Raw genomic sequence first — 115,343 nt, 5'->3', positions numbered from 1 at the left:
GCGGGTGGTGCGGTCGGCCAGGGTGTAGCCCAGCGCGTTCAGGGCTGCGACGTTTTCCGGTTCGGTCACCAGGATCTTGCGCAGATCGGCCTCGGCACGCGGGACATCGTCGCGCCGCTCCCAGGCCAGCCCGCGGGCATACAGCAACGCGCTATCGTCCGGGTAGGCGGCCAGGCCACGTTCGAACGCGTCCAGTTCGCCCGGTGCATCGTCGGCCCGCTGATGCAGCTCGGCTTCGAGCACGTAGGCGTCGCGGCGCGCGTCATCGTCGGCACTGGCGTCGCCCTGCAGGGCGCGGGCTTCGGCAAGCGCTTCGGGCTTGCGGCCCAGTTCGTACAAGGCGCTGGCGGCGCGCAGACGCGCCTCGCTGAGTTGCGGACCACCCGGCACGCCGCGATACCACTCCACCGCCTCGTCGTAGCGTTTGAGGAATTCGGCGATCTTGCCCAGCAGCAGACGGCGGTCCGGATCGGGCTTGGTGGCGTTGCTCTTGAGCTCGGCGTACAGCGCCTCCAGCGAGCTGCGGTCTTTTTCCTTGGCCAGCATCGAGGCACGCAAGCCATAGGTCTGCGTGTCCTGCGGCCCGGTCGAGAGCACGCGTGCAGCAGCTTCGGTCTGGCCCATGGCGTCGTAGGCGAACGCCAGCGCGCCGCGCAGCTCGGAGTCCTTGACCGCTTGCGGTTCGATGTTCTTCAGCAGCGCCAGCGCTTCGTCGTTCTTGCCTTCCTGCTGCAACTGGGTCGCGTGCAGCAAGGCCACGCGCGGCTCTTCGGGGAAGCGGCGCACCACCTCGTCGACGATGCGCTTGGCCAGCGCCGGGCGCTCCATGCGCAGCGCAAGCCGGCCGAATTCCTGCCAGGCTTCGATCTGATTCGGGATGGCGCCGGCCTTGACCAGGTCTTCGAGCACGTCGGCCGAGGCTTCCGGCTCGCGGCCGCCGTTGGCCAGGGCGATCAGCGCAAAGCGCCAGCCACGCGGGTCGGGCTCCTTGAGCAGGCCGAGCAGGTCGCGGCGTGCGGTGCGCAGGTCGTTGCGGCGCAGAGCCAGCGAGGCCTCGGTGCTGCGCATGGACATCGACGACGGTGCGCGGGCGCGCCACAACGCCAGCGCTTCGATCGCGCGCGGGTCGTCGTTGGCCAGCATGGAGATGCGGGCGGCGCGCTCGGCCAGCCCGGCATCGCCGGCCTCGGCCTTGGCGGCGTCCAGGTAGGCGCGCGCGGCATCGTCCAGTTGCCCGGCCTGCAAGGCGAATTCGCCGGCAAGCACGGGTTCCAGCGACGAGGCGCCGGCACTGCTTGGCGGCGAAGCGGGCGGTGCTTTCTTGGGTGCTGCGGTGGCACTGGCGGACATTGCGACCAGCAAAAGAACACTCAGGATGCGAATCGGTACAGGCATCGGGGGCAACCGGGCCGTAAAATGGGGCCCTGAATGGCCGCCAGCTTATCGCAAGCAACTGAACAATGACGTTGTGGGTGCTCGGACTGAATCACCAGACCGCACCTGTGGACCTGCGCGAACGCGCGGCGTTCGCAGGTGATGCGCTACCGCGCGCGCTCGAATCGCTGCGTGCGCTGCCCCAGGTGAGCGAGGCCGCGCTGCTGTCCACCTGCAACCGTACCGAGTTGTATGCGATGGCCGAGGAGGCGCACAGCCTGGTCAACTGGCTGGAAACCCACGCGCCCGGCCTGAGCGGTTATCTGTACCAGCACCAGGAAGCCGAGGCGGTGCGTCACCTGTTTCGTGTCGCCACCGGGCTGGATTCGATGGTATTGGGAGAACCCCAGATTTTGGGCCAGGTGAAGGACGCCTGGGCAGTGGCGCGGGCGCACGGCGCGCTGGGCAGCGGGTTGGACCGGCTGTTCCAACAGACCTTTTCGGTGGCCAAGCGTGCGCGTACCGACACCCGTGTCGGCGCAAATCCAGTGTCGGTCGCATCCACGGCGGTGCGACTGGCACAGGACTCGTTTGCCCGGCTCAACGAATCCACGGTGCTGTTGATCGGTGCCGGCGAAACCATCGAACTGGCGGCCAAGCATCTGAGCGAAGGCCGCGTGCGCCGCCTGCTGATCGCCAACCGCACCCTGGCCCATGCACAGACACTGGCCAGCCAGCACGGCGGCTTCGCTTTGCCGCTGACCGATCTGGAACGCCACCTGGCCGAGGCCGACGTGGTGTTTTCGGCCACCGCTGCGCGTGAGCCGCTGGTGACCCGCGCACAGGTGGAACAGGCCTTACGCGCACGCAAGCGCAAACCGATGCTGCTGTTCGACCTGGCGGTGCCGCGCGATATCGAGGCCTCGGTGGGCGAGTTGAGCGACGCCTACTTGTACACGGTGGACGACCTGGAACGTGCGGTCGAAGACAATCGCCGCGGGCGCCGCGAAGCGGCCGACCAGGCCGAAGCCATCATCGACCTGCAAGTGGCGCGCTATGTCGAAACGCTGCAGGCCACTGCGCATCAGGCACCACTCAAGCGGCTGCGCGCGTTTGGCGATAGCACCCGCGACGAACTGCTGGCCAAGGCACGCCAGCAGTTGCACAACGGAAAACCGGCCGACGAAGTGCTGGAACAGTTGGCGCATGCGCTGACCAACCGCTTGCTGCATCCGCCCACCGCCGCACTGCGCGATGCGGCGCTCAACAACGACCTGGAATTGACGGCTGCGGCCGACCGGCTGTTTCCGGAAAAGCCGGGTTACCAACATCCCCCCATAGCTACCCCGATCGTGAGGACCGATGACGCCGACCCTGCGCCGTAAGCTCCAAGCGCTGGCCGAGCGCCGCGAAGAACTGCAGCACCTGCTCTCCGACCCCGATGTGGTGGGCAACAACGACACGTTCCGTACGCTCTCGCGCGAACTGTCGCAACTGGAGCCGGTGGCGGTGGCGCTGGAAGAGGAGGCGCGCGCCAAGGCCGACCTGGCCACGGCCGAAGCCCTGCGCAACGACCCGGAGATGCGCGAGCTGGCCGAAGAGGAAATTGCCGCTGCACAGGCGCGCCTGGAACAACTCGATGCACAGCTGGCATCGCTGCTGGTACCGCGCGACCCGCGCGATGACGGCAACCTGTTTCTGGAAGTGCGCGCGGGCACTGGCGGTGACGAAGCGGCGATCTTTGCCGGCGACCTGTTCCGCATGTACGCACGCTACGCCGAGCGCCAGGGCTGGAAGGTGGAAATCGAATCCGACAGTCCCGGCGAGCACGGCGGCTACAAGGAAGTGGTGGCGCGGGTGGTCGGGCGCGGTGCGTATTCGCGGCTGAAATTCGAATCCGGCACCCATCGCGTGCAACGCGTACCGGCAACCGAATCGCAAGGCCGTATCCACACCTCGGCCGCAACGGTGGCGATCATTCCCGAAGCCGACGACGTGGAAGAGATCACGATCAATCCGGCCGATCTGAAGGTGGACACGTTCCGCTCGTCCGGTGCGGGCGGCCAGCACGTCAACAAGACCGAATCGGCGATCCGCATCACCCACGTGCCCAGCGGGGTGGTGGTGGAATGCCAGACCGAGCGCAGCCAGCATGCCAATCGCGACAAGGCGATGAAGCGGTTGAAGGCGCAGTTGCTGGACACCGAACGCAGCAAGGCGGCAGCGGCCGAAGCGCAGACGCGCAAGTTGCAGGTGGGCAGCGGCGACCGCAGCCAGCGCATTCGTACCTATAGCTTTCCGCAGGGTCGCATCACCGACCATCGCGTCGAAGGGCTGACCTTGTACGACCTGCCCAACATCATCGAAGGCGATCTGGATGCATTGATCGGGAGGCTGCTGCACGAACATCAAGCCGACGAACTGGCACGGTTGAGCGATAGCCCGTGAGTGCGCAAGTCCCGCGCGAGCTGCTGCAGCTGCGCGAGCAAGTGCGACGCCAGCCTGGCGATTTCGTCGCCTGGTTGATGCTGGCCGATGCCGAGCTGGGCATGGGCGTCACCGCTGCCGGCGAAACGGCCGTGCAGCGCGCGCTGGCGCTGCACCCGAGCCATCCGGAAGCGGTGGCGCGGCTGGGACGGGTGCGCTGGGCGCAGCAGCGCCATGCAGAAGCGGCCACGCTGCTCCAACAGGCCTCGGACCTGGTACCGCAGCATCCGGGGATCGCCCTGTGGCTTGGGCACGCGCTCGAAGATGCAGGCCAACCGGAACAGGCCGCGGCCGCCTACGCACGCGCCCATCGGCTGCTGCCCCACGAGCCCTACATCACCGCACAACTGCTCAACTGGCGACGCCGCTTATGCGATTGGCGCGAACTGGAATCGCTGGCTGCACAGGTGCGCACCGCAGTAACGCAAGGCGAAGCGGCCGTGGAGCCTTTCGCGTTCCTGAGCGAGGACGCCAGCGCTGCGGAGCAGCTGGCGTGCGCCCGTACCCGCGCGCAGGCGATTGCCTCCTCCGTGCACCCACTGCCAGCGGCCACGCTGCGCAGCCGCGGCGCGCTGCAACTCGGATTCGTGTCCAACGGCTTTGGCGCCCACCCGACGGGCTTGCTGACGGTGGCCTTGTTCGAAGCGTTGCGGCGACGCCAGCCGGACCTGCAGGTGCAGTTGTTTGCAACCAGCCCGGACGATGGCAGCGACATTCGCGCGCGCCTGGCGCAGGCAACGCGCATGCACGATGTCACTGCGCTGGGGCATCTGGCAACCGCGCAACATATCCGCAACCAGGGCATCGACCTGCTGTTCGATCTGCGCGGCTGGGGCGGTGGGGGACGACCGGAAGTCTTCGCATTGCGGCCGGCACCGGTGCAACTCAACTGGCTGGCGTATCCGGGCACCTCGGGCGCGCCGTGGATGGATTATGTGCTTGGCGACGCCATCGCATTGCCGACGTGGCTGGAGCCGTTCTACAGCGAACAGGTGCTGCGCCTGCCGCGCGCATTTCAACCATCGGACACCTCGCGCACGGTGGCCGAAGCGCCATCGCGCGCGCAGTGCGGGCTGCCGGATCACGCTGTGGTGCTGTGCTGCTTCAACAACAGTTACAAGCTCAATCCACGCAGCACCGCGCGCATGCTGGCGGTATTGCGCGCGGTGCCCGGCAGCGTGCTGTGGCTGCTGTCCGGCCCGGGTGAAGCGGATGCGCGATTGCGTGCAGCAGCGCAGGCACAGGGCGTGCACGCGCAGCGTTTGGTCTTCATGCCCAAACTGCCGCACCCGCAGTATCTGGCGCGCTATCGACATGCGGACTTGTTCTTGGATACGCATCCGTACAACGCGCACACCACCGCCTCCGATGCGTTATGGGCAGGCTGCCCGGTCTTGACCACACCTGGTCAGACATTTGCCGCGCGCGTGGCCGGCAGCCTGAATCATCATCTGGGGCTGGATGAAATGAATGTGGCCGATGACGCTACGTTCGTGGCCAAAGCGATCGAGCTGGCGAGCGATGCGGAGGCCTTGCGTGGCGTGCGTGCGCAGCTGGCGGAGCAACGCCTGCGCAGTGGCCTGTTCGATATGGATGGATTTGCGGATGACCTGGCCGCGCTGCTGCGTGGCATTGCTCAGCGCAGTGGATGGCGGGGGGTTTAGTCGTTGGTGCCCGACTTGGCTCATTGGATGCTGCGAGCTGGCCTCGCTGCTGTGTTGGCCTGAGATGGCATGGCTGAAAACGCTGCCCAAAGCGGCGGATACGCATCGACGCTGCATTCCCTTCTTGCGTCGGGACATTGTTCCCCTTCGTGGAGGAAAGGTGGTGCGTAGCGCGGGATGAGGCGACGTCTGCGGCAATCACACTGGTCAACCGTACCCTCACCCCTCTCCCGCAGGAGAGGGGCTAACGGCAGTGCATCAGTCCGTGCCCGATAGTCAGGTGCTCCGTGCAACTTCACACCGCGGCGCTGTACCCGGCCGTCCAGGCTCGCTAGGCTGCGCGCATGCCTTCCAATCTCGATTTCATTCCCTTGCGCCTGTGCGTGCTGACCGTGTCCGACAGCCGCACCCTGGCCGACGACCGCTCCGGCGATTACCTGGCCGATGTCCTCACCCATGAAGGCCACGTCCTGCACGAACGTGCGCTGTGCCCGGACGACCGTTACCGGATGCGGGCGATCGTCTCCGGCTGGATCGCAGATGCGCAGGTGGATGGGATCCTGATCACCGGTGGCACCGGCTTTACGGGTCGCGACAGCACCCCGGAAGCGATCACCCCGTTGCTGGACAAGGTCATGCCTGGCTTCGGCGAGATGTTCCGCGCGATCAGCGTGGAAGAAATCGGCACCTCCTCGCTGCAGTCGCGCGCCTTTGCCGGGCTGGCCAATCACAGCTTCGTGTTCTGTCTGCCCGGCTCCACCTCGGCCTGCCGCACGGCCTGGGAAAAGATCGTGCGCGCGCAGCTGGATGCGCGCACCAAACCCTGCAATCTGGCGACATTGCGTCCACGCTTAGGCGAATAGTCTGCGCGCTTTCCACCGCTGCTGGAACGCGCATGTCGCACTTGAAACGCAAGGCTTATAAAAAGTTGCTGGCGCCAATGCAGTTGGAACTGGTGGACATGGCGCGCTGGTTGCGCCACACCAACCAGCGCGCCCTGGTCCTGGTGGAAGGCCGCGACACCGCCGGCAAGGGCGGCGTCATCCAGACCATCGCCAGCCACCTCAACCCACGGCAGTGTCGCGTGGTGGCGCTGCCCAAGCCCAACGACCGCGAAAGCACCCAGTGGTATTTCCAGCGCTATGTCACGCACCTGCCGGCAGCCGGCGAACTGGTGCTGATGGATCGCAGCTGGTACAACCGCGCCGGCGTCGAGAAGGTGATGGGCTATTGCACCGACGCGCAATACGACCTGTTCCTGGAGCAGGCGCCACGCTTCGAACAGATGCTGGTCGACGACGGCATCCTGCTATTCAAGTACTGGTTGTGCGTGGACCAGGCCGAGCAGGAAAAGCGCTTTGCCGAACGCCGCGAAGACCCACTCAAGGGCTGGAAGCTGTCGCCGGTGGACCTGCAGTCACGCACCAAATACGACGACTACACCGCCGCGCGCGAACGCATGCTGGAGGCGACGCATACGCCCGATGCACCTTGGACGCTGGTGGATTTCAACGACCAGAAGCGTGGCCGCCTGAGCCTGATCCGCGATCTGCTGGACCGGCTACCGGACACCGCTGTGCCCGATGCGCTGGTGCAGCTGCCGCCATTGCCCGGCAAGCTGCACAAGGAACGCTATGGCGTGCTGGAACCGATCGACGATTACGCCGCCCAGTCCTGAGAGACTTCGTCGCTGGCGGCCGTGGCACGCGGCAGCGGGTGCAGGCCGGCCTGACGTTCGGCCTGCTCGGCCTGCAGCACCAGCTGGCTCAGACGCTGGCTGAACAATTGCATGAAACCGCGATGCAGCGGGCGCATCGCTTCCATGTAGTCCACATCGTCGGCCTGCGCACCGAGTGGGCTGCAGGACGACAGCAGCACTTCGTCCAGGCGCAACGCGCTGTCGGGCAGGCGCACCAGTGCGGCGCGGCGGAGCCAGTCGCGCATGCCTTCGCGGTATTCGGCGGCCAGGATGTAGGCCACTTCGACCTGGTCCAGGTCCACATCCGGGTTCCATGCCAGCACCTGGATCACCTGCGAACGCTCGTCGAGCATGCGCCCTTCGGCGACCAGTGCATGCAATTGCTGCAGCAGGCGCCATTGCACGCCGGCGGCCTCGCGTTGGGCGCTCGGCATGGTCTCGATGGCCAGTGCCAGACGCCGCGCAAACAACGCCGGCACCTCGGACAGCACGATCGGGCCGGCATCGGCGCCGATCAGAAAACGTTCGGTACGCAGGGCCGCGGTGTCGGGCAGGTAGCCGTCCTGCAGCGGGCGCATCACGCCGTGGTCGAGCAGCGACAGCACCACATCCAGCCAGTAGCGGCGTTCCTGCTGCAGCGTGCGGTTGGCGGCGGCGTTGTGCCAGGCCTGACGCACATCGTCCAGGCGCAGGATGCAGGACTGCGCATCCAGCCCGTCCCACGGTGCGCGGGTGGCGTCGTTGGGATCGAAGGTTTCCGCGCTGAGCATGCCGCCGCCGAAGCGGTGCCAGGCTGCGCCACGCTGGGCGCCGGCCGGGTCCGGCCGGGCCGCGGCCACCGGAGCTGCCGTGGCCGGGCGCAGGAGTGCGGCGTAGGCATCGGCCCACGAATCGGGCAAGCGCGCCGAGAGCGGGTAGCTTGCCGAGGGCTGACCCAGCCCCTGGCGTGCCAGACGCAGGCTCCACACCACCGCGCCGATCACGATGCCGCCAAAGATCCAGGCCAGCAGCCAGCTGGTTGCCGCCTGTCCGGTCGATAGCACGCGGGTTGGCGGGTGCAGAAACAACAACCAGCCGCTGCCCAGCAGGACACCGAGATACAGCCACGGCGCGAGCTGCGCCATCTGGCGGTGGCGGCGATGCGCGGGCAGGTCGTGCCCGTCGTTGCGGTCTTGAGATGGAGCGGCCATTACATTCCCCGTGCACGCCTGATCGCGTTGACAGGGTTATCGGCGAGGCAACCCAACTCTGTTGCCCCGCTTCAGTGGCGCACGCTCACCCAGTTACAAAGTCTTCAGTCGGCGGAACCGCGCAGGCCGTGCGCGTGACCGCCGCGACCGTGGCGGCCGGCGGGCCCTGCCATAACCATGCTTCCAAGGCGTCCAGCGCCGCCGCGCTACCGGCGGCGACCACGTCCACGCTGCCGTCGGCCTGGTTGCGAGCATGCCCGACCAGGCCGAGTGCCACTGCGCGTTGACGGGTGCACGCGCGGTAACACACGCCCTGCACCACCCCGCTCACCACAAAACGCGCCGCCTGCATCAACCCGCCTTGCCGGTGATGCCGACGGCCGCTTCGATATCGCGTGCGGTCACCGGGCCAAGGAATTGTTTGGCGACCTTGCCGTCCGGGCCGATCAGGTAGGTCATCGGCAGGCCGCGCGGGGTGGCGAAGTCCTGTGGCGGTTGGTACGGGTCGAGGATGGCGATCGGGTAGGACACCGGGTGGTCCTTCAAGAATGCCTGCATGTCGGCGCTGGTGATGTCCTCGTAGGCCAGACCCACCACCTCGACGGTGTCGCGCATGGTGTGCAGCGCCGACAGTTCGGGCATTTCCTTCAGGCACGGCGCGCACCAGGTAGCCCAGAAATTCACCACCACCCATTTGCCGCGGTGCGCGGCCAGGTCGTAGGTCTCGCCGGTCACGGTCGGCAGCGAGAGCTTGGGCATCTGGGCGGTCTGCTGCACCACCGAGCTGTTGGGAGGTGCGGCCGGGTCGGCTGGCGTGGCTGGTGTGGCTGGCGCCTGGGGCGTGGCGGCAGGCGCAGCGCCGTTGCCGGCAGCGGGAGTGGCCTCGCTGGCGGGCTTGCAGGCGGTCAGCAACAGCAGTGGCAACAGCAGCGCACAGGCGCTGCGGACAAGACGCACGGTCATGGAGGATCTCCGGGAAGGTGGGTGTAAAGGTCGCCGACCGGCTGCGCCAGCACGCTGCGCAAGGGTTGGCGCAGCTGTTCCAGCGCCGCGGCGGCGGCCTGGCCGAATGCATCGTCGCGGCACGGCAATGGGCGGTCTTCGATCGGCACGCGCAGCTGGCAGTTTTCGTAGAGTTCGGCCAGGGGCACCACATCCAGATCGCGCGCCAGCAGCCACTGCCCGCGCTCGTCGCGACGCAGCAGGCGGATACGCTTGAGCTCGCACAGCAGCTCCTGCATCAGCGTGTCGGTGAGCATCGGCTCCAGCGCCAGGATGCGGTCTTCGTCCAGGCCATCGCCGTGGACGCGCGCCTGGCTGAAGCGGCCGAGCAGACGCAGCAGGCCGTAGATCTCGAAGCCCGGCGGCAGCCGCATGGCCTCTGGCTGGTAGCGGAACGCGGACATCGACGAGGCCAGCGAGGCGCCCAACAGCACCGACACCCAGCTCAGGTAGATCCACAACAAGAGGATCGGCAATGCCGACAGCGCGCCATAGATGCGCTGATAGGTCTGGAAATTACCGAGGTAAAAGCCAAAGCCCCACTTGACGATCTCCATCAGGATCACCGCCAGCAGCGCGCCCGGCAGCGCATGCCGCAGCCGCACCACGTGCTGCGGCACCACGCGGTAGATCAGCACGATGCACACGAACTCCACCGCCATCGGCGCCAGCCGCCAGGCGAATTCGGCCAGCCACTGGCCTTCGGTGGTGCGGAACAGCGGCAGCGCGAACACGTAGGCCGCCATCGCCATCGAGGCGGCGGCCAGCATCGTGCCCAGCGTCAGCACCGTCCAGTAGATCAGGAAGCGCGTCACCTTGGGGCGCGCAGCGGCGACCCGCCAGATGCTGTTGAAGGTTTGTTCGATGCTGTGCAGGGTGATCAGCAGCGAGGCCACCAGCGCGACCATACCGGCCACGGTGAACTTACCCAGGTCTTCCAGCGAACGGTTGAGATAGTTCTGCACCGAACGCGCCGCGCCAGGCACGAAATTGTTGAAGATGAAGTCGGTGAGCGCGTCCTTCCACTCGTTGAAGGCGGGAAACGCCGACAGCACGCCGAATACCACGATCGCCAGCGGCACCAGTGCGAACACGGTGGTGTATGCAAGCGAGGCGGCCGCCTGGAACAACCGGTCGTCCAGGAAGCGGCGCCACAGAAAGCGTCCGAAGCTCACCGTCCGCGCGCGGTCGCGCAGACGTTCTTTCCATTGGTGGAGTTTGTTCACACGCGACATCGCGCAAGGGTACCCGATGCGCCGTCATCGCGGCCTTGCCGCAGCTGCGGCGTGCAGCAACAGGCTGGCTTGGCCGATACTGCGGCAACTCACACAGGCGGCAACGACACGATGGCGGAGATTCTGGTGCTGTATTACAGCCGGGGCGGTTCGGTGGCGCGGCTGGCGCGGCAGATCGCACGCGGCATCGGCGAAGTGCCCGGCATGAGCGCGCGGCTGCGCACCGTCCCACCGGTGGCCGCGGTCACCCAGACCAGCGCCCCGCCGGTGCCGGACGAAGGCGCGCCCTATGTAGACCGCGCCGATCTGGCCGAGTGCAGCGGCCTGCTGCTTGGCAGCCCCACCCGCTTCGGCAACATGGCCGCACCGATGAAGCATTACCTCGACAGCCTGGGCGCCGAATGGGCCAGCGGCACCCTGGCCGGCAAGCCGGCCGGCGTGTTCACCTCCACCGCCTCGATGCATGGCGGCCAGGAATCCACCTTGCTGTCGATGCACCTGCCGCTGCTGCATCACGGTTGCCTGATCGTGGGGATTCCGTTTACCGAAGCAGCGCTCAGCCACACCACCAGCGGCGGCACGCCCTATGGCGCCAGCCATGTCTCCGGCGCTGGCGGCGATCCGCAACCGAGCGAGGACGAAGCGCTGCTGGCGCGTGCGCTGGGCCGCCGGGTGGCCGACATCGCGCGGCGGCTGGCAACCCCGTGAGCGTGCGCGCCATGCAGTTGCTGCTGAGCGCCGCGCTGCTGGCGCTGGCGGCGTTGTTTGCGGTGTGGTTCCACGACGACCCGCGCCCACTGGCCGCGTTCATCGTGTTCGTGCTGCCGGCCGCGCTGACCGGCGTGCTGGCAGTGCGCAGTGCGCGTGCCCGCTTCTGGGCCGGCGTGTTCGCACTGGGCTGGTTCAGCCACGGCGTCATGGCCGCCTGGAGCCAGCCGCAGGCACGTGGAATGGCGTGGCTGGAACTGCTGCTCGCCCTGGCCGTGGTGGGCCTGGTCGGCGGCCCCGGCATGGCGGCGCGCTTGGGCAGGAAGCGCCCGCCACGTTGACCGGCGAGTCGAACAAACCGCATGCGCAACTGCGCGATGCAGCTGCGCATGCGTCCGGTTGAAGGGGTCAGCCGCAGCCACCCCACACAGCCACTCAACCAAGTTCGATCATCGTCAGGCGGGCACAGCCGGGGCTCAGCGTGGCGTGCACACGCCTCCACTCCGATCCCTGCGCGCCGTCCACGCCACCTGACGACGACTTGCGACGTTTCGGTTGCCGCTCAGTTTCCGACCAGCGTGGCCACGCTCTGCGGGTCGACATACAGCGAGGTCTTGCCGTTGACCACGCTGTAGTTGCCGCCGAACCCGACATTGAGCGTGCTCGAGGTGCTGTATTTGGCGAACTGCGTGGCAGTGCCGGACGGTAGCGTCAGGTCCAGCCGCTGGTGGCCGGTGCCGGTGTTGACCGCCACCACCACCAGCTTGTTGTCCGGCGTGCGGTAGGCGGTCACCGAGACATCGCTATACGGGTGCTCGGTGGCGCCGACCCGCACCGACCCTGGCCGCACGAAGCGCGCGAACTGCGACATCGCATAGCCGCGCTTGCTCACTGCGCCGTTTTCGCTGATCAGCCCGTAGCTGCGCCGGATGTACCACCAGATGTAGGCGTTGAAATTGGCCGCCATGCTGGCGTGCAACTCACTGGCCACACCCAATGCCGACGGCCACGCGTTGCCATCGGTGTTGTCGGTGTAATGCTCGGTCATCCAGATCTGTTTGCCCTTACTGCGCGCCAAGGCATAGTCGCGCGGGACCGCGCCATACAGATGGCCGGCCACGATGGAGGTTGCCTGATTGGCAGTGGCGTTGTTGAGGACCGGGTCGGTGATGGAGAAGTTGAACCCCACCGACTCGCCGACGATGACCTTGAGGCTGCCGAACTTGCTGCCTTGGCTCACGAGATAGTTGACGAAGTCGCTGCCGCTCCAGTCGGCCGATTCGTAATCCGGGTGCCAATCCGGCTCGTTTTGCAGGGAAATCGCGTACAGCGGTGCGCCCTTGCCCGACATGTAATTGGCGAAATCCAGCAGGTGCTGGGTGTAGGCGCCGTAATAGTTCGTCAGCAGCTTGCCGCCATTGACCAGGCTGTTGTTGGACTTCATGTAAGCCGGTGGCGTCCAGGGGGTTGCGAACACCAGCCCGCCCAGCGCATGCACGCGCGTTGCGGTCGGCACCTGGGTCGCCCAGCCTGAGCTGGAGGGGTCGATGCGCATGCGCAGGATCGACAACCCGATCTGCCCGTTGCCGCTGCCGTAAGCCAGATCCACCTGCGCGGGTGTCAGGTCGTTGATCCAGCCGGCGCCGTTCATGCCGCCGAACCCGCGCACCGTCTGGTAGTCTGCGTGGGCGTGATCGTCACCGTCTGCGCGGCGGCTTGGCCCGCCACCAGCACGGCCATCGCGCAGGTGAGAGCGCGCAACATCGACAAAGGCTTCTTCATGGGTTTCTCCGGAAAGGGATGGCGACGGCATCGCGGTACCGACGGCCCGCCGACTATCGACTGCGGAGATGGCAGTTCAATTTCTGTGGCGTCTCATTGTTGGTTTCGTGACGCAGGACACGCGCGTAGTGCGTTGGAGCTTTGCATGAATCACGCAGCGCTTTGCACTGCGGCATAGGCAGTGATGCGGAGGCAACTTTGAAGCAACGCCTCCGATTCGGACCTAACGCTGCATCCAGAGTCTGCGCGTGCGCTGCATGTGCGAAGGCTGCTCGCAGCGTGCGTCATGATCCCTACGCGTTGAACCGAGCGTCACGCTCCGCTGGTCGACGCATGCCTGCACCGGATCAACCCAAGCACATGTAGCACCGCCACATCCGGCACAGCGAGCGCAGATTCAGCGCACCCTTTGGTCAAGGCCGTTGTTCTACTGCCACTCTCCTGGCCGGGCGGTATCATGGCGGCCCGCGCGCGGCCTGCGCCGCGTTAGCTCTACAGGATCCGCAGCAATGGAAGACCTCCTGATCGTCACCACCGGTGGCACGATCGACAAGATCTACTTCGACGACAAATCGGACTACCAGATCGGCGACCCGCAGATCGGTCAGATTTTGAAAGAACTGGGCGTGACGTTTCGTTTTTCGGTAATTCCGATCATCCGCAAGGATTCGCTGCACATCACCGATGCCGACCGCGAACTGATCCGCGCCACCATCGCCGCCCAGCCCACCCGCCACGTGCTGATCACCCACGGCACCGATTCGATGGTGGAAACCGGCAAGGTGCTGCAGACCATCGCCGACAAGACCATCGTGATGACCGGCGCATTGAATCCGGCGCGCTTTCGCGGCTCTGATGCCGAATTCAATATCGGTTGCGCTGTCGGTGCGGTGCAATCGCTGCCGGCAGGCGTTTATATCGCCATGAACGGCCGCATCTGGAATCCGCAAAAGGTGCGCAAGAACGTGGCTGCCAACCGCTTCGAATCGGTCTGAGCGCATGAGCAAGGCCACACGCGCCACCAAGGCCCTGGACGCGGCCGGCGTAGGTTATGTGTTGCATCCTTACGACTACCGGGCCGATGCCGATGCGAAGGGACTGCAAGCCGCAGATGCGTTGGGCCTGCAGCCGCATACCGTGTTGAAGACGCTGATGGCATGGGTCGACGACAAGGCGGTGTGCGTGGTGATTCCATGCGACCGCCGGGTGTCGTTGAAGAAACTGGCCAGCGCCTACGGCGGCAAGTCGGCACGCATGATGGACGTGGCCGATGCCGAGCGGCGCACCGGTTACAAGGTCGGCGGTATCAGCCCGCTCGGCCAGCAACGGCAGGCGCCGGTGCTGGTCGAAGTCACGGCGTTGGACGTACCGGCGCTGTGGATCAACGCCGGCCAGCGGGGGCTGCTGCTGGAATTGCCCGGCACCCAGCTGGTGCATGCACTCGCCGCACGCGCTTGCGCGCTGTGCGAGTGAACGCGTAAACGCGATGCCGCGCGTATCGGCCGGTATGCGCGCTACGCGTTTGGGACTCGACTCACGCGATGCTCTCGGCGGATCGCCTGCATTGATTTCGATCTTCCACCGATGTCTCCGCATTGCACGCATGCAGCACTGCCGCACTAGAGCAGGCAGCAGCGCCTCTGGACACGGCAGCACCACCGCGCCGGAACCACTCAATACGCCGCAGTGACGCTGACTCCGGAAAAGCCCAGCGTTGCCTTCAAGCGTACGTAATAGACGCCCGCAGCCGGCGCGGCCAGCGTGCAGCTGTCGCCATTGCCCGGCAACATGCTGCGGCAGCTGTACGCGGCGTCGGTCGGTAACGCTCCGGCCCGTACCGAAAGGTCGGCGTTGCCGCTGCCACCGGCGAGCGTGACCTTGAGCGAACGGGTGCCGGCCGGCACATTGACCTGGTAATACAGCGAATCGGAAAGCGCTGCGCTCAGCCCGGTGCGTGCCACATTCCTGCTCAAGGTGGTCGACTCGATCACCGCCGCCACCGCGCCATCGGCATTCACCAGCCCGGCCCCGCACCCCTGCGTGCAGGCCACCGGCATGGGTCGCGCGCTGGCCTTGAGCAGGGCTTTCACTGTTGCCGGCGTCAGCGGATTCAGGGCCACCGACTGCATCAGCGCCACCACGCCAGCCACGTGCGGCGCAGCCATCGAGGTGCCGCTATACACCGCATATGCCGGATTGCCCGGTGCCGTGTTTCCGGTATTGAGCGTGGACACGATCGATTGCCCGGGCGCGGCGATATCCACGCCCTTGCCGAAGTTGGAGAAGCTGGCCTTGGCGCCGGCCGAGGTGGTGGCGGCCACGGCGATCACGTTGGCGCAATTGGCCGGCACGCTGGTGGAGACGTCCATATTGCTGTTGCCGGCGGCCACGACCACCGCGCTGCCGCGCGTGACGGCTGCGGTGATGGCGTTGTTCAACGTCGCCGAGCAGGTGCCCGCTCCGCCCAACGACAGATTGATCACCGTGGCCGGATTCGGGTTGGCCGGCACGCCGGTGACCTTGCCGCCGGACGCCCACACGATCGCATCGGCGATATCGGACATGTAGCCGCCGCAGCGGCCCAGCACCCGCAACGGCAGGATCTTGGCGTTGAACGCGGTACCGACCACGCCCACCGCGTTGTTGCCCACCGCCGCCACGATGCCGGCCACGTGCGTGCCATGCCAACTGGAATTGGACGCCGACGCTCCGGCCCCGCATTCGTTGGCCGCGGCCCAGTCGCCTTGGTCGGCCGCGTTCGCATCGCGCGCAGTGCCATCGCGCGCAGTGGCCGGATCAACGATGAAGTCGTAGCCGGGCAGCACATTGGCTGCCAGGTCCGGATGATTGGTGATGCCAGTGTCGATCACCGCCACCACGATGCCCTTGCCGGTGGAACGGTCCCAGGCCGGACGGATGTTGAGGCTGGCGGCGGTCGCGCCCATCGCCCACTGCTGCGGCACGCCCGGGTCGTTGGGAACCAGCAATGGCCGCATCAGGATGTCCACTTCCACGCGTTTGACCGCCGGGTCGGCGGCAAGGCGCCGCATCAGGCTTTCCGAATCCACGCGGTCCAGCTTGCGGTCTGCCACCAGCAACATCGGCCCGCCACTGAGCCGGCGCGTGGCCGACAGGCCCAGCGCCTTCCCGCGCGCTTGCGGCACGGCACGCGCGATGTCGCCCCATGGCGCAGACAACCCGGTCGCCCGGCTGCTGCCGACGCTGTTCTTGTAGCTGACGATGAAGCGCTGATGGGTGTTGCTGGAATTCAATCCTTGCAGATTGACCTCGCCAGCAGCGGCATGAAACGTGCATGACAACGCACAGACGAATGCAACGCGGCGCAGTACGCCTACTGAGTGATACGGCATGACTCCATCCCTCCCCAAGGATCTGGCAACCCGGTTGGCAACGCGCTGACGCCAGTGCGCTGCGCCGTGCCCGATGCGCGTGCATGCAGATGTTGCATGCCTCACGTGGGGTGGCTATCGGCGTGCCGCCGATGCGCTGAAGCGGCCATGCCGTGCTGGCGCGCGTTTCATTCAGCCATCGCTGCCGGCCCTGGCTGGCGCTGCGGCAATTGCCGCTGCCCGAACGCACACGGCCCCGCATAGAGCGGGGCAGTGCAGGTTTCAAACCACCGACACGGGCGTCGGGAAAGGCCCGACGCGATGCCGGCTGCGCGCCGGCATCGCGGTCGTCGGCGCAGGTTTACGGGGTCTGGCTGACCGCGCCGGCCGCGTTGACGATGCCCGCGCCGCAGCCGCCCGAGCAGGCGCCCGGCAGCGGACGTGCAGTGTTCTTCAGCAGCGTTTCCACCGCCGCAGGCGTCAGCGGACGGCTGGCGACCGACTGCACCAGCGCCACCACGCCGGCCACGTGCGGGGCCGCCATCGAGGTGCCGTTGTAGCTGGCGTAGCTGGCCGAACCCGGCGTGGTGGTGCCGCTGTTCAAGGTCGACAGGATCGCCGAACCCGGCGCGGAGATGTCGATGCCGGTGCCGTAGTTGGAGAAGCTCGAACGCGCCCCGGCCGAGGTGATCGACGCCACCGAAATCACGTTGGCGCAGCTGGCCGGGGTGAAGTTGGCAACGTTGGCATTGCTGTTGCCGGCCGCCACCACCACGGTGGTGCCGCGCGACACCGCACTGTTGATCGCATTCTGGTAACTGCTCGAGCAGCTGCCGCTGCCGCCCAGCGACATGTTGATCACTTCGGCCGGGTTGGCATTGGCCGGCACGCCGGACACGGTGCCGCCGGAGGCCCACACGATCGCATCGACGATATCGGACGTGGCGCCGCCGCATGCGCCCAGCGCACGGATCGGCACGATGCGCGCGTTGAACGCGGTACCGGCCACGCCGGTGCTGTTGTTGGTCACCGCCGCGATGGTGCCGGCCACATGCGTGCCGTGCCAGCTGGAATTGGCGGCCGAGGTGCCGCTGCCGCACTGGCCGGCCGTGGTCCAGTCGCCCTGGTCGGCCGGATTGCTGTCACGCCCGTTGTTGTCGCGTGCACGCGTGGCATCGCTGATGAAGTCGTAACCCGGCAGCACGTTGGCGTTGAGGTCCGGATGGCTGGTGATGCCGGTGTCGATCACCGCCACCACCACGCCGGTGCCGGTGGCGGTGTCCCAGGCCGGGCGCACGTTGATGCTGGAGGAAGAGGTGCCGAAGCCCCACTGTTCGGACAGGCGCGTGTCGTTCGGGGTCAGCACCGGGTACATGATCTGGTCGACTTCCACATAGTCCACGCTGGGGTCGGCAGCAATGCGGCGCATCAGCGTTTCGGCGTCGGCGCGGTCCAGGCCACGGTCGGTCTTGAGCACTTCCGAACCCAGCGCCGTGCGGCGCACGTGGTTCAGGCCCAGCGCACGGCCGGCGCGTGCCGGCATCGCACTGGCGACGGAATTGAGCGATGCGCGCATCGAGGTCGGGCTGACCGCCGCACTGGAACCGTCTTTGTATTTGACGATGAAGCGGTCCAGGGTGGGCTGCGCATCCAACCCGGACAGATTGACCTGACCGGCGAATGCCGGCACGGCCAGCAGCGAGGTCAACGCGGAAACACCCAGGACTACCAGCGCGCGCGTGGGCGCACGACGTTGCGACACATTGGACATCGATCGTTCCTTATTGGAGAGGTGCCGCAGCTGCGGCGAGAGGGCCTGCCCTTTGCCGCAGGCTGCGGTTCGGGGCCGGAAACTGCACGGGCGCCAGGCCCGTCGGAGCGACTGACCGGCGTCCATTCCGGCCAAGTGGCAACACATCGCCTGCGCCTGCCGAAACGGCAGACCTGGGCGAGGTATCGCAAATGGGGTTGAAGCGATGGTGGCAGCGTTCCCTGACGTCATGCCAGGGAACGCGTGCAGCGATCCAGCGTTTAGTAGCTGGCGGTCAGGGTCACGCCGGAGAACGTGCTGTAAGCCTTGATCCGCACGTAATAGGTTCCCGACGGCGAGGCGATGTTGCAGGTTTCGGCATTGCCATCCAGATACGGGCGGCAGGCGTAGACGGTGTCGGTCGGCGCGCTACCGGCCCGCACGTACAGGTCTGCATCGCCGCTGCCGCCGCTGGTGGTGACCGTCAGCGTGCCGCTGCCGGCCGGCACCGAGATGGTGTAGTTCAACTCCGCGCCCGTGGCCGCGCCGAGGCCGGTCACCGGCGTGCCGTTGGTCAAGGTGTTGCCGGTTCCGCCACCACCACCGCCACTGCTACCGGCGATGGCCGCCGTCACTGCCGCATCGGCATCGACAATGCCCGCACCGCAACCGCCCGAACAGGCACCCGGCAAGGCGCGTGCGGTGTTCTTCAGCAGTGTTTCCACTGCGGCAGGCGTCAACGTGGTGGGCGCAACCGACTGCACCAGGGCAACAACGCCGGCCACATGCGGCGCCGCCATCGAGGTGCCGTTGTACGAAGCGTAGCTGGCGTTGCCCGGCGTGGTGGTCCCGCTGTTGAGCGTGGACAGGATCCCCGACCCTGGCGCGGAGACGTCGATCCCGCTGCCGTAGTTGGAATAGCTGGCCTTGGCACCGGCCGAGGTCGTGGCCGCCACCGCGATCACATTGGCGCAGTTGGCCGGCAACGAACCGGACACGTTGGCGGCACTGTTGCCGGCCGCCACCACCACCGTGGTACCGCGCGAGACTGCGCCGTTGATGGCGCTCTGCATCGTGGACGAACAGGTGCCACCGCCGCCCAGCGACATGTTGATGACTTCAGCCGCGTTGGGATTGGCCGGCACACCGCTCACGGTGCCGCCGGAGGCCCAAATGATGGCATCGGCAATGTCCGACAGCGAACCACCGCACCGGCCCAGCACGCGGACCGGCACCACCTTGGCGTTGAACGCAGTGCCGGCCACGCCGGTGGTGTTGTTGGTCAGCGCCGCCACCGTGCCGGCGACATGGGTCCCGTGCCAGCTGGAATTGGACGTGGCGCACCCGCTGGTCGAGTTCCAGTCGCCTTCGTCGGCAGGATTGTTGTCGCGCCCATTGCCGTCGCGCGCGGCGGTGGCATCGCTGATGAAGTCGTAGCCGGGCAGGATGTTGGCGTCCAGGTCGGGATGGCTGACGATGCCGGTGTCGATCACCGCAACCACGACGTTGGCACCGGTGGCCTTGTCCCAGGCCGGGCGGATGTTGAGCCCGGCGTTGGTGGTGCCGAAGGCCCACTGCTCGGACAGGCGGCTGTCGTTGGGGGTCAGCGTGGGGTACAGCATCTGGTCCACTTCCACGCTATGCACGTTGGGGTCGGCGGCCAGCTGGCGCATCAGGGTTTCGGCTTCGGCGCGATCCAGCGCGCGGTCGGCCTGAACCAGCTCCGGTCCCACTGCCAGACGACGCACGCTGTTCAGGCCCAATTGCTTGCCGGCCTTGGCCGGCAACGCACGTGCAGCGGTGCGCAACGAGGTAGTCAACACGCTGGGGCTGCTCAGGGCGCTACTGCCGTCCTTGTAGGTCACGATGAACTTCTGGTGGGTCTGCGCAGTGGCCAGGCCACCCAGGTAGACGTCGCCGGCGAATGCCGGCGTTGCCAGCAGCAGCGAGGTAAGTGCCGAAACACCCAGGATGCAGAGCGCTCGGTGGCGCGGACGAAACGACGCGTTGGACATCGAATTCCCTTCCAGTGCAAGAGAACCGCCGAAGCGGTAGTTCCGAAACCGTCGCAATGGCGACTGGCCCAGTGCCCCGGACCGCCCCTGTTATCGATCCGTTCAGTGAACCTATCCCAAAGGAACCGAACTGGACAGTACGGAGTTTGTATTTTTCGAAATCAAAATTTAATTACGTGACTTGAATCACACTTTAATCATGCTGAATTCGACCGGTTCCTTGTCGAAAAAGGGCCTTTTGCTGTTGCGCAAACAAAAAGGCCCCCGTGCTGACACACGGAGGCCCTTGTTTGACGAATATGTCTGCTTACGACAAACGCACCAACCACCCGTGGCGGTCAGGCACGCGGCCGTACTGGATATCGGTCAGTTCCTGGCGCAGCGACATGGTCACCTGGCCCGCTGGCGCGGACAGATCGCCCACCGCGAACCCCTCGCCCTTCAGCTCGCCGATGGGGGTCACCACCGCCGCCGTACCGCAGGCGAACACCTCGGTGATCTCGCCGGAGGCCACGCCCTGCTTCCATTCGTCGATCGCGACCTTGCGCTCGATCACCTGCATGCCACGGTCGCGGGCCAGTTGCAGGATGCTGTCGCGGGTGATGCCTTCCAGGATGCTGCCGGACAGTTCCGGCGTCACCAACGTGCCGTCCTTGTAGACCAGGAACACGTTCATGCCGCCGAGTTCTTCGATGTACTTGCCTTCCACCGGGTCCAGGAACAACACCTGCGAGCAGCCCTGGGCATAGGCCTTCTGCTGCGGCAGCAGCGACGCGGCGTAATTGCCGCCGCATTTGGCCGCGCCGGTCCCGCCCTTGGCCGCACGTGCGTATTCGGTGGACAGCCAGATCGACACCGGCGCCACGCCCTTGGCGAAGTACGGGCCGGCCGGGCTGGCGATCACGTAATACGAGGCCTTGTGCGCCGCGCGCACGCCCAGGAAGGCCTCATCGGCAATCATGAACGGGCGGAAATACAGGCTGGTCTCCGGCACCGACGGCACCCAGCCGCCATCCACGGCCACCAGCTGGCGCAGCGATTCCACGAACAGGTCCACCGGCAATTCCGGCAGCGCCAGACGGCGCGCCGACCGCTGCAGGCGCTCGCCGTTGGCTTGCGGACGGAAGGTCCAGATCGAGCCGTCGGCGTGCCGGTAGGCCTTGATGCCTTCGAAGATCTCCTGCCCGTAATGCAGCACCGACGCTGCCGGATCCAGCTGCAGCGGGCCGTACGCGCGCACTTGCGCGTCGTGCCAGCCCTGCTCGTTGTTCCAGGAGATGGCGACCATGTGGTCGGTGAAATGCAACCCGAAACCGGGCGCAGCCAGGATCACGGACAATTCGTCGGCGCTGCGCGGCGACGGAGAACGGGTGGAAGCGAAGGACACGGACACCGGGAGATTCCTGTATGGCGGGCGAAAGGACGCAGCGCCACATCGTGGACATGGCGCGTGACGATCAGAGCATGCCGGTCTCGAGACGGGCCGCTTCGGACATCATATGCCGGCCCCACGGCGGGTCGAACACCAGCTCGACGTCGGCCTCGGCGATGGTCGGGATCATTTCGACCTTGCTGCGCACATCGTCGACCAGGATTTCGCCCATGCCGCAACCGGGCGCGGTCAGCGTCATCTTGACGTCGACCCGGCGCTGATCGTCTTCTTCGCGATGGCTGACCACTGCCTCGTAGACCAGGCCCAGATCGACGATATTGAACGGAATTTCCGGGTCGAAACAGGTGCGCAGCTGCTGCCACACCAGGGCTTCCACTTCTTCGTCGCTGGCATTGGCGGGCAATTCCAGCCCCGGCGGCGGCTCCTTGCCGATCGCATCGCCATCCTTGCCGGCAATGCGGAACAGATTGCCTTCGACGAAGACGGTATAGCTGCCACCCAGCGCCTGGGTGATATAGCCGTAACTGCCTGCGGGCAGGGTCACCGAATCGCCCTGCGGCACCATGACGGCATCGCAATCGCGTTCGAACTGGACGGGTTCGCTGCTACGGGAATACATGGGCTGGATATGGGGCCGCGCCGGACGCGCGCAAGTCGGCCATTCTAGCCGACCACGACGCTACCGCCGCCGGCCAGCGTGCCAGCCGGGGACGACGCTGCATTCCATCGGCCGCACTGCCGTGGCGTGGCGTGCGTCGCAGAGGCCGGCGCGCGTCTATCATGTGCGCACTGTCAGGAGCTCCAATGCCGCCCACCACCGCGTCCGCCAGAACTGCCCACTGGCTCTGGCCCCCGCTCCTGCTGCTGGGATGCGTCACCGCCCTCATCGCCTGGCTGCTCATCGCCCTGGCCCTGGGCAACCAGGCCGGCTGGATGGCCGTGGTCGTGGCGCTGGAGATCGTCTGGATGCTGCGCCTGGGCACCCTGCGCGCCGGCCGGCTGCGCATCGGCGTGGCCGTCGTGGCGACCGCGCTGATCATCGCAGGCGCCAACTGGGGCATCGCCTCGGCTCAACTGGGCGGACCGCTGGGCCTGGACCCGTGGACCTCGGCCCAGAAGATGGGCACCGGCCTGGCCTGGACGCTGCTGCAACTGGCCAACAACGGCTTCGACCTGCTGTGCTACGTCGCGGCACTGCTCGTGGCCTGGTGGGCGGCGCGCTGAGGCAGGCGCGATTGTTTCAGTAGCCAACGTCGGACGTCGTTGCAGCTGATGCGTTAGCTGCACAGATTCGGGCACCGCGGCTCGTCAAACGCCATCGCTCTCATCAGAGATACATGGAAACGCGCTGCGCGTTTGCCGCAGGGCCCCTTTCCTGCCCACCATCGCCAGACACGCTGCAAGTACGTCCTTGTAAGCTCCGTGGCGGCATGGATACCGCCATCGAGACTCCAGGGACGGATTTACGGCGCGTCCCGCAAACGGTGAGGGCGCCGCGCCTTCGACTGACCCCGGCTTTGATCCGCGCGTGTAAGCGCCCCCGGTAACGCAACAGGACACGACAGACCCTGCGTTGCCTCAAGCATCTGGGCGCGCCTGGCGACACACCAACACTCAATGCCCGCCGCCATCCAGCGCTTTCAATTCACTCACCAGCGCACCAGCGGCTTCTGCCCCATCGCCGTACAACATGCGCGTGTTGTCGGCGTAGAACAGCGCATTCTCGATGCCGGCAAAGCCGGTTCCCTTGCCGCGCTTGATCACCACCGTGTTGCGCGAATTGACCACGTCCAGAATCGGCATGCCGTAGATCGGGCTGGCCGGATCGGTTTTGGCGACCGGATTGACCACGTCGTTGGCACCGATCACCAACGACACGTCGGTGCTGGCAAATTCCGGATTGATGTCGTCCATGTCGGCGATCAGATCGTAGGGCACACCGGCCTCGGCCAGCAGCACGTTCATGTGCCCCGGCATGCGCCCAGCGACCGGATGGATCGCGAACTTCACCTTGACACCGCGCGCCATCAAGCGCTGCGCCAGCTCCCAAATCTTGTGCTGTGCCTGCGCCACTGCCATGCCATAGCCGGGCACGATCACCACCCGCTCGGCAAAGGCCATCATCGCCGCCACATCGCCGGCCTCGATCGGCTTCTGCACACCGCTGATTTCCTGCGCCTGCCCGCCACCGCCGAAGTTGGAAAACAGCACCCCGCTGATCGGACGATTCATCGCCTTGGCCATCAACCGCGTCAGCAGAATGCCGGCCGCGCCGACCATCATGCCGGCAATGCCGGCCGCGCCGACCATCATGCCGGCGATGATCAGTGCCTCGTTGCCGAGTACATACCCCTCGAACGCCACCGCCAACCCGGTAAACGCGTTGTAGAGCGAAATCACCACCGGCATGTCGGCACCGCCGATCGGTAGCGTCATCAGCACGCCCAGGGCCAACGCCACCACGAAGAACGCGATGATCGCCAACGGCTGCAGGCTGCCCGCCGCCCAGATGGCCAGGGCCAGCACCGCCACTGCCACCGCCAGATTGAAGGCTTGCTGCCCCGGGAAGGTCATCCGCCGGTCCAGCCGGCCATCGAGCTTGGCCCACGCGATGATCGACCCCGACAACGACACCGCCCCGATCGCCGAACCGATCACCGCCAGCACCACCATGGTGGTGTCCGGCTGCCGCGCCGCCAGCTCCGCAACCGCCTGGGCGCTCCAATGCGCCGTGTCGCGATTGGCGAAGAACGAAAACCGCAGCAGTTCCACCGCGCCGATCGCCGCCGCCGAGCCGCCGCCCATGCCGTTGTACAGCGCCACCATCTGCGGCATGTCGGTGATGGCGACCTTCTTGGCCGACCACCACGCCACCCCGGTGCCGATCGCCAACGCCGCCAGAATCAGCGGCACGTTGTGCAACTCTGGCAGGAAAAACGTGGCCACCGTGGCGATCAACATGCCCAGCCCGGCCCAACGGATGCCGCTGCGCGCGCTCAATGGAGACGCCATCCGCTGCAGACCGAGCAGGAACAAGGTGGCTGCAACCAGGTAACTGGACTTGACCACCCACGACAGCAACTCGGCAGTGGAGACGTTCATGACCTATCCCCGCCAGGCGGCTTCTTGCTGGACTTGAACATCTCCAGCATTCGCTCGGTGACCACGTAGCCCCCCGCCGCGTTTCCCGCACCTAACGCCACTGCGACAAATCCCAGCGCTTTTTCCAACGTGGTGTCGGCATGCCCCAGCACCACCATCGCCCCGATCAGCACGATGCCGTGGATGAAGTTGGAACCGGACATCAGCGGCGTATGCAGGATCACCGGCACCCGCGAGATGATCACGTGGCCGGCAATGGCCGCCAGCATGAAGATGTACAGCGCTACGAATCCGTCGCTCATCGTCTCTGGCTCCACTGGTCGGTGCGGCCCGCCGATCATACCCACGCCACGCCCGTGCGGGCGCCTGTCAACCGAATCCGCGCTCGCCCGTTGACGTCGTATCGTCTCCGCGGAAGCTACGCTGTGCTGGTGGGAACTCCTTTCGATCCGCAAGCTACCGCACCGGCCGCCACCGCGCCGGTGTCGCTGGACGCCTTTCTGGCCGGCATCGGGCCGCGTGCGTTCCGTTTTGCCGAGGCCGGCCTGCGGCACCGCGAAGATGCGCTGGACGCCGTGCAGGACGCCATGGTGAAGCTGCTGGGCTATCGCGAACGGCCAGCCGAGGAATGGACGCCGCTGTTCTGGAGCATCCTGCGCAGCCGCATCATCGACCTGCAGCGGCGACGCAGCTTCCGCCTGAAGTTCTGGGCACCGGCCGAGCGCGCCGACGACGAAGGCCCGATCGACTGGGCCGACCCCGGCACCGGACCGGTCGACGAACAACAGCATCAACAGGCCTACCAACGGCTGGTCGATGCATTGCGCACACTGCCGGCGCGCCAGCGCGAAGCCTTCACCCTGCGCGTGCTCGAAGACCTGGACGTGGTCACCACCGCCAAGGCGATGGGCTGCTCCGAAGGCTCGGTCAAAACCCACCTGTCGCGCGCGCGCGACGCGTTGCAAAAACAGTTCGAGGATTTCCTGTGAACCGCTCCCACGACACCGCCCGGCTGGATGCGCAGCTGCGCCGGCTGCATGCCACCGCGCTGACCAGCCTGCCGCCGCAGACACTGGCGCGCCTGCGCCAGGCCCGCCACGCCCCGGCATCCACGCGCGGCCGGCGCGGCTACTGGTTGCTGGCCACCGCGTGCTCGGGCCTGCTGGCGATCGGCATCGGCCTGCAGCTGCACCCCAGCCAAAGCGTCTCATCTGGCGCCGCGCCGACCTCGTCGGTTGCCAGCGCCAGCACCAGCGCCACCACCGAGACAGACGACCTGCTGGCCCAGAACCCGGACCTGTATGTCTGGCTCGGCTCCGACACCGCCCTGGCCATGGAATAAGCACGATGACCCACACCACCCGCCTGCTGTTGACCCTGTTGCTGAGCGCCGGGCCATGCGCCTCCACGCTGGCTCAGGACGGCCCGCCCGGACCTCCTCCACCGGGTCCGCCCATGGACGCGCCTGGCCCACGCGGCCAGGGGCCCCGTGACGAGACGCCCATGCCCGAGTGGGACCAGCTGACCAAGCAGCAACGCCAGGTCCTGATCGATGCGCTGCGCGAGCGCTGGGACGACGTGCCCGAAGAACGCCCCAGGATGTACCGGCACGCCCGCCGCTGGCTGGACATGACGCCCGAGCAGCGCAAGCAGGCCAAGGCCGGCATGGACCGCTTCCGCAACATGAGTCCGGAGCAACGCCGCGAGGCCAAGGCCTTGTTCGATCGCATGCGCACGCTCAACCCGCAACAGCGCAACGAACTGCAGCAACGCTGGCAGAAGATGAGCCCGGCCGAGCGCAGCGCTTGGTTGCACGAGCATCCGCCGGTCGAGGACTGATGTTTGGCAGGAATTGCGCCGCGTACGCGGCGGACGATGCCGCCTGTTCAAGCGCCGCGCAGGGTTTCGATGGGCGGTGGCCATTGATCAGCCGTCGCGCCTGGCATCTTGCTGCACGCGACGGCCACCCACTGCAGCGACGCGCACCCCGCGTACCCGCGCGCGAGGTGGCGTAACGTTGGTAGCGCACGCAGCTGCAACACGTCGCAGCAACTGCCTCGCACGCCAACACCCGTGTTGCATCGATGGCTTCGCTACGTCGTCGGTTGCAACGACAACGACGAAATCACTGACCGCGCCACGCCTCAACCTGCCTGGCGCATCGCACGTCAGCGCCGGGCTGACGACGGCTCGCGATGCGCTAGCGCGCTGTCCTTGTCGGATTGCGCGCACCGAACTTTCTGCGACGCCTAGGCGGTGGTTGCGGCCGGCGCCGACCACCGCGTCTTCGCCAGCAACTCATCGTCCCAGTCGAGCGTCAACGCACCGTCCTGGATCAACAGGGCGACGAAGGCGTACACGTTGCGCGCGAACATCTCGCTGGCATGCACTGCGCCCTGGCTGGCCAGATTGAGCGGGCCAGCGATGACCACGCCGTCGAGGTCATACGTCTCCCCCGGGCGGGTGGCCGCGCAATTGCCGCCGGTTTCCGCCGCCAGGTCCACGATCACGCTGCCGGCGCGCATGCCGCGTGCCATCTCGGTGGTCACGATCTTCGGTGCCGGCCGGCCCGGAACCGCTGCAGTGCACACCACCACATCCACACCGGTGAGGTGTTCGGCCAGACGGCGCTGCTGTTCGGCGCGTTCGTCGTCGCTGAGTTGACGCGCGTAGCCGCCTTCGCCGGCAGCGCTCACGCCCAGGTCCAGAAATCGCGCACCCAGCGAGGCGATCTGCTCACGCGTTTCCGGCCGCACATCGAAGCCTTCCACCTGCGCGCCCAGCCGCTTGGCGGTGGCGATCGCCTGCAGGCCGGCCACGCCCGCGCCGATCACCAACACCTTGCACGGGCGCATGGTGCCGGCCGCGGTGGTCAGCATCGGAAAAAAGCGCGGCGCCAGCTGCGCGGCAATCAGCATCGCCTTGTAGCCGGCCATGCCGGCCTGCGAGCTCAACACATCCATCGACTGCGCGCGCGTGGTGCGCGGCAGGCGCTCCAGTGGAAACGCAATCAATTGCCGCGCGGCAAACGCCTGCGCACGCGCAGGGTCTGCATCCGGCGCCAGCATGCCGATCACCACCGCGTGCGGCTTGCACCAGAGCAACGTGTCGGTAGAAGGCGCCTGCACGCACAGCACCATCTCGGCCTGCGCCACGGCGTCGGCGCCGGCAGGCTGCGCACCGGCCTGCAGATACGCGTCATCGTCCATGCTGCTGGCCCGGCCGGCCCCCGGTTCGATCCACACGCCGGCACCGAGCGCGACCAGTTTCTTGACCGTTTCCGGCGTCGCGGCCACACGGCGTTCGCCGGCGGCCTGCTCTTTCAGTACCAGCACCTGCACAGCCATGGGTTGCTCCGGTCTTGCGCCCAGTCGCGGCGATGCTAGCAGAGCGCGGTGCGCGCGCAGGTAGCGAAGCTTGGATCATTCTCCCGGCGAGAGCGTCAGTGGGTGGGCTGCCGCTGACGCATCGGTCCAGCGCGCATTTGGCTTGGTGGCACCCGTGAGCTGGATGACGAGTTTCGGGGAGTTACCCGAGGCAACTCGCAGAATCGTTCTGGACGACGGCGCTGCAGCTGTACTGCGCGATACGCGCCGGCACACCAGCAGGACGATACGCAAATCATGGATGTTGCCTGCGGCACAGCGCTGATTCCGGCGTCAACACGCACGCGTGATCGCCCTGCCCTGCAAATCAACGACCGCGTGGCCGCAGCTCTCGCTGGGAAACGGGGGCCGGCTGCCGCATACAAGAGCGCAACCGGCACGTATTCCGCGTCGAATGCGCATTCCGCTTCAAAACACGTCATGCCGGCGTCAGATCGTATTCGAGACCCTTGCGGCTGTGCAGGTGCAGGCAATGCCGACGTTGAACGTATGCCTCATCGCGCTCCAGCGCATTCTCCTAGCGCCTTGCAGTCCCGGCATGACCGTCGAGGCTCCGAAAATCGTCGAAGAGGGCGCACTAAGCCTCAAACAACCCTTTCAGCAGCGGCGCAAACACCAGCTCGGGGGCAACGCCCAGCAACGCCTCATGCTTCCCGTCGATGGCAAGAGAGGCGTAACCATGGACGGCGCTCCAAGCGAGCACGGTACGCTGCTCGAGCAACGCGGCGCCCGGGTCGCTAGCGTGCCGGGCAATCCATTGCGCACGCACCGTCTCGCGCAGGCACGCCATCGCCGCAGCGCTGGCTTCGGTCAAGCGTGGCCAGCGCAACGCACGCACATCCAGGCCAAGCATCAGCCGGAAATGCTGCGGAAACTCCAGCGCAAACCGGATATAGCCCAGCCCGCAGCCCATCAACGGGTCGTCCACCTCACGCTGCGTGGCGAGGATGCGCGCGAGCATGCGCTCGTAACCGTCAGCCGCCACGTCCGCCAAAAGCCCGTCCAGCGAGCCGAAGTGGTGCGCGGGGGCGGCGTGCGACACACCGGCGCGGCGCGCGCAGGCGCGCAAGGTAAGCCCGCGTAAACCGGACTCGCCCAGCAAGTCCCAGCCGGCCCGCCGCAGCGCGGCCGGCAGATCGCCGTGGTGGTAGGCAGCAGTGGCGGACGAGGACGGCATGGGCAGCTTCGCTTATGGAAACAACAGTGGATCAAACCATCTTGACGTTGACAAGATACGCCCACCAGACTGATGGCACATCTTGTCATCGACTAGATGCCGCCTCTCCTTGCAGGACATGCCTCATGAGCTCATCCATCGCCACGCTGCGCAGGCGCCTGTTACGCGGCTCCCTGGCCGGCGCCAGTCGGTTGGCTCCTGGACCCACCGGCCGCTATCTGGCACGTCGCTTCGTCACCCCGGCAGCGCTTGGGCGCCGGCAGGCGGCCACGATCGCGGCCACATTGACCGACATGCAGCGTCACACGCTGCGGATCGATGACATCGACATCGCCGTGTACCAGTGGGGCGATCCGGCGCAGCAGCGGTATGTGCTGCTGTCGCATGGCTGGGCCAGTTATGCGCTGCGCTTTGCGGCCTGGGTGCCGCAGTTGCGCGCACTCGGCTATGCGGTCGTGGCGTTCGACCAGGCGGCGCACGGCTTGAGCGGCGGACGAATCAGCTACATGCCGCATTTCGTGAAAATGTTGCGTGTCATCGGCAGCCGCTTCGGCCGCCCGGCCGCATTTATCGGCCACTCGCTCGGCGCGGCCTCGGTGGTATTTGCCGACGACCCGGTGTGGCGCCCTGCGCGCTATGTGCTGATCGCACCGTTGCTGGCGCCGGCCGCCAGTGCGCAGCGCCAGTTTCGCGCATTCGGTATTGCGCCTGCCGCGTTCGCACCGTTCGAAAACTGGCTGGCAGACCTGACGGGCAAGCGCTTTTCCGATTTCGATGCGACGCCGCGCCTGCCGCAGTTCGATCGCCCGGCGCTGATCATCCACGACCGTCGCGACCGCGAAACGCCGTGGGACGAAGGCGCGCGTTTCGCCAGCCTGTGGCCGGGCGCGCAGCTGTTCACCACCGAAGGGCTAGGCCATAACCGCATGGTCGACCACACCTCGGTGATCGAGCGGGCGATGCAATTTATCGGGCCGGCATGATCTGAAGAAATACGAGAAACTCTGCCATTGTGGCCGCAGCCCGAGGCAGCATTCATCGCAGCGCGCATCGATGAGGTCTTGGGCAAACAAGCGACGCAGCTCATTTATTTAATTGCAGTGTCTGTCCTGCGCGTGAGCTGCCTCCGAGCGCAGCACCTCAGCAGCATGGACTCAGTGGCAAGGCCTCGCACCGCAGAACGCGCTTTCCCTATTCCACCGCGCCGCTCGGCAAATGCACGCACGCCGGATCGCTCAAGGCACTGCATCGCCAAGTAATCGGGCCGGCAGGTCGGTCACAGCCTGCATCGCGCGGTGGGAAGCGAGCAGCCTGGCGGCCGCACACGCGCTTTGAATCGCTCAACGCACCGCACCGCGGTTGTGCAATGGGTCCAGCCACTTGCGCCCTGCACCGCAGCGTCGAAAGCGCACGGCCGTGAATCACATACGCACGTGGGACCGCTCAGTGCACCGTGCTGTTGTTCTGCAACGGATCCAGTCGATCGATCACACCCTGCATGGCGCTGTCGAAGGCGCCGTCGTTGATGTGCTCGCGCAGGCGGCCCAGGCGCACCATCACCGCCAGTTCTTCTGGCGAGGCGACGCAGAAACGCACGCCGCGTCGATTGACGAATAGCAGACGCTGCGAAATCGGGCTCACCCACGACAGCTTGCCGGCCTGCACCTTGCCGTCCTTGTCGACAAAATCCAGCCACGTGCCGATATCCATCGCTCGGAAACGTTCGGCATCGGCGCTGTCGATGCTCTGCGCGACCGCTTCGGCACCCAGCACCACGCTGACGCTTTCGGTAGCCGGTGGGGGAAGATTGACCTGCGGCAGTTCCGGCAGGGCTTTTTCCAGTTCCGGGCGCGCTTCGGCGATCGCCTGCAAGGTGTCGTGCAAGGCGGTGATCGCCACCACCACCGCATCCCCGTGCAGGCCTACGCTTGCGAACACGCGGTGCAACGCCGGCTGCCAGACCTGCAGCCATGGCTTGCCGACGATATGACGGCGCGCTTCGGCCAGTTCTTCCAGTACGCCGTCGGCCACCGCCAGGGCCTCGATGGTGCCGGGACCTTCCTCGCCGTCGCGCAGGATCGCCATGGTCAGGTGATGCAGCCACGGCTGGCGCAGAAAGTCGTCCACCGCCTTGGGCAGGCCCGCGCCTTCGGGCGCACGCTGCTCCAGTTCCGACAGCGCGCGGCTGCGCGCCAGTTCGAGCTTTTCCTGCCCGCGCTGGGTTTCGGTGGCACGACGCTCGGCAATTTCCACCCGGCGCCGGTGCTGCGACAGGAAGTCGCGGAATTCTTCTTCCAGGGTGAGGAAGATCGCCAGATTTTCGTTGAATTCGGCCACCAGGCGGTCGACGATTTCTTCGACCTTGCCCATCAGCACGCGCTCGGCAGCGCTGTCGCCGTTGTTGCCTTCGCAGGCCTCGGCCAGCGAGTTGAGCAGGCGCCGCGCGGGATGGGTCTTCTGCACGAACATCTTGCGGTCCAGCAGTGCGACCTTGACGAACGGCACCACCAGGCGGCCGATCATTTCGCGCGAACGATTTTCCAGATCGCGCTCGTCCAGCATTACATCGAACAGCATGCCGACCAGGTCGATGGCATCTTCGTCCATCGGGTCGAGTTTTGCGGTGGCCGGGTCCACGCCCAGTCGCGTGGCGCTGGAAAGCACCTCGTTCTTCAACCGCTGCGCAAGCGATTCGGTGTCGTCGCCGATGGCCGCCTGCAGCGTCGCGCTGGGCGTGGCCTGCAGCAGCGACAGTACCGACATCATTTCGCGCTGGCTCAACGGGCGTTGCTGCCCTACCGCGACGGTGGCGGCAGACGCGGCGGTGTCGCGCACGCTGCGGGTCTGTTGCAGCAATTCGTGCAGCGCCTCGAGCAGCATGCCCTGGCTGCCGCCGGGATGGTCGGCCTCGCCGTCCATGCCGCCATCCCCGCCGCCATCGGCATGGCCGCGTTGCGTCGCGGCCTGCATGCGGCCGCGGCTATGTGCCCAGCGGTCAAGAAAACGGTTGGCCCAGGCCGGTGCGTACTGATCACCCTGGTTGTCGCCGCCCATCTCGGCGTGACCGCCATGCGGCTCGGCCTGGACGCGCTCTTCCGGCATCTCGCCACGCGACTGCATGCGCGGCGGTGCGCGCTTGGCCTGCGAAATTTCCGGCATCACCCCGGCCTTGGCCAGGGTTTCGTCCAGGCGTGCGTACAACTTGCCGATCGGCTCGGCCAGATCGCGCTCGCACAGCTTGATCAACACCAGTCGCACTTCCGGCGCCAGGTCGCAGGTGGCGAAAGCTTCGTGGATCGCCACGCCCAGATGTTCGGGGCCAATCGGGTTGGTGTCGGCCATCAACTCCAGCCCGCCGGCGATCCAGCCCAGGCGGCGGTCCACCCGTGCCAGCACCTGTTTGAAATCGCGCAACAGCACCGTGGCCAGATTGCGCACTGCCAGCCGCGATTCGAGCACGTGCTCGGGCACCAGACTCAGCGGGCCGGTGCCCATGTCGCCGGCCAGCACCACTTCGGCCGACAACGGCGTGCCGAGCACCAAGGCCTGCCAGCCATCTTCCAGCTGTTGGCGGAACTGGCGGGCGACCTCTTCGCGCTTGCGGCGCAATTCGCGCATGCCATCGAGAAACAGCAACTGCGAGGCGCCAGCGGATTCGGCACGGTCGAACAGCACATCGTCGAAATGCGCAACTGCAGCAGCAAAAACCTGCGCGAGCGCCGGCACGAAAACGTCGTGCGCCTGCTCGAGCAAGCGTTGGTCACGGCCCGGATGTCCCGACGGACTGGGCTGAAAAGTCATGCGCAAAGGCTCCCCGCCTCTGCAGGCGTGAAAATTTCCGAACGAGAAAAAACAGACGCGGCCCCAAATTCCGCCTGTGCATGGTAGGCGGTTCGCGCATCCGTTAAGTGTGACATCTTACTCACTTTACTCGTGACCGCCCAGGGTTTGCGTGTCAAGCGGCCATCCTAGCTCGCAACATCGCGGTGGAGCTTGCCGGTCATCATTCTGCGCCTGCGGGTGTTAAGCCTTCAGCTTCGCGGGCGCTTCCAGCCCGTCCACCACGTCCTGCATCGCGCTATAGAAGGCGTCGTCGTCGCGGTGCAGGCGCAGGCGGTCCAGCCACACCATCATCGCGAGCTCTTCCGGCGATGAAACGCACAGCCGCCCACCGCGCCGGTTGACGAACATCAGGCGCCCGGAAATCGGACTGATCCACGACAGTTTGCCAGGCTGCACGCGGCCCTCGCGGTCGATGAAGTCCAGGCTGGTGCCGATTGCCATGACGCGGAAGAAATCTGCAGTGATGCGGTCGAATTCCACCTGTGCGGTGGCATCCAGCATCGGCGTCAGCGGCTCTGCCACCGGGTCGGCTGGGCTGGGCGCGAGCGTCAGCGCGGTCAGGGTCGGCGCGAGTGCTTCCGGAGCGGGCGCAGGCTGGGTCGGCAGCAGCGCGCGCTGCAGTTCCTGCAGGGCCTGTTCGGCCTCGCGCTGCCCCAGCCCGGCCAGGGTGAAGGCCTGCAGCAGCTGGGGACGATGCGCTTCCAGTGCGGCATCGCCGTGCACGCGGCCAAGTTGCAGCAGCACCGCGTCGCCGAGCGCCAGCGCGGCGTCCAGGGCCGGGCCGGCGCCGTCGGAGCGCAACGCGGCCTGTTGCACGCACGGGTGCCACACACGGCTCAAAAAGTGTTCCACCACCGGCGGCAACGGCCCGCGCGCCAAGCGCTCGGCCAGCGCCTGCGCGGCGATGCTGCGCGCACGCTCGCGGCGTTCTTCGGCACGCTGCAATTCGTTGGCGCGCCGCTCGGCGATTTCGACCCGGCGCCGGTACTGCTCGTAATGCGCACCGAATTCGGCTTCCAGCGCCAGGAACACCGATGGATGCTCGTCGAAGTCGCGCACCACGGTGTCCACCGCTGCCGCAACCTGGGCGAGCAGGGCCTGTTCGGCAGCGGTTTCGCCGCCATTGCCGTCGCAGGCGTCCACCAGCAGGTTGAGCAGGCGCCGGGCCGGATGCCCATCGCGCACGAACAGGTGGCCATCGAGCATCGCCATCTTGGCCACCGGCACCAGCAACTGGCCGAGCATGTCGCGTTGCTGCCGCGACAGATGGCTCTGCAGCAGGATTGCCTCGAACAGCAGCGCAATCAGATCCAGTGCGTCTTCGTCGCTGGGGTTGAGCTGGGTGGTGGCCGGATCCACGCCGAGCGAGGCGGCAGCGCGCATCAACTGCTGGCGCAACCGCGCGCCAGGCCCAGATGGGTGCCGTCGATGACCTCGAAACTGGCGCCGGGCATGGTCTGCAGCAGCGACAGCGCCGACACCACCTCGCGCGGCGACAGCAGCCGCTGCTGCCCCGGCGCCAACGTGGCGGCATCCGGCTCGCGCTGGCGGCGTGCGTGCTGCAGCAACTGGTGCAGGCCCGCCGGCAGCACCTCGCGGTCGCTGCGCAGATGCACATCGATCACCTGTGCGCCGACCAGTGCGCCCTGCCCGCCCGACCAGTCTGCAAAGAAGCGTGCGATCCAGTCCGGCGCCTCGGCGCTCTCGTCGCTGGCGGCGGCGTCCTGGCGCGGAATACCGCGTTGACGCTGGCGTGCCTGCGGCAGCTCGCGCAGCCGCGCGACCTGGGCCAGCGCCTGTTCCAGCTCGCCGTAGCGCTGGCCGACGCGCGCCATCAGCTGCTGCTCGCAGACCTTGATCACCGCCAGATGCACCTTGGGGGCCAGGGTCACGCCCTGGAACGCCTCGTACAGCGCAACGCCCAGATGCTCCGGCCCGAACGGATTGCTGTCGCCATCGATGCGCAGCCCACCGGCGATGAAACCCAGATACCGATTGAGCCGCATCAGCTCCGGCCGCCACTGGTGCTGCAGCGCGCCGGCCAGGTTGCGTACCGCCAGGCGCACGTCCAGGTCCTGCTCCGGCAGCAGGGTCAGGCCGGCGGCGCCCCGTGCGAGGGTGCGCTCGGCCGACAGCGGACGTCCGGATTCCAACCCCTGCCACGCCTTGGCCAGATGGCCGCGAAAGCGTGCGGTGATCGGTTCGCGTTGCTGGCGCAGGGCCTGGATCGCTTCCATGAAATCGTTCTGCGCCGCGCCCGCGTCGGCCGCCAGCCGGAACAACGCCTCGGCCAGCGCGTCCTGCACATTCACAAACGCGTCGGCCAACGGCACCAGCACCACCTCGCGGACCTGATCGAGCAGGTCCGGATTGCGGCTGGGCAGCGGTTCGGTAGCAACAAACTGGGTCATTGGACAACGCACTGGATGGGCACGGGAGGTTGAATCGCAGAGGGGCCACTGCCCCCCGCCGACATGATGCGGCGGGCGTTGGGAAGAGGCCGTCTATAATTCAATGCCTCGTTGCCCCGACCCGGATTTATGCACGCACCGTATTCGCTCCAGGCGCTGGACGCGCGCCGTTCGGTTCCCTCCAAACAACTCGGCGCCCCCGGGCCGGATGAAGACAGCTTGCTGCGCATGCTCGCCTCGGCGGTGCGCGTGCCCGATCACGGCAAGCTGGTGCCGTTCCGCTTTCTGCGCATCAGCGGCGAGGCGCGGGCTGCGCTGGGGGATTTTCTTGCCGAGCGCACCCTGGCCGCCGACCCGCTGGCATCGCCGGCAACCCTTGCCAAGGAACGCGGACGCTTCAGCGACGCGCCGGTGGTGATCGTGGTGATCGCCTCGCTGCGCCCGGAGCACAAGGTGCCCGTGCAGGAGCAATTGCTCACCGCCGGCTGCGTCTGTTTTGCGTTGCTGCAGGCCGCCCAGGCGCACGGCTTCGGTGCGCAGTGGTTGAGCGCGTGGATGGCCTACGACCCGGCGGTGACGGGCTACCTGGGCCTGGAAGACAACGAACGCATCGCCGGCTTCATCCACATCGGCACGCCGCGCATGCAGGTGCCCGAACGCGAGCGCCCGGACCCGCGTGCGCTGCTGCGCGACTGGACCCCGTGACCACGCCGAACAACCCGCTCGACGCTGCGCCGCTGGCAATCCAGCGCCCGACCCCGCTGTATCTGGTGGATGCCAGCCTGTACGTGTTCCGTGCCTGGCACTCCATCCCGGACGAATTTCAGGATGCGCAGGGCTGGCCGACCAATGCGGTGCACGGCTTTGCGCGGTTTCTGCTGGACCTGCTCGAACGCGAGGATCCGCAGCACATCACCATTGCCTTTGACGAAGCGCTGGACAGCTGCTTCCGGCATGCGATCTACCCGGCCTACAAAGGCAACCGCACGCCTGCGCCGGATGCGCTGCGCCGCCAGTTCGCGCATTGCAAGGCGTTGTGCGCAGCGCTCGGGCTGAGCGTGCTGGCCCACCGCGATTACGAGGCCGACGACCTGATCGGTAGCGCGCTGCACAGCGTGCGGGCGCACGGCTTGCGCGGGGTGATCGTGTCGGCCGACAAGGACCTGTCGCAGTTATTGCTCGAGCATGACGAGCAGTGGGACTACGCGCGCAACCAGCGCTGGGGCATGGACGGGGTCAAGGCGCGCCATGGCGTGCATGCGCACCAGATCGCCGACTATCTGGCGTTATGCGGCGATGCCATCGACAACATTCCCGGCGTGACCGGCATCGGCGCCAAATCGGCAGCAGTGCTGCTGGCGCACTTCGGCAGCCTGGATGCGCTGCTGGAGCGCATCGACGAAATCCCCTTCCTGCGCCTGCGCGGCGCGGCGCAAATGGCGGTGCGGCTGCGCGAACAGCGCGAACACGCATTGCTGTGGCGGCAGCTCACCACCATCGCGCTCGACGCGCCGCTGGCGCTCACCCAGACCGGCTTCACGCGTGCGCACGCCGATGCGGACATGCTGACCGGGTTGTGCGAGAGCCTGCGCTTCGGCCCGCTCACCCGGCGCCGTCTGCTGGCCGCCAGCACCGGCGTGCCCGCACCGTTTCCTCCCGTTTCCCTGGCACAAGGTCCCCGCCCATGAACCGACACGACACCCCGCCCACCGTGGTCTACGAAGGCAAGTACCAGCGCATGGTCGTGCGTGGCACCTGGGAATACTCCGAACGTGTGCATGCCGGCGGCCTGGCGGCGATCATCGTGGCGGTGACGCCGGACGATGCGATGTTGTTCGTCGAGCAGTTCCGCGTGCCGCTGCAGGCGCGCACCATCGAAATGCCGGCCGGGCTGGTGGGCGACGTGCATGCCGATGAATCGATCGAACTGTCGGCCATTCGCGAACTGGAAGAAGAAACCGGCTGGACCGCCGAGCATGCCGAAGTGCTGATGATCGGCCCCACCTCGGCCGGTGCCAGCAGCGAGAAGATCGCCTTCGTGCGTGCCACCGGTCTGCGCAAGGTCGGCGATGGCGGCGGCGATGCCAGCGAAGACATCACCGTGCATGCAATCCCGCGCGCGCAGGTCGGCGCCTGGCTGGTGCAGAAGATGGCCGAGGGCTATCAGATGGACCCCAAGCTGTGGGCCGGCCTGTATCTGGTCGATCATGCATTGGACGGCACCCCGCGTGGCTGACGCAGCCACCGAACCATTGCTCAGTACCGACGATCCGGCGCCGTTCGCCGTGCACAACGCGCAGGCCGCATCGCCGTGGCTGTTGATCGCCGACCACGCCGGCCAGCGCGTGCCGGCCCGACTGGCCGACCTGGGCCTGCCGCAATACGAACTGGACCGTCATATCGGCTGGGATATCGGCATTGCGCAGGTCACGCGGCTGCTGGCCGAGGCGCTGGATGCGTTCGCCATCGCGCAGACGTATTCGCGCCTGGTGATCGACTGCAACCGTCCGCACGACGCACCCAGCCTGATGCCGGCGGTCAGCGACGGCACCTTGGTTCCGGGCAACCAGCAGCTGACCGACAGCGACCGGCAGCAGCGCATCGATGCGATCTTCGCGCCGTATCACGCACGTATCGCGGCCGAACTGGAGGCGCGTGCACAGCGCAATCAGCCGACAGTATTGGTGTCGATGCACAGCTTCACCCCGGTCATGGCCGGAAACGCGCGGCCCTGGCATGCCGGCGTGCTCTACCACCGCGATACGCGGCTGGCGCATCGCCTGTTGCAGGCGCTGCGTGAAGAACCCGACCTGGTGGTGGGCGACAACCAGCCGTATGCGGTCAGCGACGCCACCGATTACGCCATCCCGGTGTATGGCGAAGGCCGCGGCCTGCTGCATGTCGAACTGGAAATCCGCCAGGACCTGATTGCCGACGCGGCCGGGCAACAGGCCTGGGCAGCGCGCCTGGCGCGCATTCTGCCGCCGCTGGCGGATGCCTTGCTGGTGCGTTGAGCAGCAGCAGCGTTTGGCGGCTGCATCGCAGCCGCGTTGAACATCTGCAATCAGTAGGAGCGCGCTTGCGCGCGATGGAGCGTTACCGGTAACGCCGCGTCGCGCGCAAGCGCGCTCCGACACGTCATGCGTATGTCATCGCACCTCAGCGCGTCCGGCAGAGTGATCATGCCGATCGACCAAAGCGAACTCTGATCGATGCGCATGCACTCGCTTACGCAAACCCGTCGGTGGCGCGCACCAAGGCATCGACGTTTTCCGGTTCGAACGCTGAGTGCCCCGATGCCGGGCTGATCTGCAACTGCGCCTTCGGCCACGCCTTGTGCAGGTCCCACGCGCTTTGCAGCGGGCACACCACATCGTAGCGGCCGTGCACGATCACGCCGGGAATGTCGGCAATGCGATGCGCGTCGCGCAGCAACTGGTCTTCGACCTCGAAGAAACCGCCGTTGACGAAGTAATGGTTTTCGATGCGTGCGAACGCCAGGGCAAAGTGCGCGTCTTCATGCCCGGTGACGAAGTCCTCGTCGACATGCAGGAAGCTGGTGGCGCCTTCCCACACGCTCCAGGCTTTGGCCGCAGCCAGACGCGTGGCCTCGTCATCGCTGGTGAGACGGCGATGGAATGCAGACATCAAGTCGGCGCGTTCCACCGGCGGAATCGCGTTGAGGTAATGCTCCCACGCATCCGGGAACAGGCGGCTGGCACCTTCCTGGTAGAACCATTCCAGTTCGAAGCGACGCAGCAGGAAAATACCGCGCAGCACCAGCTCGGTGACCTGCTGCGGGTGGGTCTGCGCGTAGGCCAGCGCCAGCGTGGATCCCCAGCTGCCCCCGAACACCTGCCAGCGATCGACCCCCAGATGCGTGCGCAGCCGTTCGATATCGGCCACCAGATCCCAGGTGGTGTTGTCCACCAGATCGGCATGCGGCGTAGAGCGGCCGGAACCGCGCTGATCGAACAGCACGATGCGGTACTTGGCTGGGTCGTGGAAGCGACGCATCTTGTCGTTGCATCCGCCGCCGGGGCCGCCATGCAACATCACCACCGGCTTGCCGTGCGGATTGCCGCACTGCTCGAAGTACAGCGTATGGCGATCGTCGACCTTCAGGCTGCCCTGCTGGTAGGGCGTGATCTCGGGATAGAGCGTGCGCATGCGTCGGTCCTGCGGGAAACCGCTAGTGTATCGGCAGCTGCGCACGCACACGGGCAACGCCATGCGATTCGAAGAGAAGGGTTCGCCGTGATGGGCCAAGCCCTGAAGAGCGCACCCAACCTTCTGCGCTTACCGGCGGGCGAGCGCACTCGATGCGCGCAACCGCTCTATCGAACGCGCGTACTCCGCTTCGGAACGCGCGGCCCTCGTCTCCCGACAATAGCGCGCGGGCGGTTGCTCAGCCGCCCTGGCCCGCAGCTGGCAACCAGCGCCCCAAGGTCACCCGATCGCGCTGCTCCAGATCCTGATGCGTGGCCACCGCAGCGAAACCGCGCGCAACCAGCAGTTCGGCCACCGCCGCCCCCTGGTCCCAGCCATGTTCGAGCAGCAACCAGCCGCCCGGCAGCAGATGCGCAGGCGCATCGGCCACGATCAGGCGGATATCGTCCAGCCCGTCGCTGCCGGAGGCCAGCGCACTGGCCGGTTCGTAGCGAAGATCGCCCTGCTGCAGGTGCGAGTCGTGCGCGGCGATATACGGCGGGTTGCTGGCGATCAGGTCAAAGGTCTCGCCAGCCAAGGGCGCGAACCAGCTGCCCAGGCGGCACGCGACATTGCGCAAGCTGTGGCTGTCGGCGTTGCGTTGGGCCATGGCCAACGCCGCAGCGCTCGCATCGGTGGCGATCACCTGCGCCTGCGGACGTTCGCTGGCGATGGCCAGCGCAATCGCGCCACTGCCGGTCCCCAGATCGGCGACACGACGGCCTGGCAGGGTGTCCAGGCGCTCCAGCGCAAGCTCGACCAGCGCTTCGGTATCGGCGCGCGGGATCAGCGTGGCCGGCGAGACCGCCAGGTCCAGCGTCCAGAATCCGCGTGAGCCGGTCAGATAGGCCACCGGCTCGCCGGCCTCACGGCGCTGCACCAAGGCATCGAAGGCCTGCGCGATCGATAGAGGCACCGCATCGCGCCCGTGCATGAACAACCAGCCGCGATCGCGGCCCAGCGCGTGCAGCAGCAGTGCCTCGGCATCGCAGCGTTCGATCCGCCCGCCGGCGCGGCGAAGCAGCTGATCGGCGGGAATGGCGGCGAGATCGTCGGACATACGGGCTGTTCACCTACACGCAACATCGGCTGACCATTATCGACGATGGCGTGCACCGCGATTGCGCCAGATGCCATCTGACGAGTCGATAGCCAAAGACTATCTATGTAATTCCATCAATCGATTTGAGGAATCTATCGATCCTGCCTACCATGGCGCCTGTTCCATCCCCCGCCCCCTTTTACCGCACGAGGAAACTCAATGTCTCTCATCAACACCCAGGTCCAGCCGTTCAAGGCGAATGCGTACCACAACGGCAACTTCATCGAAGTCACCGAGGCCAGCCTGAAGGGCAAGTGGTCGGTGCTGATCTTCATGCCGGCCGCATTCACCTTCAACTGCCCGACCGAAGTGGAAGACGCCGCCGACAACTATGCCGCCTTCCAGAAGGCTGGCGCCGAGGTCTATATCGTCACCACCGACACGCATTTCTCGCACAAGGTGTGGCACGAAACCTCGCCGGCCGTGGGCAAGGCGCAGTTCCCGTTGATCGGCGACCCGACCCACAAGCTGACCCGCGCGTTCGGCGTGCATATTGAAGAAGAAGGCCTGGCCCTGCGTGGCACCTTCATCATCAATCCGGAAGGCGTGATCAAGACGCTGGAAATCCACGACAACTCCATCGCCCGCGACGTCACCGAGACGCTGCGCAAGCTGACCGCTGCACAGTTCGTGGCCAACAATCCTGGCCAGGTCTGCCCGGCCAAGTGGAAGGAAGGCGCCAAGACCCTGGCTCCGTCGCTGGACCTGGTCGGCAAGATCTAAGCCGGCTGTCATCTCCGGCCCAGTCGGGCCGGGGGTGAACCGGAGCCGGTGCCGGGCTGCCCGCCAGCCGCCGCCAGCACGCACCCCGACCTCGCGCCGGCTGCGGTTCACTCCCTTCCTCCCCGGCGACCTGCCTCAGCGCAGCGACGCCATGCCCTCCCCTTGCCCATTCCCAGGAGTTCTCCATGTTGGATGCCAATCTCAAGACCCAGCTGACCGCCTACCTGGAACGGGTGACGCGGCCGATTCAAATCAACGCCTCGATCGACGACAGTGCCGGCTCGCGCGAAATGCTCGACCTGCTGGAAGAGTTGGTGCTGCTGTCGGACAAGATCAGCCTGGACATCCACCGCGACGACAACCAGCGCAAGCCCTCGTTCGCGCTGACCACGCCGGGCCAGGACATCTCGCTGCGCTTTGCCGGCCTGCCGATGGGCCACGAGTTCACCTCGCTGGTGCTGGCGCTGCTGCAGGTGGGCGGCCACCCGTCCAAGGCCGCCGCCGAGCTGATCGAGCAGGTGCAGCACCTGGATGGCGACTACCAGTTCGAAACCTATTTCTCGCTGTCGTGCCAGAACTGCCCGGACGTGGTGCAGGCGCTGAACCTGGCGGCCGTGCTCAACCCGCGCATCAAGCACGTGGCCATCGATGGCGCCTGGTTCCAGGACGAAGTAGAGGCCCGCCAGATCATGTCGGTGCCCACCGTGTACTTGAACGGCGAGCTGTTCGACCAGGGCCGCATGACGCTGGAGCAGATCGTCGCCAAGCTGGATACCAATGCCGCCAAGCGCGACGCTGCGAAAATCGCTGCAAAAGAAGCGTTCGACGTGCTGGTGGTGGGCGGCGGCCCGGCCGGTTCGGCAGCAGCGGTATATGCCGCACGCAAGGGCATCCGCGCCGGCGTGGCCGCCGAGCGTTTTGGTGGGCAGGTGCTGGACACCATGTCGATCGAGAACTTCATTTCCGTGCCGGAAACCGAAGGCCCGAAGATGGCCGCCGCGCTCGAGCAACACGTGCGCCAGTACGACGTGGACATCATGAATCTGCAGCGTGCCGAGCAGCTGATCCCGGCCGGTGCCGATGGCCTGATCGAAATCAAGCTGGCTAATGGCGCCTCGCTCAAGAGCAAGACCGTGATCCTGTCCACCGGTGCGCGCTGGAGGCAGATGAACGTGCCTGGCGAAGATCAGTACAAGAACAAGGGCGTGGCGTATTGCCCGCACTGCGACGGCCCGCTGTTCAAGGGCAAGCGCGTGGCGGTGATCGGCGGCGGCAACTCGGGCGTGGAAGCGGCGATCGATCTGGCCGGCATCGTGGCGCATGTCACGCTGGTGGAATTCGACGACAAGCTGCGCGCCGACGAAGTGCTCCAACGCAAGCTGCGCAGCCTGCACAACGTACGCATCATCACCAGCGCGCAGACCACTGAAGTACTCGGCGACGGACAGAAGGTCACCGGTCTGGTCTACAAGGACCGCACCGGCGGCGATATCCAGCACATCGAGCTGGAAGGCGTGTTCGTGCAGATCGGCCTGCTCCCCAACACCGAGTTCCTGCGCGGCACGGTGGCGCTGTCGCCGCGCGGCGAAATCATCGTCGACGACCGTGGCCAGACCGATGTACCCGGCGTGTTCGCCGCTGGCGACGCCACCACGGTGCCGTACAAGCAGATCGTGATCGCAATGGGCGAAGGTTCCAAGGCGGCGCTGGGTGCATTCGACCATCTGATCCGCACCAGCGCACCGGCCACTGCCGACAGTGTGGCCCAGGCCGCATAAGCAAGCGCCCGCTTAGCGCCCGGCCAACCCGGGCGCTAAGCTTGCAACACGCGCCAGTGGTTCCCCGTCACCGCAATGAAGGCTGCTGTATATGAATCTGCGTGACCTGAAATATCTGGTAGCCCTGGCCGACCACAAGCATTTCGGCCGCGCGGCGTCCGCCTGCTTTGTCAGCCAGCCAACGCTGTCCACCCAGATCAAGAAACTCGAAGACGAGCTCGGCGTGTCGCTGGTGGAACGTGCACCGCGCAAGGTCATGCTGACCCCGGCCGGCCGCGAAGCCGCCGTGCGTGCACGCAGCATCGTGGCCGAGGTGGAACAGATGAAGGAAGCCGCACGCCGCAGCCAGGACCCGGAAGCGGGCACGGTGCGTCTGGGCATCTTTCCCACCCTGGCCCCGTATTTGTTGCCGCATGTGGTACCGCGCATCCGCGAGCGTTTTCCGCGTCTGGAACTGCTGCTGATCGAAGAGAAGAGCGATCAGCTGATGCACCAGTTGCGCGAAGGTCGCCTGGATGCCGCCTTGCTTGCATTGCCATTGCAGGACGACCAGCTGCATGCCGAATTCCTGTTCGAAGAGCCCTTCGTGCTGGCAGTGCCGGAAAGCCACCCGCTGTCGCGCCACGACAGCATGACCCTGGACGACTTGTCCGAGCAGCGCCTGTTGCTGCTGGAAGATGGCCACTGCCTGCGCGACCAGGCGCTGGATGTCTGCCATCTGGCCGGCGCGCTGGAAAAATCCGAATTTCAGGCCACAAGTCTGGAAACCCTGCGTCAGATGGTCGCGGCCAATGTCGGGGTGACCTTGCTGCCGCTGCTGGCGGTCAAGCCTCCTGTTGCGCGCTCGGAAAACATCCGCCTGATCCGCTTCCGTGAAGACAAGCAGCCTAGCCGCCGCATTGCGATGGCGTGGCGGCGCAGTTCGGCAATGACCGCGTTTTTGGAGCAGCTGTCGCAGCTGTTCAAGGAATTGCCCGAGAGCCTGTTCACGCTGGATCAGCCTGCGCCAGGACCGAAGGCGGTGGCGGCTTAGGGAATCGGAAATCGGAAATCGGAAATCGGAAAAGCGTATCGCGGTTGCGGTCGCTTCGAGTGCCGGTTGGAGGTTTGGAATTGGGCGGCGCGCGAGCGTCGCTTTTTGTTTGTTTGTGCGCAGCGCTCTTGCCCGCAGGTTTGCTGCGCATCAATCCGCCGCTGTCTGTTGGACGCGGCTGGCGGCAGCACGCTGCCCACGCGACCATGCGATTTGCGAGCAGCGTTTTGGTTCGCTTGCTCGAGACTGATAGTGCGGTGTTTGCGGCATGCGGTGGAAGCGGGCTCGTTTGCAGCGGCCGTTATGCCCTCACCCTCCGATTGCCTCAACCGCAGCGCTTGCTCGCTGCACCAGGCCTGCAGCGCCTGCGTGGCAGCCCTTGCCAGTGCCTTGGGTCCGCAACATCCATGCATTGCGATCAGCCGCCGGCGCCCTCATCTTGTCAGAGACGCTTGCCATGTCGGCAAGCCGTATTCGTCAGGAGACTGCCATGACTTCGCAACACCACAGCGGCTTGCCGCCATCCATTCTGGTATCCAGCCGCGACCTTGCCCGGCTTGAGGCATTGCTCGATTCGCCAAGCTTCAACAAGCATCCCGCCGCCACTGCGCTGAGCGACGAACTGGGCCGCGCCCGTGTGCTGCCGCCCGACCAGATTCCCGGCGATGTCGTCACCATGCACTCACGCATCGAATGCGAAGACCAGTTGCATGGCGAACGGCATACGCTCACCCTCGTGTATCCGCATGAAGCCGATGTGCAGCACGGACGCATCTCGGTGCTTGCGCCGGTCGGCAGCGCGCTGCTCGGCCTGTCGGTTGGCCAGCGCATCGATTGGCGCACGCCCGACGGACGCGACCTGCGCCTGCGCGTGACTGCCGTGCACGAGCAACCCGCAGCGGCGGGCGACTTCCGGCGCGCAGCGCGCTAACGTAGCGCGCTGCGTCCTATCCCCGACCCGTTCCACGATTCGAGAGAACCCGCATGACTGCATCCCCCTCAAAGCTTGCCCAACTGCGTGAGCTGTCCGTCGTTGTCGCCGACACCGGCGATTACGACGCCATCAAGCGCCTGAAGCCGGTCGATTGCACCACCAACCCCACCCTGGTCAAGAAGGCGTTGGATCTGCCGGTCTATGCCGACCTGATCGAACGCGAGCTGGCCTGGGGCCGCGAGCACGGCGGCGACGATCGCACCGCCACCGTCAACGAAGTCGCCGACCGCCTGACCATCGGCGTGGGCGTCAAGCTGGCCGAACTGGTGCCGGGGCGCGTATCCACCGAAGTCGACGCCGATCTGGCGCACGACACCCAGGCCACCATCGCCAAGGCGCGCAAGTTCATTGCGATGTACGCCGAGCGCGGCGTGTCCAAGGACAAGATCCTGATCAAGATCGCCGCGACCTGGGAAGGCATCGAAGCCGCCCGGCAGCTGCAGAAAGAAGGCATCGACTGTAACCTGACGCTGATCTTCAACCGCTCGCAGGCGCTGGCCTGTGCCGAAGCCGGCGTGTTCCTGATTTCGCCGTTCGTGGGCCGGATCCTGGACTACTACGTGGCGCAGGGGCAGACCCCGGCCAGCATCGATGAAGATCCGGGCGTGGTGTTCGTGCGCACCGTCTACAACGAGTTCAAGCAGCGCGGCTCGTCCACGGTGGTCATGGGCGCCTCGTTCCGCTCCACCGCGCAGATCGAAGCGTTGGCCGGTTGCGACCGCCTGACCATTTCGCCGGACCTGCTGGAAAAGCTCGACGCCGAGCACGGCGAGCTGCCGCGCAAGCTCTCCCCGGCCCAGGCCGACAATGCCCAGTTCACCCCGATCGACAGCGATAACTTCGCTTCGGGCCTGGCCGCCGACCCGATGGCCACCGAGAAGCTGGCCGGCGGCATCGACACGTTCGCCAAGGACTTGCACGCACTGCGCAAGACCATTGCCGACAAACTCGCTGGCTGATCACGCAGCGAGCCTGTTCTGCACATAACGCCTGCAGCTGTTCGGCTGCGGGCGTTGTTGTTTTTGGAGCTTGGTTTAAATGGGGATGTGCGGCCAAGCGGGTCTGCGTCGCGATAACGGGTACGGATGCGGGCAGCTCGTGAATGGGGGATTGTCGCTTCCGCAGCCGGCTGTGCCGGGATCAACGGCAGCCGCATATCAGCGCGTCTGTACGACAGACAGAAGACCGCGGCCCAGCAAAGCCACACCTGCGCCGTGTGCCGCTTGGACCAAACGCCCTGCTCTCCACATATCGCTTACACCCGCGGCGCGCGCACTGCCTAGAATCCGGATTCCCTCAACTGGCGTAACGGACAATGGCAAACATTGCAGTGGTGATGGTCGACGGCGTGGCCGATTGGGAAATCGGCGTGGTGCTGCCGGCAGCACGCGAATGGTTCGGCGACCAGGTCGCCATTGCCAGTATCGACGGGCAACCGCTGCAGTCCATCGGTGGCCTGCGCATCACGCCGGAATTCGCCCTCTCCGATCTGGCGCCACTCGAAGCTGATCTATGGATCCTGCCCGGCAGCGAACGCTGGCAGGCCGGCGAAATTCCCGGGCTGAGCGGTTTGCTTGTCGAGCGCGTGCAGCAGCAGCGCCCGGTCGCGGCGATTTGCGGCGCCACCCTCGCCTTCGCCTATGCCGGCCTGCTCGATGAGCGCGCGCACACCAGCAACGCGCTGGCCTTCTTGCAGGAGCACGTGGTGCCGTACGCAGGCGCTGCGCACTATCGCCACGAAAAGGTCGTCAGCGCCGACGGCGTCATCACCGCACCCGGCACCAGCCCGGTGGGGTTCGCATTGGCGTGCATGCGGCAATTGCATCCGGAGCGCACCGACACGCTTGCCCAGTTGCGCGGCATGTTTGCCGGAGAATTCGTTTGATCCAACCGATTCAAGCCGGTACAGCTGATGCCCTGTCCTGGCTTACCGTGCTGATTGCTTGTATCGAGTCTCCATACCGTTGGCGGCGAATCATCAGGAGTAATTGCCCGCGCTGAGCAGCCTCCAATGATTTGCTGCCCCGGTCTTCTGCGGCGCTCGCCGCAACAACTCACACCACTGATTCGCTGTACAGCGTCGCCGAGCCGATTCACCTTACAAAAACGTATCGCCCCATCACCAGCGTGTGTTGCGACCTCCGCTCAAAAAAGATGGCCGCGCCGTCTCCGACGCAGCCATTCAAGTTGCCTAGCACGCACTCCCATGCGGTGCCTGATCGTGATAACGCTGCCGGTCACTGTCGGCCATCGGCACGCTGCCACGATCTTGTGGATGACAGCGTTTCAATCCGGCCCGCCTTTCCGTCAGGCATCCAGCCCGATCGGGCAGCTCACTCCCGTGCCGCCAAGCCCGCAATACCCGTTGGGGTGCTTGGCGAGATATTGCTGGTGATCGTCTTCGGCGTAGTAGAACGTGGGCGCCGGGAAACGGATCTCCGTGGTGATTTCGCCATAACCGGCTGCGGTCAGTTGTTGCTGATACGCATCGCGGCTGGCAAGCGCGGCGTCGTACTGCGCCTGCGTGGTGCAGTAAATCGCCGAACGGTATTGCGTCCCCATATCGTTACCTTGCTGCATGCCCTGGGTGGGGTCGTGGCTTTCCCAGAACGTACGCAGCAATTGTGCGAACGACACCGCATGGTCGTCGAACACCACCAGCACCGCTTCGGTGTGGCCGGTCTGCCCGGAACACACTTCCGAATAGGTCGCGTTCGGCGTCTGCCCGCCGGCGTAACCCACTGCTGTGGTGTAGACCCCTGGCACGTTCCAGAACTTGCGTTCCGCGCCCCAGAAACAGCCGAGCCCGAATTGCACCTGGGCCAGACCAGTGAATTCCCCGCGCAACGGATGGCCGTTGACCAGGTGCGTGTTATGCAGCGGCAGCGCTTGCTCGCGCCCGGGTAGTGCTTCGCCCGGGCGTGGCAGACGTTGTTTGAAGGCGCCGATTCCCAGCATGGTGCAGCTCCGCAATCGTCAGGATTGCCTGCTGGATGGCGCCGGCCAGAGCCACTTTCAAGCCTGCCCGGCCAGCGCCTGTCGTCCGCGCCGCATTACTTGGCCTTGGCAACCGCCGCGCGCGTGTCCACTTCCGGCATCGCCGAGCTGTGGTGGTTGATGATCAGCCACTTGCCGTCGCGCTTTTCGTACACGAAGGTGTAGCGGGCCTGCACGTTGCTCTTGTTGCCGGCCTTGTCGGTCAGCGTGAAGGTATACACGCCGGCATCCACGGCGCTGTCGTCATCGAGCACGCGCACGGTGCGGTAATTGACCACGCCCTGCGGCTTCTTGGTCAGGAACATCTCGAAGTAGTTTTCGATCTGTTCGCGCGAGGCGCGCACTTCGTTGGAGACCGTCGGCAGCAACACGCCGTCCGGTGCGTACAGGTCGGCCACCTTGTGCGGGTTGCCGGTGGCCAGCGCCGCATTCCAGGTGTCGAACAGCGCAGCGACTTCGCGCTCTTCGCCGCCGGCCGGCAGCTTGGCCTTGTCGGTGTAATGCATCACGCCGCCAGCCAGCGCCGGGGTGGCAGCCAGAGCCAGAACCAGAGAGAAGAGTGTGCGACGCATGGGGAATCTCCGTGTGATCGATGGGGGCCTCAGCAGGCAGGGTCAGTATCGAAATCCACGGGATGCCGAAATGCTGCTGTCCGGCATAGCGTTGAATATGCCTTTCAGCGTATCGATTTTAATTTAAGTGGCTGAAATATATGGAGTGTGGTGGCTTTCGGTGTGTTGGATGACGGCGCTGCATGCGATCAAGCATGAGGTCCTCGGTGATTGATCGGCCATCGATGCTGTAACGTGCGCGGTGACCGTTCATGCGCGCTCACTCCGATGGACCGAACGCATCTGCGGGTTGGTTCCTCGTAGAGCGTGGCGCAGAGCCCCGCTACCCGCTACCGAATCCCGAATCCGCGCCGCCCGCAACACGGCTGCGAACAAGTGACGCTGCTAGAATGACAGCCCCTTTCCATCCGCCGCGCTGTCGCGGTCGCAGGAGCTAGTGAACATGGCAATCAAGGTTGGCATCAACGGATTCGGTCGCATCGGACGCAACGTGCTGCGCTCTGCGGTGCAGAACTTCGCCAATGACATCGAGATCGTGGCCATCAATGACCTGCTCGAGCCCGACTACCTGGCCTACATGCTGCAGTACGACTCGGTGCATGGCCGCTTCAAGGCCGACGTCTCGGTCGACGGCAACACGCTGATCGTCAACGGCAAGAAGATCCGCCTGACTCAGGAACGCGACCCGGCCAACCTCAAGTGGGACGCCGTCGGCGCCGACGTGGTGATCGAGTCCACCGGCCTGTTCCTGACCAAGGAAACCGCACAGAAGCACATCGATGCAGGTGCCAAGAAAGTGATCCTGTCGGCGCCGTCCAAGGACGACACCCCGATGTTCGTCTACGGCGTCAACGACAAGACCTACAAGGGCGAAGCGATCATCTCCAACGCCTCGTGCACCACCAACTGCCTGGCGCCGTTGGCCAAGGTGATCAACGACAAGTGGGGCATCAAGCGCGGCCTGATGACCACCGTGCATGCGGCCACTGCGACGCAGAAGACCGTGGACGGCCCGTCCAACAAGGATTGGCGCGGCGGCCGCGGCATCCTGGAGAACATCATCCCGTCCTCCACCGGCGCCGCCAAAGCCGTGGGCGTGGTGATCCCCGAGCTCAACAAAAAGCTCACCGGCATGAGCTTTCGCGTGCCGACCTCCGACGTGTCGGTGGTCGACCTCACTGTCGAGCTGGAAAAGCCGGCCACCTACGCCGAAATCTGCGCCGAAGTGAAGGCACAGAGCGAAGGCGCACTGAAGGGTGTGCTGGGGTATACCGAAGACAAGGTGGTGGCCACCGATTTCCGCGGCGAAACCTGCACCTCGGTGTTCGACGCCGACGCCGGCATCGCGCTGGACTCCACCTTCGTCAAGCTGGTGTCCTGGTACGACAACGAGTGGGGCTATTCCAACAAGTGCCTGGAGATGGTGCGGGTTGTCGCCAAGTAAGTTTCTGGCGCAGTGATGAAACAGGCCCCGGCATGCCGGGGCTTTTCATTTGTCGGCGATGGATGTTGCGTTTCTTGCACTGCGGCGCCTTCGGTGGCTGCCCGGAAGTGGACTTTGCTGGACTCACGTGCGCTAATTCGCGCGCACGGCGGCCGTTCCCGTGTCGTGTACGAAGGATCGGGGAACTCCATGGATCGAGAGAAGAGTGATGAATAAGTTTTTGGCAGGCGCCTTGGCGCTGAGTGTGGTTGTTGCGTTTTCCGTGCCGTCCAACAGTTGGGCTGCAACAAAGCAGACCGGTACGCCGGCCTGGATGAATGCCGATGGTGAGGTGATCAAGTCGTCCGATGTCGAGGCGGGCTACGGCGAGACCGTCAAGGGAATCAACGATTACGAAGGCGAAATCACCGGCAAGCCAGCGCCTGGCAGCAAGTTCACCCAGCTGAAAATCGGCATGCCGATGAAGCAGGTCACCGACCTGATTGGTCAGCCGGACGACCAGGGTGCTTACGTGACCGGCAAGGCATTTATCCCGTTCTTCTTCGGTGGCGACCGCTACCGTTACGAAATGGCCTACAAGGGCCAGGGACGTCTGGTGTTCGCTGGCAAGTCGATGGGGACCGGCGGCAACCTGATCTGGATCATCCATAACAAGAACGATAGCGGTTACCGCGAATAACCGTTCAAAGCGCCCGGTTCTCCGGGCGTTTTCTTGTGTGAGGGATGCGCGCAAGCACGCATGCGACTGCAGCTTTCCGACGCTTCATCCATCGTCTGAGCGAGAGACTGTCTGCCCAGCCGCAGCCCGAGGCTGTATGGTGCGCGCATTCGGCTGGACGCCGGCTCGGGGATTGCTGCGTTGGAAACGATAATCGTGTTGGTGGCCCTGGTGCTACTCGCCGTGCCGGTGGGTGTGGTGATCGCGCTGGTGTGGATTGCCGGGCTGCGGCGACGGGTGGCGGCGCTGGAGCAGCGGCTTGCGCAGTGGCAGAGCAGTGGTGCCGGGCCTGCGGATGCGCCGGCGCAAGCACCCGCGGACGCGCAGGGCAGGGCGTGGGAGCAACCGGACGTGGCGTCCGATGTAGGCGCTGGTCCGGGCGCCGTCGCCGACAGCGATCTGCCTGGGTACCGCGCGTCCGTTGCAGCGGGTCAGGACGTTGGCTCGCCTGCGCTGGCTGCGGATCACCAGGCGGTTGGTGGGTCTGCCTCGGCGGTGCCGCCGCCCTTGCCGGCGCAGGCACCTGCAGATGCGATGGCGGGCAGTGCAAGCGCGACGTCGGAACGTCCCAGCGCGCAAGCGCAGGCGACGCGCGCCCAGTCGGCGCAACCGCAATCCGCACAACCGCAATCCGCACAACCGCAACCGCCTCGGCTTCCGGCCGCGCCCAGCGCCATGGCGCGCATGGCCAGCGCCTTGAAGCGTTGGTTCACCGAGGGCAATGTGCCGGTCAAGGTCGGCATGCTGGTCTTGTTGGCCGGCGTGGCGTCGCTGTTGAAGTACGCCAGCGATCAGGGCTGGATGCGCATGCCGATCGAGCTGCGCTTGGCCGGCATCAGCGTTCTGGCATTGGCCGGTCTGATCTTCGGTTGGACGCAGCGCGCGCAGCGGCCGGGGTTTGCGTTGGCGTTGCAGGGCGGCGCCATCGGTGGCCTGTTGTTGACGGTGTTCGCAGCCTTCAAGTTGTACGGCTTGCTCGATGCCGGAACGGCGCTTGGCATCAGCGTGGTGCTGATCGCAGGTATGTGCGTGCTGGCGGTGCTGCAGGATTCGCGCACATTGGCGGTGCTGGGCGTGCTGGCCGGTTTTCTTGCGCCGATCTGGTTGTCTACCGGCAGCGGCAACCATGTCGCGCTGTTCTCGTACTACGCCGTACTCAACGCCGGCATCGTGTCGATTGCATGGACACGCCCGTGGCGCGTGCTGAACCTGCTGGGGTTTGCTTTCACCTTCGGCATCGGCACCGCGTGGGGAGCGCTGCAGTACTCCCCGGCAAAATTCGCCACGACCGAGCCGTTCCTGTTGCTGTTCTTCGCCATGTACGTGGCGATTCCGGTCCTGCATGCGCGCCGCGGCGACGGTAGTGCCGGCAGGCTCATCGATGGCAGCCTGTTGTTCGGAACGCCGCTGGTGGCCTTCGCGTTACAGGCGCGCCTGCTCGAGGGCGATCGGCTGCCACTGGCGTTGTGCGCGGTGGCGGTGGCAGCGTTGTACGCGGGCCTGGGCAGTTGGCTGCTGCGCCGCGCATCCACGCGCTTGCTGGGCCAGGCGCACGCGATGCTGGCGGTCGGGTTCGCAACCCTGGCCGTACCGCTGGCGTTGTCGGCACGTGCCACTGCGAGCGTGTTTGCGCTGGAAGGCGTCGGTTTGCTGTGGCTGGGGCTTCGCCAACAACGGCGGATCTCGCAGGTCAGCGGTGTCGCGCTGCAGGTGTTTGCGGCGGTGGGTGTCGCGTTCGGTGTGGATGCCTGGCGCCACGATGCGGTCGCGGTGGCCAACGCAACCTGCATGAGTACCGTACTGCTGGCGCTGGCCGGCTGGGCCAGCGCCTGGTTCCTGCGCGATGCAGGACATCGGCGGCGTGCGCTGCTGGCATATCTGTGGGGACTGGGCTGGTGGACGCTGTGCGGCGTGCACGAGATCCTGCGTTTTGCCGATCTGCGCAGCGAGCCGGATCTGCTGCTGGGCTTGGTCGCACTCAGTGTATGGCTGGCGGCCGAAGTGCATCGGCGCCGTCCTGCAGCGGCGCTGGTATGGACGGCGATGTCCGGTCTGGCGCTGGCGGCGCCATTGGCGCTGTGGCAAGGCGCAGCGCACACCCAGCCATTCGCGCATTGGGGCGCGTTGGCATGGGGTGTGTTTGCGGTGGCGGGCGCGCGTGCGCTGTGGTGCTTGCGCACGCAGCAAGGCGCTGGCGCGATGGCGGCGCAGTTCATCTGGTGGCTGCTGTGGCCGTTGGTCGTCTCGTTGGGCGCGGCCTGGCTGGCCGATGCGTTCTTGTTGGCCAATGGCTGGCGTTGCGCCTTGCTGGCGGCGCCGTGGTTGCTGGTGGCGACGCTGGGGTTGTTGCGTTGGCCATGGCTGGCCTGGCCGCAGGGAACCGGCTTCGATCCTGCACGCAACGCGTTGCTGAGTTGCGTGTTCGCGGTATTGGGGCTCGGCTGGCTGCTCGCATTGCTGGATCCGGTGAGCGCTGCACCGTTGCCATGGCTGCCGTTGCTCAATCCCGCCGAGCTGGCGCAATTGGTGGTCCTGGCCTTGCTTGCGCGCTGGGCCTGGTCGGCACCCGCGCCGACATTGCTGCAGCATTGGCGCGTAAGTGCGCTGGGTGTGTCGGGGTGGGCGTTGATCACCGGCAGTACCTTGCACAGCGTGCATCACTGGGGCGGTGTGCCGTGGGATTCGGCGCTGATCGGCGCCACCTTGTCGCAGACCAGCCTCACCATCGTCTGGAGCGTGCTCGGCGTGCTGGGCTGGGTGATCGGTTCGCGTCGTGGGCAACGCGGGCTGTGGCTGGGCGGCGCGTTGCTGATGGGGCTGGTCCTGGCGAAGTTGGTGTTGGTCGACCGCCAGCATCTGGGCAACTTACTCGGCATCGGCTCGTTCATGGCCTATGGCCTGTTGTGCACCGTGGTGGGCTATCTGGCGCCGGCACCGCCGCGTGCGGTTGCGACCGAAGGTCATGCTGTCCAAGAGAACGGCGTCGAAAAGGATCGGGAATGAAAGCGATGCGATGGGCGCTACTGCTGATGGTGCCGATGTTGGCGCAGGCCAGCGATGTGCGGCAGGACTACCGCCAGCAGTGGCCGCTGCAGATGACCGGCTCGGATGTCGGCCTCTATCAGGTGACCTTGAATGCGGCGGTGTATCGCGCCGCGCACGACGCGGCGCTGCGCGATGTCACGGTGATCGACGCGCATGGACAAGAGCTGCCCACCGCCTGGCTGCCGATGGATACAGCGCCGGCGGCTGCGGTACGCCGTCAGCGCCTGCCCCTGTTTGCGCTACCGGCTGGTGCGGCGCCGGCCAGTGGCGACCTGCAGTTGATTGCCGAGCGCGATGCCAGTGGTGCGGTGCGCCGCCTGGAAGGCCGCTTTGCGACCGGGGCTGTCGCGGCGGGCCAGGGTGTCAGCTGGTTGATCGATGCCAGCGCGCTACGCGATCGCCCGCGTGCCCTGTTGCTGGATTGGGAGGGCGACATGCCGGTGCAGGCCCAGGTGCGCGTGGAAGGCAGCGACGATCTGCGCGACTGGCGCGTGCTCGCCTCCAACGCCACGGTCATGGCGCTGGACAATCAGGCGCAGCGACTGCAGCAGCGTCGTATCGCCCTGGACGATGGTACGCGTTACTTGCGCCTGGTCACTGCATCGGGCGAGTTGCCGGCATTGCGCGTGGTCGAGGCGGAGCTGGATGGCATCGCCATGTCCACGCCGCAACAGTGGCTGGACTTGCCAGGCACCGCAAAAGATGCAGCGCTGGTGTATGCCTTGCCCGGTCGTTTTCCGATCAGCCAACTGGATGTCGGCGGCAGTCAGGCCGAGGCGGTCGAGTGGATCGTGGCAAGTCGCGATACCGACGATGCGCCGTGGCTGCAGCGTGCCGGCCCATGGTTGGCGTATCGACTGGGCCAGGGCACGGCCGCCGCGTCGCCGCCGCAACTGCTGTCTGCGCCCGTGCGCGATCGCCAATGGCGGTTGGTCGCCGCGCAGGGGCGCAGCACCGCCGTGCCGATGCTGCGCGTCGGGTACCAGCCGGAGCGGCTGATGTTTCTTGCGCAGGGCCAGCCGCCGTATGCGCTGGTGGCCGGCAGTGCGCGTGCGCAGCGCACCGACGCACCATTGGGCGCAATGCTGCAGGCACTGCGGCGCGAACGCGGCGCACAGTGGCAGCCGGCGCAGGCCCGTCTGGCTGCGCAGGCACAGCCGCTGGCAGGCGAGGCCGCGCTGCAGCCGGCTGCCACGCCGCGCGACTGGAAGCGTTGGCTGCTGTGGGGGCTGTTGGTCGGTGGCGCCTTGCTGGTAGGCGGTTTCGCGGTGAGCCTATTGCGTAGTGCGTCGGCCGATCGCAACGGCTGACTGCGACCGCTTCGCACGGCGGTTTGCCGCTGCGGCGCGAAGGTCGGACAATGGGCGTCCCCCGTGACCAAGGCAGCCGTCTTGCCCGTCGTGTTCGACCAAGCATCCCGCGCCTCGCCAACCGCCTTGGCGGCCCCGCGCATGGTGGGTAAAGGGCGCCACGCGATCCGCCCGCTGGCGCAACGACATCGCGATGGCCATCCACAGCCAGTTGCCGCTGAGGCAAAGCGCTCACATGTTTGCACCGGCGCGTCTGCTGGGTGCTTCTGCATGACCATTCCCCACTCCCCCTTCCTAGACCGAACGAGCTGAGCCCATGTCCATTGTCCGCATGACCGACCTCGATCTCTCCGGCAAGCGCGTGCTGATCCGCCAGGATCTCAACGTGCCGATCGACAACGGCCAGATCACCTCCGAACAGCGCATCACCGCCTCGGTGCCCACCATCAAGCTAGCGCTGGAAAAAGGTGCGGCCGTCATGGTGACCTCGCACCTGGGCCGCCCCAAGGAAGGCAGCTGGACCGAAGAAGATTCGCTGGCGCCGGTTGCCACGCGTCTGGCCGCATTGCTGGGCGTGGACGTGCCGCTGGTGCGCGACTGGGTCGATGGCGTGGAGGTCGCGCCGGGCCAGGTGGTGCTGCTGGAAAACTGCCGCATGAATGTCGGCGAGGGCAAGGACGATGAGACGCTGGCGCGCAAGTACGCCGCGTTGTGCGACGTGTTCGTGATGGATGCCTTCGGCACCGCGCACCGCGCGCAGGCCTCCACGCATGGCGTGATCCGTTTCGCGCCGGTCGCCGCAGGCGGCCCGCTGTTGATGGCCGAACTCGACGCCCTGGCCAAGGCGCTGGACAACCCGGCCAAGCCCTTGCTGGCGATCGTGGCCGGCAGCAAGGTGTCCACCAAGCTGGAGCTGCTGTCCAACCTGGTCAACAAGGTCGACCAGCTGATCGTCGGCGGCGGCATCGCCAACACCTTCATCGCCGCGGCCGGGCATGCCGTGGGCAAGTCGTTGAACGAGCCGGATTTGATCCCGACCGCCAACCGGATCGTGGCCGATGCCAAGGCGCGTGGCGCCGAGATTCCGCTGCCCACCGATGTGGTCGTTGCCAAGCAGTTCCTGCCCGATGCGCAAGCCAGCGTGAAGTCGTTGGACGCGGTCGACGCGGACGATCTGATCCTGGATATCGGCCCGCAAACCGCGCAGCGCTACGCCGAACTGATCGCCAGTGCCGGTACCGTGGTGTGGAACGGTCCGGTGGGCGTGTTCGAATTCGAGTCCTTCAGCCACGGCACCGAAACCCTGGCGCGCGCGATCGCCAGCTCCAAGGCGTTCTCGATCGCTGGCGGTGGCGATACCCTGGCCGCAGTGGACAAATACGACATCGCCCAGGACGTCACCTACATTTCCACGGGCGGCGGTGCGTTCCTGGAGTTTCTGGAAGGCAAGACCTTGCCGGCGGTGGCCGCACTCCAGGCCCGCGGTCAGTGAGTGCAGCCACGCTGTTTTTCGATCTGGACGGCACGCTGGTCGATTCTGAGCCGGGCATCGTTGCCAGCATCGTGCATGCCTTCGACGAACTCGGCCAGCCGCGGCCGTCGGCGCAGACCTTGCGCGCCTGGATCGGCCCGCCGTTGCGCGATAGCTTCACCGAGTGTTTTACGGACGACCCGGAGTTGGTGCAGCGCGCGCTCGGGCTCTACCGCGCACGCTACGACGCGGTGGGCTGGACAGAACTCAGCGTGTTCGACGGCATCGGCGAGGTTGTCACCGGCCTGCAGCGCGCCGGTCATCGCCTGGCCGTGGTGACCTCGAAGAATGAGCGCTATGCGCGGCGCATCGTCGAGCATCTGCCCTTCGGCGCGTGCTTCGAGGAGGTGATCGGTGCCAGCGAAGACGGCGAACGTCGCTTCAAGCCGGACCTCATTGCCGAAGCGCTGCGCCGTTTGCAGATCGACAAGACCGGCTGCGTGATGATCGGCGACCGGCGCATGGATATCGATGGCGCCAATCACCACGGCATCCACAGCATCGGCGTGTTGTGGGGCTTTGGCGACGAGGGCGAACTGCGCACCGCCGGCGCCGGTGCGCTGGCACGCACGCCGGCTGAACTGGCGGCGTTGCTTCAGTGATGAGCAGTTCGCGTCGGCCGTTGCGTTCGCTTGGTCGACGCGCCTGCAAATGCGGTTCGCAGCGCGCAGAACACGCTTCACCGCTGCCGGGTTAGGGTGGCGACCGTTCGCCTTGCTCATGGCAGCGCGGGCGCAGGCGTACGTACTGTCCCGCACTGTCTGTAAGACATGCCGGAATCGGAGGAAGGCTATGCCGCAATGCCATCCTCGGTACGTGACGTGTGTGTTAAGTTTCGCGGCTTTTACAGGGAGGCCATCATGAAAGAACGTCAACGCCGCACCAAGATCCTCGCCACCCTCGGACCGGCAACGGATGCGCCCGGTGTGCTGGATACGCTGTTCAAGGCGGGCGTCAACGTGGTGCGCCTCAACTTCAGCCATGGCGACCCCTCCGGCCAGGCCAAGCGTGCCGCCGAAGTGCGCGCCGCTGCGGCCCGCGTCGGTGCCGAAGTCGGCATCCTGGCCGACTTGCCGGGCCCGAAGATCCGTATCGAACGTTTTGCCGAAGGCAAGATCAAGCTGACCATGGGCGATCGCTTCGACCTGGTGGCCGATGCCAACGCGCCGGCTGGCGACCAGACACAGGTTGGCGTCAGCTATCTGGGTCTGCCGCAGGACGTGACCGCCGGCGACGTCCTGCTGCTCGACGATGGCCTGATGCAGTTGCAGGTCACCGATGTGCAGGGCGCGCGCATCGTCACCAAGGTGTTGAACGATGGCGTGCTGTCCGACCGCAAGGGCCTCAACAAGCAGGGCGGTGGTCTGTCGCTAGGCGCGTTGACCGAACGCGACAAGGAACTGATCGGCATCGTTGCCAAGATCGGCGTGGACTTCATCGCGGTGTCGTTCTGTCGTAACGCGCAGGACATGCACGACGCACGTCAGATCGCCCAGCAGCATGGCTGCGATGCGCAACTGGTGTCCAAGATCGAGCGCACCGAGGCGATCGAAAACCTGGTCGAGATCGTCGAAGCCTCCGATGTGGTGATGGTGGCGCGTGGCGACCTGGGCGTTGAAATCGGCGACGCCGAATTGCCGGGCCTGCAGAAGAAGATCATTCGCGAATCGCTGGCGCAGAACAAGGTGGTGATCACCGCCACGCAGATGCTGCAGTCGATGGTCGAAAGCCCGATCCCCACCCGCGCCGAAGTGCTGGACGTGGCCAACGCGGTCATCGACGGCACCGACGCGGTGATGCTCTCGGCCGAGACCGCCGCCGGCGCCTACCCGGTGCGTGCGGTGGAAGCGATGGCGCGCATCTGTCTGGGGGCCGAACACCAGTTCGAGTTCGATACCGACTTCGAAGCGGCGCAACGCAATCTGCAGCGCGCCGACCAGGCGATTGCGATGGCGACCATGTTCCTGTCCGAGCACATCGGCCTGGGCGGCGTGGTGGCGTTGACCGAATCCGGCGGCACGCCGCGCTTCCTGTCGCGCTTCCGCTCCAATATGCCGATCTACGCCTTCACCCGTCACGATGGCGCACGCCGCCAGATGGCGATGATGCGTGGCGTGTTCCCGATCAGCTTCGACAGCCGCGGCCTGACCCCGCGCGAGGCCGCACGTGCGGCGATCCGCCTGCTGGTGGAGAACGAGCGCATGGGGCCTGGCGACCGCGTGGTCTTTACCAGTGGCGAGCACATGGAAACCCACGGCGCCACCAACACGCTGCGCCTGCTGGAAGTGGGCGAAGACGGCCGCGCCACCGGTCTGGGCGAGCTGTAACGCCTGTCGACCGCATCCGGCGCATGACCTGAGCCGGAACAGACGCGCCACACGACGGCGGCCCCAGGGCCGCCGTCGTGCGATGTGGCGACCTGGCCGCTGGGCGCGCGCCAGCAACACGTAGGAGCGCACCCGGGCGCGACGGGCATGCCCGATACAGCCCGTCGCGCCCGGGTGCGCCCGGGCGTCGCCGGATCGTTGGTCAACGGCCGGATCCGGCGAGTACCCAATGCCCACCACCTCACACGCGCGCTGTTGCAACGGTGCTGGTTATGGCGGAACAAGACGCTGTCCACGATGTAAGTCATGCCGCAGGCGCAGCTCTGTGGCGACAGACGAAGCAGCAACGCGGCCAACCCTCAAGGTGCCAGCTAACTCACGCATGGCTCGGTATCAACGCGCCAGCGCAGTCACTGCAGCCATATGCATCCCAGCAGCGCAAGCGCCATGCCGCGCACCATGCTCGGCTTTGCCGATTCCCGATTCCCGATTCCCGATTCCCGCGTGCGAGCAGCACCACACATCCTGTCATGCACGCACGTGTAATCGGTTGCAGGCATTCCGTGAAGGAATGTGTACGACTTTCGTCGCTATACTTTCGTTCTCCCCCGCAGCTGCCACAGGAACTACATGAGCATCGAACAGCTTGCCGAAACCGCCCAGGCGATGGTCGCCCCGGGTAAGGGCATCATCGCCATCGACGAATCGACCAGCACGATCGCCAAGCGTTTTGCCAGCGTCGGCATCGAGAACATCGAAGAGAACCGTCGCGCCTATCGCGAACTGTTGCTGACCACGCCCAAGCTGAGCGACTACATCTCCGGCGCCATCCTGTTCGACGAGACCATCCGTCAGAAGACCAAGGATGGCGTGCCGTTCGCCGAGTACATGACCGCCCACGGCATCATCCCGGGCATCAAGGTCGACAAGGGCGCGCAGCCGCTGGCCGGCATGCCGGGCGAGCTGGTGACCGAAGGCCTGGACGGCCTGCGTGCGCGTCTGGAGGAGTACTACACGCTGGGTGCGCGCTTCGCCAAGTGGCGTGCGGTCATCAATATCGGCGAAGACATTCCGTCCGGCACCTGCATCGAGGCCAACTCGCATGCGCTGGCGCGTTACGCTGCGCTGTGCCAGGAACAAGGCTTGGTGCCGATGGTCGAGCCGGAAGTGATCATGGACGGCAGCCACGACATCGAAACCTGCTACGAAGTGACCGAAGCCACGCTGCGCTCGCTGTTCGGTGCGCTGTATGAGCAGAACGTCGTGCTCGAGGGCACCATCCTGAAGGCCTCGATGGTGATCTCCGGCAAGAGCTGCGAAGAGCAGGCCAGTATCGAAGAGGTGGCCGAATCCACCGTGATGTGCCTGAAGTCCACCGTGCCGGCGATCCTGCCGGGCATCGTGTTCCTGTCCGGCGGCCAGACCGACGAGCAGTCCACCGCCCACCTCAACGAAATGCACCAGCTCGGCAATCTGCCCTGGCCGCTGAGCTTCTCCTACGGCCGCGCCATGCAGCAGGCCGCGCTGAAGCTGTGGGCCAAGGACATGACCGGCAACTTCGCCAAGGCGCAGCAGGTCATCTACGAGCGCGCGAAGGAAAACGGCCTGGCCGCGCTGGGTAAGTGGAAGGGTTGATCGATTGATGAGGGCTGCAAGGCCGCCGCATCGATAGAACAAAAACGCCGGCAGCATGCCGGCGTTTTTGTTTGCTGCATCCACGGGTTCGATGCCGCGCGAAAACGCAAAGGGCGCCGCTCGGCGCCCTTTGCTCAATCAACATCGCTCCATGGATTGCTCATCCAGCCGGTCGATGCGACATGCTGCCCACGTCAATCCAATCTCAGGCCGCCGCAGTTTCCTGCGTCGCCAACGCTTGCTGGTAGGCCTTATAGGTCGCCTCGTTATAAGCCACCAAGACGATGTGCTTGGGCACCTTGTGCGAGCGCTGCCAATCGCGCGTTTCGGTCACGGCGATGCGGGCCGCCTGATACAGCGGGTAGCCGTAAATCCCGCAGCTGATCGCCGGGAACGCAATCGAGTGCAGCATCATCTGTTCGGCGAGTTTCAGCGATTGCCAATAGCAATTGGCCAGCTGTTCGGGCTCGTTATGCCTGCCGTCGCGCCACACCGGGCCAACGGTATGAAAGATGTGGCGTGCCTTCAGATCGAAGCCGTCGGTGATGCGGATTTCGCCGGTGGGACAACGCACGCCTGGACGCACTTGCGGCAGTGCTTCGCAGGCTTCCAGCAAGCGCGGGCCGGCGGCACGGTGGATGGCGCCATCGACGCCACCACCGCCGAGCAGGGATTCGTTGGCGGCGTTGACGATGACGTCGACGTCGAGTTCGGTGATGTCGCCTTGCCAGACTTCGATTCTCATAGCGCGATAATTATGCGAATTGCATGATGGGCGCGTGATGGGGCGCACGCTGCGGAATCGGCACGCTATCGGCCATTCATCTCATCTGCTGCGACTGTCTGACGGGGTGGAATGCATGCCGTCCCGTGTCGGGCCGGGCGCGCTCTTGGAGCGATCGGCAGCAATCATTGTCACGCGCGAGGTGATGCGTGTTGCGGCTACAACCAGCGGCGGACGCTTACGCAGTAGTCGTTGTAGTGGCGGCCGAATTCGGCGCGTAGACGCGCCTCTTCGAACGGGATGACATAGCGCTGCAGCGCAAGCCACGGCAGCGGCACCAACACAACCGCCCACAGCAGGCCAAGTTGCAGGCACAGGCCGACGTAGCTCAGCACCAAGGCCAGGTACATCGGGTTGCGGGTGACGCGATACGGGCCGTCCAGCACCAGGCGCGAGGGGTGACCGCTGGGCATGATGGTGGTGCGCCGACGCGCGAACAGGATGAAGCAGCTCACCGCCAGCGCCAGGCCGAGACAGGCGATGCCGCCGCCCACCACTTCGATCCAGGCCAGTGGCGTGGGAGGGGGGAGAGGCAGATCCAGCGCCTCTTGCAGCCATGCGCCCAGCCCCAGGGCGAGCGCGAAGTGGACCGGGGAGGTCATTTTTACCAGCCATGGCGCCCGCGCGGCGCGGGTCTCGCTGTGTCCATACGGCTGGTTGCTCACACATCTCTCCCTACATCGCGGCCGCCATCCTAACGTTTCCTTGACATGGACGGGAGTGCGGGCGTGTCTGTAGCTGGAAACAGAACGGAGCTGCGCCTAGCGCAAGGCGTGCCGGGCGCGCTGCCACGTCCTTGGTTTCGGCAATACCGCGTGCGCTTTCGCCTCGAGGCGGTCACGGATCGCGAGCATGAATTGCCCGCCGCGACGCGGCGTCTTCCGGCGCAAATGCACTGTTCAGCCGTGGCCAAAAAGCCGCGCATTGCGCGGCTTCAGGTCTGGTCATCAACTGCGCCCGATCAGGGCAGCCCGGCCAGCCAGTCGTCGTCGGAGCCTTCGTTGATGTCGGCGAAGAGCGGGGTCGAGAAGTAGCGCTCGCCAGTGTCGGGCAGCATCGCCAGGATGACGGCGCCAGGCACCGCGCCTTCTGCCACGCGCAGCGCGGTGGCGACGGTGGCACCGCCGGAGATGCCGGTGAAGATGCCTTCTTCGGCGGCCAGGCGCCGCGCCACGGTGATGGCGTCGGTGTCTTCCACGCTCAGCACCTCATGGGCGACCTCGCGGTTGAGCACCTCGGGTACGAAGTCCGGGGTCCAGCCCTGGATCTTGTGCGGTTTCCAGTCCTGGCCTTGCAGCAAGGCGGCGCCAGCCGGCTCCGAGGCGGTGATGCGCACTTCCGGGCGCGCAACGCTCAGGACCTCGCCCACGCCGGTGAGGGTGCCGCCGGTGCCCCAGCCGGTGACGAAATGGTCCAGCCGGTGGCCGGCGAAATCGCGCAGGATCTCGGCAGCGGTGGTGTTGCGGTGGTAGGCCGGGTTGGCCGGATTGGCGAACTGGCTGGCCAGGAACCAGCCGTGCTGTTCGGCCAGCTCCTTCGCTTTGCGCACCATGCCGCTGCCGCGCTCGGCAGCCGGCGTCAGGATGACCTTGGCGCCATAGGCACGCATCAGCTTGCGGCGTTCGATGGAGAAGGTTTCCACCATGGTGGCGACGAACTTGTAGCCGCGTGCTGCGGCCACCATGGCCAGTGCCACGCCGGTGTTGCCGGAGGTGGCTTCGACGATGGTGTCGCCGGGCTTGAGCAGGCCGCGCTGTTCGGCGTCCAGGATGATCGCCAGCGCCAGCCGGTCCTTGACCGAGCCGCCGGGATTGAACGATTCGACCTTGACGTACAAGGTCACGTTATCCGGGGCGAGGCGTTGGAGCTTGACCACCGGGGTGCGGCCGATGGTGTCGAGAATGTTGTCGTACAGGGCCATGGGGTCTCCGTCGGAATCAGGCTGCGTGGGCGAGTGTGGGCGTGTGGGGCGTTGCGCCGGGTGAGTGCGGCGGCGAGGCGCTCAGCGGCGCGCTGCCGAACCAATGCAGCGTCTGCGCCAGTGCCGTTACCTCGCCCAGGATCAGCAGCGCCGGTGCGGTCACGGCATGCTGCCGGGCGCTGGCGGCCAGGCTGGCGAGCGTACCGGTGATCACGCGTTGCTGCGGGCGCGAGCCGTTTTCGACCAGCGCGAACGGGGTGGTGGGTGCGCGGCCGGCCTGCAGCAGGCGTTGCTGGATGGCGTCCAGACCGGCCACGCCCATGTAGAACGCCAGGGTCTGGCGTTCCTGGCCAAGCGCCTGCCAATCCAGCGTGTCCAGCGAATCCTTGCAGTGCGCGGTGATCAGCCGCAGCGATTGCGCATGGTCGCGGTGGGTGAGCGGAATGCCGGCATAGGCGGCGCAGGCGATCGCGGCGGTGATGCCGGGAATGACCTGAAAGCCGATGCCGTGCGCGCGCAGGAATTCCAGCTCTTCGCCGCCGCGGCCGAACACGAATGGGTCGCCGCCCTTCAGCCGTACCACGCGGCGACCGGCCCGGGCGTGTTCCAGCATCAGGCCGTGAATCTGTTCCTGCCGGGTGCTATGGCCTTGCGCCGACTTGCCGACCTCGATGAGGTGCGCGCCGTGCCGAGCCAGGCGCAGGATCTGCGGGCTGACCAGGCGGTCGTGCAGCACCACCTCGGCCTGACGCAGTGCGCGCAGCGCATGTCGGGTGAGCAGGCCCGGATCGCCGGGGCCGGCGCCGACCAGGCTTACGTTGCCGGGCGCCAGCGTGCCGATCGCGCTGCGCGGTCCTGTGGAGCGCGCAGGAACCGTTGCGGACGCCGCAGGCGCTACGGCGTGGGTCAGCAGCCGATGGGCACTTGCTGCTTGGCGCAGGGCGTCGTTGAGCGCTGCCGATTCGCTGGCGGCGACGGTGAGCCATAGCGGTTGGTCGGACTGCGCCAGCCATGCCGGGTCGAACCGACCGGCCAACCAACGCAGCCGCCCTGCCTGCGCCCAGTGCCGCAACTGCGCGGAGAGCTCGGGCGCGCCGACCAGCGGCAGCGCACCGGCCTGCAGCAACTGGCCAGTGGCGTGCTCGGCATCGGCGCCGCCGCCGACCACCAGGACGGCACGGCCACGCAGGTCAGCAAGCAGCGGGAACGCAGGAGTCACGGTTCGGCAGCATCGTTGGAGGAGGGCCAGACCGTAACGCCGGCTTATAGCCGTCGGAAATGACTTCATACATCCTGAAAATAGCGTTCGGTTATAAGCTGGCCCGCAGAACTCCTCTACAGTCGAATCCCTTATAGCGCCTCGCGCTTTTTTGGATATAAGCCATGACGCTGACCCAACTTCGCTATCTGGTGGCCATCGCCGATGCCGAGCTGAACATCACCCTGGCCGCCGCGCGCGTGCATGCGACCCAGCCTGGCCTGTCCAAGCAGCTCAAGCAGTTGGAGGACGAACTCGGCTTTCTGCTGTTCGTGCGCAAGGGGCGCAGCCTGGATGCAGTGACGCCGGCCGGTGTGGAAGTGATCGAGCGCGCGCGTGCAGTGCTGTCGGAGGCCAACAACATCCGCACCTATGCCGCCAACCAGCGCCGCGAAAGCCAGGGTCAGCTGACCCTGACCACCACCCATACCCAGGCCCGCTTCGTGCTGCCGCCGGCGGTGGCGCAGATCAAGAATGCCTACCCGCAAGTGAGCGTGCATCTGCAGCAGGCCGCCGAAAGTGCGGCCCTGGATCTGCTGAGCCAGGGCGATGCGGACATCGCGGTGGTCAGCACCGCCGGTGGCGAGCCGAGCGCCGGCATCGCAGTGCCGCTATACCGCTGGCGGCGGCTGGTGGTGGTGCCGCGGGGGCATGCATTGGATCACCCACGCACGGCGCCGGACATGCATGCGCTGGCCGAACATCCGCTGATCAGTTACGAATCCTCCACCCGGCCGGGCTCTTCGCTGCAGCGCGCGTTTGCGCAGGTGGGACTGGAGCCGAGCATCGCGCTGACCGCGCTGGATGCCGACCTGATCAAGACCTATGTGCGCGCAGGGCTTGGCGTGGGATTGGTCGCGGAAATGGCGGTCAACGCCTTCGACGAGGATCTGCGCGCCTGGCCGGCGCCCGCGCCGATTGCCGAGTGCATCGCCTGGGCGGTGCTGCCGCGCGACCGCGTCCTGCGCGACTACGCCCTGGATCTGGTGCATGTGCTCGCGCCGCAAATCGACAAGCGCGATCTGCGCCGGGTGCTGGACGGCAATCAGGCACCGAACTGGCCCCTGCCGCCGACCTGGGAATCGCTGACCCAGACCATCACCAGCTGAGCGGCACGATGACCGAGCCACTGCGTCCGGCACTGAGCAGACTGTGGTCGTCCGAGCCGGACGGCGGCATGTCGCTGCAACTATCGGCCAGCATCGAGGGCCGCGAGCATGAGGTACTGACGGTGCTGGCCGACCCGCGCGACGAAGTGTTATGGGTGGCCGTGCAGGCGGGCAGCACGCGTGTGCAGATCCCGCTGGCGGTGCTGCGCAAGGCGCTGGACGTTGCGGCCGAGGATGTGCACTCGGCGGAGTGGTTCGCGCGCCAGGATGCGGCTGCGTCCGACGTCTGACGCTGCGATATGGGCGGCTAGCACACCCTCGCGAGCAGTCGTCAGGCGGTGTAGACAGCGCACAGGAGTGGGACTGGACGTGTGTGCATATCCGTTCCAGGTACTGGCTGCCTGGCGGTGCAATCGGTGCGTTCGCGATGACGCCGGTGCTGCGCTGCAGCGCAACTGCCCCGAAAAAATGTCTATAGGATCAAGGCGATGCGCATGTGCCCAACTGCGCCGCAGCGTGTGCTGTGGGTGATTTTCCCTACCCGTGTCAGGGCGATGCAGTTGGCGTCTACCGGGCGCATCAAGTTGCGTGCTGCGTTGTCGAAAACCCTTATAGCAACCATGACGCGACACTCTCGGACGTCTAGGGGTGGACGGCGCAGAGCTGGCGATTCAGGTGATCGCATCGCCGGTGTGTTTCGCGGTGTCGTCGAAGGTTGCTAGCGCTGTCGCATCGCTGTTGCGCGAGGCTGTGCACAGAGCGGCTGGCGCATCCGGGTCCCTGGGGAGAGGCCTGGCGTGCTTGGCGGCGGACCCGGGTCGGGAGCCCGGGTCCGCCTTTTTTTGTGTTCCGCAGCGGCATCTCGGTTGAAGATGGAACACCGCTCAGACGTGCCATGCCACTGCAGACAGTGCGCGATCCGGGCCGGTGCTGGTTTCCATGCCTGCGGCGAGCCGCCGGGTCTCCGCGATCGCCGCTGACGCGGGCTTTCGCGTGGCATGTGGTGTCGGCTGCTGCAACGTCGGCGCGACGGGATGGAGTGGCCGCGCGTTCTGGTCTGGCCACAGACCGCTGCCCCAACCGGTAAACCCCAGGCGTCCGCCGCGCAGCCCGAGCACGCTGCGGGCCACACATCTTTAGGCCAATGGAATCCGCACCGAAAAACAGGTGCCGCCCTGCGGGCGCGGACGCACGTCCACTTCGCAGCCCAACGTCTCGGCAGTGCGATGCACGATCCACAGGCCGATGCCCAAACCGTCGCTGCGCGGGTCGGCCTGGCGGAACGCCTGGAAGACCTGCTCGGGTTGGTCCATGTTCAAGCCGATGCCGCTGTCGATGATGTTCACTTCCGCAAAACCGGGACGGCGGCGGGTGCCGACCAGCACGCGGCCGCGTTCGGTGTACTTGATGGCATTGCCGACCAGGTTGCCGATCAAGGTGGTCAGCAGCGTGGGGTGGCTGCGCACGCGCAGCGAGGTGTGCACATAGCGAAGGGCCAGGTACTTGTCGATGGCTGGTTGACGCCACACGCCGAGGATCGAATGCAGCACGTCTTCCAGCTGCAGTGGCTGCAGGTCCGGCATGGCGGCCTTGCTCGCGGCCGCCAGCGTGGCCAGCTCGTCCAGGCTGCGGCCGACCAGGCTGATCGCATCGCGCGCAGCGACCAGGTTGGGAACGGCGTCGACGTCGGCGTGCCGGCGCATCTTGTCGATGGCGTAGGCGGCAGTGCGCAATGGGGTCTTCAGATCGTGCCCGGCGATGGCCATCAGGCGGCTGCGGTAGCGATCGGATTCCTCGGCGATTGCCAGTGCGCGCCGAAATTCCAGCTGCGCCATGGTCTGGCGTGCCAATGCGCGCAGGGCTTCCACCTGCTCGTCGGTGAGTTGACGCGGCTGCCGGTCGAGCACGCAGACCGTGCCAAGGGGCAGGCCGTCGGGTGTCTTCAACAAGGCACCTGCATAGAAATGCAGCGGCGCCTCGCCGGTGACCAGTGGGTTGCGCGCAAAGCGGATGTCTTCGCGCGTGTCGGGCACCACCAGCACATCGTTCTCGAGCAGCGCATGCGCGCACATCGACTTGAACAGCGGGGTCTCGCGCTCGCCCATCCCCAGCTCGCTCTTGAACCACTGGCGGTCCCCATCGACCAGGCTGATCAGCGCGATCGGCGTCTGGCAAATGATCGAGGCGAGCCGGGTGATGTCTTCGAAGGCCGCTTCGCGCGGGGTGTCGAGAATGCCGTAGCTGCGCAGTGCCTGCAGACGCAATGCTTCGCTGGGGGGCTTGGGTGCGCAGGGAAGCGGTTCGGCCGCTCGATCGGACAGGACGGTACTCATGCGCGTAGCTACAGGGTGGAAGCGGCAAGCATAGGGCATGCCAAGGCCCTTCATGTGTCTGCGGTCACAGAGGTCGGACGAAACTGTGACTGCCGACCAGGACGGCGGCGCGTGGACGAGGCCGGCGTGCGGCAAACGGGCCTGCGGCTGCAGCGGCTGGCCCATCCGGTTCTGGCGTGCCGGCTCCGGCGCATGCCTGGGCGCGGGTCATCCGGGTGTGACCGGGCCAGCCGGGTGCGACATGCGGTCGCGCATCGGCCGCGACCATCGCCCCGGCTTGCGTGGCGGCTTACACTTCGACGCATGCTGCGTTTGTCCCGTCGCCATCGGTTGTTGCCCCTGCTTGCCTGTCTGGCGGTGGCGCTGATGCTGGTCGCACCGCTGATCAGCCGCTGGAGCCAGGCGCAGCCGATCGAGCCGATGTGCATGGGTGTTCCAGCGTTGTCTGCAGCGCGCGCGCTGCATGCCGGTCATCGAACCCAGCCGGCCGGTATGGCTGCGGACGCGCACTCCGGCGCCGTAGCGAACATGCAGCACGCCGGCACCCACGACGCAGCGACGCATGGGCAAGCCTGCGATTACTGCGTCTTGGCCGCACGGTTGCTGCCATTGCTGATCGTGGCGTTGCTGTGCCTGCTGCAACCGCGGCCGGCGCCGGCTCCGGTGCTCACCCAGGCAGGCGCACGCTCGGTCTTTCGATGGGCCGCACTCGGCGCACGTGGACCACCGCTGGCCGCATAAGGTGGCCCCTGTGCGGGCGTCCACGCAGCAATGCCCCGTGCGCGCCTGAGGTGTTCGGCGTCCCTGCCGGGCAGTGCGGGCGACTCGCGTCTTATCGAATGATGCCGATGCGCGCCGCGACGGTGGCAGCGTACGGCTGTGCGGCCGTGCAGTCACGGCGAAGGGTTGGTCATGCGTCTGCGGTTGTTGAAAACGATGTGGTATGCGCCGTCGTTGGCGCTGGTGTGGGGGCCTGCATGCGATGTGCAGGCGCAAGACGCGGCACTCACGCTGGGCAAGGTGCAGGTGAGCGAACACGCGCAGCGCAGCCCGAGCACGGCGCGCGTGCTGAGCTCGGTGGATGTGATCGGCGGCGAGCTGCTGCACGATCAACATGTGGACTACAGCTGGGAACTGCTGATGCGCGCGCCCGGGGTGCAGGTCACTCAGTTCCGCATGGGCACCGATGCGGGGCGCTTTTCGTTCCGCGGATTCAATGGCGAGGGACGCATCAATGCGGTGAAACTGCTGATCGACGGCATCCCCAGCAACGACAATGCCGGCGCCATGCCGTACCTGGACGCGGTGTTTGCGCAGGACATCAGCGCGATCGAGATCGTGCGCGGCACCAACGACGCGCGCTATGGCTTGAATGCCATTGCCGGCAGCGTGGACGTGCTCACCCGTACCGGCGGCAACGACGGCCGCTTGAGCGTGACGGCCGGCAGCTTCGATGCGCGCGAGGTGCAACTCAGCAAAGGGTTCGAGCAGGGCGCCTGGAGCCAGAACTATGTGCTGGCCTGGCGCGACTCGGACGGGTATCGCGATCATGCCGACGCGCGCAAACGCAGCGTGGCGGGCAAGTGGTTCTACACCGACCCGGACGGTGCATTCCGCGCAGGGCTCACCACGCGGTACTACGACAACCACGCATTGGAAGCCGGCTATCTGGACGCCGCCACCGCGCGTGCGGCGCCGCGCAGCTCGCCGGACTATGCGCAGAACGACCGCAGCGAGCGTCGTGTGCGCCAGACTGCGTTGCATGCGGACGGTGCGTTCGGCGAGCAGGCGCAATGGAGCGCCAAGGCCTACCAGAACGACTACCGCAACCAACGCTGGGTGCGGTTTTCTGCGGCCGGGCTGCAGCAGGAACGCGATACCGACGAAACCCATCGCGGGCTGTTGCTGCGTAGCAACTGGCAGCCGGACTGGGGCGCGCTGCAGGCCAACCTGGAAGCCGGGGTGGATGCGCAGTGGCAGGACAACCAGTCGCAGCGGTATCGCACCGTGGCCCGTGTGCGCGGGGCAAAGCTGCGCGATTGGGACTACGATCTGCGCACGCGTGGCGCGTATGTGCAGGCCGTGCTGACCCCCATTGCGCGCTTGCAGCTGGTGCCGGGGTATCGCATCGATCGTGTCGATGGACAGCTGCATGACGTGCTGGCCGGCAGCATTGCGCCAACCTACGACTACGGCACCATCAAGCAACCCAAGTTCAGTGCGAGCTACCGCGTGGGCGAGCAGAGCAGCGTGTATGCGAACTGGGGACGTACGTTCCAGATCGGCAGCGGCGATGGCGCCTACCGTCGCCAGCCCGGCAACCTGGGGCCCTCGATCAACGACGGTTGGGAGACCGGCTTCAAGTTCGCGCCGTCGGCCCTGGTGGACGGGCGCCTGGCGTATTGGGAGCAGCGCGCATCCGGGGAGGTGGCCACTGTTTTCGGCGTCAATGGCGTGGTAGGCATCGGCGATGTGGCCAATGTCGGCCGTACGCTGCGGCGCGGGTGGGATGCGCAGCTCAACGTGCAGCCGGCTGAGCATTGGCGCGCGTGGGTCTCGTATTCGCGGCAGAAGGCCAGCATCGCCACGCCCGATCCGAGCGCCCCGGCCACGCGCGGCAAGGAAATCGAAAACGTGCCGCACTGGTTGGCCACCGCCGGGCTGGAGTGGCAGGTCGGTTCATCGGTGCAGGTGAGCGCCTGGGGCAATGCGCAAGGCGATTACTACCTGGAACGCACCAACACGCTGGGCCGCACCGGTGGCTACGCCTTGCTCAATCTGGGCGCGCGCTGGGCCGTGGATGCGCGCAATGCGCTCAGCCTGCAGCTACGCAACGTCACCGATCGTGCGTATGTGTACGCCTGGTACGACAGTGGCAGCTCCGGTTACTCACCCGGCGATGGGCGTGCGTTGTCGGTGTCGTGGGATTGGAGCTTCTGATGCATGCAATGACCGACCAGGGTCGCGTAGACGATGCACGCCAAGCTAGCCGCTGGCGCTTCTATCGCGCGGTGTGGCGCTGGCATTTTTATGCCGGGCTGCTCGTGCTGCCTTTCATCATCTGGCTGGCGGTGACCGGGGCTGCGTTCCTGTACCAGGAGGCCATCGACCGCAGCGTGCACCACGGGTTGAAGGTGGTGCCGATAGGCGATGCGCGCCTGCCCGCACAGCAGTTGGTTGCCGCTGCACAAGGGCGCTACGGCGGCAGCTTGTTTGTGTACACCACGCCCAAACGCGCCGATGCGAGCGCCGAGATCGGGCTGGTGGATGCGCAAGGCGTGCGGCGGGTGGCGTATGTCGATCCGTACCGTGCGCGGGTGTTGGGCGCCCTGCCCGAGCACGGCACGCTCAGCTGGACGATCCGCCGGCTGCATAGTCTTGCGCTGGTGGGGCCATATGCCCGCGGCCTGATCGAAATGGCCGGCGGATGGGCCATCGTGCTGGTGCTCACGGGGGTGTATCTGTGGTGGCCGCGCGGGCGACGCGGCGGCGTGATCAGTGTGCGTGGCAAACCGAAACAGCGGCTGTTCTGGCGCGACCTGCACGCAGTGACCGGTGCCGGGGTCGGTGCGATCCTGCTGTTTCTGGCGCTGACCGGCATGCCGTGGTCGTGGCTATGGGGCGCGCAGGTCAATCGCTGGGCCAATGGGCATGATTTCGGCTATCCGGCCGGGCTGCGCGTGCAGCAGCCGATGTCGCAGCAGCGCTTGGCCGACAGTGGCGAGCCAGCGTGGTCGTTGCGGCAGGCGCGCCTGCCGGAATCTGTGGTGCCTGCACAGCGAACTGGCGCGGTGGATGAGCACGCGCATGGTCAGCAAGCACGTGCGTTGCAGATGGGCGACGAGCATTTTGAGCACTCCGGACACTCCGGGCATGGAGCGCTCCCAGCAAACGCAGCGCATGCAGGCCACGAAGAACACGCAGAGCACCCTGGCCAGTCGGAGCACGCGCACTCGGCAGACAACGCACATGCCGATCACGGCGATTCCGCTGGATTCGCTGCGCCGGGACGCGGCGCGATCGGTCTGGACGCAGCGATGGCGCGTTTCGAGGCACGCGGCATCCTGCCGGGATATAGCGTGGCGCCGCCGCGTGGTGCGGCCGGGGTCTATACCGCGTCGGTGTACCCGGCCGATCTGCAGCGGCAGCGGGTGATCCATTTGGATCAGTACAGCGGTGCGGTACTGCTGGACATGCGCTATCGCGACTACGGGCCGCTGGCCAGGCTGCTGGAATGGGGCATCAACGTGCATCTGGGGCAGCAATACGGCACTGCCAATCAGTTGATCCTGTTGTTCGCCTGCATCGCCATCGTGCTGTTGTGCGTCAGCGCGGCGGTGATGTGGTGGAAGCGCCGCCCCAGCGGTGGCTTGGGCGTACCGCCGTTGCCTGCCGACCCGCGCACGCTACGCGGCCTGATGGCGTTGCTGGTGCTGTGCGGGCTGATCTTCCCGCTGGTCGGCCTGTCGTTGTTGCTGATGTGGGCGTTCGATCGTTACTGGATGCGGCGCGCTCACGCCGATGCCTCGGCGGGGTGATGCGTGCGCCGGTGCATGAGTGCAGCTCGCAGCGCACTGCCGTTGCATCCTGGATGCAGCATGCCCATGCAGCTGCCGCACATGCTGGTGAAGCGTCACCCGTACAAGCGCAACTGGCAATGGACCGCTGACGCTAGATATCTTCGTGGATGCCGCACTCGCGCTTGAGACCGTAAAAGCGCGTGTCTTCTTCACGCATGCCGGGCTCCCAGCGACGCGTGGTGTGGAAATCGCCGATGGACACGTAGCCTTGTTCCCAGAGCGGGTGATACGGCAGGTCGTGCGCTTGCAGGTATTGCCACACATCGCGATCTGTCCAGTCGGCAATCGGGCTGATTTTGTAACGCTCGCCGCGTTTCTGCACGATCGGCGTCTGCGCGCGGCCGCCGGACTGGCTGCGGCGCAGGCCGGTAAACCAGGTGCCGACGTCGAGTTCGTTCAAGGCCCGGCGCATCGGTTCGACCTTGCGCAGATTGTTGTATTGATCGATGCCCACCATGCCTTGCTCCCACAGGCGGCCGTGGCGCGCTTCCATCCAGGCGCGGCTGACCAGCGGGCGATAGACCTTGAGATTGAGCTTGAGTCGCTCGGTCAAGGCATCGGCAAAACGGTAGGTTTCCGGAAACAGATAACCGGTGTCGATCAGGATTACCGGGATGTCCGGACGTTGCCGACTGAGCAGATGCAAGGTAACCGCCGATTGCGCGCCGAAGCTGGACGACAAGGCCGCGTTCTGCGGGCCGTGCTGCAGCGCCCAGGCCACGCGTTGATCGGCACGCAGCCCTTCCAGCTGCGCATTGAGCGCGTCCAGATCGTCGAACGCGGAAGAAGTGATCGATGCAGCAGGCAGCGCGGTCATGCGAGCAATTCCAGGTCGAGGCGACGGTGCGTGGGGTAGGGCGGCAATGCGATCACCCCGGCGCGATGCAGGAAATCGCCGAAGCCTTCATCGTTGGCGTGGTCGCGTTCGGCGGCATAGCGCGCCAACAGCGGTTCCAACGCGGCCAGGATCTCCGGCTCGGTGATGTTTTCGCGATACAGCGTATTGAGCCGCTGCCCGCGACGGTCGCCACCCAGCATCAGGTTGTAGCGCCCGGGCGCCTTGCCGACCAGCGCGATCTCGGCAAGATACGGGCGCGAGCAGCCGTTCGGGCAGCCGGACAGGCGCAGCACGATCGGCGTCTCGGCCAGGCCGTGCTGTTGCAGCAGCGGCTGCAGCGCCGCGCCGAAATCGGGCAGATAGCGCTCGGCCTCGGCCATTGCCAGGCCACAGGTTGGCAGTGCCACGCAGGCCATTGCGCCGCGCGCCAAGGCAGTGGCGGACTGGTTGCCGGCGTCCAGCCCGTAGTGCGCCACCAGCGCATCGACGCGTGCGCGCTCGCTGGCCAGTACGCCGGCGATCACCAGGTTCTGGTTGGGCGTCATGCGGAACTCGCCAACGTTCAACTGCGCGATTGCGCGCAATCCACTCAAATGCGCTGCGGTATCGGTGTCGGCAATGCGACCGGCCGGCAGCGACAGGGTCAGATGCCATAGCCCGTCTTCGCCTTCGACCCAGCCATAGCGGTCGCCGTTGTGGTCGAACGCGAACGGCTGCGCCGGTTGCAGTGCGAAGCCGGCGCGGCGTGCGATCTCGGCCACGATGGTGTCCAGCCCGTGGTCGTCGATGGTGTACTTGAAGCGTGCGCGCTTGCGCACCGCACGGTTGCCGAAGTCGCGTTGCGTGGTGACCACCGCAGTGGCGATATCCAGCAACTGTTCGCGGGTCACGAAGCCGATCACGTTGGCCACGCGCGGCCAGGTCTCGGCATCGCCGTGCGAGGCGCCCATGCCGCCACCGATGCTGACGTTGTAGCCCAGCAACTGCCCATCGCGCAGGATGGCGATAAAGCCCAGATCGTTGGCGAACACGTCCACATCGTTGAGCGGCGGTGCGGCGAAACCGATCTTGAATTTGCGCGGTAGATAGCGCTCGCCATAGATCGGCTCGTCCTCGCTGCCGGAGCCGGACACGCGCTCTTCGTCCAGCCAGATTTCGTAGTACGCCCGCGTGTTGGGCAACAGGTGTTCGGAAACGCGCGCGGCATCGGCATACAGCGTGGCATGCGCCTGCGACAGCAGCGGATTCGCGGCCACCTGCACGTTGCGATTCACATCGCCGCAGGCGGCCAGCGTATCGATCAGGGTGGCATTGATGGCCTGCATGGTGGCCTTCAATTCGCGCTTGATCACGCCATGAAACTGGAATGCCTGGCGCGTGGTGATGCGTAGCGAATGATTGGCGTAGCGGGTGGCGATGCCATCCAGTGCCAGCCATTGCGTGGGCGTGATCACCCCGCCCGGCGTGCGCGTGCGGATCATGAACTGGTACGCCGGCTCCAGCTTCTGCCGCCGCCGCTCGTCGCGAATATCGCGGTCGTCCTGCTGGTAGCTGCCGTGGTACTTGATCAGGGTCTGATCGTCCTCACGCAACGCACCGGTCACCGCATCGGCCAGGCTCTGTTCCAGCGACCCACGCAGACGGCGGCTCTCGGATTTGATGTCTTCGACGGAGTGGCTCATGAGAATCGAGAATCGGGAATGGGGAATCGTGAAAAGCGGCGCAGTTGGTCGGAAGAACTCGGACATGGGCTCTTCCCATTCCCGATTCCCCACTCGCGATTCCCGGCACTAATAGACATCCCGTGCATAGCGCCCCTCCACCTGCAGTTGGGTGAGATACGCGGCGGCGGCCTCGGCATCCTGGGCGCCGTGGGTGGCGACGATGTCGAGCAGGGCCGCATGCACGTCCTTGCCCATGCTGGTGGCGCCGCACACATACACGTGCGCGCCGCCCTGCAGCCAGGCATAGACCTCGGCGCCACGCGCGCGCAGGCGGTGTTGCACGTAGAGCTTTTCGGCCTGGTCGCGCGAGAACGCCAGATCCAGCGCGTGCAACTCGCCGCGTCGCAGGGCCAGCTGCCATTCGGCCTGGTACAGGAAATCGGTATTGAAATGCTGGGCGCCGAAGAACAGCCAGTTACGGCCCTTGGCGCCGGTTTCCGCGCGCTCCTGCACGAAGCCGCGGAACGGCGCCACGCCGGTGCCCGGGCCGATCATCAGGATGTCGCGATCGGCATCGGCCGGTACCCGGAAGCGCTCGTTCGGTTCGATGTAGACCGGCGCGGTGTCGCCTTCGCCAAGCGCGGCCAGAAAGCCGCTGGCCGCACCCAGATGCGCATGCCCATGCGCCTGGTAGGTGACCTCGTCCACGGTCAGATGCACTTCATCGCCCACGCGCTTGCGGCTGGAGGCGATGGAGTACAGCCGCGGGGTGAGGGGACGCAGCGCGGCGAGCAGGCCGGCGTGGTCCCAATCCGCCGGCCAGCGGCGCAGCACGTCGATCACTTGATGATCGGCGAGCAGCGACGCCAGGCCGGCAGTCTGGGTGGGGGCGAGCAGCGCTTGCAGTTCTTGCGCGCCTGCGCGCTCGGCATGGGCGGTGAGAAACGGCCGCGACAGCTTGGTCAGTTCGCGCTGGGTGGCGAGCCATGCATGCAATGCCAATGTCTGCTCGCCGATGGTGACCGCGGCATCGCCGTCCAACCGCAAGGTCTGCAGCACCGCATCGACCAACGCGGGCGGATTGCGGTGGCGGATGCCCAGCGCGTCGCCCGGCTCATAGCTCAGGCCGCTGCCTTGCAGCGAAAATTCCAGATGCCGCACGCGCTTGCCGGGCGCCGAATAGACGCGAAATCCCGGGCCCTTGAAGTCGCGTCCGCTGATGATCTGATTGGACAACAACTCGGCGGCGAACGGCTGCTGATGCGACCACACCGGCGTGGCCGGGCTGCTGCGCAGCGGCGTGACCGTGGCCGAGTGCAGGCCGCCCTTGAGCTGCTCGCGCGCATGCGTGAGCGCCTGTGCGCGCCACGGCAGGGCAACGCTGTCGATGTCCAGATCGGCTTCGCCGCGCGGCTGCACGCGGCTGCCGCCCAGTTCGGCCAGGCGCTCGTCGATGCGCCGGGCAATACCGCAGAAATCGGCATAACTGGAATCGCCCAGGCCCAGGACCGCGTACTTGAGCTCGGGCACCTTAGGCGCGCGACGGCTGGTCAGGAATTCCACCAGGCCGATCGCATCGTCTGGCGGGTCACCTTCGCCCTGGGTGCTGATCACCACATACAACAGCCGCTCACTGGCCAGCTCGCGGGTGGGGTAGGCGTCGGCGCGCACCAGGCGCACGCTCAGACCCGCGGCTTCGGCCTCGGCGGCTAGGTGCTCTGCCTCGCGACGGGCATTGCCGGTCTGGCTGCCGTACACCACGGTCAGGCGTTGGCCTTCCTGGGCGAGTGGGTGCGCCTGTCCGCCGGGCAACACCGCCAGCGAGCGCGGCGGATGGCCCTGCGCCAGCCCGGCAGCGTAGCCGGACAGCCACCACAGCGATGCGGTGTCCAGGCCGTCGACCAACCGGTCCAGCAGCACCTTGCGCTCGTCGGGCAAGGGGCTGGGCGGTAGCGCGGAACTGGCGGCGGTCATTCGGATCCGGGGGGGTTGATGAGAGTGACGATGTTAGGGAAGCGTTGCGCCCACCAGAAAGGAATTGCCGTTATCGCGTTATGCCGGGCGCTTATTTCGTGCAGTCATCAGGGCGGCACACACTGCGGCGCCTTGCCCTACCATCGGCTGGTCTGCCCGCCGACATCCACGATATCCCGATGACTCTGCCGCCGTTGTCCCATCTCGACCGGCTCGAAGCCGAAAGCATCCACATCCTGCGCGAAGTCGCCGCCGAGTTCCGGGTTCCGGTCATGCTGTATTCGGTGGGCAAGGACAGCTCGGTGCTGCTGCACCTGCTGCTCAAGGCGTTCGCGCCGTCGCGGCCGCCGATTCCGCTGCTGCATATCGACACACGCTGGAAGTTCCGCGAGATGATCGCCTTCCGCGACCGCCGCGCGGCCGAGACCGGGGTGGACCTGCGCGTGCACATCAACCCCGACGGCGTTATGCAGGACGTTGGCCCGATCAGCCACGGTGCCGCCGTGCACACCGACATCATGAAAACCCAGGGCCTGAAGCAGGCCCTGGAGCACGGCGGCTTCGATGCGGCGATCGGCGGGGCACGCCGCGACGAAGAGAAATCGCGCGCCAAGGAGCGCGTCTTTTCGTTTCGCACTGCGCGCCACCGCTGGGATCCGAAGAACCAGCGCCCGGAGTTGTGGAATCTGTACAACGCGCGCACCGGTCCGGGCGAAAGCGTGCGTGTGTTTCCGCTCTCCAACTGGACCGAGCTGGACATCTGGCTGTACATCTACCGCGAGAAGATTCCGGTGGTGCCGCTGTACTTCGCCGCCCCGCGCCCGGTGGTGGAGCGCGGTGGTGCCTGGATCATGGTCGACGACGCGCGCCTGCCGCTGCACCCGGGCGAAACCCCGCAACTGCGCTCGGTGCGCTTCCGCACGCTGGGCTGCTACCCGCTCACCGGCGCCATCGACTCCAACGCCGACACGCTGGAAGCGGTCATCGCCGAAATGCTGGTCAGCGCCAGCTCCGAGCGCCAGGGCCGCATGATCGACCACGCCCCGGGCGCCTCGATGGAACAGAAGAAGCTTGAGGGGTATTTCTGATGGGCAGCGAATGGGGAATCGGGAATGGAGAATCGGAACAGCAGATTGCCGCGGATGCAGTGAGGGAGGGCACCGCCGTTGCGATTCCCGATTCCCGATTCCCGATTCCCGGCACGATCGGTGCCTACCTCCATCAACACGAATCCAAGCCGCTGCTGCGCTTCATCACCTGCGGCAGTGTGGACGACGGCAAGAGCACGCTGATCGGGCGATTGCTGTACGACAGCAAGCGCCTGTTCGACGATCAGCTTGCCGCGCTGGAAAGCGACAGCCGACGGCATGGCACCCAGGGCGGGGGCATCGACTATGCACTGCTGATGGATGGGCTGGCGGCCGAACGCGAGCAGGGCATCACCATCGATGTGGCCTACCGCTATTTCGATACCGATCGGCGGAAATTCATCGTGGCCGATTGCCCCGGGCACGAGCAGTACACGCGCAACATGGCCACCGGCGCGTCGACTGCCGATGTGGCGGTGGTGCTGGTGGATGCGCGCAAGGGCCTGCTGACGCAGACCCGCAGGCATAGCTACATCGTGTCGTTGCTGGGCATCGGGCATGTGGTGCTGGCGGTCAACAAGATGGACCTGGTGGACTACCACGCGCAGGTGTTCGCCGACATCGCAGAAGGCTACGCCGCGCTCGCCGCGCAGCTGGGCATCGGCCAGGTGCAGTGCATTCCGCTGTCGGCGCTGGCGGGCGAAAATCTGTCCAGCGCTTCGATGCGGATGCCGTGGTACAGCGGCCCGCATCTGCTGCAGCACCTGGACACCGTGCAGTTGGAGCCGCCGGACGCCGCCAGCGGCCTGCGCCTGCCGGTGCAATGGGTCAACCGCCCCAACGCGCAGTTCCGTGGCTATGCGGGCACGATTGCCGCCGGCCAGGTGCGTGCGGGCGATGCGGTGGTGGTGGTGCCGTCCGGACGCCGCACGCAGGTGGCAAGCGTGCGCGATGCCAATGGCGAGGTCGACAGCGCGCGCGCCGGGCAGGCGGTGACGCTGACTTTGCGCGATGAGATCGACATCAGCCGTGGCGACATCATTGCCGCCATCGACGACCCGCCGGAAGTGGCCGACCAGTTCGCCGCGCATCTGCTGTGGATGGACGACGCTGCGTTGCTGCCCGGCCGTCCGTACTGGCTCAAGATCGGCACCCGCACGGTCGCCGTAAGCGTCAGCGACATCAAGCACAAGGTCGATGTGAACACGCAGGAGCGGCTGGCCGCCAAACGGCTGGAGCTCAACGAAGTGGGCTACTGCAACCTGGCGCTGGACGAGCCCATCGCGTTCTCGCCCTATGCGCGCAACCGCGTGCTCGGCGGTTTCATCCTGATCGACCGGCAGAGCAATGCCACGGTGGCCGCCGGCACGCTGGAATTCGCGTTGCGCCGCGCCGGCAACGTGCACTGGCAGCATCTGGACGTGGATCGCGGCGCGCGTGCGCGCATCAAGGGCCAGGCGCCACGCGTGTTGTGGTTTACCGGGCTGTCGGGTGCCGGCAAGTCCACTGTCGCCAACCTGGTGGACAAGCGCCTGCACGCGCTGGGCTATCACACCTTCATCCTGGACGGCGACAACGTGCGCCACGGGCTCAACCGCGATCTGGGCTTCACCGACGAAGACCGCGTGGAAAACATCCGTCGTGTGGCCGAAGTGGCCCGCCTGATGGCCGATGCCGGCCTGATCGTGCTGGTGAGTTTCATTTCGCCGTTCCGCGCCGAGCGGCAACTGGCACGCGAGCGCTTCGACCAGGGCGAGTTTATCGAGGTCTTCGTGGACGTGCCGCTGGCTGTCGCCGAGGCGCGCGACGTGAAAGGGCTGTACCGCAAGGCGCGTGCCGGGCAGATTCCCAATTTCACCGGGATCGACTCGCCGTACGAGGCACCCCAGACGCCGGAGATCCATCTTCACGCCGATGGTGAGAATGTAGAGGCGCTGGCGCACCATGTGCTCGAATATCTGGGGCTGGAACGCTAAGCACGGCTAACACCGCAGGGCAGGCGGTCCTCAGGCAAGCGCGGTAAGTGTGCGCAGCGGCGGTGTATGACCCCATACATGCCGTTGCTGCAGACCGGTTGCGCCCGTCTGGCGAATGCGCAGCCGGGTCTTGGTCGCGCTGACCAGCGCATCGTGCCAAGGACGGCAAGGGTCTTTGGTCATGGTGCAAAGCGCGCCCTTTCTGTCAATTCATGGCGGCTAGGTCGGTAAACTTTCGACGTACCCCGCCAGGATGTTCTGATGCTTGTTCTGCCCAGCGCGCGCGTTTGCGCCGCGCTCTTGTTGGCCGTTGTGCTGGTCGGTTGTAGCCGTCAGGCCAGCACGCCGGCCGCTGCCAAACCCATTCCGGTCTCTGTGCAGGCGGTGGCCACCCAATCCTGGAACTCGACCGTGCAGTCGATCGCTACCGTGCGCGCGCGCGAATCGGTGGCGCTCACCGCTGCAGTCAGCGATGTGGTGGAAAAGGTGTATTTCGACAGCGGCGACGAGGTCAAGGCCGGGCAATTGCTGCTGCGTCTGCGCGGCAATTCGCAGCAGGCGGCGTTGACTGCCGCACAGGCCACCTTCGAAGAAACCGACCAGTTGTACCGCCGCCAGTTGAGTCTGGTTGGCCAGCAACTGGTGGCCAAATCCACCGTGGACACGCAACGCGCCTTACGCGATGCCGCGCAGGCGCGCGTGCAGCAGATGCGCGCGGAAATCACCGACCGCGAAGTGCGTGCGCCGTTTTCCGGCGTGCTGGGCATCCGCCAGATCAGTCCTGGTTCGCTGATCACCTCCAGCACGGTGATCGCCACGCTGGACGATGTGGCGCGTATGTACGTGGATTTCCAGGTGCCGGAATCGCAGTTCGGCCTGGTGCAACTCGGTAATGCCGTGAGCGGCAGCGCGGCGGCGTATCCGGGCGCGCAGTTCCAGGGCGAAGTGGTGACCATCGATTCGCGGATCGACGAAACCACGCGCTCGGTGACGGTGCGTGCTGACTTTCCCAACGACGATCGCCGGCTGCGCCCGGGCATGTTGCTGGATGTGCGGTTGTTCCAGCCGGCGCGGCAGGCGCTGGTGATCCCGGAAATTGCGGTGGTGCAGGTGGGGCGCGAATCGTATGTGTTCCGGGTCAAGCCCGACAGCACCGTGGAGCGCGCCGATGTACGGCTGGGCGAGCGCCGCGATGGCAAGGTGGAAATTCTCGAAGGCGTCAGGGCCGGTGAGCGCATCGTGGTGGATGGCACCGGCAAGCTGCGCCCGGGCGTGAAGGTTGCCGATCAGGCGCCACCCGCAGCACCCCGCCCGCAGGCGGCCGCACAATGAAACTCTCCGACCTGTCGATCACCCGCCCGGTGATGGCGGTGGTGATGAGTTTGCTGCTGATCGTGTTGGGGGTGATGTCGTTCACCCGCCTTACGCTGCGCGAATTGCCGGCCATCGATCCGCCCATCGTGTCGGTGGATGTGGAATACACCGGCGCCTCGGCGGCAGTGGTGGAAAGCCGCATCACCCAGGTGCTGGAAGACGCGCTGGCCGGCATCGAGGGCATCTCCACCATCGAGGCGCGCAGCCGCAATGGCTCGTCCGATATCAGCATCGAATTCGTGCAATCGCGCGATGTGGAGGCGGCCGCCAACGATGTGCGCGACGCGGTCAGCCGCGTGTCCGACCGCATGCCCGACCAGGCGCGCCCACCGGAGATTTCCAAGGTCGAAGCCGACGCCGACCCCATCCTGTGGCTCAACATGAGCTCCAGCACGATGGACACGCTGCAGCTGTCCGACTACGCCGAGCGCTACGTGGTGGATCGTTTTTCCAGCCTGGACGGCGTGGCGCAGGTACGGATCGGCGGGCGCCAGCGCTATGCGATGCGCATCTGGCTGGACCGCGACCAGCTGGCCGCACGCGAGCTCACCGTGGCCGATGTGGAAGCGGCGCTGCAAAATGAAAACGTGGAGTTGCCGGCCGGCAGCATCGAATCGGCGCAGCGCGATTTCACCTTGCGCGTGGAGCGCAGTTATCTCAAGCCCGAAGACTTCGCCAAGTTGCCGTTGAACAAGGGCGAGGGCGGTTACGTGGTACGGCTGGGCGATGTGGCCAGGGTGGAGCTGACCTCGGCCGAGCGGCGCGCCTATTTCCAGAGCAATGGCGTGCCCAACGTGGGGCTGGGCATCGTGCGCAACTCCACCGCCAATGCGCTGGACGTGGCGCGCGAAGCGCGCGCGCAAGCCGAAGAAGTGCAGAAGTCGCTACCGAAGGGCACCAACATCTTCGTTGCCTTCGATACCACCACCTTCATCGATGCGGCGGTGGAGCGCGTGTATCACACGCTGGTGGAAGCGGTGGTGCTGGTGCTGGTGGTGATCTGGGTGTTTCTGGGCAGCGCGCGCGCCGCGCTGATTCCTGCGGTGACGGTGCCGGTGTGTTTGATTGCCGCCTTCATTGCGCTATACGCCTTCGATTTTTCGATCAACCTGCTTACCCTGCTGGCCTTGGTGTTGTGTATCGGCTTGGTGGTGGACGACGCCATCGTGGTGGTGGAAAACATCCAGCGCCGGATCGATCTGGGCGAACCGCCGCTGGTAGCCGCCAAGCGCGGCACCGGGCAGGTGGCGTTCGCCGTGATTGCGACCACGGCCGTGCTGGTGGCGGTGTTTCTGCCGGTCGGTTTTCTGGAAGGCAATACCGGGCGGCTGTTCCGCGAGTTGGCGGTGGCGCTGGCGGCGGCAGTGGCGATCTCGGCCTTCGTGGCGCTGACGCTGACGCCGATGATGTCGTCCAAGTTGTTGCGCGCGCATGGGCAGGCCAAGCCCAATCGCTTCCACCACTGGTTCGATGGGCGCATGCAGGCGGTGTCCGGTGCGTATGGGCGCTCGCTGGAGCGGCATGTGCACCGCACCTGGATCTTTGCGCTGCTGATGCTGTTGGCGCTGGGCGCCAGCGCATGGCTGATGGGCCGCATTCCCTCCGAACTGGCGCCGGCCGAAGACCGCGGCAATTTCCAGATCATGATCGACGGACCGGAAGGTGCCGGCTTCGATTACACGGTGGGGCAGATGCATCAGGTGGAAGACATCCTGCGCCCCTACGTGGGGCCGGACAAACCCATCGTGCGCGCCAACCCGCGCGTGCCCGGCGGCTTTGGCAGCAGCGAGGAAATGCACACCGGCCGGGTCAGCGTGTTCTTGCAGGATTGGGAAAAGCGCACCCGCCCGACCACCGAAGTGGCCGATGAGGTGCAGCAGAAACTCAACGTGCTCAGCGGCGTGCGTGCGCGCACGCAGGTGAGCGGCGGGTTGGTGCGTAGCCGCGGCCAGCCGTTTCAGTTGGTGCTGGGCGGGCCGGATTACGCGGAGATCGCGCAGTGGCGCGATCGCATCCTGCAGCGCATGGAAGCCAACCCCGGCTTGGTCGGCCCTGACTCGGATTACAAGGAAACCCGCCCGCAGATGCGCGTCAATATCGACCGCCTGCGCGCAGCCGATCTGGGCGTGCCGGTCACTGCCATTGGCGGCGCGCTGGAAGCGCTGATGGGCTCGCGCCGCGTCACCACCTTCGTCGACAACGGCGAGGAATACGACGTGATGCTGCAGGCTGGGCGCGAGGGCCGCATGTCGCCGGAAGACCTCACTGCCATTCGCGTGCGTTCCAACCGTGGCGAGCTGATCCCGCTCTCCAACCTGGTGACCTTGAGCGAAGTGGCCGAAGCCGGCACCTTGAACCGCTTCAATCGCCTGCGCGCGATCACGATCACCGCCGGCCTGGCACCGGGTTATCCGCTTGGCGATGCCATTGCCTGGGCGCAGCAGGCCGCGCAGGAAGAGCTTCCCGAATATGCGCAGGTGGACTGGAAAGGCGAATCGCGCGAGTACCAGCAATCGGGCAGTGCGGTGTTGCTGACCTTCGGCATGGCGCTGCTGGTAGTGTATCTGGTGCTGGCCGCGCAGTTCGAAAGCTTCGCGCACCCGTTGGTGATCATGCTCACGGTGCCGTTGGCGGTGCTGGGCGCGCTGGTAGGGCTATGGCTGACCGGCGGCACGCTCAACCTGTTCAGTCAGATCGGCATCGTGATGCTGGTGGGCCTGGCGGCCAAGAACGGCATCCTGATCGTGGAATTCGCCAACCAGTTGCGCGATGAGGGGCGCAGTGTGCATGCGGCCATCGTGGAGTCGGCATCGGTGCGTTTGCGCCCGATCCTGATGACCTCGATTGCGACGGTGGTCGGCGCGATTCCGCTGGTGGTGGCCGGCGGACCCGGCTCGGCCAGCCGCGCCACCATCGGCGTTGTGGTGATCTTCGGCGTCTCGCTGTCCACGTTGTTGTCGCTGTACGTGGTGCCGGCGTTCTATAGCCTGATCGCGCCGTTTACCAAGTCGCCCGAAGCGGTGGCACGCCAGTTGGAAACCCTGGAAGCGCAGACGCCGTCGGTGGGTGGGCATGCGTGAACGAAGCCGGCAGCGCTACGGCTGCCGGCATTCGTTGATGCGGAGGATGGCGTCAGGTCATCGATGCGCCGGGCCGGCGTGTGCATTCGTCCATCTGAGCGGCCGGCGTCTGCGCCGCGCAATTCGTTGCATGCGGCAGCGATGCCGCGCGCTGCAATGCGTCTCGTATGGTTGTCCACGGTAGGCTGGCGCTGCGAACCTCATAACGGTGCCCAGCCCAGAAGGGCGCGCGTTGTGGCCGGTGTTATGGGCGCTGCGCGGCGTGAGTGCGAGCCGGTCGCCAACCAATGGCCCATGACAGGCATGGATGAATATGGTGCACTTCGACGATTGCCATCCCCGGAGTTGTCGATGCGTCGTCTTGCCTGCCTGCTTGCTCCTTCTCTTCTCGCGTTGTGCTGCGGCAACGTGCTGGCACAGTCGTCCGCCGAGCCGGTTCCCAATGGTCGTCTGCCGAGCTGGGCAGTACCGGAGCGCTACAGCCTCGCGCTCAAGATCGACCCGGAGCAGGCCCAATTCAGCGGCCGCACCACCATTCGCGTGCAGCTCAAGCAGGCGTCCGACCATCTTTGGTTGCACGGCAAGGAGTTGAAGGTCGGCAAGGTCACCGCCAAGCCCGGCAAGGGCAAGGCGCTGACGGCACGCTACGTGGAAGCCGATGCGCAAGCCGGCGTGGCGCGGCTGGACTTCGGCCGCACGCTCTCGCCGCAGACGCTTACCGTGGAGATCGCCTACAGCGCGCCGCTCAACCAGCAGCTGCAGGGCCTGTACCAGGTGAAATACCAGGGCAAGGCGTATGCGATGACGCAGATGGAGCCGATCAGTGCGCGCTACGCGTTCCCGGGCTTCGACGAGCCGGCGTTCAAGACGCCGTTCGACATCAGCCTGACCGTGCCCAGCGATGACCAGGCGCTGGCCAACACCATCGCGACCTCGACCAAGCCGGCCGGCAAGGGCTGGAAGACGGTGACCTTCGCCCCGACCGTGCCGCTGCCGACCTACCTGGTCGCCTACGCCGCCGGCCCATGGGACGTGGTGGATGTGGCACCGATGCCGGCCACCCCGCAGCGTCCGAACGCCACGCCATTGCGCGGCATTGCCGCCAAGGGCCAGGGCCCGCGCATCACCCCTGCGCTGGACCAGACCCCGGCCATCATCGCCGCGCTGGAGGACTACTACGCCTTCGGCTACCCGTTCGACAAGCTCGATCTGGTCGCTGCGCCGGACTTCAGCGCCGGCGCGATGGAAAACCCTGGGTTTGTGACCTTCCGCGATTGGCTGCTGTTGCTGGACAAGGATTCGCCGGCCGAGAACGTGCAGCGCTCCTTCAACGTCAATGCGCACGAACTGGCGCATCAGTGGACCGGCGACACCGTGACCATGGCGTGGTGGGACGACCTGTGGCTCAACGAAGCGTTCGCCACCTGGATGCAGCAGAAGATCACCATGCAACTGCATCCGGAATACCACGCCAATCTGGACCGTATCGGCGGTGCGCAGCATGCGATGGAGAACGACAGCCTGGTGAGCGCACGCAAGATTCGCCAGCCGATCACCGGCAATGGCGATATCGAAACCGCCTTCGATGGCATCACCTACCAGAAGGGCGCGGCGGTGCTGGCGATGTTCGAAGCCTTCGTCGGCGAAGACGTGTTCCGCGAGGGCATGCGCGCCTATATCGCCAAGCACAAGTTCGGGAACGCGACTGCCGACGACCTGGTCGATGCGGTCGCAGAAGCGGCCGGCAAGGGCGATGATTTCAAGGCCGCATTCCGCAGCTTCCTCAACCAGCCGGGCGTGCCGTATCTGCAGACCCAGGTGGCGCGCGAAGGCGGCAAGACCGTGGTCAAACTGCAGCAGCAGCGCTACCTGCCGCTGGGGTCCACCGGGTCTGCCGCGCAGCAATGGGGCGTGCCGGTGTGCGTGAAGTACGGCAAGGGCAAGAACCAGGTCGGTACCGCCTGCCAGTTGCTTGAAGACGGCAGCGGCAGCATCGTGCTGGAAGGCGCCGGCAAGAACACCTGGGTGTTCCCGAATGCGCGTGGCGCCGGCTATTACCGCTTCTCGCTGCCCAAGAAGCAATTGGCGGCGCTGGGCAAGCAGGTCGGCCAGCTGGACGATAACGAGCAGCTCGCCTACGCCGATGCGATCAATGCGGCGTACCGTCACGGCGATGCCGACAACGCGGCCGTGCTGGCGGCGCTCGCGCAGCTGGCGCCGTCGGCATCGGCAGATGTGTCCACCGCGCTGCTGGACCGTTTCGGGTGGATCTGGCGTTACCAGGCCACCACCGAGGCGCAGCGCGGCGCATTGCGCAAGGCTGCCGAACAGGCGTATCTGCCGCGTCTGCGTGCGCTGGGTTACGCACGGCGCAGCGGTGAGTCGATCGACGACACTGCGCTGCGCACGTCGCTGGCCAGTGTGTTCGCCTTGCGTCTGCAGAACGCTGAGGTACGCAAGGCCCTGCTGGCGCAAGGCGATGCGGTGCTGGCCGGCGGCAAGGGTGCGCTGGATTTCTCCGCCGCCAACCCGGACCTGCTCGGCACCGTACTGGCCGTGACTGCCCAGGAACGCGGCGCGCCGGCAGTGCAGGCGCTGATCGATGCACTGCGCACGCATGCCGACCCGGCCCAGCGCAACGCCATGATCGCCGCACTGGGTGCAGTGCAGGACCCGGCGCTGCTGAAGCAGGGGCGCGATTTTGCGTTGACCGATGCGATCAAGGTGGGCGAGATGAAGAGCCTGCTGATGCGCGGGCACAGCGACGAGCGTTCGCATGATTCGATGTGGGCCTGGTTCACCGCCAACTTCGACCGCATCGTGCAACGCAGTGGCTCGTTCGATGGCGGCGGGTTGCCGGCGCTGGGTGCATCCGGTGGCTGCAGCGTGGAGGAGGCCGATCGCCTGGATGCGTTCTTCAAGCCGCGCCTGGCCAAGCTCAGTGGCGCCGACCGTGGCCTGGCCCAGACCGGCGAGACCATCCGCCTGTGCGCTGCGTTGAAACAGGCGCAAACCGCCCAGCGCTGAGTTGCGGCGTGCGGCCAGTGTGCGCAGTATCGTGGGAGTCGCTGCTGCGCATGCCATGACCACCGCAATGGACGAGTCGCTGATCGTGCACGGGGAAGGCTTCGTGCTGCGCCGCTGGCGCCCGGACGACCTGGGTGCCTTGCTGCGGCATGCCAACGACCCGCTGGTGCCGCGCGGATTGAGCGAGCGATTCCCTCACCCATATACCCGTGCCGACGGCGAAGCGTTCCTGGCGGGCAGGGTTGTCGATTTGCGGGACCCGGTGCTGGCCATCGAGATCGATGGCCAGGCCTGCGGCTCGATCGCCGTACGCCCAGGGCAGGGCGAACGTCGCTACTCGGCCGAACTGGGGTATTGGATCGGTCGCACGTACTGGGGCCGCGGCTGGATGACACGTATCGTGGGCACGTATGTCGCCTGGGCGATGCAGACCCTGCCGCTGTATCGCGTGCAGGCCACCGTGCTCGATACCAATCCTGCATCGGCCACGGTGTTGCTGCGCAATGGCTTCGTCGAAGAAGGCGTCAGCCGCTGTGCGCTGCTCAAGCCGGAGGGGCTGCACGATCTGCGTGTGTTCGCGCGGGTGAATCCACCCGCTGCGGTTTGCGTGCCCGTCTGCGCATCCGCCCCTGCGTGATTGCACGCCCATGAGTGCGAGCTGCGGAACGTGAAATAGCCGCCTCGCAGATGCTGCGCGCAGTCGGTCACTTCAACCTCGCCCCGGCAGGACGGCACGAGGTTCGACAGGCTTCGGCCCGGCCGCCGTAGACGGACCATCGCGCCAGTGGCTTACCATCGTCGTCACTGCTTGTGCGGCGGCGGCCCTGCGGGTGCTGCAACACGATCGACACGCATACGGCGAAACGGCCGGAAACAGCCGTTTGGCACTGCAAGCAACACGAACTTCTGGATCCGACAATGACACAGCATGATGGACGCGGCGGACGGCCGCCACGCGATGGCGGCTCCGGCCCCTCGCACAATCCGTGGGGCCGCGCTGCGCCGCGCACACCGGCGCCGCGCAGCGCCGCACCCCGTGCTCCAGCGCAGCACGCTCCAGCCGCCACGCCATCTGCCGCTGCAGCGAGCGGCAACGCGCGTGAGGTGCGGCTATACGGCATCAATGCCGTCCAGGCCGTGTTCAAGACGCGCCCGGAAGCGCTGCGCAAGCTGTACCTGAGCGAGGCGCGCATTCCGCAATTCAAGGCGCTGCTGGCCTGGTGCGTGACCCAGCGCATCGGTTATCGCGTGGTGGAAGAGGCCGATCTGAGCAAGCTCGCTGCCAGTGCGCACCATGAGGGAGTGGTGGCCGAGGTGCTGCGCGTCACCCCGCACCCCTTGCAGGAATGGCTGGCCGCGTTGCCGCAGGGCCCGGTGCTGGCGCTATGGCTGGACGGGGTGGGCAACCCGCATAACTTCGGGGCGATCTTGCGCTCGTCGGCGCACTTCGGCGTGGCCGGTCTGTTGCTGCCGGCCGGCTCCACGCTGGGCCTGTCGGGCGCGGCCGCACGCGTGGCCGAAGGCGGCGCCGAAGCGGTACCGCTGGTGCAATTGCCCGACACCGCAACGGCGTTGGCGCAGCTGCGTCAGGCCGGTTTTGCGATTGCTGCCACACTGGTCGACGGTGGCCAGGATGTCTTCGCCGCCGCGTTGCCGCAACGCCTGGTATACGTGATGGGCGCAGAAAGCGACGGTATGGACCGCGCATTTGCGCGCGATTGCGATCTGCAGTTGTCGATCCGCGGCAGCGGCAAGGTGGAAAGTCTCAACGTTGCCTCGGCCACCGCGGTCTTCCAGGCCGCCTGGCACGCGCGCATGCTCACCGGAGAACACTGATGTTGCGTTTTTCTGCGTTGTTGCTTGCGACCGGTTGCTTCTTCAGTGCAAACGCGTCTGCCACCACGACGGCGGCACCACCCGAGGTGCGTACCGATCATGGTGCGGTGCGTGGCCAATGGCAGGACGATGGCAGTGCGGTCTTCCGCGCGATCCCCTTCGCTGCGCCGCCATTGGGTGCGCTGCGCTGGCGCCCGCCGCAACCGGTCGCCGCATGGACCCAGGTGCGCGACGCCACTCAGGCCGCCACGCCGTGCGTGCAGCCGGCGCTGGGCTGGAACAACGCCATGGCCAGGCGCGGCACCGAAGATTGCCTCTATGTCGAAGTGCAGACACCGCAGCTGCATCCGTCCAAGCCGCTGCCGGTGTTCGTGTGGATCCACGGTGGCGCGAACGTGGCGGGCGGCGCCGATGGACATCTGCCCACCAACCTGGTGGCGCAGGGCATGCTGGTGGTGACGCTGCAATACCGGCTGGGCGCGCTGGGGTTCCTGTCGTTGCCGGAGCTGGCCGATGGCGACAACGACGCTGCCGGCAATTACGCCTTGCTCGATCAGATCGCCGCGCTGCAATGGGTGCGCGACAACATCGCGCAGTTCGGCGGCGACCCCGCGCGAGTCACGATTGCCGGGCAGTCGGCCGGCGGCCAGGACGTGGGCTTGCTGATGCTCAGCCCGCTCGCACGCGGCCTGTTCTCGGCAGCCATCGAACAGAGCGGCACTGCCGGCTTCGGCCTGCCGGCGCGCAGCCTGGAAGACAATCGCGCGCTGGGCGTGAGCATTGCCAAACGTGCCGGCATCGATGATTCGGCCACGCGCCTGACGCAACTACGCGCGTTGCCGGTCGACCAACTGCTCAAGGCCGCGCAGGGCGTGGATGTGCCGGCCTTGGATGACGACGGCTATATCTGGTTGCAGGCGGTGGTCGACGGGCGTGTGCTGCCGCGTGCGCCGGCGCAGATGCTCGCTGCCGGCGCGCAGGCAAAGGTGCCGCTGTTGATCGGTTACGTGGTGCAGGAACTGCGCTATGGCGGCGAGGAAGGCGCCGAGAAGCGGGTGCGCCGCGACTATCCCGACCACGCGAGCGCCATCCTGCAAACGCATCGCGCCGTTGTCGCGCAGCGCGCCGAACGGCAAGGCAATGCATCCATGCAATTGTCCACCGATCTCACCTTCCGCTGCCCGGCGGTGACCGTGGCGCAACGCCAGGCTACGCTGGGCGTGCCGGTATGGCATTACGTGTTCGATACCGCCGTGCCCGGTGGGCAGGTGACGCATAGCGCAGAGTTGCCGTTCCTGTTCAAGAACCTGCCGATCGGCCAACCGCCGGTGTCCCTGCAGCGTTATTGGGCTGCGTTCGTGCAGCATGGCAATCCGAATGCCAAGGGCCTGCCGGCCTGGCCGGCATTCACGCCGGCGCATGCAGGGCTGCAGTTCGATGCACGTGGCGTGCAACCCATCAGGGATGCGCGTCCGGCGGTGTGTGCAGGCGTGGAGTTGCCCTAATCGATCGCGCGCGCGCAACGGTGCGCGCGATCGACCCAACGCAACTCGATTCAGCGTTCGCAGCCTGGCCCACCGAAATAGAAACCACCATTCTGCATTTCCGGCGACAAGCCGGTGCGGGTGACGCCGGCATCCAAGGCATACGGATAGCTGTAACCGGCAATCGCCAGCGTGTAGCAGGACGGATGCTCCACGCTCAGCGACGACAGGCGCTGCACGGGGTGGGTGACCATCGCCGCATCGCGGTAGAAGTGGTTGGCCTGGAATGCGGCCTGGCGATAGCCGGCCGCTGCGAACTGACCGCTCCCCATGCGTGTGCTGGCTACACCGCTGTTGGTCGAGACTTCGCCGCCCGCGCTCACGTACGCAACGCGTCCATTGGCGAGATCGCCCGAATACAGTGATGCCTTGTAGTAACCGATCCATTCGCCGTCCAGGCGCAGCCACCAGTTGCCGTCGGTATTCTTCTGGAATTCGACACCCAGCATGGTCTGCTTGCCGCCTGCAATACTGAATCCTGCGGCCGGCTGAGCGCCCAGGACATGTCGCGTGCTGGTCTGCACGAAATCGCTGCAATCCAGATTATGACAACCTGTAGTGACGTAACCGTCCTGGGTGGAATACATGAAAACGATGGGCTTGTTGCCCCAGCCTGCGTCTGGCTGGATCTCCCAGCCCACTTCAAGTGTTTGCACTTGCTCGCTTGCGCTTTCACCAACGATCCATATCTGACTGATGGTTTGTTTCTCGTTGGTGGAGCGTAACGTGGGTGCCCAAAGATTGATGTCGGCTCCGGCGCCTGTGACCGATGTGCCGGCGGTATCCAGAAAGACGCTGGAGTAGTAATGCGTTACCGGCGCTGCTTCCTGCACCGCCGGCACGGCGTCAGCCTGCCTGGGAGCGATCGCGCGCGGGGTCGTGCCGCGTAGAAAGCTACGCAGATTCGCATGCTTGCTCATCTCGGCCAAGCCGATGCGTTCGAACGGCACGCTGCCGGTGTCGCAACGTTGACCCAGGTTGACCGGCGCCACCGTACCCTTGTTACTTGAGAGGGAGGGTGGTGCCGCCGGCGTGCTGCCATCGCGCAAGGCAGGTTGCTGCGCACTTGGAATGCAATCGAACACCTTGCCGTCCTGTTGCACGCTGCGCAGCACGGTCAGACCGTTGTAACGATTGAACAGATAACGCTGCATTTCGGCGAAGGCGGTGGGGTCGCTGACCTTGGCCGCAGCACCACGTGTGGCGTAACTGAGCTGCGCCTGCGCATCCAGAAACGCCTTGAAGTCGCGCGTGACCTGCGGGAATGCCCGCGATGCAGCCAGCGACGCGCCAAGCGCGTCGCGTTGGGTGGGTGCGACGCTTACGGTGGCCGGTGTGCGAAGCAAGGGTGGCATCAGTGTATCGATGCTGCGGTCGCTGGTCGTCGAGATCGATGGCGATAGCAGCGTGGCGGCGCCGGCTGTGGGAGCCAGTGCAAAAACGCAAAGCGCAGCAATCGCGTGGCTGATCGATATCGGCCGATGAGAACGGAAGGTCATGTGTTGTCCCTTGGCGCCGGAATGAAACTGCCTGCACGCGGCGTACCATGCAGGACAGCAGCTTCAGTCCGCAGGTGCATTCCGAGGTCCGTTCGGGGCGCATGCCTGCGTTGAAGGCGTGCGCAGTCTAGCTGTGCAAGAAACAACTGGATGGGCAACGATGCATTGCGCGACATCAGGCACGAAGCAAGCGTGATGCGCTAAGCGGATGCCATGTCAATGGTCATGCACCCCTTTGCGTACGGCGTCTTGCTATTGCGCAAAGGTGTGCCAGTTCACTTCACTATCAGCATGGCTGCTCTTACTTTTTTTGCAGCCTCACTGCAGCGCCGCCGCCTGCAGCAAGCGCAAGCTGCAACGTGTCGTTACGTGTGAGCCTGCGTGTGTCGATGCGTACGTCGCTCGGGGTCTCTCCATCGGTATAAATGGTGGCGGTCCAGCTGCCTTTGCCCAGGAAGGAGAGCGGCAGGGTCAGCGTGCGCGCCTGCTCGTTGGTCATCGCACCCACATACCAGTCCTTGCCACGCCGCCGCGCCAGCGCGATGTGCTCGCCGATGGCGCCATCCAGCGCACGCGTCTGGTCCCAGCTTGCAGGTACATCACGCAGGAACTGCGCGGCAGGCACGTTTTCGTATTGCTCGGGACTGTCGGCAACCACCGCAAACGGACTCTCGTAGACCACGTACATCGCCAATTGCTGCGCGCGCGTGGTCATCACCTGCGGCCCGAAGTGCTGTGGCTTGAAGTCGGCCGGGCGGACATTGCGGAAGCCGCCAGGGGTGTAATCCATCGGCCCGAGCAACATGCGCGTAAACGGCAAGGTGAGGTTGTGGGTCGCGGTGATGCGTGCGCTCCACTTGTTGTACTCGGCGCCGAGCACGCCCTCTTGGGTGAGATAGTTCGGATAAGTGCGGGTCAGCCCGGTCGGGTGATACGCACCGTGCAGATCCACCAACAACTTGTGCTCGGCAGCCTTGCTCAGCAGGCGGTGATAGAAGTCCACCATCTGCTGATCGTCGCGGTCCATGAAATCGACCTTGATGCCCTTGATGCCCAGTTGCTGATACCAGGTGAGCGCTTCGTCCATGTGCGCATCGAGCGCGCGCCAGTGCGCCCAGAGCCATAGCCCTACGTCGCGCTTGCGTGCGTAGTTCACCAGGCCGGGCAGGTCGAGTTGCGCGACGGGCCGGCGAATATCCGCATCGGCGTTGTACTGGCCATCGCCGGTGCTGCCGTAGTACCAGCCGTCGTCGATCAGCATGTATTGCAGTTTCAACTGCTGCGCGTGATCGATATAGCGCTGGATGGTGGCGGTATTCATGCCCGGGTTGGCCACCCCGCCGGCCAGGCTGCCCGACCACCAATCCCACGCCGACTTGCCCGCGCGCACCCAACTCGCATCGAAGGCGGGCGGCGGATTCAGCGCGGAAATCAGGTTGGATTCGATCAGGCTCGCGGGGTTGTCGGCCAGCATGATCACCCGCCATGGCGTGGCGAAATCGCGGCCCTTGGCATCGATGTTGACCGCCACCGTGGGGTCGTCCAGGCGCGGCGACAGTTTTGCCGACACGCCCAGACCGCCATCGGAACGACCGGTGAGATACAACCCGGCGTAATCGCGCAGGTTCGCCTCGCCGATCGCAAGCGTGGTGCCGTTGGCGTCGGTCTGGCACACCAGCGGTAACTCGATCAAATGATGCGCGCGCAATCTGGATGCAGCGATTGCATCGTATTCGCCCTCGTGGCTGGTTCCGAAACGGCCCAGATTCAAGTTCCAGCAGCGGTAATCGTGCGGAAACGCGAAGCTGGTGAGTTCATCGCGAATGCGCACCTGGCCCGCATCCGGCAGGACGTAACGAAACGCAACGCCGTCGTCATACGCACGCAGTTCGATGCTGAGCTTGCGATGTTGCGTATCGGCCAGTTGCACGCGCAGTTCTCGATAATGGTCGCGTGCCTGTCGCGTCTTTCCGACCGCCAAGGTGAAGCGGCTGTCGTGCAGTCCGGTCGTGCTGCTTTGTAGCGTCATGTCACGGCCGAGCTTGTTGCCTCGGCCCAGATCCAGCCCGAGCGACGCATCGTCGAGCACCAACGTGTTGCGATACAGCACGCGATAGCTGGGCACGCCACCGGCGCGTAGCGTGAATTCCACCTGCGTGCGTGCATCAGGCGATTGCACGCGCAAGGTCTGTGCTGCAGCGGGTGCAGCGATCAAACACAACAACGCGCATGCCGCGGGGACTGCGGACTGGATCAGGTTTCGCATGATTCCCTCCTCCTGGGATTGCCAACCCTAGCGCAGAAAGGTTGTTGTCGATATCCAGCTGGGGTAACGTTACCTCGCACCATGGCCGCTGAAACAGGGGCGGCAGCCACGGGCGGCATCACGGAGGTCATGACGCAGAACGTCTGCACGACGGGTTGCCGATTGCATCGAAGCGATGTGCACCGTTGTGTGGCAGTAGAGCTTGGGAGAGGCCTCTAATGCTGATGGTTCGCAGGGCGTTCCGCCGCGGAGCGCTGTGGGTGTTGTGTGCTTGCATGGGTTGGACTGCAGTGGAGGCAGCGCCTGCCGACGATCCGCCCGGTCCGTATGACGTGCGCGTACTTGCCGGTGGCGTTGCGCTGACCAAGAAGCTCCCCGCCCAGACGCCGTGGTTGTCCGCGGATGCGGACTGGAGCGTCTCTGGATGGGTACGCCCATCACGGTCGATCACAGGTCCTGCATTGATTGCAGGCATCGGCGATCCGCAAGGCACAGGCCGCTACTTCGTGATCGATGGCGGCACACTCGGCTTTGCGCAGGGCGCCGACAATGTGCTGCGCAGTACGCAAACCCTGCGTGCAGACAGCTGGACGCAAGTGGCCGCAGTTGCCCAAGGCGCTCGCCTGACCCTGTACGCCAATGGCCGCAAGGTCGCCAGCGGTCGTGTGCAGCGGAACGCCATCGCGCCGACGCTCGTCTTCGGTCCACGCCAGCAGCCGGCGGCGTATACGCAACACTTCGGCGGCGATATCGCGGGCTTTACCGCACAGGCGGGCGCGCTGGATGCACAGGCCATTGCACGGCTTGCCGCAAACGCGCCGGATCCGGCACTGCAACGCTTCGAAGACGCATCGCCAGGCTGGCGCGTGCAGGTCAAGCAGATGGCCGGCCAGCTTGCGCCGCAGCCGGCTGCAACGTTGCCGCGCAGCAGCGCAGCGTTCCCGGCGCCGGTCGCACAGCCAGTACCGGATGCGCCTGCGCTGCAATCGCTGGATGCCGCATCCTGGCGTGTGGGTGCGTGGCAACTGGCCGCAGCACCGGAGCTTGGTCAAGCGACCGGCGCCACGCTGTCGCGCCGCGATGACACCACCGGCAATGCGTCATGGCGTGCGGCGACCGTGCCCGGCACCGTGCTCACCACCCTGGTCGACCGTGGCGTGTATCCGGATCCGGATATCGGTCTGAACAACATGGCCATACCCGAAGCGCTGAGCCGTCAGGACTGGTGGTACCGCAGCAGCTTCGATCTGCCTGCCGCCGCGCAAGGCAAGCGTCTGGAACTGCTGTTCAACGGCATCAACTATGCCGGCGAAGTCTGGGTCAACGGCGTGCAGGTCGGGCGCACGCGCGGCGCATTCGCACGCGGTCGTTTCGATGTCAGCACGCAGCTCAAGCCAGGTCGCAACGTCATTGCGGTGCGGGTGTCGCCGCCACCGCATCCGGGCATTGCGCACGAACAATCGATGAGCGCAGGCGTCGGCGAAAACGGCGGCATGCAGGCCCTGGATGGGCCGACCTTCATCGCCAGCGAGGGTTGGGACTGGATTCCCGCGGTACGCGACCGTAATGCCGGTCTGTGGCAGGACGTGCAGTTGCACGCCAGCGGCCCGCTCGCGCTTGGCGACATCCAGGTGCTGACCGCGCGCTTGGCGCCGGATCATCAACGTGCCGACCTGGAAATCAACGTGCCGCTGCGCAATGACACGCCGGCCGCAGTGCAGGGCAGCGTGCAGTTGGCCTTCGGCGATGTGACCATCCAGCGCCAGGTCACGGTGCCGGCGGGCGGCAGTACGCTGAAGTTCACTGCGGGCGATACGCCGCAGTTGCGCCTCGTCAACCCGCGGCTGTGGTGGCCCAACGGCTACGGCGAGCCTGCGCTGTATACATTGCACACCAGCGTCGATGTGGCAGGCGCGCGCTCGGATGCGCAGCAGCTGCGCTTCGGTATTCGCGAGGTGACCTACGAGCTGTCGTTATTCGACGACGATGGCGCATTGCGCCGTGTGCTGGTCGATCTCAACCAGGCCCGCCAGCGTGGCGAACGTATCGTCGATGTACGCCATGCCGCGATCCGGCCGGTACCCGGCGGCAACGCGCAGTCGCTGTATCCCGGTGCGCTGGGCTCGCCGGCAGTTCAGCAGCTGGACGATTCCACGCTGGCCCCGCATCTGGTCATCCGCATCAACGGTGTACGCATTGCGGTGAAGGGCGGTAACTGGGGCATGGACGATTGGCGCAAGCGCGTGTCGCGTGAGCGGCTGGAGCCGTACTTCCGCCTGCAACGCGAGGCGCACTTCAATGTGGTGCGCAACTGGGTCGGGCAGAACACCGAATCAAGCTTCTTCGAGCTGGCCGACGAATACGGCATGTTGGTGCTCAACGATTTCTGGCAGTCCACGCAGAACTACAATATGGAACCGGCAGACGCGGCGTTGTTCCTGGACAACGCGGCCGAGGTGATCAAACGCTTCCGCAATCATCCGTCCATCGTATTGTGGTTCGGGCGCAACGAAGGCGTGCCGGCCCCCATCCTCAACGAAGGCCTGGACAAGCTGGTCGCCGAACTCGACGGCACGCGCTGGTACACCGGCAGTTCCAACGAGATCAATTTGCAGGGCAGTGGGCCGTACAACTATCGCGAGCCGGCGGCCTACTTCAACCAGCTGGCGCAGGGCTTCTCGGTGGAAGTGGGCACGCCATCGTTCTCCACGCTGGAGTCGTTCAAGGCCTCGGTGCCGGCGGTTGGCGACCAATGGCCAATCAGCGACGCCTGGGCTTACCACGATTGGCACCAGTCCGGGAATGGCGATACCAATAGTTTCATGCGCACGCTGACCGACAAGCTGGGCGCACCGACCGGCCTGGCGGATTTCGAGCGCAAGGCGCAGCTGCTCAATTACGAAACCCATCGCGCCATCTTCGAAGGCTTCAACGCGCAACTGTGGAGCAAGAACAGCGGTCGCCTGCTGTGGATGAGCCACCCGGCGTGGCCGAGCAACATGTGGCAGGTGTATAGCCACGATTACGACACCCACGCCGCGTATTACGGCGTGCGCAATGCAGCCGAGATCCTGCATGTGCAGATGAATCTGCCGGGGTACGAAGTGGTCGTGGTCAACAACGCTGCCACGCCGGCGCGTGGATTGCGCGTGCGTGCGCAGGTGTACGCCAGTGACGGCAAGCTGCTGCAACAGCGTGAACAGGCGCTGGACGCCGCTGCGGTGGCAGTGTCGGCGCCAGTGCTGCAGTTGGCACCATCGCTGAAGGACACCAACGGGTTGAGCTTTGTGCGGCTGCAGTTGCTCGATCGCGACGCGATAGTGCGTTCGCGCAACTTCTATTGGGTAGCGCGCGATGCGGTGGCGATGCGCGGGCTGGATGCGCTCGCAAAAGTGCCGCTGCAGCTCACCACGCAATTGCAGCAGGGCAACGAGGCTGTGCTGCGCGCCACTGTCCGCAACCCGTCGCAGCAGGTGGCCCTCAACACCAAGTTGACCCTGGTGGATGCGCAAGGTCAGCGCATCCTGCCGGCCTACTACAGCGACAACTATCTGAGCCTGGTGCCCGGCGAACAGCGCGAGATCGAGATCCGCGGCCCCGCGGCCGCAGTCTTGCGCAGTGCCAGGCTGCAGGTGCGTGGCTGGAACATCGCATCTTCGACAGACGCGGGCAACGGACCTCCGTAACCGCGTTTGCGAACCGACGCGCCGTGGCATGCACGGCGTTCGCACTGACGCGCCGGTCGGCGTGTCAGCCAATACCGCAGTGCTCTGGCGCTGCCATTCGAAACGGTCGTGGATTGTCGTCATCCCTGGGAGGGGACCATGAACAAGCTGCATCGTAGTACGCGTCACACTCCGTTGGCCGCCGCGCTGGCGGCCGCACTCACCCTGGCGGCCGCGCACGCCGCCGCACAGGACGCTGGCAACGCCGCTGGCGTCACCGATCTGGACAAGATTCTGGTCAAGGGCGTGCGCGGCGCCCAGGCCGAGGCCATCGAGAACAAACGCACCGCCGCGCAGATCATCGACTCGATCTCGGCCGAAGACATCGGCAAGCTGCCCGACGTCACCATCACCGATTCGCTGCAACGCGTGCCCGGCGTGCAGATCCGGCGCTCGGCCGGCGAGGGCTCGCAACTCAACATCCGCGGCATGCCGCAGGTACAGACCACCATGAACGGCGAAATGTATCTGAGCGCCGGCGGCGGCGATCAGTACGGCCAGCCCAACATCGGTCGCGCGCAGCCGGACTTCGTCGACATCCCGCCGACGCTGTTCAGTGGCGTGGATGTGATCAAGTCGCCGACCGCCGCCGATCTGGACGGCGGTATCAGCGGCACCGTGTCGTTGAAGACCCGCCGCCCGTTCGAGTTGCCCGAGGGCTGGACCTTCAGCGGCCAGGCCGAAGGCTCCTATGGCGATCGCGTGCAGGAGCTCAACGAGCTCTATTCGGGCCTGGCCAGCTTCCGCACCGAACGCTGGGGCGCGCTGTTGGCGGTGTCCTATTCCGATGCCACGCTGGAGAACAAGCATCCCAGCGTGTATTCCAACGGTGCGCAGAAATCTACCGAACAGAACGTGGGTTTCGATTTCAACGGCGACGGGCGCATCGGCAGCAACACCTCCGCCTCCAACCTGCCACGCGACTACTTCTACAACTGGGTGGCCACCGAGCTGAGCAACCGCAGTACCGATCGTCAGCGGACCGGCGTCAACGGCTCGTTCCAGTTCAACATCAACGATTCCTGGACGCTGCTGGCCGACGCCGCCTACACCAAGCTCGAAGACCAGGACACGTCGGTGGCCGCGCAGGTGCATACCGGCTGGTCCACCAACCAGTTGCAGCCGGGCTCGGTGGTCGATCGCAATGGCGTGCTCGAGTACGGTCGGTTCCGCTACAACCGCTTCCAGGCGCACTCGATGGCCGGCGTGGCCGACTCGGATGCGCTCAATACCAACCTGGAACTGCGCTACGACGACGGTGGCCCGTTCCGCGCCTCGTTCCGCTGGGTGCATGGCGATGCGCAGCGCACCTACGACGAAGCGCGCGCAGATGCCGTGGTGACCCGCGGCGATCGCATCACCCGTGCCGGTGGGGTCACCCAATGGGCCAATGCGAACGGGTTGCCGGTGGTGGACGCTTCGGTGGACTTCCGCGGAACCTATCCGGCGGTCAACCTCGACACCGATGTGTCCAACCCGGACAACTGGCAGCTGATGTCCACCTGGGCCCAGGGCAACAAGATCGAAGCAAAAATGGATGCCTTCCGTGCCGACGGTACCTTCGAGTTCGAAGAGGGCGTGGTACGCGGCTTCCAGTTCGGCCTCCGCTACGGAGAGCGCGATTTCAAACTGGATACCTATCGCTACCTGTCGCCGGTGTCGACCACCTGCGCCGATCCGAACCGCTCGCTGTACTACTTCAAGGATCCGCTGATCGTCGACACCTGCAGCGGGGTGTCCGAAGCGCGTCTGCTGCCGTTCAACGGCATTCCTGGCTATTGGGCGTACTTCAACGATTTCGATCCGCTCAGGGTCACCGGCCTGGGGCCGCAGGGCCTGCCGGCGATCAATCCGCAGGTGATGAAGGATCCGATCGCTTACATCGACAGCCTGTATCCGGGCAACGTGGCCTACCAGCAAGCCGCCGATTCCTATCAGGTCACTGAGAAGAGCAGCGCGGCCTACTTCCTCGCCAACCTGGAAGGCGGCATCGGCAGCCGCCTGCCGTGGACGGCGAACATCGGTGCGCGCATCGTGCAGACCAAGCTGGCGATCGATCAGTATCTGAGCAGTGGCAACGTGTTCATCGGCAATGTCGAATGGAACGGCGTCAGCCCCGCGATCGGCATCAATCGCTTGAATCGGCAGTACACCGACGTGCTGCCCAGCGCCAACCTGTCGCTGGACATCACCGATGCGCAGAAGCTGCGATTTGCCTACAACAAGGCGGTCGCCCGCCAGGATCTGCCCGATCTGGGCCGCGGTCTGGTGAGCTTCTATGCCGTCAACGGCACGCCACCGCGCAACCCCGCACTGCCGCCGGATGCGGTGCTGTTCCTCAACGGACGCTCTGGCAATCCGGATCTGGATCCGTACCGCGCCACCAACTACAACGCGTCATGGGAATGGTACTTCGCCGATGCCTCGCTGATCAGCGTTGGCGCCTTCCTGATCGACGTAAAGTCCTTCCCCACCACCGTCACCAACATCGAGCCGCAGCCCGATGCCGACGGCGTGGCGCGGTTGGGTGGGCCGGTGGAGCGCATCGTCAACGGCGGCGGCGGCAAGATCAAGGGCTTCGAGATCGGCTATCAGCAGGCTTTCGATTTCCTGCCTGGCTGGCTCAGCGGCTTCGGCACCAACATCAACTACACCTTCTCCGACGCTGACACCGACAATACCGATATCGAGGGCAACACGCTGCCGATCGGCGACAACTCCAAGCATCAGGCCAACGCGGTGCTGTGGTATCAGAAGGACAAGCTGCAGGCACGCGTTGCCTACAACTGGCGCAGCAAGCGCTTCAGTCAGGTCAATAGCGGCGCGTGGGGCGACAGGCTGGCCATCTGGAACGACGACGTGGGCTACCTGGATGCGTCGCTGAGCTACGACGTCAACGACCATCTCACGTTGTATGCCCAGGCTACCAACCTCACTGGTGAAAGCGAGCGCCGGTACGCGCAATGGAGCAACCACTACTACGACCAGAACATCTTCGAGCGTCGTTACTACGCCGGCGTGCGCCTGCGGTTCTGATCGGATGTAGCGATGTGCGACACGGCGCACCCCTGCGGCGTGTCGCTCATGATCTTCTGTCGTCCCTCTCCAAGTGGTGATTGCGCGTTCTTCCCGTCGCCGATGCGTTCGGCGCTGCAGTACACCCGACGATCATGTCGGGTACCCTCCCATTCGGCCGCATCGTCGGGAAGCGATGCGGCCGTTTTTTTGTGCGTATTGGCACATTCAATTGTGTCCTAATGCCTGCAGTTGAAATGTCGCCATGGACAGTCGCCGGATCTGTGCCCGAACGCAATTTTTGAAGATTGCGCATGCCTGGTATGCGGCGTAGTTTCCGCGTGGCGAACACGGTCACCCCGTTCGCAGGCACAGCATCGATGCTGCTCGCTCAATCGCTCCCTGGAGATACTCCGAACATCACTCAGGCCACCGTCGCGAAGATAATGTAGACGACAGCCTGGCCTGCAACGGGTCTGAAGTCCTAGCCACACCTTTTCAGGCGTTTGCAGCCACTCCCGGGCTGCGCGAGCTGCTGGGTGTTGCCAAGATAATGCCGTGCGAATCCTCTTCGGTCATGCGCCGATGGAGCGGATTCGATCGGCCTCAGAAACTATCCGGCGAGTGTTTCAAGAATCGAAGGCAATCGAAGGGCGTGCTGCAGTCCAACGCTCGTAATAATCCTCCGAAGATCAATAAGGTGAAAGTCATGACCAGGAAAGGCATTCGTCGGAATCTCAAGCGCTCGCTGGCGCTCTCGCTATTGGCAGTGAACCCGTTCTTGATCGGGGCGGTGGGCGCGCAAGCCCATGTCGACAATCCGTTCGTTGGCGCCAGCGGGTATGTCAATCCCGATTACGCCAAGAAGGTCGATGCATCGATCGCGAAGGTCAAGGGCCTTCCGCTGAAGGCAAAGATGGGCGTGGTGAAGACCTACCCCACCGCGGTGTGGCTGGACCGCATCGCTGCGATCGGCGGAGGCTCGCAGAACGCCGGACGGCTGGGTTTGAGAGGGCATCTGGATGCCGCACTGGCACAGAAGAAGCCGAATACGCCGATCACGGCCAGCTTCGTGATTTACAACCTGCCGGGCCGCGACTGCCACGCGCTGGCATCCAATGGCGAATTGCCGCTGACCCCGGCAGCGCTGGAGCGTTACAAGAAGGAATACATCGATGTGATCGCCGCGATATTCGCCGATCCGAAATACAAGGATATTCGCATCGTCAACGTGATCGAGCCGGACAGTCTTCCCAATCTGGTCACCAATTTGAACGATATGCGCTGCGCGTTGGCCAATTCCACCGGCATTTACGAAGAAGGCATCAAGTACGCCATCAACAAGCTGCATGCCATCCCGAACACCTACAACTACCTGGATATCGGCCATTCCGGCTGGCTGGGCTGGGATAGCAATCGTGGCCCGTCGATTTCGCTCTACACCAGGGTGGTGCGCGGTACAACCGCGGGCCTTGCAAGTGTGGATGGGTTCGTCACCAATACCGCCAATACCACGCCGTTGAACGAGCCGAATCTGCCCAACCCCGAATTGAGCATCAACGGGCAACCGATCAAATCGTCGAAGTATTACGAGTGGAATCCGTATTTCGACGAGACCGATTTTACCCAGGCTCTGTACAACGGGTTCGTCAGCGCGGGCTGGCCCAGCTCCATCGGTTTCATCGTCGATACCGGCCGTAATGGTTGGGGCGGGCCGAATCGCCCGAGCGGCGCCTTCGGTAACGACATCACCAGTTACGTCAGTTCCGGCCGCATCGATCGCCGTCTGCACCGCGGTAACTGGTGCAATCAGAAGGGCGCGGGCATCGGCGAGCTGCCGACGGCCGCACCTGGCCCGCATCTGGATGCGTATGCCTGGGTCAAGCCGCCGGGCGAATCCGACGGCTCCAGCTCTCTCATTCCAGACAATGAGGGCAAGGGCTTCGACCGGATGTGCGATCCCACCTACACGACCGCCGATGGGGTGTTGTCCGGCTCCTTCCCCGGCGCGCCGATCTCCGGCGCCTGGTTCCACAACCAGTTCGTCGAGTTGGTGAACAACGCGTATCCGGTCATCGCAACCGCCAGCACCACGGTCGCCACCGCCGCACCGGTCGCGGCACCCAGTGCAACGCGGGGTCTCACCGCCACCGTCGGCGACAGCCGGGTCAAGCTGAGCTGGTCGCCAGTGGCCGGAGCGACCAGCTACACGGTGCAGCGGCGTGCCGGCGGAGCCGGAGCGTTCACCACGGTGGGGTCCACCGTCGGCGCGGCGTCGTATGTCGATCGGTCGGTCAGCAACGGCGCCGACTACGACTATGTGGTGACCGCAAACAGCGCGGCCGGAGCGAGTGCCCCGTCCGCTGTCGTGCGTGCCAAGCCCAATAGGTGATGCGGCCGGGTGGGCATCGGTCTGCCGGTGCCCACCGGAAATGGATGGCAGCTGCTGATACCGAGTCATCGCTGTCGTGAACGTATCCCGATTGAAACCATGGCGGCCGTCTGGCCGCCATGTCCGTTTGTCTGTGGTGCGAAGTTGTGGATGTCAAACCGAGGGTTGTTGTGATCTGGCTTCTGCCATCTGACGAATGTGTGCGCGTACGCAATGTTCGCCAATTGTCTTCACTAAGTGCCGGGCGTAGGGTGGTGTGGCGGGCGCGACCGTTTCCGCTCGCAGGATCCGCTGTCGATTGTGCGAACGCCCACTCGGGCAAACCACTCCCCAAACAGGATGTCGCTCATGAAGATGCTGTTCTCGCTCAAAAACCTGCTCGCTTCCAAGAAGAGCCTGAAGTCCTACTCCTGGTACATCTGGTACTGACTCGCTGAGCAGGGCGGCCGACACCGCCTTGCGCCCAGTGTGATGTTGGCAATGCCCGCCCGCGCGAGGTCAGTGTGCTGCCGGACGCGGGCGTTACCGAACCCGAGCGATGCGCATGTCTGTATCCAGTGCCGCCGAATTAGGCAGGACCACGGTGTTCGCACCGCGCCTGCTTGCTCTCCTGCGCGAACACCTGGGCAAGGAAGTGTTTCGGCTGGATGGAGATACCGTCGGGATTGCCGGTCCTCTGCTGACGCATCGATTGCTCGATGCGCGTCCTGCGACCGAAGCGGAGCGACCGACCTTCAAACCGCTTCAGGGAAGATCCATTGCCCGCACGCATGCCTCCAAACTGATGCAAGCCATCGGGCGTGATGTCCGCGAGGCGTTGAAACGCCCCGTTGCGGCAGGCGTGGATCTGGCAGGCGCGTGGCCGCATGCGGGGCATGTGTACTTGCGTCGATCTGCTGCTGGGCGGCGACCCGCTGCGGTTACGCCTGTTGATGGACCGCACACTGGAACTGACACCCAAGCTGACCTGGGCCGTCATCGCCGCAGGTGCAACGACACCACTGAAGGTGCAGGCCAATGCATCGGCACTTGCCACCTTGACCGCCGCTGCAGATGGCTATGATGCGCGCCGCTTCGCGATGGGCTTGTATCGACGAACTGCTGCGCCGGTGTGCTTCACCATTTCCACGCTCGTTGCCAATGCGCTGTGGCTGGGACCGCCCTTCGATCCTGGAAGTTCCAGCCGGAACATCGTCTACGAATCGCTGCGTCTGTTGCCGCCGTCCTGGAACATCTTGCGCACGGCTTCACCGGAGTATCCGCAGCTCGACAGCCGCATCGGGGTGCAGGACGACGTGTTGGTGCTGCCATTGTTGAGCCACCGCGATCCTGCATTATGGGAATCGCCCGATGACTTTCGTCCTGAGCGTTGGGAACAGCTGGATCCTGACGATGTCCCCGGCTATCTGCCGTTCGGTCACGCGTCGGAGCGCTGCTGGGGCAGGCACATGGTGATGCCCCTGGCAGAGCGCTTGCTGGACATCCTGCGCGATCAGAAGCTGGTCGCCAATCCGCGGCAGCGCCAGGCACAGGTGCCGCTGGCGGGCTTGCTGGGTGTGGCACGGGTCGATGTCGTACACAGCTAGCGCAACACACTGCCTGCACATGGCGACCACGCTGCAGCAGATCTTCCGGAGGGCTGTTCCCCTCTGGCCTATACGCATGAACAGCCGGCGCCAGCCCATCGCTCAGGGGCGTCAGGCACTCACCCTTGTGGCGGCGCTGCCGTGGAGCCGCGCTTGACCACGGTGTATTTCATGACCTGGTGCACGCCGGTCATCGACTCGCCCTTGCGCCGCTGGCGGATCGCATCGGCCAGCAGAGAAACCTCCGCACGCCCCATTGCGGCCACTGGTTGATGCACGGTGGTGAGTTCAGGCCAGATGGTAGTGGCCACCGGCGTGTCGTCGAACCCGGCCACCGAGACGTCCTCGGACACGCGTAACCCCAATCCGTGCGCAACGGCGACCGCGGCGGCGGCCATATCGTCGTTGCTGCAGAAGATCGCGGTTGGCGGTCGGCTGTTGTGGGCGGGCGAGCAGGCCGAAGCGATAGTGATCTGCCGCAAGTCCCACGCCTGGCGACACAGGATCATGGTCAGGCGGCTGAGGCTATGCAACTTGGTGTTGACTGAAGAGGCGGATGTACTGACTTCTGGCAAGTGCCACTATTTCTGCGGGCTTTAGAGTCTCGCCTACAGATGAGCCCTGCAGATAATCGCACTGCATACTACGCATGCGTACTAGGTCTTCCTGAGTGTCGATTCCTTGGGCGATGACTTGCAGCCCCAGGGTATGGGCAAGAGAGATCAGGTTATCGAGCATGACGTGTGTCGTCTTGAGATTGCGTGCACGCTTTGTAATCAATGAGCCAATCGTAATAGCGCTGAACGGCGCGGATTTTGCAAGGTTCAATAAATCATGTGGTGTGCAAAGTTTATCGACGATGCAGTCGATGCCATTGGCGCGCCAATGCGCCACCGCAGCTTCCATGGTCCTTTGTTCGTCATGAGCTGAAACGTCGATCTTGAATGCGATCTGCCTGCAGGAGATGCCATCTTGCTGAATGCGTTCTATGAGGCTGTCAGCCCATTCAAGCGACGTAATGCGTCTGCTGGCAATGTTGATAATCAGCTGGAATGCGCCATAACCTTCGATCTCTTGCATGATGCCGGCAGCTGAACTGAGCATGATGTTGATCATTCTAGTGTCGAGATCATGATCTTCCAAAATTTTTAAAAAGTCTTTATCCCTCCGCCCCATGTCGCTGAGTAATGGGTATGGCCACTTCATCTTCATCTCGGCGCCAGCAAGTAAACCCGAATCTGCGAAACGATATGGCTGGTATCTGATGGCTATGTCGCTAGCACGATGCGCGAGAAGGTCGCTCAGTTCGTTTGGTGCCGAAAAGTTACTGTTATTAACTTCAGAAGAGTCGTGACTCGTCTGTAGCATCAGGTCAGCTATTTCGAAGGCCTGGACTGGATCATAAGAGAACTCCATTCCGATGCGGCGCCCAGTTCGTTCGCGGCAGTATTTGCGAATCGAGTCTTGTACTTTTTTCTCTAAAATGCCGACAAAGAGGATATTACCTGCAAAGTTCGTCTCTGCGATCATGTCCAAGAGCTGTGTTGGCGCTACGTCAAGAAGCTGGGTTGATATGATTAAAAGATCGTATCTTGTATAGCTAAGTGCCGTCTTCAGGCTCGATCCCGAGTTGGCCACGACGACTGAGCACGTGCCGAGGTTGTGTAGCGTTTCCCTGATATGGCGGGTTTGCTGTTCGCTGCTGGATGCAATGAGGATATGGTCGAATCGAAGCAATTTATACTACTCCTGACGGTATTGGTTTAGTGGTGAGGAAAAGGGGTGGCTTCAATAGAATTGATTATTAAGCATCTCGTCTTCAATGCGGATCAGGGGTTGCTGAATTCCCCATGGGCCGATGCCTAAAAACTGCTCCAGAAGCACGGCTTCCCATTTCTGAATGATATGCTCGCCTGGATTCGTAAATCTACAGAGTTATCGGGAGTCTTGCATGCCTAGGCAGCTGCTAGCCAAAGCAGGATTGCACCATCGGCGTATTCTCTATCGTGCGATGGGTGCGCTTACGCTTGCGCTCCTGGGAGCGGCACTTTTATTATTCAAGGAAAGTGTAGGTCACTACCACGAACGTCAGGTATCTCGATTCTCCGCAGATAAGGAAGAGATTCAAAGGAGCGTTGATAAGTTTTCTGCGCGGCTTCTGCAGTTCGCGGATACTTATGAGGGGGCGTGGAACTTGCGGAATAACGACTCTGTGCCTGCTCAGCGATACGCCGCTGAGCTGTCACGCAGCGGCGGGGTGATGGTAACAAGCACGGATGCCACAGTCACACCATTCACATTGATCAGTCAGCTCGTTGATACTCGCGAGCGCGCCCGTCTGACAATGAGTCTGCGTGCACTGCGTGATGTGTCGGTTCTGTCCTCCATCGACGCCAACAAGGTTGGCCTGACGCTACACAGTTACCTGTATTCACCGGACGCCGGCTTCTTTGCCTCCTCGCCCCCGTTGCCTGAAGAGCTGATGGCGAGGATCCGCCGAGAGGATTCTCGCCTCTATGTGCATCGGCGGATCGGAATGGCAGAGTCGATTATGGCTGGCATGACTGAAAAGATGGTGCGTGAGCAGCGGCCCATCTGGCGCCCTGCGGATGGTCGCGATGATCGTGGACTGGCATCCAGGGTCGTCGTGCCGCTCTATAGGAACAGCCAAAGAATATTAACCCTATCACTGGTGTTGCCTGATCGACAGCTTAGTCAATCTCTTCTCAAATCGAGTGCTCGTCGTTCCGGATTCTTTCTGTTTAGTCAGGATGGGCGTCGCAATCTTGGTAATGCGTCGCTATCGAAGGAGCAGCAGTATCTGCTGAGGCATATTCATCGCGATAGAGAAAGGCTGGTGCGAGCGCATGGTTGGTCGGCCATGCATTATTCCAATGGAATATTCATCATCAGCCAGCGCGTTGCTGGGCCGGAGTGGATAGCGGTGTATGCGTATGGTTGGCGCGATATAATAAATAGCCTGCAGGGCGATCTTATTATCGGCTCGCTATTTGTTGCGTTGGTTTTGATCTCTATGTGGATATGTGTAGTGTACGTGGATCGCCGCATGACGAAGTCTCTTCTGGATAGCGCGGAGAGCCTCATTGAGGCGCATAACTTCGGAAAAGCAATAGTGGATATATTGCCAATCGGAGTTGGAGTGTATGCGCCGGGTTCCAACGAAGTGGTTTTGGAGAATTCGGTCGCAAGGCGCATGCTAGCGTTGGGCGAGGGCGATAATGGGATCTTTTTTTACATGCACGTTACTTCTGTGCTGGATACAGATTCTAGTGAAGGTCGCCCGCTTGTTGAGGTGAGCTGGGATGTCTGCGGTGGCGAGTCAAGTTGCTTTGGTGTTGCGTCTTCTACTGCAAGTCTTGAAGGTAGGGGTGTCACTATTATCTGTATGGTTGATATGAGTCAGCAAAAGGCTAGTGAGAATGTGTTGATCGAAGCGCGGCGCAATGCGGACGACGCGAATCGGGCCAAGTCCATGTTCTTAGCCATTGCCAGTCATGAGATTCGTACGCCACTGCATGGTGCAATGGGTTGCCTTGAGCTACTATCCATTGGTTCGCTGGATAATCAACAGCGGGAGTGGGTGATGATGATCAGGCGCTCTTTCGATTCGCTGCTTGGATTAGTCAACGATCTTCTCGATCAGGCGAAACTGGAAGCCAACGCCCTGCAGATCAGCCCTGTCGCCATGAGTCCAAACGATATTGTTGAGAATTGTGCGCGTAGTCTCGCGGCTGCAATCACGCAAGCAGGCGTTCAGTTCTATTGCATCACCGATCCGCTCTTGGATGTGACTATCGAAGGGGATGCGCAGCGTCTTGGTCAGGTGTTGCAGAACTTGCTTGGTAATGCTTCGAAGTTCACCGAGCGCGGTGTCATTACTATTGCATCACGCTTCGTAAGACAGGATGGTGATCTGATTTGGGTGCGTTTCGAAGTTAGTGATACTGGAATCGGTATTCCTGTAGCCATGCAGGCCGCTATCTTTGATCCACTTACTCAAGTCGACGACAGCGTCAGCCGTCGCTATGGAGGCACGGGCTTAGGCTTGTTCCTGTGTCGTAAACTCAGTCAACTGATGGGTGGTGAGGTCACTGTGCACAGCGAGCCGGGTGTGGGAAGTCTGTTCACTGTAGAGCTTCCGTTCAAGTGCATTCCTGGTGGAGAAGTATCCAATAATGGAATGCCATTGAACGGGCTCAGCGTTCAGGTGTGCTGCGCGATCCCTGCCTGGGGAGACGCGCTCACCGATCGATTGAAGTACTGGGGCGCGTTGGTGAAGGTGTGTGACGTCTCCAGCAAGGAGCCGGTAGATTTGCGCGTACTCGCTGAAGTGGATGCGCCTGAAATGGGAGCCGCTCCATTTGGGACGGTGAAGCTGGGCGTACATGGCCCGTTGAGTCCGCACCGCAGTGAACGGTTTGTGGAAGTGACATCGCTCAGCCGAGAGAGTTTCCTTCAGGCGTTACTCACCCTAATCGGTCGCGAGATAGATGTAGGGAGTGGTGAAGAACCCCGGGATGAATTGAATCAGGACTTCCAGATGGCAATCCTTGTAGCAGAGGATGATCCGGTCAATAGAGTTCTTATTGAGCATCAGTTGGCAGCTTTGGGCTGCCACGATGTGAGAGTCGCGGTGGATGGTCAGGAGGCGCTGAAATTGTGGCGGGAGCGCCGCGCAGATTTGGTGATAACGGATCTTGGAATGCCCCATCTGGATGGTGTCGAACTATTCCGCATTCTCGGCCAATTTGAACCAGAGCCATTTGTTGTGGCAACTTCTGCATCTGTAGCGGCAGAAATGCAAGCGGGCCTAGAGTGCTTCCCCGATCAGCTACAAAAGCCGGTGCAGCTCAGCGATCTGCGTCGCATTCTTTGTCTCGCGGAAATGCGAAAGAAATCGAAATTTTCCTCAGAGTCAAATGATATTTTCGTGCCTGAGCTCGACGCGCTGATGCGCAAGACATTTCTTGCGGGATGGGAGGAGGAACGGGTGAAAATTGAAGAGGCACTCGACGTACTGAACTGGAGTGTTCTCCGCAGGCATCTCCACCGCTTGCAAGGTGCACTGATGGCGCTTGGTTTCGACGGTCTGGCGAGCCATGCAGATCGCCTGCAGCATCTGCATCCCGATAGGGATTGGACCATGTTCGTGACAAGCTGCAGCAAATTACTGGATGATGTAGGCAAGCAGGTCGGGGAGCATGAGTTATAGTTTAAGCTCCTGTAGCAGCGCCGCCAGTTCCACGTCGTTTTTGGCGCCAAGCTTTTTCATCGCCGCAACCTTTTGGTTACTGATAGTTTTCGGGCTGCGATTCAGGCGTGCAGCAATCTCGGCAATAGTCAGACCGTTCGATGTCATCCGTGCAACCGAAATTTCCTTTGGCGATAACTTATTGATACCGGAAGTTCCACTCTTGTGATAGCGCGCGGCCAGCAGCGTTGAGCTAAGGTTGCTTGGAAGATATATCCTCCCGGCAGCGACGCTGCGCACCGCATTGGCCAGATTACTAAAGTCTGCGCGACTCTTTCCGATGAAGCCTGCCGCGCCAAGCTCTAGTGCTGCCGATACGGTCACGGGTGAGCAATGTGCGCTGAGTACAAGTAAGCGCATGGCCGGCGCCATGCGACGCAAACGTTGCAACAGGTGCAGTCCGTCGGCTTGAGGGTCGCTTTCAAATTCGAAATCGCATAGCAGCACGTCAGTTGACTCTTCCGCAACGTGATGGAGCAGCTTTCCGATCTCATCGCACTGGAAGGCAACTTCCAGATCTGGCTGGCTCTTCAGTACGCTGGTCACTCCAATCAGCATAATCGGGTGGTCGTCGGCAATCCCAACCGTAATTCTATTCATGATGAGTAAGTTCCAAATTGTGAGGTGTTGGCCTGAGTCCAATATGCCTTAATGGTTTGTTATTGTATGCGCTTATGAATCGCCGCCTTGCGCCTATGCTCCAGTTGGATGCCTGCAATAGTCAAGCCCAGTGGTGCTGCGCGCCATCGTGGCGTTTGGCCGTCACCAGTAGATGCTGCACGACGTACCGGTGCGGTTGCCCTTTTTTTTTGGGGCGTATCCTTGGTCTTACTGTTTCATTGAATCTGCAGATGCGGAGGCATCCCATCAAGTGGCGCCGCTGCGATTTTCGTGGCGATTGTCCAGCGCCGCGCCGCGATCGAGTCGCTTACGCGGCGCAGGGCGCGCGATGGCCTTGCCGCGCGGTCGGTTATTCTCGGGTAAGGTAGATTCCGAGCATTCCGAGGGATTTTTTGATGCGCCACGCGCAAGCGCTTGGCAACTAGGTGCCCATAAGCAGCGATGCATAACGTTGCGTGATGATGGAGGCCCCGCCAGCCACGGCCCTCGTACTGATCCAGGAAAAGTTCCTGTTTCAGATCCTGATAATCGGGTGCAATCCGCCAGCGAGTCTTGACCGTCCTTACCAGATCCTTGCGCGGTGTGTTCGCCGGCAGGTTGGACAGAACGTATCGGGTTGGTCTGTCTTTGCCTTTGGGGCATTCGATCAACAGCCATTCCTCCTGGCGCAAGCGATCGCCTTGTGCTGCACATACGCGCACGGCGGCGAAACGTCCCGACGACGGTGCGTTGTTGCCTGCCAGCCGCGCGACTGTTCCGGACGCGCGCGTGGATAACGACAGCACCAGCGCTTGCACCGACTGTGGCTGACGGTCGGCTCTACGACGATGGCGAACAGGAGGTTGGTCCTTGCCTTTCCACGCCGCCGGCGATTCGGGCGTCTGTCCGGGCAGCCAGACGTCCACGCTCGACACAATTTTCGCTGCATAGTTCAGCTCCAAGCAAGCCAGTGCGTCACTCCATGCCGTATTGCTGCTATAGGCCGCATCGGCCAACACAGTACCGCGCGCCACTCTCGTGGTATGGGCTGCTTTCATCTGCGCCCGTATGATCTGCGGTTGCGTCGTGAACTCAACCTCGTGGGGAATTCCAGCTTATTCCCGGCGTGCTGCATCGCTGGCCCAGTCTTCAGGCAGATACAACCTGAAAGCGATCGGAATGCTCGCTGCCAGCGTCGCCAACGATACGCTCGCGTACACCTGGCAATTGTACTGCTTGCCGATCTCGCTGTAGTACTGTCGGGCCACGTCTACCGAATGCCTGCCCTTCCTGCGAAAGCCCGTGTCATCCACGATCCAGTACACCTGGTCTTCCAAATTCAGCCGCGAGGAGGCGCACTGACGAACCCGCGTCAATATGGCCGCATCGGACCACTATGATTTGGCCACGAAGTGATGCAAGGCTTGATGGCGAGCCCTGGTTCGAAGCAGATCCGATGAGCAGCCAGGGGGGGGGGGCTCGACACTCTTGCGCTCCAAAGGCAGCATCAACCCACTGCAATAGCGTCGCAGGCCTGCCGTGTGGTCAGCATGACCGAGCGCAGCGGAGGAGTTCATCGAAATAAGCGGAGAAACGCGCTTCGTTGCTGACTGCGGCGCTGACGACCCGGCCGTGGGGGGAGATTGCTTGCAGGATGACCTGGTGATAACACAGTAGGATTAGAGACCGCCACTGGCTGCCTTAGTCGCGCACGTCGGTCACGCGAATCCGCGTTGCCGTCCCGCGCAGGAGGGCTTTCGCGACGCGTCACCGCTGCCCGCGCGTGACGCCTTGCCGACCACTGTCACGGCTTGGGCCGGTAGACCACGATGCCGACCGTATGCGCCACGTAGTCCATGAACGGCGAATCCACCACCTTCTCGTTCTTCAGTCGCGACGAGGCATTGCGTAACACCTGGCCATGGTCGGTCTGGAGGAAGATGCCGACATGGCTGACGTCCAGTCCGGCCGACGGCGAGTACCTGCCGACATAGTCGCCGCTACGCAGCTTCTGGATTACAGTGCGATCCACATCGGCAGCGGGGATGTAGGCGATGGTCCGCTGCACCACCGGCAGCCCGGGCAGGTAGAGGCTGCCGTCGGCTTTCAGGTTCAGGTCCTTTTCCACACTCACCGCCCTGGGGCTTAGCGTCGCAGTGATGTCGTCGGCGAGTTGGTAGGGGCGTGCGACCCAGTCCGAAAAGAAATGCTTGCGAGAAGTAAAGCCGACGACGCCGTGGACGTAGCGGGTGAGGATCAAGCGATCGACAAAATCCTGCTGCGAATAGGCGTGCCGTGCCGCTTCGACATAATCCAGATAGGTAAAGCAGTCCAGGCCCCTGAAGTCGATGATCAGCTTCTCCGGCGTGGTGGCCGAGCCCTGCAGCATATTGGCCTGATACGGCGTGCCGAGAAATTCCGCCGAGATCACCTTGATCAAATGCCCAACGCTCAGGCCGCGATGCCTGGACGCCTGCTGCAGAACGCGGTGCAAGGTTTGCAGCGTAGAAGGGTCGATCTCCGTGCGCTCCAGGCCGGCCGGCTGCACGGCGCTGGGTGGCGTTGCAGCCTGTTCCGGCAAATCTACCGCGCAGCCGGCGACAAGCAACGAGGCGAACATCAGGCAGGCAGGTCTGGACATGAGGGCTCCAATTTTCCAGGATGAGCTGAGGGTCAAGGCTTAACAGGACCTGCCTTGGCCGACACCGAGACGATCGCAGACCACTGCGACGCGTATTCGCCCTGGTGCTCCATCACCATCTTCACCGACCGCTCCCGGACCTCGGGAGAAAATTTGTCTGCTCTGCTCATGGCTCCATCCTTCTCAAGAATTCGGAGCCTCCGGAACTCCTGGGGAGGGTCAGGGGGTGCATTTGGGCGAGCGCCCATGTGAAGCGATTGAGAGGCTCTTTAAGATTCCTGACGTAGCAATGGCTGTCTGGCTCACGCTCCAAGAGTGCCATCTTGGCTTGCCGATCAAAGTCGGCTTGCATCCAGGCGAAGCGAGATTGGGCTATGGCTGAGTGTGGATATTGATTCTTGAGGCCGCCTAGCTTGATTGATCAGATTTCCCTGCGATTGGATGTTGCCCTTGATGCAGGCGCCGCGCTCGGTGCGGTGGATAGCCAGCTCACGAGCGTCAACAGTGGCCTTACAAGCGTCAATAGTGGCCTTGCAGATGTCGTCAGCGGCACCACGGGTGTCGTGCAGCGTGGCGATAGCGCGACGGCGAAAGATACCGTGGTGCTGACGTCCTCGTCTGGTTCGGCGGCCAAGCCGGGAGCGGCGCAGAAGCTGTCCAACCTTGCGGTGGGCAGCGTGGACTCCGGCTCGACCGATGCGATCACGGGTGGGCAGCTGTATACCCAGCAGCAGCGCGTCGACAGCTACCTGGGCGGTGGGGCAGATGTCGCTGCCGGCACTACGCCGTCCTATACGATCCAGAAGTCTGCCTACAAGAGTGTAGACACCGCATTCGGTGCGGTGGACAAGAATCTGACGGCGCTCAATGAAAGCGTCGTCAGCGGCACCACGGGTGTCGTGCAGCGTGGCGATAGCGCGACGGCGAAAGATACCGTGGTGCTGACGTCCTCGTCCGGTTCGGCGGCCAGCCCGG

General features: G+C 65.0%; 82 protein-coding genes and 7 pseudogenes (1 of these 89 running past the window's edge). 52 read left to right on the top strand and 37 right to left on the bottom strand.

From position 1 onward, the window contains the following. Positions 1-1,395 carry the 5' portion of a tetratricopeptide repeat protein gene (locus EO156_RS18225; protein WP_029996037.1) on the bottom strand. 294 nt of this gene lie to the left of the window's left edge, so only the first 1,395 of its 1,689 coding nucleotides appear in the window; the start codon lies at positions 1,393-1,395; the stop codon falls past the left edge of the window. 65 nt (positions 1,396-1,460) lie between these two features. Here EO156_RS18225 and hemA point away from each other — a divergent pair, with 65 nt between their 5' ends. From hemA to ppk2, 5 genes are all read left to right on the top strand, one after another. Continuing rightward, a complete protein-coding gene (gene hemA / locus EO156_RS18220; protein ID WP_003486770.1) occupies positions 1,461-2,759 on the top strand; it encodes a glutamyl-tRNA reductase in 1,299 nt (432 codons plus the stop codon). Then, a complete protein-coding gene (gene prfA / locus EO156_RS18215; protein ID WP_005915585.1) occupies positions 2,737-3,822 on the top strand; it encodes a peptide chain release factor 1 in 1,086 nt (361 codons plus the stop codon). The genes hemA and prfA overlap by 23 nt, the downstream gene beginning before the upstream one ends. After that, positions 3,819-5,525, top strand: coding sequence for a tetratricopeptide repeat protein (locus tag EO156_RS18210; protein WP_016850120.1), 1,707 nt, complete (start codon positions 3,819-3,821; stop codon positions 5,523-5,525). The genes prfA and EO156_RS18210 overlap by 4 nt, the downstream gene beginning before the upstream one ends. A gap of 344 nt (positions 5,526-5,869) precedes the next feature. After that, a complete protein-coding gene (gene moaB / locus EO156_RS18205; RefSeq protein ID WP_005915581.1) occupies positions 5,870-6,388 on the top strand; it encodes a molybdenum cofactor biosynthesis protein B in 519 nt (172 codons plus the stop codon). 32 nt (positions 6,389-6,420) lie between these two features. Continuing rightward, on the top strand, positions 6,421-7,203 hold the full coding sequence (ppk2, locus tag EO156_RS18200) for a polyphosphate kinase 2 (protein WP_003486779.1): 783 nt from the start codon (positions 6,421-6,423) through the stop codon (positions 7,201-7,203). Here the strand turns inward: ppk2 and EO156_RS18195 are convergent. The 4 genes from EO156_RS18195 to EO156_RS18180 form a co-directional block, all read right to left on the bottom strand. Next, positions 7,185-8,414: a hypothetical protein gene (locus EO156_RS18195; protein WP_005923225.1), complete on the bottom strand. Its 1,230-nt coding sequence runs from the start codon at positions 8,412-8,414 to the stop codon at positions 7,185-7,187. The two genes, ppk2 and EO156_RS18195, sit on opposite strands and share 19 nt — an antisense overlap. A gap of 85 nt (positions 8,415-8,499) precedes the next feature. After that, the gene (locus tag EO156_RS18190; protein ID WP_005915576.1) at positions 8,500-8,766 is read right to left on the bottom strand and encodes an acylphosphatase; all 267 of its coding nucleotides are present in this window, start codon (positions 8,764-8,766) and stop codon (positions 8,500-8,502) included. Continuing rightward, entirely contained in the window at positions 8,766-9,377 is a 612-nt protein-coding gene (locus EO156_RS18185) for a TlpA disulfide reductase family protein (protein ID WP_016851509.1), read from the bottom strand. The genes EO156_RS18190 and EO156_RS18185 overlap by 1 nt, the downstream gene beginning before the upstream one ends. Continuing rightward, positions 9,374-10,651, bottom strand: a complete 1,278-nt coding sequence (locus tag EO156_RS18180; protein WP_005915572.1) for a YihY family inner membrane protein — start codon at positions 10,649-10,651, stop codon at positions 9,374-9,376. Before EO156_RS18180 ends, EO156_RS18185 begins: the two co-directional genes overlap by 4 nt. Positions 10,652-10,762: 111 nt before the next feature. Here EO156_RS18180 and wrbA point away from each other — a divergent pair, with 111 nt between their 5' ends. Further along, complete coding sequence (gene wrbA, locus EO156_RS18175) at positions 10,763-11,359, top strand: NAD(P)H:quinone oxidoreductase (protein WP_033482921.1); 597 nt, start codon at positions 10,763-10,765, stop codon at positions 11,357-11,359. Beyond that, on the top strand, positions 11,356-11,700 hold the full coding sequence (locus EO156_RS18170; RefSeq protein WP_026007062.1) for a DUF2069 domain-containing protein: 345 nt from the start codon (positions 11,356-11,358) through the stop codon (positions 11,698-11,700). Before wrbA ends, EO156_RS18170 begins: the two co-directional genes overlap by 4 nt. 221 nt (positions 11,701-11,921) lie before the next feature. Here EO156_RS18170 and EO156_RS18165 read toward each other — a convergent pair. Next, positions 11,922-13,141 (bottom strand): annotated as a pseudogene (locus EO156_RS18165) (glycoside hydrolase family 30 beta sandwich domain-containing protein). 509 nt (positions 13,142-13,650) lie between these two features. Between EO156_RS18165 and EO156_RS18160 the strand changes: the two are divergent. Both EO156_RS18160 and ybaK read left to right on the top strand, forming a co-directional pair. Continuing rightward, the gene (locus EO156_RS18160; protein WP_003488754.1) at positions 13,651-14,136 is read left to right on the top strand and encodes an asparaginase domain-containing protein; all 486 of its coding nucleotides are present in this window, start codon (positions 13,651-13,653) and stop codon (positions 14,134-14,136) included. 4 nt (positions 14,137-14,140) lie between these two features. Then, positions 14,141-14,614 (top strand): Cys-tRNA(Pro) deacylase, encoded by a 474-nt coding sequence (gene ybaK / locus EO156_RS18155; protein ID WP_011050626.1) that lies wholly within the window; start codon positions 14,141-14,143, stop codon positions 14,612-14,614. Between the two features lie 200 nt (positions 14,615-14,814). Here ybaK and EO156_RS18150 read toward each other — a convergent pair whose 3' ends face one another. From EO156_RS18150 to sufT, 5 genes are all read right to left on the bottom strand, one after another. Continuing rightward, positions 14,815-16,512, bottom strand: coding sequence for a S8 family peptidase (locus EO156_RS18150; RefSeq protein WP_016850309.1), 1,698 nt, complete (start codon positions 16,510-16,512; stop codon positions 14,815-14,817). Between the two features lie 340 nt (positions 16,513-16,852). After that, positions 16,853-18,262 carry a S8 family peptidase gene (locus EO156_RS18145; RefSeq protein WP_029828169.1) on the bottom strand — a complete coding sequence of 470 codons (1,410 nt, stop codon included), beginning with the start codon at positions 18,260-18,262 and terminating at the stop codon, positions 16,853-16,855. 260 nt (positions 18,263-18,522) lie between these two features. Continuing rightward, positions 18,523-20,256: a S8 family peptidase gene (locus EO156_RS18140; RefSeq protein ID WP_016849764.1), complete on the bottom strand. Its 1,734-nt coding sequence runs from the start codon at positions 20,254-20,256 to the stop codon at positions 18,523-18,525. Between the two features lie 307 nt (positions 20,257-20,563). Then, a complete protein-coding gene (locus EO156_RS18135; protein ID WP_016849765.1) occupies positions 20,564-21,649 on the bottom strand; it encodes a branched-chain amino acid aminotransferase in 1,086 nt (361 codons plus the stop codon). A 64-nt stretch (positions 21,650-21,713) separates the two neighbouring features. After that, positions 21,714-22,268 carry a putative Fe-S cluster assembly protein SufT gene (gene sufT / locus EO156_RS18130; RefSeq protein WP_003488784.1) on the bottom strand — a complete coding sequence of 185 codons (555 nt, stop codon included), beginning with the start codon at positions 22,266-22,268 and terminating at the stop codon, positions 21,714-21,716. Positions 22,269-22,453: 185 nt separating this feature from the next. Here sufT and EO156_RS18125 point away from each other — a divergent pair, with 185 nt between their 5' ends. Continuing rightward, positions 22,454-22,873, top strand: a complete 420-nt coding sequence (locus EO156_RS18125; RefSeq protein WP_003488786.1) for a hypothetical protein — start codon at positions 22,454-22,456, stop codon at positions 22,871-22,873. A gap of 390 nt (positions 22,874-23,263) precedes the next feature. Here the strand turns inward: EO156_RS18125 and EO156_RS18120 are convergent, their stop codons facing one another. Together EO156_RS18120 and EO156_RS18115 are read right to left on the bottom strand one after the other, a co-directional pair. Then, entirely contained in the window at positions 23,264-24,751 is a 1,488-nt protein-coding gene (locus EO156_RS18120; protein WP_016849766.1) for an NAD(P)(+) transhydrogenase (Re/Si-specific) subunit beta, read from the bottom strand. Further along, complete coding sequence (locus EO156_RS18115; protein ID WP_026006968.1) at positions 24,748-25,053, bottom strand: NAD(P) transhydrogenase subunit alpha; 306 nt, start codon at positions 25,051-25,053, stop codon at positions 24,748-24,750. Before EO156_RS18115 ends, EO156_RS18120 begins: the two co-directional genes overlap by 4 nt. 123 nt (positions 25,054-25,176) lie before the next feature. On the opposite strand from EO156_RS18115, the gene EO156_RS18110 reads away from it, so the two are divergent. Genes EO156_RS18110 through EO156_RS18100 form a run of 3 tightly spaced genes read left to right on the top strand, consistent with a single transcriptional unit; the run spans position 25,177 to position 26,590 of the window. Further along, complete coding sequence (locus tag EO156_RS18110) at positions 25,177-25,740, top strand: RNA polymerase sigma factor (protein ID WP_016849768.1); 564 nt, start codon at positions 25,177-25,179, stop codon at positions 25,738-25,740. Further along, complete coding sequence (locus EO156_RS18105; RefSeq protein WP_003488794.1) at positions 25,737-26,093, top strand: hypothetical protein; 357 nt, start codon at positions 25,737-25,739, stop codon at positions 26,091-26,093. The genes EO156_RS18110 and EO156_RS18105 overlap by 4 nt, the downstream gene beginning before the upstream one ends. 5 nt (positions 26,094-26,098) lie before the next feature. Then, entirely contained in the window at positions 26,099-26,590 is a 492-nt protein-coding gene (locus EO156_RS18100) for a DUF3106 domain-containing protein (RefSeq protein WP_026007071.1), read from the top strand. 410 nt (positions 26,591-27,000) lie between these two features. Here EO156_RS18100 and EO156_RS18095 read toward each other — a convergent pair whose 3' ends face one another. Then, positions 27,001-28,098: an NAD(P) transhydrogenase subunit alpha gene (locus EO156_RS18095; protein ID WP_016850368.1), complete on the bottom strand. Its 1,098-nt coding sequence runs from the start codon at positions 28,096-28,098 to the stop codon at positions 27,001-27,003. Between the two features lie 616 nt (positions 28,099-28,714). After that, the gene (locus EO156_RS18090; protein ID WP_029828161.1) at positions 28,715-29,314 is read right to left on the bottom strand and encodes a TetR/AcrR family transcriptional regulator; all 600 of its coding nucleotides are present in this window, start codon (positions 29,312-29,314) and stop codon (positions 28,715-28,717) included. Positions 29,315-29,439: 125 nt separating this feature from the next. Between EO156_RS18090 and EO156_RS18085 the strand changes: the two genes are divergently transcribed. Further along, positions 29,440-30,297, top strand: coding sequence for an alpha/beta fold hydrolase (locus tag EO156_RS18085; protein WP_005915545.1), 858 nt, complete (start codon positions 29,440-29,442; stop codon positions 30,295-30,297). 460 nt (positions 30,298-30,757) lie between these two features. Here EO156_RS18085 and EO156_RS18080 read toward each other — a convergent pair whose 3' ends face one another. Together EO156_RS18080 and EO156_RS18075 are read right to left on the bottom strand one after the other, a co-directional pair. Then, the gene (locus tag EO156_RS18080) at positions 30,758-33,115 is read right to left on the bottom strand and encodes a DUF1631 domain-containing protein (RefSeq protein ID WP_016850498.1); all 2,358 of its coding nucleotides are present in this window, start codon (positions 33,113-33,115) and stop codon (positions 30,758-30,760) included. A gap of 222 nt (positions 33,116-33,337) precedes the next feature. After that, positions 33,338-35,568, bottom strand: a pseudogene (locus tag EO156_RS18075) (DUF1631 family protein). Positions 35,569-35,697: 129 nt separating this feature from the next. Here EO156_RS18075 and EO156_RS18070 point away from each other — a divergent pair. Genes EO156_RS18070 through EO156_RS18055 form a run of 4 tightly spaced genes read left to right on the top strand, consistent with a single transcriptional unit; the run spans position 35,698 to position 38,582 of the window. Next, positions 35,698-36,273, top strand: coding sequence for a nitroreductase (locus tag EO156_RS18070; RefSeq protein WP_005925932.1), 576 nt, complete (start codon positions 35,698-35,700; stop codon positions 36,271-36,273). Continuing rightward, positions 36,270-37,256: a 5'-3' exonuclease H3TH domain-containing protein gene (locus EO156_RS18065; protein WP_016850534.1), complete on the top strand. Its 987-nt coding sequence runs from the start codon at positions 36,270-36,272 to the stop codon at positions 37,254-37,256. Before EO156_RS18070 ends, EO156_RS18065 begins: the two co-directional genes overlap by 4 nt. Next, positions 37,253-37,804 carry an NUDIX hydrolase gene (locus tag EO156_RS18060; RefSeq protein ID WP_003488815.1) on the top strand — a complete coding sequence of 184 codons (552 nt, stop codon included), beginning with the start codon at positions 37,253-37,255 and terminating at the stop codon, positions 37,802-37,804. Before EO156_RS18065 ends, EO156_RS18060 begins: the two co-directional genes overlap by 4 nt. Beyond that, entirely contained in the window at positions 37,797-38,582 is a 786-nt protein-coding gene (locus EO156_RS18055) for an N-formylglutamate amidohydrolase (protein WP_003488817.1), read from the top strand. The genes EO156_RS18060 and EO156_RS18055 overlap by 8 nt, the downstream gene beginning before the upstream one ends. Before the next feature lie 214 nt (positions 38,583-38,796). Here EO156_RS18055 and pip read toward each other — a convergent pair whose 3' ends face one another. Then, positions 38,797-39,738, bottom strand: coding sequence for a prolyl aminopeptidase (pip, locus tag EO156_RS18050; protein ID WP_003488819.1), 942 nt, complete (start codon positions 39,736-39,738; stop codon positions 38,797-38,799). Between the two features lie 238 nt (positions 39,739-39,976). Further along, positions 39,977-40,837, bottom strand: coding sequence for a peptide chain release factor N(5)-glutamine methyltransferase (gene prmC / locus EO156_RS18045; protein WP_016850532.1), 861 nt, complete (start codon positions 40,835-40,837; stop codon positions 39,977-39,979). Between the two features lie 201 nt (positions 40,838-41,038). Between prmC and ahpC the strand changes: the two genes are divergently transcribed. The 6 genes from ahpC to EO156_RS18010 all read left to right on the top strand — a co-directional run bounded on the left by ahpC (position 41,039) and on the right by EO156_RS18010 (position 47,292). After that, on the top strand, positions 41,039-41,602 hold the full coding sequence (gene ahpC, locus EO156_RS18040; RefSeq protein ID WP_003488826.1) for an alkyl hydroperoxide reductase subunit C: 564 nt from the start codon (positions 41,039-41,041) through the stop codon (positions 41,600-41,602). Positions 41,603-41,787: 185 nt separating this feature from the next. Further along, the gene (gene ahpF, locus EO156_RS18035) at positions 41,788-43,380 is read left to right on the top strand and encodes an alkyl hydroperoxide reductase subunit F (protein ID WP_126936766.1); all 1,593 of its coding nucleotides are present in this window, start codon (positions 41,788-41,790) and stop codon (positions 43,378-43,380) included. A 91-nt stretch (positions 43,381-43,471) separates the two neighbouring features. Further along, positions 43,472-44,413 carry a LysR substrate-binding domain-containing protein gene (locus EO156_RS18030; protein WP_005925902.1) on the top strand — a complete coding sequence of 314 codons (942 nt, stop codon included), beginning with the start codon at positions 43,472-43,474 and terminating at the stop codon, positions 44,411-44,413. 490 nt (positions 44,414-44,903) lie between these two features. Continuing rightward, positions 44,904-45,344 carry a nucleoside diphosphate kinase regulator gene (rnk, locus tag EO156_RS18020; RefSeq protein ID WP_011050607.1) on the top strand — a complete coding sequence of 147 codons (441 nt, stop codon included), beginning with the start codon at positions 44,904-44,906 and terminating at the stop codon, positions 45,342-45,344. Positions 45,345-45,397: 53 nt separating this feature from the next. Next, positions 45,398-46,366, top strand: a complete 969-nt coding sequence (tal, locus tag EO156_RS18015; protein ID WP_005923259.1) for a transaldolase — start codon at positions 45,398-45,400, stop codon at positions 46,364-46,366. A 356-nt stretch (positions 46,367-46,722) separates the two neighbouring features. Continuing rightward, on the top strand, positions 46,723-47,292 hold the full coding sequence (locus EO156_RS18010; RefSeq protein WP_003487521.1) for a type 1 glutamine amidotransferase family protein: 570 nt from the start codon (positions 46,723-46,725) through the stop codon (positions 47,290-47,292). Between the two features lie 422 nt (positions 47,293-47,714). Here EO156_RS18010 and msrA read toward each other — a convergent pair whose 3' ends face one another. Further along, on the bottom strand, positions 47,715-48,365 hold the full coding sequence (gene msrA, locus EO156_RS18005) for a peptide-methionine (S)-S-oxide reductase MsrA (protein ID WP_011050605.1): 651 nt from the start codon (positions 48,363-48,365) through the stop codon (positions 47,715-47,717). A gap of 95 nt (positions 48,366-48,460) precedes the next feature. Next, positions 48,461-48,976, bottom strand: a complete 516-nt coding sequence (locus tag EO156_RS18000; RefSeq protein ID WP_011050604.1) for an SgcJ/EcaC family oxidoreductase — start codon at positions 48,974-48,976, stop codon at positions 48,461-48,463. Positions 48,977-49,418: 442 nt separating this feature from the next. Here EO156_RS18000 and gap point away from each other — a divergent pair, with 442 nt between their 5' ends. The 8 genes from gap to EO156_RS17945 all read left to right on the top strand — a co-directional run bounded on the left by gap (position 49,419) and on the right by EO156_RS17945 (position 60,986). Further along, a complete protein-coding gene (gene gap / locus EO156_RS17995; RefSeq protein WP_003490161.1) occupies positions 49,419-50,420 on the top strand; it encodes a type I glyceraldehyde-3-phosphate dehydrogenase in 1,002 nt (333 codons plus the stop codon). A gap of 208 nt (positions 50,421-50,628) precedes the next feature. Next, positions 50,629-51,099: a hypothetical protein gene (locus EO156_RS17990; protein WP_015463563.1), complete on the top strand. Its 471-nt coding sequence runs from the start codon at positions 50,629-50,631 to the stop codon at positions 51,097-51,099. A 195-nt stretch (positions 51,100-51,294) separates the two neighbouring features. Beyond that, positions 51,295-54,141: a DUF2339 domain-containing protein gene (locus EO156_RS17985; RefSeq protein WP_016850490.1), complete on the top strand. Its 2,847-nt coding sequence runs from the start codon at positions 51,295-51,297 to the stop codon at positions 54,139-54,141. Next, complete coding sequence (locus EO156_RS17980) at positions 54,138-55,493, top strand: DUF3999 domain-containing protein (protein ID WP_029829368.1); 1,356 nt, start codon at positions 54,138-54,140, stop codon at positions 55,491-55,493. The genes EO156_RS17985 and EO156_RS17980 overlap by 4 nt, the downstream gene beginning before the upstream one ends. A gap of 316 nt (positions 55,494-55,809) precedes the next feature. Further along, positions 55,810-56,985: a phosphoglycerate kinase gene (locus EO156_RS17970; protein ID WP_005922388.1), complete on the top strand. Its 1,176-nt coding sequence runs from the start codon at positions 55,810-55,812 to the stop codon at positions 56,983-56,985. After that, positions 56,982-57,626: an HAD family hydrolase gene (locus EO156_RS17965; protein ID WP_016850060.1), complete on the top strand. Its 645-nt coding sequence runs from the start codon at positions 56,982-56,984 to the stop codon at positions 57,624-57,626. The genes EO156_RS17970 and EO156_RS17965 overlap by 4 nt, the downstream gene beginning before the upstream one ends. Before the next feature lie 258 nt (positions 57,627-57,884). Continuing rightward, the gene (pyk, locus tag EO156_RS17960; protein ID WP_003487265.1) at positions 57,885-59,351 is read left to right on the top strand and encodes a pyruvate kinase; all 1,467 of its coding nucleotides are present in this window, start codon (positions 57,885-57,887) and stop codon (positions 59,349-59,351) included. Between the two features lie 630 nt (positions 59,352-59,981). Next, the gene (locus EO156_RS17945) at positions 59,982-60,986 is read left to right on the top strand and encodes a class I fructose-bisphosphate aldolase (protein WP_003487259.1); all 1,005 of its coding nucleotides are present in this window, start codon (positions 59,982-59,984) and stop codon (positions 60,984-60,986) included. A gap of 205 nt (positions 60,987-61,191) precedes the next feature. Here the strand turns inward: EO156_RS17945 and EO156_RS17940 are convergent, their stop codons facing one another. From EO156_RS17940 to cobA, 4 genes are all read right to left on the bottom strand, one after another. After that, on the bottom strand, positions 61,192-61,731 hold the full coding sequence (locus EO156_RS17940; RefSeq protein WP_005914501.1) for an O-acetyl-ADP-ribose deacetylase: 540 nt from the start codon (positions 61,729-61,731) through the stop codon (positions 61,192-61,194). 197 nt (positions 61,732-61,928) lie between these two features. Then, positions 61,929-62,435, bottom strand: a complete 507-nt coding sequence (locus EO156_RS17935; RefSeq protein WP_005914503.1) for an isoprenylcysteine carboxylmethyltransferase family protein — start codon at positions 62,433-62,435, stop codon at positions 61,929-61,931. 296 nt (positions 62,436-62,731) lie between these two features. Beyond that, positions 62,732-63,691, bottom strand: a complete 960-nt coding sequence (gene cysK / locus EO156_RS17930; protein ID WP_005922382.1) for a cysteine synthase A — start codon at positions 63,689-63,691, stop codon at positions 62,732-62,734. Positions 63,692-63,707: 16 nt separating this feature from the next. Next, the gene (cobA, locus tag EO156_RS17925) at positions 63,708-64,910 is read right to left on the bottom strand and encodes a uroporphyrinogen-III C-methyltransferase (RefSeq protein WP_005914508.1); all 1,203 of its coding nucleotides are present in this window, start codon (positions 64,908-64,910) and stop codon (positions 63,708-63,710) included. A gap of 164 nt (positions 64,911-65,074) precedes the next feature. Here cobA and EO156_RS17920 point away from each other — a divergent pair, with 164 nt between their 5' ends. Next, positions 65,075-66,058 carry a LysR family transcriptional regulator gene (locus EO156_RS17920; protein ID WP_003487249.1) on the top strand — a complete coding sequence of 328 codons (984 nt, stop codon included), beginning with the start codon at positions 65,075-65,077 and terminating at the stop codon, positions 66,056-66,058. A gap of 8 nt (positions 66,059-66,066) precedes the next feature. After that, on the top strand, positions 66,067-66,348 hold the full coding sequence (locus EO156_RS17915) for a hypothetical protein (RefSeq protein WP_016850560.1): 282 nt from the start codon (positions 66,067-66,069) through the stop codon (positions 66,346-66,348). A gap of 846 nt (positions 66,349-67,194) precedes the next feature. Here the strand turns inward: EO156_RS17915 and EO156_RS17905 are convergent. Beyond that, complete coding sequence (locus tag EO156_RS17905) at positions 67,195-68,391, bottom strand: GAF domain-containing sensor histidine kinase (RefSeq protein WP_016850559.1); 1,197 nt, start codon at positions 68,389-68,391, stop codon at positions 67,195-67,197. Positions 68,392-68,694: 303 nt separating this feature from the next. Here EO156_RS17905 and EO156_RS17900 point away from each other — a divergent pair, with 303 nt between their 5' ends. The 3 genes from EO156_RS17900 to EO156_RS17890 all read left to right on the top strand — a co-directional run bounded on the left by EO156_RS17900 (position 68,695) and on the right by EO156_RS17890 (position 72,929). Then, entirely contained in the window at positions 68,695-69,132 is a 438-nt protein-coding gene (locus tag EO156_RS17900) for a DUF2946 family protein (protein WP_016850457.1), read from the top strand. A gap of 195 nt (positions 69,133-69,327) precedes the next feature. Further along, positions 69,328-71,331, top strand: coding sequence for a TonB-dependent receptor (locus tag EO156_RS17895; RefSeq protein WP_016850458.1), 2,004 nt, complete (start codon positions 69,328-69,330; stop codon positions 71,329-71,331). Beyond that, the gene (locus tag EO156_RS17890) at positions 71,331-72,929 is read left to right on the top strand and encodes a PepSY domain-containing protein (protein WP_016850459.1); all 1,599 of its coding nucleotides are present in this window, start codon (positions 71,331-71,333) and stop codon (positions 72,927-72,929) included. Before EO156_RS17895 ends, EO156_RS17890 begins: the two co-directional genes overlap by 1 nt. Before the next feature lie 133 nt (positions 72,930-73,062). Here the strand turns inward: EO156_RS17890 and EO156_RS17885 are convergent, their stop codons facing one another. From EO156_RS17885 to EO156_RS17875, 3 genes are all read right to left on the bottom strand, one after another. After that, positions 73,063-73,788, bottom strand: coding sequence for a phosphoadenylyl-sulfate reductase (locus tag EO156_RS17885; protein ID WP_016850461.1), 726 nt, complete (start codon positions 73,786-73,788; stop codon positions 73,063-73,065). Next, positions 73,785-75,491 carry an assimilatory sulfite reductase (NADPH) hemoprotein subunit gene (cysI, locus tag EO156_RS17880; RefSeq protein ID WP_011052200.1) on the bottom strand — a complete coding sequence of 569 codons (1,707 nt, stop codon included), beginning with the start codon at positions 75,489-75,491 and terminating at the stop codon, positions 73,785-73,787. The genes EO156_RS17885 and cysI overlap by 4 nt, the downstream gene beginning before the upstream one ends. A 108-nt stretch (positions 75,492-75,599) precedes the next feature. Further along, positions 75,600-77,447, bottom strand: a complete 1,848-nt coding sequence (locus EO156_RS17875; protein ID WP_029829359.1) for an assimilatory sulfite reductase (NADPH) flavoprotein subunit — start codon at positions 77,445-77,447, stop codon at positions 75,600-75,602. Between the two features lie 179 nt (positions 77,448-77,626). Here EO156_RS17875 and cysD point away from each other — a divergent pair, with 179 nt between their 5' ends. The 8 genes from cysD (at position 77,627) to EO156_RS17835 (ending at position 91,333) form a co-directional block, all read left to right on the top strand. After that, entirely contained in the window at positions 77,627-78,535 is a 909-nt protein-coding gene (gene cysD / locus EO156_RS17870) for a sulfate adenylyltransferase subunit CysD (protein ID WP_016850328.1), read from the top strand. Next, positions 78,535-80,511: a sulfate adenylyltransferase subunit CysN gene (cysN, locus tag EO156_RS17865; RefSeq protein ID WP_033482948.1), complete on the top strand. Its 1,977-nt coding sequence runs from the start codon at positions 78,535-78,537 to the stop codon at positions 80,509-80,511. Before cysD ends, cysN begins: the two co-directional genes overlap by 1 nt. A gap of 261 nt (positions 80,512-80,772) precedes the next feature. Continuing rightward, positions 80,773-81,843 carry an efflux RND transporter periplasmic adaptor subunit gene (locus tag EO156_RS17860; protein ID WP_016850329.1) on the top strand — a complete coding sequence of 357 codons (1,071 nt, stop codon included), beginning with the start codon at positions 80,773-80,775 and terminating at the stop codon, positions 81,841-81,843. Continuing rightward, positions 81,840-84,965 (top strand): efflux RND transporter permease subunit, encoded by a 3,126-nt coding sequence (locus EO156_RS17855; RefSeq protein ID WP_003487222.1) that lies wholly within the window; start codon positions 81,840-81,842, stop codon positions 84,963-84,965. Before EO156_RS17860 ends, EO156_RS17855 begins: the two co-directional genes overlap by 4 nt. A gap of 351 nt (positions 84,966-85,316) precedes the next feature. Next, entirely contained in the window at positions 85,317-87,992 is a 2,676-nt protein-coding gene (locus EO156_RS17850) for a M1 family metallopeptidase (RefSeq protein WP_016850330.1), read from the top strand. Positions 87,993-88,059: 67 nt separating this feature from the next. Then, positions 88,060-88,629: a GNAT family N-acetyltransferase gene (locus EO156_RS17845; RefSeq protein ID WP_033482985.1), complete on the top strand. Its 570-nt coding sequence runs from the start codon at positions 88,060-88,062 to the stop codon at positions 88,627-88,629. 281 nt (positions 88,630-88,910) lie between these two features. Next, entirely contained in the window at positions 88,911-89,828 is a 918-nt protein-coding gene (locus EO156_RS17840) for a TrmH family RNA methyltransferase (RefSeq protein WP_011052188.1), read from the top strand. Then, positions 89,828-91,333: a carboxylesterase family protein gene (locus tag EO156_RS17835; RefSeq protein WP_016851127.1), complete on the top strand. Its 1,506-nt coding sequence runs from the start codon at positions 89,828-89,830 to the stop codon at positions 91,331-91,333. Before EO156_RS17840 ends, EO156_RS17835 begins: the two co-directional genes overlap by 1 nt. 50 nt (positions 91,334-91,383) lie before the next feature. Here EO156_RS17835 and EO156_RS17830 read toward each other — a convergent pair whose 3' ends face one another. Further along, a complete protein-coding gene (locus EO156_RS17830; protein WP_126936765.1) occupies positions 91,384-92,727 on the bottom strand; it encodes a neprosin family prolyl endopeptidase in 1,344 nt (447 codons plus the stop codon). A gap of 445 nt (positions 92,728-93,172) precedes the next feature. Beyond that, positions 93,173-95,137, bottom strand: coding sequence for a glycoside hydrolase family 97 protein (locus EO156_RS17825; RefSeq protein WP_016851130.1), 1,965 nt, complete (start codon positions 95,135-95,137; stop codon positions 93,173-93,175). A 218-nt stretch (positions 95,138-95,355) separates the two neighbouring features. Between EO156_RS17825 and EO156_RS17820 the strand changes: the two genes are divergently transcribed. The 5 genes and pseudogenes from EO156_RS17820 to EO156_RS17805 form a co-directional block, all read left to right on the top strand. Further along, positions 95,356-98,823, top strand: coding sequence for a glycoside hydrolase family 2 (locus tag EO156_RS17820; RefSeq protein ID WP_016851131.1), 3,468 nt, complete (start codon positions 95,356-95,358; stop codon positions 98,821-98,823). 138 nt (positions 98,824-98,961) lie between these two features. Continuing rightward, positions 98,962-101,898: a TonB-dependent receptor gene (locus tag EO156_RS17815; protein ID WP_016851132.1), complete on the top strand. Its 2,937-nt coding sequence runs from the start codon at positions 98,962-98,964 to the stop codon at positions 101,896-101,898. 688 nt (positions 101,899-102,586) lie between these two features. After that, positions 102,587-104,269, top strand: a complete 1,683-nt coding sequence (locus EO156_RS17810) for a glycoside hydrolase family 6 protein (protein WP_016851133.1) — start codon at positions 102,587-102,589, stop codon at positions 104,267-104,269. A gap of 339 nt (positions 104,270-104,608) precedes the next feature. Further along, positions 104,609-104,698, top strand: a complete 90-nt coding sequence (locus EO156_RS24450) for a tryptorubin family RiPP precursor (protein ID WP_016851134.1) — start codon at positions 104,609-104,611, stop codon at positions 104,696-104,698. Positions 104,699-104,813: 115 nt separating this feature from the next. Beyond that, positions 104,814-105,660 (top strand): annotated as a pseudogene (locus tag EO156_RS17805) (cytochrome P450); the annotation flags it as partial. A gap of 314 nt (positions 105,661-105,974) precedes the next feature. Here the strand turns inward: EO156_RS17805 and EO156_RS17800 are convergent. Both EO156_RS17800 and EO156_RS17795 read right to left on the bottom strand, forming a co-directional pair. After that, a pseudogene (locus EO156_RS17800) lies at positions 105,975-106,286 on the bottom strand (substrate-binding domain-containing protein); the annotation flags it as partial. Positions 106,287-106,380: 94 nt separating this feature from the next. Further along, positions 106,381-107,592, bottom strand: coding sequence for an EAL domain-containing protein (locus EO156_RS17795; RefSeq protein ID WP_016851138.1), 1,212 nt, complete (start codon positions 107,590-107,592; stop codon positions 106,381-106,383). Positions 107,593-107,806: 214 nt separating this feature from the next. Between EO156_RS17795 and EO156_RS17790 the strand changes: the two genes are divergently transcribed. Further along, positions 107,807-111,088 carry a hybrid sensor histidine kinase/response regulator gene (locus EO156_RS17790; protein WP_070076983.1) on the top strand — a complete coding sequence of 1,094 codons (3,282 nt, stop codon included), beginning with the start codon at positions 107,807-107,809 and terminating at the stop codon, positions 111,086-111,088. Here the strand turns inward: EO156_RS17790 and EO156_RS17785 are convergent. The 4 genes and pseudogenes from EO156_RS17785 to EO156_RS24050 form a co-directional block, all read right to left on the bottom strand. Continuing rightward, positions 111,083-111,727 carry a response regulator transcription factor gene (locus tag EO156_RS17785; RefSeq protein ID WP_033482981.1) on the bottom strand — a complete coding sequence of 215 codons (645 nt, stop codon included), beginning with the start codon at positions 111,725-111,727 and terminating at the stop codon, positions 111,083-111,085. The genes EO156_RS17790 and EO156_RS17785 overlap by 6 nt on opposite strands. A gap of 339 nt (positions 111,728-112,066) precedes the next feature. Further along, positions 112,067-113,371: pseudogene (locus EO156_RS17780) on the bottom strand (IS701 family transposase); the annotation flags it as partial. A gap of 160 nt (positions 113,372-113,531) precedes the next feature. Continuing rightward, positions 113,532-114,368 (bottom strand): DUF1460 domain-containing protein, encoded by an 837-nt coding sequence (locus tag EO156_RS17775; RefSeq protein WP_026007231.1) that lies wholly within the window; start codon positions 114,366-114,368, stop codon positions 113,532-113,534. Positions 114,369-114,415: 47 nt separating this feature from the next. Next, positions 114,416-114,538: pseudogene (locus tag EO156_RS24050) on the bottom strand (IS3 family transposase); the annotation flags it as partial. A gap of 267 nt (positions 114,539-114,805) precedes the next feature. On the opposite strand from EO156_RS24050, the pseudogene EO156_RS17770 reads away from it, so the two are divergent. Next, positions 114,806-115,343 (top strand): annotated as a pseudogene (locus tag EO156_RS17770) (hypothetical protein); the annotation flags it as partial.

This window comes from Xanthomonas sp. DAR33341 (assembly GCF_003992815.1).
Lineage (GTDB): Bacteria > Pseudomonadota > Gammaproteobacteria > Xanthomonadales > Xanthomonadaceae > Xanthomonas > Xanthomonas cissicola.
This window is presented reverse-complemented; position numbering and strand designations above follow the sequence as displayed.

Coding starts and splice junctions, on each gene's coding strand:
- cysD (WP_016850328.1), top strand. CDS start 77,627: ATGACTCTGCCGCCGTTGTCCCATCTCGACCGGCTCGAAGCCGAAAGC.
- EO156_RS18195 (WP_005923225.1), bottom strand. CDS start 8,414: ATGGCCGCTCCATCTCAAGACCGCAACGACGGGCACGACCTGCCCGCG.
- EO156_RS17990 (WP_015463563.1), top strand. CDS start 50,629: ATGAATAAGTTTTTGGCAGGCGCCTTGGCGCTGAGTGTGGTTGTTGCG.
- EO156_RS18190 (WP_005915576.1), bottom strand. CDS start 8,766: ATGCAGGCGGCGCGTTTTGTGGTGAGCGGGGTGGTGCAGGGCGTGTGT.
- EO156_RS18080 (WP_016850498.1), bottom strand. CDS start 33,115: ATGACTTTTCAGCCCAGTCCGTCGGGACATCCGGGCCGTGACCAACGC.
- pyk (WP_003487265.1), top strand. CDS start 57,885: ATGAAAGAACGTCAACGCCGCACCAAGATCCTCGCCACCCTCGGACCG.
- cysK (WP_005922382.1), bottom strand. CDS start 63,691: ATGGCCCTGTACGACAACATTCTCGACACCATCGGCCGCACCCCGGTG.
- EO156_RS18125 (WP_003488786.1), top strand. CDS start 22,454: ATGCCGCCCACCACCGCGTCCGCCAGAACTGCCCACTGGCTCTGGCCC.
- EO156_RS17900 (WP_016850457.1), top strand. CDS start 68,695: ATGCTGCGTTTGTCCCGTCGCCATCGGTTGTTGCCCCTGCTTGCCTGT.
- EO156_RS17905 (WP_016850559.1), bottom strand. CDS start 68,391: ATGAGTACCGTCCTGTCCGATCGAGCGGCCGAACCGCTTCCCTGCGCA.
- EO156_RS17860 (WP_016850329.1), top strand. CDS start 80,773: ATGCTTGTTCTGCCCAGCGCGCGCGTTTGCGCCGCGCTCTTGTTGGCC.
- EO156_RS18030 (WP_005925902.1), top strand. CDS start 43,472: ATGAATCTGCGTGACCTGAAATATCTGGTAGCCCTGGCCGACCACAAG.
- EO156_RS17920 (WP_003487249.1), top strand. CDS start 65,075: ATGACGCTGACCCAACTTCGCTATCTGGTGGCCATCGCCGATGCCGAG.
- cysI (WP_011052200.1), bottom strand. CDS start 75,491: ATGAGCCACTCCGTCGAAGACATCAAATCCGAGAGCCGCCGTCTGCGT.
- EO156_RS18095 (WP_016850368.1), bottom strand. CDS start 28,098: ATGGCTGTGCAGGTGCTGGTACTGAAAGAGCAGGCCGCCGGCGAACGC.
- EO156_RS18180 (WP_005915572.1), bottom strand. CDS start 10,651: ATGTCGCGTGTGAACAAACTCCACCAATGGAAAGAACGTCTGCGCGAC.
- ybaK (WP_011050626.1), top strand. CDS start 14,141: ATGAGCAAGGCCACACGCGCCACCAAGGCCCTGGACGCGGCCGGCGTA.
- EO156_RS17940 (WP_005914501.1), bottom strand. CDS start 61,731: ATGAGAATCGAAGTCTGGCAAGGCGACATCACCGAACTCGACGTCGAC.
- EO156_RS18145 (WP_029828169.1), bottom strand. CDS start 18,262: ATGTCCAATGTGTCGCAACGTCGTGCGCCCACGCGCGCGCTGGTAGTC.
- EO156_RS17845 (WP_033482985.1), top strand. CDS start 88,060: ATGGACGAGTCGCTGATCGTGCACGGGGAAGGCTTCGTGCTGCGCCGC.
- wrbA (WP_033482921.1), top strand. CDS start 10,763: ATGGCGGAGATTCTGGTGCTGTATTACAGCCGGGGCGGTTCGGTGGCG.
- tal (WP_005923259.1), top strand. CDS start 45,398: ATGACTGCATCCCCCTCAAAGCTTGCCCAACTGCGTGAGCTGTCCGTC.
- EO156_RS17820 (WP_016851131.1), top strand. CDS start 95,356: ATGCTGATGGTTCGCAGGGCGTTCCGCCGCGGAGCGCTGTGGGTGTTG.
- EO156_RS17850 (WP_016850330.1), top strand. CDS start 85,317: ATGCGTCGTCTTGCCTGCCTGCTTGCTCCTTCTCTTCTCGCGTTGTGC.
- prmC (WP_016850532.1), bottom strand. CDS start 40,837: ATGTCCGACGATCTCGCCGCCATTCCCGCCGATCAGCTGCTTCGCCGC.
- EO156_RS18090 (WP_029828161.1), bottom strand. CDS start 29,314: ATGCCGTCCTCGTCCGCCACTGCTGCCTACCACCACGGCGATCTGCCG.
- EO156_RS18185 (WP_016851509.1), bottom strand. CDS start 9,377: ATGACCGTGCGTCTTGTCCGCAGCGCCTGTGCGCTGCTGTTGCCACTG.
- EO156_RS18085 (WP_005915545.1), top strand. CDS start 29,440: ATGAGCTCATCCATCGCCACGCTGCGCAGGCGCCTGTTACGCGGCTCC.
- EO156_RS18060 (WP_003488815.1), top strand. CDS start 37,253: ATGAACCGACACGACACCCCGCCCACCGTGGTCTACGAAGGCAAGTAC.
- msrA (WP_011050605.1), bottom strand. CDS start 48,365: ATGCTGGGAATCGGCGCCTTCAAACAACGTCTGCCACGCCCGGGCGAA.
- EO156_RS18160 (WP_003488754.1), top strand. CDS start 13,651: ATGGAAGACCTCCTGATCGTCACCACCGGTGGCACGATCGACAAGATC.
- EO156_RS17790 (WP_070076983.1), top strand. CDS start 107,807: ATGCCTAGGCAGCTGCTAGCCAAAGCAGGATTGCACCATCGGCGTATT.
- EO156_RS24450 (WP_016851134.1), top strand. CDS start 104,609: ATGTCGCTCATGAAGATGCTGTTCTCGCTCAAAAACCTGCTCGCTTCC.
- EO156_RS17830 (WP_126936765.1), bottom strand. CDS start 92,727: ATGCCACCCTTGCTTCGCACACCGGCCACCGTAAGCGTCGCACCCACC.
- EO156_RS18000 (WP_011050604.1), bottom strand. CDS start 48,976: ATGCGTCGCACACTCTTCTCTCTGGTTCTGGCTCTGGCTGCCACCCCG.
- hemA (WP_003486770.1), top strand. CDS start 1,461: ATGACGTTGTGGGTGCTCGGACTGAATCACCAGACCGCACCTGTGGAC.
- EO156_RS17835 (WP_016851127.1), top strand. CDS start 89,828: ATGTTGCGTTTTTCTGCGTTGTTGCTTGCGACCGGTTGCTTCTTCAGT.
- EO156_RS17840 (WP_011052188.1), top strand. CDS start 88,911: ATGACACAGCATGATGGACGCGGCGGACGGCCGCCACGCGATGGCGGC.
- EO156_RS17970 (WP_005922388.1), top strand. CDS start 55,810: ATGTCCATTGTCCGCATGACCGACCTCGATCTCTCCGGCAAGCGCGTG.
- EO156_RS17945 (WP_003487259.1), top strand. CDS start 59,982: ATGAGCATCGAACAGCTTGCCGAAACCGCCCAGGCGATGGTCGCCCCG.
- EO156_RS17825 (WP_016851130.1), bottom strand. CDS start 95,137: ATGCGAAACCTGATCCAGTCCGCAGTCCCCGCGGCATGCGCGTTGTTG.
- EO156_RS17885 (WP_016850461.1), bottom strand. CDS start 73,788: ATGACCGCGCTGCCTGCTGCATCGATCACTTCTTCCGCGTTCGACGAT.
- EO156_RS17775 (WP_026007231.1), bottom strand. CDS start 114,368: ATGTCCAGACCTGCCTGCCTGATGTTCGCCTCGTTGCTTGTCGCCGGC.
- cysN (WP_033482948.1), top strand. CDS start 78,535: ATGGGCAGCGAATGGGGAATCGGGAATGGAGAATCGGAACAGCAGATT.
- EO156_RS17895 (WP_016850458.1), top strand. CDS start 69,328: ATGTGGTATGCGCCGTCGTTGGCGCTGGTGTGGGGGCCTGCATGCGAT.
- sufT (WP_003488784.1), bottom strand. CDS start 22,268: ATGTATTCCCGTAGCAGCGAACCCGTCCAGTTCGAACGCGATTGCGAT.
- moaB (WP_005915581.1), top strand. CDS start 5,870: ATGCCTTCCAATCTCGATTTCATTCCCTTGCGCCTGTGCGTGCTGACC.
- EO156_RS18010 (WP_003487521.1), top strand. CDS start 46,723: ATGGCAAACATTGCAGTGGTGATGGTCGACGGCGTGGCCGATTGGGAA.
- EO156_RS17855 (WP_003487222.1), top strand. CDS start 81,840: ATGAAACTCTCCGACCTGTCGATCACCCGCCCGGTGATGGCGGTGGTG.
- EO156_RS18120 (WP_016849766.1), bottom strand. CDS start 24,751: ATGAACGTCTCCACTGCCGAGTTGCTGTCGTGGGTGGTCAAGTCCAGT.
- ahpF (WP_126936766.1), top strand. CDS start 41,788: ATGTTGGATGCCAATCTCAAGACCCAGCTGACCGCCTACCTGGAACGG.
- EO156_RS17815 (WP_016851132.1), top strand. CDS start 98,962: ATGAACAAGCTGCATCGTAGTACGCGTCACACTCCGTTGGCCGCCGCG.
- EO156_RS18070 (WP_005925932.1), top strand. CDS start 35,698: ATGCACGCACCGTATTCGCTCCAGGCGCTGGACGCGCGCCGTTCGGTT.
- ahpC (WP_003488826.1), top strand. CDS start 41,039: ATGTCTCTCATCAACACCCAGGTCCAGCCGTTCAAGGCGAATGCGTAC.
- EO156_RS17915 (WP_016850560.1), top strand. CDS start 66,067: ATGACCGAGCCACTGCGTCCGGCACTGAGCAGACTGTGGTCGTCCGAG.
- EO156_RS18115 (WP_026006968.1), bottom strand. CDS start 25,053: ATGAGCGACGGATTCGTAGCGCTGTACATCTTCATGCTGGCGGCCATT.
- EO156_RS17810 (WP_016851133.1), top strand. CDS start 102,587: ATGACCAGGAAAGGCATTCGTCGGAATCTCAAGCGCTCGCTGGCGCTC.
- prfA (WP_005915585.1), top strand. CDS start 2,737: ATGACGCCGACCCTGCGCCGTAAGCTCCAAGCGCTGGCCGAGCGCCGC.
- EO156_RS18140 (WP_016849764.1), bottom strand. CDS start 20,256: ATGTCCAACGCGTCGTTTCGTCCGCGCCACCGAGCGCTCTGCATCCTG.
- rnk (WP_011050607.1), top strand. CDS start 44,904: ATGACTTCGCAACACCACAGCGGCTTGCCGCCATCCATTCTGGTATCC.
- EO156_RS17890 (WP_016850459.1), top strand. CDS start 71,331: ATGCATGCAATGACCGACCAGGGTCGCGTAGACGATGCACGCCAAGCT.
- EO156_RS17980 (WP_029829368.1), top strand. CDS start 54,138: ATGAAAGCGATGCGATGGGCGCTACTGCTGATGGTGCCGATGTTGGCG.
- pip (WP_003488819.1), bottom strand. CDS start 39,738: ATGCGCACGCTCTATCCCGAGATCACGCCCTACCAGCAGGGCAGCCTG.
- EO156_RS17875 (WP_029829359.1), bottom strand. CDS start 77,447: ATGACCGCCGCCAGTTCCGCGCTACCGCCCAGCCCCTTGCCCGACGAG.
- gap (WP_003490161.1), top strand. CDS start 49,419: ATGGCAATCAAGGTTGGCATCAACGGATTCGGTCGCATCGGACGCAAC.
- EO156_RS18150 (WP_016850309.1), bottom strand. CDS start 16,512: ATGCCGTATCACTCAGTAGGCGTACTGCGCCGCGTTGCATTCGTCTGT.
- EO156_RS17785 (WP_033482981.1), bottom strand. CDS start 111,727: ATGAATAGAATTACGGTTGGGATTGCCGACGACCACCCGATTATGCTG.
- ppk2 (WP_003486779.1), top strand. CDS start 6,421: ATGTCGCACTTGAAACGCAAGGCTTATAAAAAGTTGCTGGCGCCAATG.
- EO156_RS18100 (WP_026007071.1), top strand. CDS start 26,099: ATGACCCACACCACCCGCCTGCTGTTGACCCTGTTGCTGAGCGCCGGG.